The sequence below is a fragment of the Streptomyces sp. NRRL F-5727 genome, assembly GCF_000719555.1.
Lineage (GTDB): Bacteria > Actinomycetota > Actinomycetes > Streptomycetales > Streptomycetaceae > Streptomyces.
The window spans coordinates 1-111,126 of record NZ_JOGX01000024.1 but is presented as its reverse complement, the minus strand read 5'-3'; the positions used below and the strand labels follow the sequence as shown (position 1 = coordinate 111,126).

Genomic DNA, 111,126 nt, shown 5'->3' with positions numbered 1-111,126 from the left:
CCCCACCCCCCTGACCCCCCGCCCGCAGACGAAAGGCGCATCACCGTGACGCAGGACGAACTCCTCGCCCGGGCCCAGGCGTGGCTCGCCGAGGATCCCGATTCCGAGACCCGCGAGGAGCTCGGCGCGCTCCTCGACCGGGGGGACACCGACGAGCTGGCCGTCCGGTTCGCCGGGACGCTGCAGTTCGGCACCGCGGGGCTCCGCGGCGAGCTGGGCGCCGGGCCCATGCGGATGAACCGGTCCGTGGTGATCCGGGCCGCCGCCGGCCTCGCCGCGTACCTGAAGGCGAAGGGGCAGACCGGCGGTCTGGTCGTGATCGGCTACGACGCCCGCTACAAGTCGGCCGACTTCGCCCGCGACACCGCCGCCGTGATGACCGGCGCCGGGCTGCGCGCCGCGCTGCTGCCGCGCCCGCTGCCGACGCCGGTCCTGGCGTACGCCATAAGGCACCTGGGCGCCGTCGCCGGCGTCGAGGTGACCGCGAGCCACAACCCGCCGCGCGACAACGGCTACAAGGTGTACCTGGGCGACGGCTCGCAGATCGTGCCGCCGGCGGACGCCGAGATCGCTGCCGAGATCGACGCGATCCGGGCGCTGGCCGACGTGCCGCGGCCGGAGGACGGCTGGGAGACGCTCGGCGAGGAGGTCGTCGAGGCGTACCTCGCCCGCACCGACGCCGTCCTCACGCCCGGCTCGCCGCGCACCGCGCGGACCGTCTACACGGCCATGCACGGCGTCGGGAAGGACGTGCTCACCGCCGCCTTCGCGCGGCACGGCTTCCCCGCTCCCGCGCTGGTCGCCGCGCAGGCCGAGCCCGACCCGGCGTTCCCGACCGTCGCGTTCCCGAACCCGGAGGAGCCGGGGGCCATGGACCTCGCCTTCGAGGCGGCCCGGGCCGTGGACCCCGACATCGTCATCGCCAACGACCCGGACGCGGACCGCTGCGCCGTGGCCGTGCCGGACGCGTCCGTCGAGGGCGGCTGGCGGATGCTCCGCGGCGACGAGGTCGGCGCGCTGCTCGCCGCGCACCTGGTGCACAAGGGCGCCCGGGGCGTCTTCGCCGAGTCGATCGTGTCGTCCTCGCTGCTGGGGCGGATCGCCGAGGCGGCCGGGGTCGGCTACGAGGAGACCCTGACCGGCTTCAAGTGGATCGCCCGCGTCGACGGGCTGCGGTACGGCTACGAGGAGGCGCTCGGCTACTGCGTGGACCCGGACGGCGTCCGCGACAAGGACGGCATCACGGCGGCGCTGCTCGTCGCCGAGCTGGCCTCGGAGCTGAAGGAGCGGGACCGGACGCTGACCGACCTGCTCGACGACCTGGCGGTCGCGCACGGGCTGCACGCGACGGACCAGCTGTCGGTGCGGGTGGAGGACCTGGGGATCATCGCGAACGCCATGGCGGCGCTGCGCGAGACCCCGCCGGTGAGGCTCGCCGGCCTGGCCGTCGTCTCGGCGGAGGACCTGACCAAGGGCACGGAGTCGCTGCCGCCGACGGACGGCCTGCGCTACCACCTGGACGGCGACTTCAAGGCCCGGGTGATCGTCCGCCCGTCGGGCACGGAGCCCAAGCTGAAGTGCTACCTGGAGGTCGTGGTCCCGGTCGCCGACGCGAGCGGTCTGGCCGCGGCCCGGGCGACCGGCGCCGAGGTGCTGGGCGCGCTGAAGAAGGACCTGGCGGCGGCCGCGGGGCTGTGAGCCGGACCGCGGCCGGCTGAGAGACGAAGGGCCGGTACGGGGGTTCCCGTACCGGCCCTTCGTCGTACGCCCGGACGTCCCCGCCCGGAGCGGCGGTCGGCGTGCCGGCTCAGCCGGTCGCGCCCAGCACCACCAGGAGGACCAGGCCGACGACGGCGGGGACGATGATCTCGTACGCCCAGCGCACCTGCGGCGCGCCCTGCGCCCCGGGCCGGCCCTGGTAGGTCTCGGCCATCTCGCGCAGGTCGGCCACGTTCTGGTCGCTCGGCGCGACGCGCGAGGCGTCGTCCCGGACGTCGGCGGTGACGGAGGTGCGTCCGCTGGGGTCGTCCTGGGAGGCGCGGGCGGCCCGGCGCGCGGCCTTCTTCCGCTGCCGCAGCGAGACGGGCACGGCCCACAGCTGGTACTTCACGCCGTCCGTGGTGAAGACCTCGCTGGAGTAGCCGGCCCGGACGTCGGCGACCGACGCCCACGGCAGCAGGACGGCCCGGAAGGGGTTGCGGATCCGGAGCCGGTCCTCGTTGGCGTACACGGCGGGCCGGATGGTGAAGGCGGTGATCAGCGGCACGGCGAGCAGCAGCCCGGCGAGGGCCAGCCAGGGCGCCCGGCCCTCGCCGCGCACCAGCGCGTCGGCCACGAAGACGAGCGTCAGGGCGAGCAGGAAGACGCCTCCCGCGATGCCGAAGGACGACCGGTAGACGCGGTCGGCGTGGGTCGGCTCGGGGTTCGGCTCGGGAGTCGGCTCGGAGGGCGTGGGGCTCGTCATGCCGCCGATTCTGCCCCAGGAGGCTCCAGGAAGCTCAAACACCCCGCCCGCGGCCCGTCCGCGCCCCCGAACCCGTCCGCCGCTCAGGCGGGGCGGGCGGTGACCAGGTCCGCGTACAGGATGATGTTGTCCGGGCGGTGGCCGTCGACGAGTTCGCCGCCGCAGGTGACGATCCGCAGCTCGGGGCGGGGGGTGTCGCCGTAGACCTTGCGGGTGGGGAAGGCGTCCTTGTCGACCTGCTCCAGCTCGCGGACGCGGAAGACGGCGGCGGTGCCGTCGGCGCGGGTCACGGTGATCTCGTCGCCGACCCGGACCTTGGAGACGTCCTTCAGCACGGCCGGTCCGCGCGCGGTGTCGAAGTGGCCGATGAGGACGGCGGGTCCGGTCTCGCCGGGCGTGACGCCCTTGCCGTACCAGCCGATCCGGTCGGCCTGCCCGACGGAGGGCACCTCGACGGTGCCGTCCGCGTTCAGCCCGAGTTCCAGGACGCCGTGGGCGTCCACGCCGGCGGCGGGCAGCTGGACCCGGACGGGCAGGGAGCGGGCGAGCGCCGCGCTCGGGGCGGTGGGCGCCGGTGCGGCGGACTCGGCGATCCGGGCGGGCGGCGTGGCCTCGGGCCCGGCCGAGCAGCCGGCGAGGGCGAGGAGGACGGCCGCGCACAGCACGGCGGTGGCGGGACGGCGGCGACGGTGGTGGTGGAGACGGGGGTGGCTCATGGGCGACTCCGTACGGGTCGGCCGGCCGTCACGGGGTGGGTGACGGCCGGCCTGGTGGGGTGGATCGCTCCGGGCTCGGGTCAAGGGGCGAGGAGCGGGACGCGCGGGGTGTACGGGTCAGCCCCGGGCCCCGGCCGTGCGGCGGCGCAGCGCGGTGAAGCCGAGTCCGGCGGCGGCCAGCGAGGCGGCACCGGCGCCGACCGCGACCAGCGTGGCGGAGCTCTCCTCGGCGGCGGGCTCGGCGCCGGCCGCGACCCCGCCCTTAGGGATGACGGAGGTCTGGCCGCCCTGCGGGGAGGCGTCCTGGCCCTGCGCGCCGGGGACGGCGTTCAGCTCGCAGCCCTTGGGGAGCTTCGGGAAGGCGTGGGTGCCGCCCTTCGCGCCGCCGCCCTGGGTCCTGGTGTAGAGGGACGGGGTGGCGGTGTGGGCGTCGACGAGGCGGGCGACGATGCCGGCGCTCTTCGGGAGCGCGGGGTGGGCGCGGTCGAGGACGGCGATGACCTTGTCGTCTCCGGCGGTGATGAGCTTCGCCTTCGGGCCCTTCGGGCTCATGATCAGCTTGGCCCCGGTGCCGGCGCCGATGTCGACCCAGCGGGTGACGGTGCACGCGCCGAGGGCGTCCGGGTCGGTGTCGGCCGGGCGCTCCTCGCCCTGGCCGCCGCCGCCCATGCCGTACGGCTGCGGGGCGGCCTGCCGGGCGGAGCCGGGGATGTAGGCGGCGAAGCCTCCGTCGCGCTCCAGGACGACGACGGCCTTGCCGTACGTCCAGACCGCGCGGTCGCCGTTGAGGTAGGTGAAGCCGCGGCCCTTGTCGTTCTCGATGAGCTGGAGGCCGTAGCGGCCGTCCTTGCGGGTGAGCTCCAGGACGGTGCCGTCGGCGAGCCGGTAGATGCCGGGGGTGGCGCCGGGGCGGTAGTTGCCCACCCAGTTGTGGGTGGTGCCGTCCGGGTTGAGGACGAGGAACTCGCCGTTGTCGTTGCCGGCGGCGGGGCGGGTGTTGGCGGTCAGCTCGCCGACCGGCCGGCCGTCGCGGAAGAGCTCGGCGCGGTGGTGCTGGGCGTTGACCTTGTAGATCTTGGCGACGGTGCCGCCGACGAGGGTCTGGGTGCGGACCAGCGTGCCCGTCGCGGTGTCGACCGCGACGGCGGTCACCGTGCCCTCGAAGTCGAGGGTCACCGCGTGGCCGGCGAAGACCTTGGTCTCCTTGGGCGGGTAGCCGGCGCCGGCCTTCAGCTCGCCGAGCGTCCGGCCGTCCTTGTGGACGGTGGCCGTGTAGTACGGGTGCTGGTCGCCGCGGGCGTACACCTCGGCGGAGAGGCCGCCCGCGAGCTGGACGGTGCGGAGCAGGTGGCCGTCCGGGCCGATGGCGGTGGCGGTGACCTGGCCCTCGAAGTCGAGGGTCACGACGTGCCCGACGATGATCCGGGTGTCCTTCGCCGGGTAGCCGGCGCCGGCCTTCAGCTCGCCGAGGGTGGCGCCCTCACGCTCGATGGTGGCGGTGTAGTACGGGTGCTGGTCGCCGCGCCGGTACACCTTCGCCGTCAGCCCGTCGACGAGCTGGACGGTGCGGACCGGGGTGTCGGCGTCGGCGGCGGCGTCGGCGGCGGGAGCGGTGGTGTCGGCAGCGGGGGCGGTCCCGGCGGCGGCGCCCTGGCCGGGCGTGGCGGTCGCCGTCCGGCCGGCCGGGGTGGCGGTCTTGCCGGCCGGGGCCGCGGCGGCGGGCTTCGGCGCCGGGGCCGGGCCGGCGGCGAAGGCGGTGCCGGACGCGAGGACCGGGGTGGCGGCGACACCGGCGACGAGCGCGGCGGCGAGGGCGGTGCGGAGGGCGGTGCGCATGACGACTCCCGAGGACGTTCGGTGGCGGATGAAGACGAGTCGCACGCCGCTGATGTCTCCTCGGGGAGGGCCGGTGAGTTCTCGCTGGCTGCTGATAAGAATCTAAAGATCTTGTATGGGGGACCCGTCCCCTCCGTGTCACGGACGTGTGACAGCCGTCATCACCGTCGACACCCCTTTCACGCACCCCCGTTCACACCCTCCCCGCACCCCCGCGCGCCCCCTCCCCGCCCGGGCACCACGCCGTCCCGCGCCCGTGACCTCGGCCTCCCCGGACGTCGTCCCCTGTACAGGTCGCTACGCGCGTAGATATGCTCGACTGGTGACCATGCCCACCACTGCATCCGCAGCAGCAGCTTTCGCCGACGTGACCGCGTCCGAGAGCACGCTGCGCCGCTTCCTCCACGGGCTGCCCGGCGTCGACGCCGTGGGCCTGGAGGCGCGCGCCGCGTCCCTCGGCACCCGTTCGATCAAGACCACGTCCAAGGCGTACGCCATCGACCTGGCCATCTCCATGATCGACCTGACGACGCTCGAAGGCGCGGACACCCCGGGCAAGGTCCGGGCCCTCGCCGCCAAGGCCGTCCACCCCGACCCGACCGACCGTACGACCCCGACGACCGCCGCCGTCTGCGTCTACCCCGACATGGTGGCCACCGCCAAGGCCGCCCTCGCGGGCTCGGACGTCAAGGTCGCCTCGGTCGCCACCGCCTTCCCGGCCGGCCGCGCCGCCCTCCCCGTGAAGCTGGCCGACACCGCCGACGCGATCGCCGCGGGCGCGGACGAGATCGACATGGTCATCGACCGTGGCGCCTTCCTGGCCGGCCGGTACCTGGAGGTCTTCGAGCAGATCGCCGCGATCAAGGCCGCGTGCGGCGACAAGGCCCGCCTCAAGGTGATCTTCGAGACCGGCGAGCTGTCCACCTACGACAACATCCGCCGTGCCTCCTGGCTCGGCATGATGGCCGGCGCCGACTTCATCAAGACCTCGACCGGCAAGGTCGCGGTCAACGCCACCCCGGCGAACACCCTGCTCATGCTGGAGGCGGTGCGCGACTTCCGCGCCCAGACCGGTGTGCAGATCGGCGTGAAGCCGGCCGGCGGCATCCGCAACACCAAGGAAGCCATCAAGTTCCTGGTGCTGGTCAACGAGACCGCCGGCGCGGACTGGCTGGACAACCACTGGTTCCGCTTCGGCGCCTCCAGCCTGCTCAACGACCTGCTGATGCAGCGCCAGAAGATGGCGACCGGCCACTACTCCGGCCCCGATTACGTGACGGTGGACTGATCGACATGACCTCCCCCTTCGAGTACGCCCCCGCGCCCGAGTCGCGCGCGGTCGTCGACATCGCCCCGAGCTACGGCCTGTTCATCGACGGCGAGTTCACCGACGCGGCCGACGGCAAGGTCTTCAAGACCGTCTCCCCCTCCACCGAGGAGGTCCTCTCCGAGATCGCCCAGGCGGGCGAGGCGGACGTGGACCGCGCGGTGAAGGCCGCCCGCAGGGCCTTCGAGAAGTGGTCCGCGCTGCCCGGTTCCGAGCGCGCCAAGTACCTCTTCCGGATCGCCCGGATCATCCAGGAGCGCAGCCGCGAGCTGGCCGTCCTGGAGACCCTGGACAACGGCAAGCCGATCAAGGAGACCCGCGACGCGGACCTCCCGCTGGTCGCCGCGCACTTCTTCTACTACGCGGGCTGGGCCGACAAGCTCGACCACGCCGGCTTCGGCCCCGCGCCGAGGCCGCTGGGCGTGGCCGGCCAGGTCATCCCGTGGAACTTCCCGCTGCTCATGCTGGCGTGGAAGATCGCCCCGGCGCTGGCGACCGGCAACACGGTCGTCCTGAAGCCGGCCGAGACGACCCCGCTCTCCGCCCTGTTCTTCGCGGACATCTGCCGCCAGGCGGGCCTGCCGAAGGGCGTCGTCAACATCCTCCCGGGTTACGGGGACACCGGCGCCGCCCTGGTCGCGCACCCGGACGTGAACAAGGTCGCCTTCACCGGCTCGACCGCCGTCGGCAAGCAGATCGCCCGCACGGTCGCCGGCACGGACAAGAAGCTCACCCTGGAGCTGGGCGGCAAGGGCGCCAACATCGTCTTCGACGACGCCCCCATCGACCAGGCCGTCGAGGGCATCGTCAACGGCATCTTCTTCAACCAGGGCCAGGTCTGCTGCGCGGGCTCCCGCCTGCTGGTCCAGGAGTCGATCCAGGACGAGCTCCTGGACAGCCTCAAGCGCCGTCTGTCGACGCTCCGCCTCGGCGACCCGCTCGACAAGAACACCGACATCGGCGCCATCAACTCCGAGGAGCAGCTGACCCGCATCACCTCGCTGGTGGAGCAGGGCGAGGCGGAGGGCGCCGAGCGCTGGACCGCCGCCTGCGACATCCCGGAGGCCGGCTACTGGTTCGCCCCGACGCTCTTCACGAACGTCACCCAGGCGCACACCATCGCCCGCGACGAGGTCTTCGGCCCGGTCCTGTCGGTCCTCACCTTCCGTACCCCGGACGAGGCCGTCGCCAAGGCCAACAACAGCCAGTACGGCCTCTCCGCCGGCATCTGGACGGAGAAGGGCTCCCGCATCCTCGCGGTCGCGAACAAGCTCCGCGCCGGTGTCGTCTGGGCCAACACGTTCAACAAGTTCGACCCGACCTCGCCGTTCGGCGGCTACAAGGAGTCGGGCTTCGGCCGCGAGGGCGGCCGCCACGGTCTGGAGGCCTACCTCGATGTCTGAGCAGACCCGACTCTCCGTCTTCAAGACCTACAAGCTGTACGTCGGGGGCAAGTTCCCCCGCTCCGAGAGCGGCCGGGTGTACGAGGTGAGCGACTCCAAGGGCAACTGGCTGGCGAACGCGCCGCTCTCCTCCCGCAAGGACGCCCGTGACGCCGTCGTCGCCGCCCGCAAGGCGCAGGGCGGCTGGGCGGGCGCGACCGCGTACCTGCGCGGCCAGATCCTCTACCGCGTCGCCGAGATGCTGGAGGGCCGCCGGGACCAGTTCGTCCGCGAGGTCGCGGACGCCGAGGGCCTGTCGAAGTCGAAGGCCGCGGCGCAGGTGGACGCGGCGATCGACCGCTGGGTCTGGTACGCCGGCTGGACCGACAAGATCGCCCAGGTCGTCGGCGGCGCCAACCCGGTCGCGGGCCCCTTCTTCAACCTCTCCACCCCGGAGCCGACCGGTGTCGTCACCGTGATCGCCCCGCAGGAGTCGTCGTTCCTGGGCCTGGTCTCGGTGATCGCCCCGGTCATCGCGACCGGCAACACCGCCGTCGTCATCGCGAGCGAGAAGGCCCCGCTCCCCGCCCTCTCCCTGGGCGAGGTCCTGGCCACCTCCGACCTCCCCGGCGGCGTGGTCAACATCCTCTCCGGCAGGGCGTCCGAGATGGGCCCGCACCTCGCGTCGCACCTGGACGTCAACGCGATCGACCTGACGGGCGCGGACGCCGAGCTGGCCCGCGACCTGGAGATCGCGGCGGCGGAGAACCTGAAGCGCGTGCTGCGTCCCCGTACCGAGGACTTCGCCGAGTCCCCCGGCACGGACCGCATGACCGCGTTCCTGGAGACCAAGACGGTCTGGCACCCGACGGGTTCGCTGGGCGCGAGCGGCTCCTCGTACTAGGCACCGCCGCACCGACGGCCCCCGGGCAGCAGCACTGCCCGGGGGCCGTCGGCGTTCACGGCGTGCGCCGGCCGCGCTCGACGAGGCCGGCGACGCCGTCGAGGACGCACTCCAGGCCCGTCTCGAAGGCCCATTCGGCGTCGTCCTTGCGCGCCGCCGTCCGCGTGTAGGCGAGGTACGCCGGGTAGCGCCCGGTGCCGAGCAGATAGCTCATCTGGGGCGCCAGGCCCCGGCGGGTCTCGTCGCCGTTCTCCCAGCCCTGCTCGCGCATGTACTGCCGCAGGGAGACCTCGGACTGGGTGACGCCGTGGACGTACGAGGAGACGGTCCGGAAGGCGGCCATCGCCGTGTCGGCGTCCAGGCCGAGCCCGTCGAGGGCGGCGAGCTGGCGTTCGGCGGCGGCCATCCGGGCCGGGGTGATGGCGAAGAGCGGCGCCGGCAGCTGGGCGAGCCAGGGGTGCCGGATGATCGAGGCGCGGGTGCGCCGCGCGTGGGCGCGGAAGGTCTCCCGCCAGTCGAGCGCCTCCTCCTCCCCCGGGTCCAGCTCGGCCGAGACCTGGTCGACCATGAGCGACACCAGTTCGTCCTTGCCGTCGACGTGCCGGTAGGCGGCCATCGGGGCGACGCCCAGCTCGGCGGCGATCTTCCGCATGGTGACGGCGCCGAAGCCGTCCCGGTCGGCGATGCCGACGGCCACCTCCGCGATCCGCCGCGGGGTGAGGGAGGTGCGGGGCGCGGCCGCGGGCCGCTCCAGCCGCTCCCAGAGCGAGACGCCGTCGGTCTCTTCCTTCTTCGCCATCACACGCTCCTCATCTCGCGTACAGCGTACGCCCGGTAGACGCCGTACACATCGGTGTGTACGTTGTACACCGCCGGGTGTACAACGTACACACCACTCGTCCCAGGGGGATCCATGACCACCGAACCGCTCCGCGTCGCCGTCATCCAGGGCTCGACCCGCGACGGCCGCCTCGGCCCCGTCGTCGCCCGCTGGATCCGGGAGCACGCCGACGCCCGCCCCGACATGACCACCGACCTGGTCGACCTCGCCGAGACCCCGCTGCCCACCGTCTTCCCGCAGCTCGGCCAGGACCCCGCCCGCGCCGAGGACCGGGAGCTGCTCGCCGCCGTCTCGCCCCGCCTCGCCGACGCCGACGCCTTCGTCGTCGTGACACCCGAGTACAACCACAGCTTCCCGGCCTCCCTCAAGAACGCCATCGACTGGCACAACCGGGAGTGGCACGCCAAGCCCGTCGGCTTCGTCGCCTACGGCGGCTTCTCCGCCGGCCTGCGGGCGGTCGAGCAGCTGCGCGGCGTCTTCGCCGAACTGCACGCCGTCACCATCCGCGAGGCCGTCGGACTCCAGGGCGTCTGGGGCCGGTTCGACCCCGAGGGCCGGGCCGTCGACCCCGCCGCCGACACCGCCGCCAAGGCGATGCTCGGCCAACTCGCCTGGTGGGCCGAGGCCCTGCGCGCGGCCCGCGCCACGTCCCCCTACGGAGCCTGACCATGACGACGCCCCGGCCCGGCGGACGCATCCCCTACCTGGGGATCTCCGGCCTCATGCTCGGCATCGTCCTCGGCGCGCTCGACGGCACGATCGTCGGCACCGCCCTGCCCACCATCGCCGGCGAACTCGGCGGCCTCGACCGGCTCTCCTGGGTCGTCACCGCCTACCTCCTCACCACCGCCGTCACCACCCCCCTGTGGGGCAAGGCCGGCGACCTCCTCGGCCGGAAGGGCGCCTACCTCACGGCCGTCGGCGTCTTCCTCGCCGGCTCCGTCCTCTCCGGCCTCGCCCAGACGATGGACCAGCTCATCGCCTTCCGCGCCCTCCAGGGCGCCGGCGCCGGCGGTCTGATGGTCGGCGCCTTCGCTCTGATCGGCACCCTGGTCGCCCCCGAGGACAGCCCCAAGGTGCAGGCGGTCACCGGCGTCATGCTCCCGGTCGCCTTCGCCGGCGGCCCGCTCCTCGGCGGCCTCCTCACCGACCACCTCGACTGGCGCTGGGCCTTCTACGTCAACGTCCCCGTCGGCGTCGCCGCCCTGCTCATCGTCTCGCTCGCCCTCACCGTCCGCACCCCGCGCGTGAAGGCCCGCGTCGACTGGGCCGGCGCCCTGCTGCTCACCACCGGCGTCCTCGCCCTCACCCTGCTCGCGAGCCGGGCCGGCGGCCCGGGCAGCGGCGCCGCGCTGGCCGCCGTCGCCGCCGTCTCGCTCGCCTGGTTCGTCCGCGTCGAGCTCCGCGCCGAGGAGCCCGTCATCCCGCCCCGCCTCTTCCGCGGCCGGAACTTCACCCTCGCCCAGGTCCTCAGCCTGCTCGTCGGCGCCGGCATGCTCGCCGCCCTCAACTACCTGCCGCAGTACCTCCAGTTCGCCCGCGGCCAGTCCTCCACCGCGAGCGGCCTGCTGCTCCTGCCGCTGATGCTCGGCATGGTCGCCGCCCAGCTCGCCTCCGGCCGGCTGATCACCCGCACCGGCCGCTACCGCGCCCACCCGGTGGCCGGCGGCGCGCTGATGACGGCCGGCGCGCTCCTGCTGCTCCTCCTGGAGCCGGACACCCCGACCGCCGTCGCCTCCGCGCTGACCCTCGTCATGGGCACCGGCATGGGCCTGCTCCTGCAGTCCACGACGCTGATCACGCTGTACGGGGCCGAGCCCCGCGACCTGGGCGCCGCCAGCGGGACGGTCACGCTGGTCCGCACCCTCGGCGGCTCGCTGGGCGTGGCCGTGCTCGGCGCCGTCTTCACGGCGCGGCTGGGCGGCGCCGACCCCGGCCTGACCCCCGAGCGGGCCGCCGCGCTGCCCGGGCCGGCCCGGGACGCCGTCCGGGCGGCGGTCACCGACGGCGTCCACGGCGTCCTGCTCGGCGCCGCCGCGCTCGCCGCCCTGGCCTTCGCGGCGGCCTGGCTCGTCCGGGAGATCCCGCTGGGGCGGCGGGAGGGAGCGGGAGCGGCTACGGAAGCAGCTGCTGCGTCAGCGGACCCGCGACCGGCAGATCCGCCACGGCCCCGCCCCGCGTGAGGTGGCCGGTGACCAGGTCGGTGCCGACCGGCTTGAAGTCGGCGACCTGGGTGCCGACGCCGTTGGCCAGCGGGTCCACCCCGGTCTTCGCCAGCGGGTCGAGCTGCAGCCGCGTCAGCGGCCCCACCCCGTGCGCGACGCCGGTCAGCGCGCCCGCGCCGGCGGCGCCGGCGTCCGTGCGGGTCAGCGAGTCCACCGGCAGCGGCACGGGCGCGGCGGCCTGGGCGGCGGCCGCCGCCCCGAACACGGCGGCACCGGCCGCGGTGACACCGAGACCTGCCTTGAACAGCAGACCGCGACGGGGGTCCTTCGGCTCTGCGTGACGCGCCATGGGGATCCTTCCAAGGGGTGAGCGGGCGGCCACCGACAGTAGTGGAGGTGTGATGCTCGATACCAACGGCCCTCCTCGGTGGTCCCCTGGACGGGGTAATGCCTCACACTGGTGTTCCGTGAGTTCCCAACCGATCCCGACCCGGGTCGTCCTGCTCGCGGGCCCCTCCGGCTCCGGCAAGTCGTCCCTCGCCGCCACCGCCGGCCTCCCCGTGCTGCGCCTCGACGACTTCTACAAGGAGGGCGACGACCCGTCGCTCCCGCTCGTCGAAGGCGGCACCGACATCGACTGGGACTCCCCACGCTCCTGGGACGCGGACGCCGCCGTCGCCGCGATCGTGGAGCTGTGCCGTACGGGCCGCACCGACGTCCCCGTCTACTCCATCGCCACCAGCTCGCGCACCGGCGACGACCGCCTCGACATCGGGCGGACGCCGCTCTTCATCGCCGAGGGCATCTTCGCCGCCGAGATCGTGGAGCGCTGCCGCGAGCTCGACGTGCTGGCCGACGCGCTCTGCCTGCGCGGCCGCCCGTCCACCACCTTCCGCCGCCGGCTCCTGCGCGACCTGCGGGAGGGCCGCAAGTCGGTCCCGATGCTGCTCCGCCGCGGCTGGCGGCTGATGCGCGCCGAACGCGCCATCGTCGCCCGCCAGACCGCCCTCGGCGCCCACCCCTGCGCGAAGCCGGAGGCCCTGGGCCGGCTGGCCGCCGCCGCGGCCGGCCGCCACCGCACCCCCGCGAGCCGCTGACCCGGGCGAGGACCCGGAAAACCCGAAGCGGGCCGTACGAGACCCCCCGGACTCGTACGACCCGCTTCGTTCTTTCCCCCGTGGCCCCAGATCCCCCCTGAGGCCGTCCCCCGTGGTGCTCCCCCGTGTTCCCCCGTGATCCTCAGGCGACGAGCTCGCCGAAGGACTCCTCCTCGTCACGGCCGAAGCTCAGCACCTCGTCCTCGCGCAGTCGCCGCAGCGAGCGCCAGATGCTCGACTTCACCGTGCCGACACTGATGTCCAGGATCTCCGCGATCTCCGGATCGGTCCGGCCCTCGTAGTAGCGCAGCACCAGCATGGTCCGCTGCAGCTCGGGCAGCCGGGCCAGCGCCTGCCACAGCACCGCGCGCAGCTCGGTGCCGCGCATCGCGTCCGTCTCGCCGACCGTCTCCGGCAGCTCCTCGGTCGGGTACTCGCTGACCTTCCGCCGGCGCCAGGCGCTGATGTGCAGATTGGTCATCGTGCGGCGCAGGTAACCGCCGACGGCGGCCTTGTCGCTGATCCGGTCCCAGGCGCGGTACGTGGAGAACAGCGCGCTCTGGAGCAGGTCCTCGGCCTCGAAACGGTCACCGGTCAGGTGGTAGGCGGTGGCGTACAGGGAGGCCCGGCGCTCCTGGACGTAGGCCGTGAACTCGGCCTCCGAGCAGGAACGCTCCCCCGTGGCCTCCCCGTACACCGCTCCCCCGTCAGCGACGGCGACCATGTACGGCGCCTTGCGCTGACGCCCGACGGTGCGAACGCACCCCCGTCCGTTCACACCCCCGGACTTCTCGGTGCTCCGCACGACGTCGTGGAGCCGTGTGACGACTGCGCTGGAGGTGGTGCTGTGCAGTGCGTTCATCTCGCGCCCCCCTGTCGGTCGGAGTGTGTGTTTCGGTCCGTGTGCCAAGAAGCTTGCCCGGCCGACTTCATGGCGTTGTCCGCCGACTGTCACAGACGTGTCACAGGGGCCGGGGACGGAAGCGCGCCTCCGGGCGGTCGATCTCCGACGGCACATGAGCCAGAATGGCCTCCGTGCCTTTTCTGTTGCTGATCGAGGACGACGACGCCATCCGCACGGCCCTCGAACTCTCCCTGTCCCGGCAGGGCCACCGGGTGGCCACCGCCGCGTCGGGCGAGGACGGCCTGCAGTTGCTCAAGGAGCAGCGGCCCGACCTGGTCGTGCTCGACGTCATGCTGCCCGGCATCGACGGTTTCGAGGTGTGCCGGCGGATCCGCCGCACCGACCAGCTGCCGATCATCCTGCTGACGGCCCGCAGCGACGACATCGACGTGGTCGTGGGCCTGGAGTCGGGCGCCGACGACTACGTGGTGAAGCCGGTGCAGGGGCGGGTGCTCGACGCCCGGATCCGGGCCGTGCTGCGGCGCGGGGAGCGGGAGTCGACGGATTCGGCGACCTTCGGTTCGCTGGTCATCGACCGGGCGGCGATGACCGTGACGAAGAACGGCCTCGACCTCCAGCTGACCCCGACCGAGCTGCGGCTGCTGCTCGAACTGAGCCGGCGGCCAGGACAGGCGCTGTCCCGGCAGCAGTTGCTGCGGCTGGTGTGGGAGCACGACTACCTGGGCGACTCGCGTCTGGTGGACGCCTGTGTGCAGCGGCTGCGGGCGAAGGTGGAGGACGTGCCGTCCTCGCCGACCCTGATCCGCACGGTGCGGGGCGTCGGTTACCGGCTGGACGTCCCTGCGTGACGAAGGGGAACAAGGGGCTTCTGGCCCGGCTGCGGCTGTCCAGTCTGCGCCTGCGGCTGGTCGTGGTGTTCGCGCTGGTGGCGCTGACCGCGGCCGTGTCGGCGTCGGGGATCGCGTACTGGCTGAACCGCGAGGCGGTGCTCAAGCGGACCCAGGACAGCGCGCTGAACGACTTCCGGTCGGAGATGCAGAACCGGGTGGCGACGCTGCCGCTCCGGCCGACCCAGGAGGACCTGCGGCGGGTCTCCGAGGAGATGACGGCGAACGGCGCCGGCTACCAGGTGCTGCTGCTCGGCGAGCGGGCCGCGGGGAAGCCGATCGTGGGCGCCTCGGACCCGGACGTGTTCACGCTGACCGACGTGCCGACGTCGCTGCGGGAGGCGGTGGACACCCGGCGCCCGGTGACGGACGCGAACCCGTACCCGTACCACCTGTTCTGGCAGCGGACCGAGCGGGGCGGGACGCCGTACCTGGTCGGCGGGACGCGGATCGACGGCGGCGGGCCCGCCGGCTACATGTTCAAGTCGCTGGCGGCGGAGAAGGCGGACCTCAACTCGCTGGCGTGGTCGCTGGGGATCGCGACCGGGCTCGCCGTGATCGGTTCGGTGCTGCTCGCGCAGGTGGCGGCGACGACCGTGCTGCGGCCGGTGCGGCGGCTCGGCGAGGCGGCCCGGCAGCTCGGCGAGGGCAAGCTGGACACCCGGCTGCGGGTCTCCGGCGCCGACGAACTCTCCGATCTGTCACGGACGTTCAACAGCGCGGCGGAGAACCTGCAGAAGAAGGTGGCGGACATGAGCGCCCGGGAGGAGTCCTCCCGGCGGTTCGTCGCCGACATGTCGCACGAGCTGCGGACGCCGCTGACCGCGCTCACCGCGGTGACCGAGGTCCTGGAGGACGAGCAGGACGCCCTGGACCCGATGATCGCGCCGGCGGTGGCGCTGGTGGTGAGCGAGACCCGGCGGCTCAACAACCTGGTGGAGAACCTGATGGAGGTGACCCGCTTCGACGCGGGCACCGCCCGGCTGGTCCTGGACGACGTGGACATCGCCGACCAGATCACCGCGTGCATCGACGCGCGGGCCTGGCTGGACGCGGTGGAGCTGGACGCGGAGCGCGGTGTGGTGTGCCGGCTCGACCCGCGGCGGCTGGACGTGATCCTGGCCAACCTGATCGGGAACGCGCTGAAGCACGGCGGTTCGCCGGTGCGGGTCTCGGTCCGCACCGAGGACGGGCCGGACGGGGAGGAGCTGGTCGTCGCGGTGCGGGACCACGGCCCCGGCATCCCCGAGGAGGTGCTGCCGCACGTCTTCGACCGCTTCTACAAGGCGAGCGCCCAGCGGCCCCGGTCGGACGGCTCGGGCCTCGGCCTGTCGATCGCCATGGAGAACGCGCTGATCCACGGCGGGACGATCGCCGCCGCCAACTCGACCGGCGAGGACGGTGCCGTGGACGGCGCGGTGTTCGTGCTGCGGCTGCCCCGGGACGCGTCGGCGGTCGCCCGTGAGCTGGGCACCGGTTCCCGGCAGGGCAAGGGGGAGGACGAGTGAGGCTGCGTACGGCGGCGATGGTGGCCCTCGCCCTGCTGGTCACCGGCTGCGGGATCCGGACGACGTCGGTGCCGGTGGACGCGGGCGCGGCCCCGTCGCGGGTGCCGTGCAACGTGTCGGAGGCGTCGGCGCCCGCCCAGGGCGTGCCGGTGCGGGCGTTCCTGGTGTGCGGCTCGCAGCTGGAGCCGGTGGACCGCAGGTCGCCGCAGCCGGAGGACAAGGCGAGCGGCGATCCGGTGCGGACCGCGTCGGCGCTGCTCGCGCAGCTCCTCGCGGAGCCGTCGGAGGCGGAGCGGCAGGCCGGTTTCACCACGGCGGTACGGGCTCCGCTGAAGGTGGCGGGCGCCCGGTCCGGCGATCCGGAGGGCACGCTGCGGCTGAGCCGGCAGCCGGAGGACCTGGCGCCGGCGGCCCTGTCGCAGCTGGTGTGCACCTTCGCGGAGAGCTCGGCGGGCGCGGGCGGGCACACCGTGCTGCTCGCGGGCCCGGGGGCGTACCCGCCGAAGCGCTACCGCTGTACGACGGAGCTGCGGGAGCGCCCCGAGTCGGCGCCGCCGACGGCCGCGGCGCCGTCCGCGCCGGCGACGCCGGCGGGCTGAACCGGAACCGTTTCCGGCGCGGACCGCGTCTTGGGGGGCGTGCAGCGTCAAGGTTCGGGCGGGAACGCCGCCGTGGTCGTCCGCGTGACCGGGTTCGTGCTCCTGGTCGCGCATCTGCTGCTCGTCGCCTGGGGCGGACTGCTCCCACGGGACGTGGCCTGGGTGACCGCCCCGAACACGGTGCCGCTGGCCGGGCTGCGGGCCGATCTGGCGCTGGGGCCCGGCGAGGCGGCCCGGCTGATCGCCGAGGGTCTGCTGCTGCTCGCCCCGCTCGGGGTGCTGCTGCCGATGTGCGACGGGCGGCTCGACGTGTCCCGGTGGGGCTCGCTGACCCGGACGACGGCGGCGGGGGCGCTGGTGTCGCTGGCCCTGGAGCTGTTGCAGACGGCGGTGCCGGGGCAGGTCGTGGACGTGGACTCGGTGCTGCTGAACACCCTGGGGGTGGCGCTGGCGCACCTGCTGGTGGTGCCGGCGGCGCGGGCGCGGCTGCGGCGCCGCCGGTCCTCCTCCGCGGGCGGTAGCCGGAGCCGGGGCCGGGTCGTGATCGGGAACGACACCGATCAGGGTCGTACCCCGAGGATTCCCAGGGTTCCGATCGCCCGGTAGACCGACGTCGAAGGGGTGGCGGCGGCGGCACCATGGAGTCATCGGGAGCCCGACGGAAGTGGCCTCCCGAACCGACGAAGGAGCCCACCATGGCCGCACTGGTCCGCCCGCGTGAAGGCCGGATGATCGGCGGGGTGTGCGCGGCGCTCGCCCGGCGCTTCGGCACCTCCGCCCTGACGATGCGGGTGCTGTTCCTGGCCTCGTGCCTGCTGCCCGGCCCGCAGTTCCTGCTCTACCTGGCGCTCTGGCTGCTGCTGCCGAGCGAGTCGAGGACGAAGGCGAGCGCGGCCTGGTGACCGGCGGCGCGTGAGCACGCCGAAGGGGCGCGGACCCGGGGGATCCGGGTGCGCGCCCCTTCGGCGGGTGTGCGGGTCAGCCGATCGGCAGGCCGCCGGCGCCCAGCGGCAGGCCGCCGAGGAGACCGGTGGCGGCGCCGAGCGGGGTGGCGCCGAGGGCGCCGGTGGCGGCGTCGGTCGGCAGGTTCTGGGTGGCCTGACCGGCCGCCTCGGGAAGGGTCTTGACGCCCTGGTCGAGGCCCTGGCCGAGGGCGCCCTGGCCCGCGGCGAGGGACTCGCCGGCGCCGTCGGGGAGCGTGGTGAGACCGTCGCCGAGCGGGGCGAGCTGGGTCACGGAGCCGAGCGCGTCGACGCCGTCGAGCGCCGGGAGCGGGGCCGCGGAGGCCGTGCCGGCGGCGGCAGCGGCGAAAGCGGCGCCGAGAGCGGCGACACCGAGCTTCTTGGCGGCAGACTGCTTCATCTGAAAATCATCCTTGGCTTGGGGAGCTGAGCTTCGGGGCGTCAGGAAAGAAATCCGGAACAGGGGAATCCGGACATGCAGGAGCTCCGCAAACTAACCGCCCCACCCCGGCTCCGCAAACACCGGGTGACCGCCGGGTGTCGCACTTCCCCGGCGGTCCCGATGCCCCCGCCGCCCCTCCGCTCAGCCTTCGCGGCCGGAAGAAGCGCTGGTCGTGGCGGTCTGCCGGAAAAGCCACTCGGACTTCAGTTCGGCATATCCGGGCTTGATCACGTCATTGATCATCGCGAGTCGTTCATCGAAAGGAATGAACGCTGATTTCATCGCATTGACCGTGAACCACTGGATGTCGTCGAGCGTGTAGTCGAAGGCGTCGACCAGGAGCTCGAATTCCCGGCTCATGCTGGTGCCGCTCATCAACCGGTTGTCGGTGTTCACCGTCGCCCGGAAGTGGAGCTTGCGGAGCAGCCCGATGGGGTGCTCGGCGTACGAGGCGGCGGCGCCGGTCTGGAGGTTGGAGGTGGGGCACATCTCCAGCGGGATCCGCTTGTCGCGGACGTAGGCGGCGAGCCGGCCGAGCCGCACCTCGCCGTCGTCGCCGACCTCGATGTCGTCGATGATCCGGACGCCGTGGCCCAGCCGGTCGGCGCCGCACCACTGGAGGGCCTGCCAGATGGAGGGGAGGCCGAACGCCTCGCCGGCGTGGATGGTGAAGTGGTTGTTCTCCCGCTTGAGGTACTCGAAGGCGTCGAGGTGCCGGGTGGGCGGGAAGCCGGCCTCCGCGCCCGCGATGTCGAAGCCGACGACGCCGTCGTCCCGGTAGCGGTTGGCGAGCTCCGCGATCTCCAGGGCGCGGGCCGCGTGCCGCATGGCGGTGAGCAGGGCGCCGACCCGGATCCGGTGCCCGGCGGCGCGGGCCCGCCGCTCGCCCTCCCGGAAGCCCTCGTTGACCGCCTCGACCACCTGCTCCAGGGTGAGCCCGGCCTCCAGGTGCTGCTCGGGGGCGTACCGCACCTCGGCGTAGACGACGCCGTCCTCGGCGAGGTCCACGGCGCACTCGGCGGCGACCCGGAAGAGCGCCTCGCGGGTCTGCATGACGGCGCAGGTGTGCGCGAAGGTCTCCAGGTACCGCTCCAGCGAGCCGGAGTCGGCGGCCTCGCGGAACCAGACGCCGAGCTTGTCGGGTTCGGTCTCGGGCAGCTTCGAGTAGCCCTGCTCGCGGGCGAGTTCGATGATCGTGCCGGGGCGCAGTCCGCCGTCGAGGTGGTCGTGGAGCAGCACCTTCGGGGCACGGCGGATCTGGTCCGCGGTGGGGACGTGGGATGTCTGGCTCGTCATTGCCGCACTCTAGCCCCTACGCGCGTAGAACGCGCCTTGTCGGCGCCGGAGATGACGCGGCTTTCTCGGGTGCGCCGCGGGAGCCGGGCTGCCTAGGCTGACGGCATGAGCCCCACCTCCGGCCCCGCCGCGGACTCCACCGTGGAGCCCTCCGCACACCTCGCCGCAGACTCCGCCGTGGACGCTGCCGCCGCCCCTGCCGCGCACCCCGCCGCCGGTCCCGCCGCCGATCCCGCCGAACTCCGGCGCATCCACGGCTTCGTGTCCGCGTTCACCCGTCGGCAGGCCGCCCGGACCGTCGACTTTCCCGGCGGATTCGCCGCGCTCGACGACGCCTACGCGCTGTCACACGGCAACAACCACGTCCTCGTCGACGGCCCGACCGACGCCGAAGCCCTGCCCGGCCGGGTCGACGCACTCCTCGGCCACCTTCCGCACCGGACCGTGTACGTGCTCGCCGGGGCGGCCGCGCCGGCCTGCGCGGATCCGCTGACCCGGGCCGGATACGAGCACGCGACCGTCCTCCTCATGCGGCACACCGGCCCGGTGCCGGAGCTCGGCGGGGCGCGCGAGGTGGACCTGCCGGCCCTGCGCGGGCCGGTCACGGAGAGCTGGCGCCGGTTCCTGCCGACGGCGGGGGACGAGGTGATCCGGGACCTGGTCGAGCGGCGGGCGGCCCGCCTCCGCGGCGCCGCCGACGTCCGCTTCCTCGCCTCGCACGACGAGTGGGGCGAGGTGGCGTCCTGGGGCGACCTGTACCTGGACCCGGCCTCCGGGGTGGCCCAGGTCGAGGACCTGGTGACGGCCGCCTCCCACCTGCGGCAGGGCCATGCCGGGGTGGTCCTGGACACGGCACTGCGCATCGCCGCCGGCGCGGGCTGCGCCACCGTCTTCCTCACCGCGCTCGCGGACGACTGGCCGCGCCACTGGTACGAGCGGCGCGGCTTCGTCCCCGTCGGCTCGGTGCACTGCTTCGAACGGGCATAGGCCGGACGGAGGTTCGCCCCGGCGGCGATACGTAACAGAGACCGCGCGTACGACTGCCGTACACCTCCGCTTCTGAGACTGTTCTGTCATGGCGCAGTACGCACTCGTGGGGACTGCCGACGGCCGGAGACCCCGGCTCGGTCGGCCTGTCGGGGTTTCGCGGTCCGTGGGGGCGGTGGGCGGCGTGGTGCTGCTCCTGCCGGACGGGGAGCCGGTGTCGGGGCGCCGGGCCTCGGCCAGGGCGCACGCCGCGGCCCTGCCGATGGGGCGCGAACTCGCCCGGGCGGGACGGCCGGAGGGGCTCGTCGCCCAGGTCGTGCGCTACCGGGGGCGCGGCTGGAACGGCACCGACGCGGAGCTCGCGGCCGACGCCTCCTGGGCGGTCGCCGAGGCGGTACGGCTCTACGGCGACGTCCCGGTCTGTCTGATCGGCCACGGCATGGGCGCCCGGGCGGCGCTGCGGGCCGCCGGGCACCCGGCGGTCGGCGCGGTCCTGGCGCTCGCGCCCTGGCTGCCCGAGGACGACGTGGCCGCCGAGCCCGAGCCCGTACGGCAGCTGGTGGGACGGCGGGTGCTCATCGTGCACGGCACCGACGACGCCCGTACCGACCCCGAGCTGTCCTTCCGGTACGCGGCCCGCGCCAAGAAGGCGAACCGGGAGACCTGCCGCTTCGAGGTGCACACGGACGGGCACCGACTGCGCCAGTACGCCGACGAGGTGCGGGCGCTCGCCGCCGACTTCGTGCTCGGCGCGCTCTTCGCCCGCCCGGTGACCCGGCCGCTGACCGACGCGATGGCGGCCCCGCCCCCGATCGGCCTGCGGATGCCGCTGGCCGCCGGGTTCGGGACCGGCGCGCGCCGGCGCTGACTACTCCTCCTGCGGGGGCCGCGACTCCTTCGGGAGGAGGTGGCCGCGGCGGCTGAGCAGGAACTTCTTGAAGGCGGCCACCGGGGGCGTGTCCGGGTGGCCGTCCAGCCAGGCCACGCCGATCTCGCGGACCGCGCGCGGGGCCGTCACGGTCAGTTCCACCACCCCGGGGCGGGCCACCGCCGGCGGCGGCAGCAGCGCCACCCCGAGCCCGGCCGCGACCAGGCCGCGCAGGGTCTCGGCCTCCTCGCCCTCGAAGGCGACCCGGGGCGTGAAGCCGGCCTCCGCGCAGAGGTCGTCGGTGATGCGGCGGAGCCCGTACCCCGGTTCGAGGGTCACGAAGGTCTCCTCGGCGGCCTCCGCGAGCCGGATCCGGCGGCGGCCGGCCAGCCGGTGGTCGTCGGGGACGACGAGCCGCAGCCGCTGCTCGTCGACCCGGCGGCCGACCAGGTCGGGGGCGTCCGGCACCGGAGAGGTCAGGCAGAGGTCCAGCTCGCCGGCGCGGAGCCGTTCGATCATCGCCTCGCCGTAGTTCTGGACGAGGGTGAAGCGGACCTTCGGGTGGTCCACCCGGAAGGCCCGGATCAGCGCCGGCACGGTCTCCGAGCCCATGGTGTGCAGGAAGCCGAAGGCGACCCGGCCCGCCGTGGGGTCGGCGTCGGCCCGTACGGTGTCGGCGGCCCGCTCGACCTCGGCGAGGGCGCGCTCGGCGGCGGTCAGGAAGCGGCGGCCCGCCGGGGTGAGCGCCACGGTCCGGCCGCGGCGGGCGAACAGGGCGACGCCGAGGTCCGCTTCGAGCCGGACGATCGCCCGGGAGAGCGTCGACTGCGGCACGCCCATCTCGGCCGCCGCCCGGGTCACGTGCTCGTGCCGGGCGACCGCGGCGAAGTAGGCGAGCCGCGGCGCGAGCAGCGGCCCCATGTCTTCTTCGTTACTGTTCGGTGACAGCCGGGGCTGTGACCTGTACTCATGCGCCATGGGAACGATTACAGCAGTTCCGTGCATTGGACGCATGAAGCGCGTCGGCCTACGTTCGAGGCATGCCTTCCGCCAGTACCAAGGCGGACGCCACACCCGCGTCCGCCGACACCCGCCTCGCCCCCGGCGCCCCCGGCCACCGCCGGATGAGCCTCGCGCTCTTCGCCGCCGGACTGGCCGCCTTCGCCCTCCTCTACTCCACCCAGGCCCTCCTCCCGGCGATCTCCGCCGAGTTCGGCGCGACCGCCTCGGCCGCCTCCTGGACCGTCTCCGCCGCGACCGGCGCGCTCGCCCTGTGCGTGCTGCCGCTCAGCGCGCTGTCGGAGCGCTTCGGCCGGCGCACGATGATGACGGCCTCCCTGACGGTCGCGGTGGGCGTGGCGCTCCTGGTGCCGTTCGCGCCGAGTCTCGAGGTGCTGATCGCGCTGCGGGCGCTGCAGGGCGCGGCCCTGGCCGGACTGCCGGCCTCGGCGATGGCGTACCTGGCCGAGGAGGTGCGGCCCCGGGCGCTGATCGGCGCCATCGGCCTCTTCGTCGCGGGCAACTCGATCGGCGGGATGAGCGGCCGGATCGTCACCGGCTGGATCGCCCAGCTGTGGGGCTGGCGGGCCGGGCTCGCCGCGGTGGGCCTGACCTCGCTGCTGTGCGTGCTCGCCTTCCGGGCACTGCTGCCGAAGGCCCGTCACTTCACCCCGGGGACCCTGAACCCGAAGGCGCTCGCGGCGACGGTGAGGGGGCACCTGGCGGATCCGCTGCTGATGCGTCTGTACGGGATCGGCGCGCTGTTCATGACGGTCTTCGGCGCCGTGTACACGGTGATCGGCTACCGGCTGGCGGAGGCCCCGTTCGCGCTGCCGCAGGGCGTGATCGGCTCGATCTTCCTGGTCTACCTGGTCGGTACGGTCTCCTCGGCGGCGGCGGGGAAGCTGGTCGGCCGGCTGGGTCGGCGCGGGGCGCTGTACCTGGCGGTCTCCACGACCACCGCGGGCCTGCTGCTCTCGCTCTCCGACTCCCTGGCCGCGGTCCTCGCGGGTCTGGTCCTCATCACCGCCGGCTTCTTCGCGGGCCACGCGGTGGCGTCGTCCGCGGTGAGCCGGACGGCGAAGACCGGGCGGGCGCAGGCGTCCGCGCTGTACCAGTCCGCGTACTACCTGGGCTCCAGCGCGGGCGGCACGCTCGGCGCGATCGCCTTCCACGCGGGCGGCTGGGCCGGCACGGTCGGGATCGGTCTGGTGGCGGTGGTCGGCGTCGTCTCGATCACCCTGTACGGCTCGCACAGCGCGCGCGTCGAGGCGCGGCGGATCCGTCCGGTGACGGTCTGAGCGCGCCTGTGTGACCGTACTGTCACGGCTTCGGCCGCCGTGCAACTGAAGTGCTCCCCCGGCCGTCCCAAACAGCAGGACTCAAGGGGGAGTTGACGATCATGAACGGATTCACGCACCGGGCGGGGAAGAGAGCCGGCATAGCGGCCGGGCTCACCTCGCTCCTCGTTCCGGCCGCGCTCGTGCTGGGCGCCTCGCCGGCCCAGGCCGCGTCGTGCAACGTGACGACGGGCCCGTACCAGAAGCAGGTCGAGAAGTTCCTCGGCCGCACCGTCGACGGGCGCCAGTCGCTCGGCGACTGCCAGGCCATCCAGGCGTTCCAGCGCAAGCACGGCATCACGCCGACCATGGGCTACGCGGGCCCGGTCACCTGGCGCACGATGAACACGATGATCCAGCAGAAGGCGGCCGGGACCAACCCGAACAAGGCCGGCAAGTGTCCGACCAACAAGGGCCGGATCGCCTGCGTGGACCTCACCCGCCAGCTCAGCTGGATCCAGGACGGCTCGCGGCTCAAGTACGGCCCGGTGCCGGTGCGCACCGGCAAGGACGGCACCGAGACCCGTACCGGCCTGAAGAAGATCTACTGGCGGAACATCAACCACTGGTCGACGCTCTACCACGTGTCGATGCCGTACGCGCAGTTCTTCGACGGCGGGCAGGCGTTCCACTCCACGACCAAGTCGATGTGGAACCCGCCGGGTTCGGGCGGCTGCGTCAACATGCGCTCGGCCGACGCGAAGGCGTACTGGAACCTGCTGCGCAACGGCGACGACGTCTACGTCTACGGGCGCAAGCCGGGAACCTGACCCCGGCTGTCGGTGCCCTGCGGTAGCTTCGCTCTCACCGGCACCGAACGGGTGCCGGTGAGGGGTGAGTGGGGACGCGATGGGCGAGACCGCCGTGGTGACGACCGATGAACTCGACAAGTACCGGCGCGAACTGACCGGCTACTGCTACCGGATGCTCGGCTCCTCCTTCGAGGCCGAGGACGCGGTGCAGGACACGATGGTGCGGGCCTGGAAGGCGCTCGACTCCTTCGAGGGCCGCTCCTCGCTGCGGTCCTGGCTCTACCGGATCGCCACCAACGTCTGCCTCGACGCGCTGAACGCGGGGAACAGGCGGGCGCGGCCCATGGACCTGTCCGGGCCGACGCCGGTCGCGCAGGCGCAGCTCGTCAAGCAGCCGGAGATCACCTGGCTGGAGCCGGTCCCGGACGGGCGGGTCATGCCGACCGCCGGGGACCCGGCGGAGGCCGCGCTGCACCGGGAGACCGTGCGGCTCGCCTTCGTCGCCGCGCTCCAGCACCTGGCGCCGAAGCAGCGGGCCGTGCTCATCCTGCGCGAGGTGCTGGCGTGGAAGGCCGCCGAGGTCGCCGAGCTGCTCGACACCTCGGTCGCCTCGGTGAACAGCGCGCTCCAGCGGGCCCGGGCGACCATCGCCGAGCAGGCCCCGGCCGAGTCCGACGCGGCGAACCCGCTCGACGAGGAGCAGCAGGCGCTCCTGGAGCGGTACGTGGCCGCGTTCGAGGGCTACGACATGCAGGCGCTGACGGCGCTCCTCCACGAGGACGCGACCATGTCCATGCCGCCGTTCGACCTCTGGCTCCAGGGCCACGACGACATCGTGGGCTGGATGCTGGGCGTCGGCGACGTCTGCCGCGGCTCGAAGCTGGTGCCGACGGTCGCCAACGGCTCGCCGGCCTTCGCGCACTACCACCCGGACCCGGAGGGCGGTTACAGCCCGTGGGCGCTGATCGTCCTGGAGCTGCGGGACGGCAAGGTGGCGGGCATGGACTTCTTCCTGGACACCCCGCGCTGGTTCCCGCTCTTCGAGCTGCCGGAGCGGCTGGAGGCGTAGCTAGAGGAGCCGGTCGAGGCCGGTGAGGCGGAGCAGGGCGGTGAGGTCGGGTCCTGCTCCGTGGAAGGTCAGCCGGTGGCCGTGGCGGCGGGCGGTGAGCGCGAGCCGGGCCAGGGCGTCGACGGCCGCGAGGCCGTCGGCCCCGGCGTCGACCCGGCACCGTACGTCCCCGGGCGGGGCGGCGGCCAGGTCGGCGCAGAGCCGGGCGACCTCCTCGCGGGTGGGCGCGGCGGGCAGGGTCATGACGAGGGGCTGACTGGTGTCCACGCCATGGTGACCGCCGGGACGGGCGGAACTCATCGCGCTAGGCTCGCGATCATGACTTCTCACCCCGTCGAACTGGTGATCTTCGACTGTGACGGCGTTCTGGTGGACAGCGAGCGGCTCTACTGCCGGGTGGACCGGGAGGTCTTCGCGGAGCTGGGCGCCGAGTTCACCGAGGCGGAGCTGATCGAGCATTTCGTGGGCTCCCCGCACGAGATCTGGACCGCCCTCGTGGAGGAGCGCCGGGGCCGCCCCCTGGAGCCGGGGTGGCAGGAGCCGTACCGCGTCCGGTACGAGACGGTGCTCGACGCCGAGCTGACGGCGGTCGAGGGGGTGACGGAAGTCCTGGACGCGCTGGCGGTGCCGTACTGCCTCGCCTCCAACGGCAGCCACGCCGAGATCCGCCGCAACCTGACGCGCACCGGGCTGCTCGACCGCTTCGACGGCCGGGTCTTCAGCGCCCGTGACGTCGCCCGTGGCAAGCCGGCGCCGGACCTCTTCCTGCACGCGGCGGCCACGATGGGCGTCCCGCCGGAGCGGTGCGCGGTGGTGGAGGACAGCCCGTACGGCGTCCGCGCGGCGCGGGCGGCGGGGATGCGGGCGTACGGCTACACGGGGGGTCTGACCCCGGCGCACCGCCTGGAGGGGGCGGGCACGGTGGTCTTCGGCGACATGCGGGAGCTGGTGGGGCTGCTGGGGGTCAGCTGACGGGGAACTCGGCGGTGTCGAGGGTGATGTCGAAGGGGGCGGGGAGGTGGATCTCCTCGCCGAACGGGGCGGCGCTGAGGACCCGGTAGACGGGGTCCTTCGGCTCGCCGTAGAGGGTGACGGTGGGGCCGCCGGGGGCCCAGCGATCGACCAGGAGATAGAGCGGTACGCCTGCCGTCGCGTAGCCGGCGGCCTTCGCGATCCGGTCGTGGTTCGCGTTCGACTGCGAGGTGATCTCCACGACGAGTTCTGCTTCCGCGGCCGGGACGGAGTGGCCGGGTTCGCCCAGTGCCGCCTCGGGTGCGATCAGGAGGTCGGGGATGTACATGCCCGACCTTGCCGGAATCGCCACGGCTTGCGTCTGGTAGACCCCCCAGGCTTCCGGGATGACCTGGTACAGGCGGCGCTGGATTTTCCCCGCAATGCTGTTGTGCTGGTTGGCAGGTGACGGTGCCACGGTGATGATCCCCTCGATGATCTCCACCTTGCAGCCCTCGGGCCAGTCCATCGACTCCCAGCGACGGACCAGATCCTCCCAGCCGTTGCCCGCGTCGGCGTGGGGCTCGGCAGCGAGTGCGCTCATGGTGTGCTCCTCATTCGGTCGTCACCGATCCCAGCATGCCGAACGGGACCGGCGGAGGTCCACCGGTCCCGTTCGCCCGAAGGTGTCATGGGCACATGCCGGGCGTCGTTACGCGATGCGGTCCAGGACGATCGGGGTCGGCGTGAAGTCCGTGCCCTCGGGGGCGATGTCCCAGGCGGCGTCCAGGGACTTCAGGGCGTAGTCGAACTTCTCCGGCGTGTCCGTGTGGAGCGTGAGGAGCGGCTGGCCGGCGGTGACCGTGTCGCCGGGCTTGGCGTGGAGCTCGACGCCCGCGCCCGCCTGCACCGGGTCCTCCTTGCGCGCGCGGCCGGCGCCGAGGCGCCAGGCGGCGATGCCGATGTCGTACGCGTCGAGGCGGGTCAGGACGCCCGAGGACGGGGCCGTGACGACGTGCTGCTCGCGGGCGACCGGGAGGGCCGCGTCCGGGTCGCCGCCCTGGGCCGCGATCATCCGGCGCCAGTGGTCCATCGCGGAGCCGTCCTTGAGGGCCTTCGCCGGGTCGGCGTCCTTGATGCCGGCCGCGGCCAGCATCTCGGCGGCGAGGGCGATCGTCAGGTCGACGACGTCCTGCGGGCCGCCGCCGGCCAGGACCTCGACCGACTCGCGGACCTCCAGCGCGTTGCCGGCCGTCAGGCCGAGCGGGGTCGACATGTCGGTGAGGAGCGCGACCGTCTTCACGCCGCTGTCGGTGCCGAGCGCGACCATGGTGGAGGCCAGCTCGCGGGCGTCCTCGATGGTCTTCATGAAGGCGCCGGTGCCGACCTTGACGTCGAGGACGAGGGAGCCGGTGCCCTCGGCGATCTTCTTCGACATGATCGAGGAGGCGATGAGCGGGATCGCCTCGACCGTGCCGGTGACGTCGCGGAGCGCGTACAGCTTCTTGTCGGCGGGGGCGAGGCCGTCGCCGGCGGCGCAGATGACCGCGCCGGTGGTGTCGAGGACGTGCAGCATCTCCTCGTTGGAGAGCAGCGCGCGCCAGCCGGGGATGGACTCCAGCTTGTCGAGGGTGCCGCCGGTGTGGCCGAGGCCGCGGCCGGAGAGCTGCGGGACGGCCGCGCCGCAGGCGGCGACGAGCGGGGCGAGCGGGAGGGTGATCTTGTCGCCGACTCCGCCGGTGGAGTGCTTGTCGGCGGTCGGGCGGGAGAGCGAGTCGAAGTTCATGCGCTCGCCGGAGGCGATCATGGCCGCCGTCCAGCGGGCGATCTCGTCGCGGTTCATGCCGTTGAGCAGGATGGCCATCGCCAGGGCGGACATCTGCTCGTCGGCGACCGCGCCGCGGGTGTAGGCGTCGATGACCCAGTCGATCTGCTCGGGGCTCAGCTCGCCCTTGTCCCGCTTGGTGCGGATGACGGAGATGACGTCCATGTCGTGGTGCCTCTTTCTACGCGCATAGAGGGGGGAACGGAAGGAGCGGCCCTTCCATCGTGCCGGAAGGGCCGCTCCGGTGTGCTACTTGGCGAGGTGGTCGGGGCCGAACGCCTGCGGCAGCATCTCCGCCAGGGTGAGCAGCCCGGCGGGCGTCTCCAGGACGAGCTCGGGGCCGCCGAACTCGTACAGGAGCTGCCGGCACCGGCCGCACGGGACGAGCGGCTCGCCCCGGCCGTCCACGCAGACGAAGTGGGTGAGCCGGCCGCCGCCGGTGGCCTGGAGCTGGGAGACCAGCCCGCACTCGGCGCAGAGGCCGAGCCCGAAGGAGGCGTTCTCCACGTTGCAGCCGGAGACCGTCCGCCCGTCGTCGACGAGGGCGGCGGCCCCGACCGGGAAGCCCGAGTACGGGGCGTAGGCGCGGGACATCGCTTCCCGGGCCGTGACCCGCAGGGCCTCCCAGTCGGCCTCGGACAGGGCGGTGGTCACTTGCCCTGGCCCTTCCGGTACGGCAGACCGTCCGCCTTCGGCATCCTCAGCCGCTGTGCGGACAGGGCCAGCACGAGCAGGGTGGTGATGTACGGGGCGGCGTCGACGAACTGGCTCGGGACCTGGTCGGTGAGCGCGTACCAGACGAAGAAGCCGACCGCGAAGACGGCGGAGACGACGGCGGGCACGTACTTCTTCTTGTACAGCTGCCAGGCGGCGGCCAGCACCAGGAGGATCGCGACGAGCAGCAGCAGCGCGTGGACGTTCTCGGCGCCACCGCGGATCTTGAGGCTGTCGGTGAAGCCGAAGAGGCCGGCGCCGAGCGCCATGCCGCCGGGCATCCAGTTGCCGAAGATCATCGCGGCGAGACCGATGTAACCGCGGCCGCCGGTCTGGCCCTCCTGGTAGATGCCGGTGGAGACGATCGCCAGGAACGCGCCGCCGAGACCGGCGAGGGCGCCGGAGATCACGACCGCGATGTACTTGTACTTGTAGACGTTGACGCCGAGGGACTCGGCGGCGACCGGGTTCTCACCGCAGGAGCGGAGCCGCAGGCCGAAGGCCGTGCGCCAGAGCACCCACCAGGTGGCCGGGATCAGCAGGATCGCGACGATGGTCAGCAGCGACAGCTCGGTGACCAGGCCGCCGAGGATGCCGGCGAGGTCGGAGATCAGGAACCAGTGCTTCTGCTGGAGGTCGGCCAGCCACTCCGAGAGACCCGGGATGGTGATGTCGGTGATCGGTTCGATGCGCGGGGACTGCTTGGAGGAGCCGCCCTCGGCCTCCGCGAACGTGAAGTTCGAGAGGTACATCGTGAAGCCGGCCGCGAGGATGTTGATCGCCACACCGGAGACGATGTGGTTCACGTTGAACGTGACGGTGATGATCGCGTGCAGCAGACCGCCGAGCGCGCCGCCGAGCAGACCGAGCAGGACGCCCACCCAGGGGCCCCACTGGTAGCCGGCCCAGGCACCGAACCAGGTGCCCAGGATCATCATGCCTTCGAGACCGATGTTGACCACGCCCGCGCGCTCGGCCCACAGGCCGCCGAGACCGGCCATGCCGATCGGGACGGCGAGCCGCAGCGCGCCGGACACCTGGCCGACGGAGGTCAGGTCGTCGGCGCCGGAGATGACGCGGACGAGGGAGAAGAGGACGAGGCCGGCCGCGACGATCAGCAGGATCCAGGGCCAGGTGAGCTTGCGGCGCCCGGTCTTCTTGGGAGCGGCGCTCGGCTTGGCGACGGTACCGGTGCTCATGCCGAGACCTCCTTGTCGGTCTTGATGGCGCCGCCGGCGGCCAGCTCCTCGCCGACCTTCTGCTGCTGGCGGCGGGTGCCGTAACGGCGGACGAGCTCGTAGGAGACGACCACGGCGATCACGATGATGCCCTGCATGATCTGCGTGATCTCCTTCGGGTAGCCCTCGACGTCGAGCGACGAGGACGCCTTGTCGAGGAACGCGAAGAGCAGCGCGGCGAAGAGGATGCCGACCGGGTTGTTCCGGCCGAGCAGCGCGATCGTGATGGCGGTGAAGCCGACGCCGACGGGGAACGACAGGCTGTACGTGTGGGTGTCGCCGAGCAGCGTGGGCATGCCGGACAGGCCGGCCAGACCACCCGAGATGAGCATCGAGGTGAGGATCATCTTCTTGGCGTCGACGCCGCTGGCCTGGGCCGCGGACTCGCTCTCGCCGGTGGCGCGCAGGTCGAAGCCGAAGCGGGTGCGGTTGAGGACGAACCAGTAGACGACGCCGAGCGCGAGGGCGACGAAGGTGAAGCCGTAGATCTCGCCGTTGCCCTGGCCCATGTCGATGCCGGGGAACCAGCCGGACTCGGCGATCTCGCCGGTCGTCAGGTCGTTGGAGCCCTCGGGCTGGACGCCGAGGTTCTTCGGCAGGATCAGCCAGGCGATCAGGGAGGTCGCGATGGCGTTCAGCATGATCGTCGAGACGACCTCGGAGACCCCGCGGGTGGTCTTCAGGATGCCGGCGATGCCGGCCCAGAAGGCACCGGTGAGGACCGCGACGACCACGATCAGCAGGATGTGCAGCGGACCCGGCAGCTCGACCGAGGCGCCGACCACGGCCGAGACCATCGCGGCGAGGCGGTACTGGCCGTCGACGCCGATGTTGAAGAGGTTCATCCGGAAGCCGATGGCGACGGCCAGGGCAGCCAGGTAGTAGATCCCCGTCTGGTTGACGATCAGGACCTGGATGTCCGAGTAGCCGGCGTTGTCGATCATCAGGGTGATCGGCTCGATCGGGTCGAGGCCCGTCGCGAGCAGCACCAGCATGGTGAGCACGAACGAGGAGACCAGCGCGAGCACCGGGCCGGCGGCCCCGATGATCAGCTTGTCCTTGTCGAATTTCATCATCGGGCGTCACCGTCTTCGGACTGCTCGGTGCCTTCGAGGTGGCCGGAGGCCGCGCCGGTCATGGCGGAGCCCAGCTGCTCGGGCGTGATGGTGGCGGGGTCGGCGTCGGCGACCAGCCGGCCTCGGTACATGACCTTGAGCGTGTCGGACAGGCCGATCAGCTCGTCGAGGTCGGCGGAGATCAGCAGCACCGCCAGGCCCTCGCGGCGGGCGTCGCGGATCGCGTCCCAGATCTGCGCCTGCGCGCCGACGTCCACACCGCGGGTGGGGTGGGCGGCGATCAGGAACTTGGGGTTGTGGCTCATCTCGCGGCCGACGATCAGCTTCTGCTGGTTGCCGCCGGAGAGGGAGGCCGCGGTCACGTCGATGCCCGGGGTGCGGACGTCGTACTCGCGGACGATCCGCTCGGTGTCCTTGCGGGCGGCCTTCGGGTCGAGGATGCCGCGCTTGGAGTTGGGGGCCTCGGTGACGTGGCCGAGGATGCGGTTCTCCCAGAGGGGGGCCTCCAGGAGCAGGCCGTGGCGGTGCCGGTCCTCGGGGATGTAGCCGATGCCGCCCTCGCGGCGCTTGCGCACCGAGACCTTGGAGATGTCCTCGCCGTCGAGGGAGATGACACCCGCGTCGGGGACGGCCATGCCCATGAGGGCCTCGATGAGCTCGGTCTGGCCGTTGCCCTCGACGCCGGCGATGCCCAGGATCTCGCCCTTGTGGATGGTGAGCGAGATGTCGTCGAGCAGCTTGCGGCCGGCGCCGATCTCCTGGAGGGTGACCGCGCCGGACGGGTCCGGCGGGGCGGCGGTGGTCAGCGGGGCGGCGGCAGCGGCGCCGGACTCGGTCAGCGTCAGGCCCTCGACCTTGAGCATGGCGACGTCGGTGACGGTCGACTCGCGGGTCTCCGGGGAGGGCAGCTCGCTGCCGACCATCAGCTCGGCGAGCTGCTTGGTGGTGGCGGTCTTCGGGTCGGCGGTGCCGACCGTGGTGCCGCGCCGGATGACGGTGATGTCGTCGGCGACCTTCAGGACCTCGCCCAGCTTGTGCGAGATGAAGATGACGGTCAGGCCCTCGGCCTTGAGCTCGCGCAGGTTGTCGAAGAGCGCGTCGACCTCCTGCGGGACCAGGACGGCGGTCGGCTCGTCGAGGATGAGGATCTTGGCGCCGCGGTAGAGGACCTTGAGGATCTCGACGCGCTGGCGGTCGGCGACGCCGAGGTCCTCGACGAGGGCGTCGGGACGGACGCCGAGGCCGTACGCGTCGGAGATCTCCTGGATCTTCCTGCGGGCCTTGGCGCCGATGCCGTACAGCTTCTCGCCGCCGAGGACGACGTTCTCCAGGACGGTGAGGTTGTCGGCGAGCATGAAGTGCTGGTGCACCATGCCGATGCCGCGGGCGATCGCGTCGCCGGGGCTGGAGAAGGAGACCTGCTCACCGTCGATGGCGATGGTGCCCTCGTCCGGCTTCTGCATGCCGTAGAGGATCTTCATGAGGGTCGACTTGCCGGCACCGTTCTCACCGATGAGGGCATGGACGGTGCCCTTCCGGACGGTGATCGCGATGTCCTTGTTGGCGACGACGCCGGGGAAGCGCTTGGTGATGCCGTGGAGTTCCACGGCGGGGGGGCTGGACGCGTTGATGACGCACTCTCCTTGGCCGAAAGGAGTGGGAGCGGAGGGCAGGGCGGGGCGAAGTTATCGTGCCGGTGCGACATCTACACGCGTAGCGCTGCCGAAAAGTGAAAACCCGTACGGGAATGGGGCCGGGGCCCGGTCCGGTGGGAGTCCCACCGGGGCCGGGCCCGCGGGCAACAGGTCGTGAGCTGCGCGCCTTACGGAGCGGTCTTGACCGTGATCTTGCCGTCGACGATGTCCTTCTTCGCCTTCTCGACGGCGGCGATGAGGTCGGTCATCGACTTGTACTTCGGGTTGGAGTCGGCCAGGCCGACGCCGTCCGTGGCGAGACCGTAGCGGACCTCACCGGTCTGCGGCTTGCCGTCCTTGACCGACTTGATCAGGTTGAAGACCGAGTCGGAGACGTCCTTGGTGACCGAGGTCAGGATCGAGTCCTTGTACTCGGCGAGACCCGCCTGGTTGTACTGGTCGGAGTCGACGCCGATGGACCACTTGCCGGCCTTGGAGGCGGCCTCGATCGCACCGGAGCCGGCGAGACCGGCGGCGGCGTAGATGACGTCGGCGCCCTTGTCGAGCTGGCCCTCCGCGGCGGCCTTGCCCAGGTCGGGCTTGGCGAAGCCGTCGAAGTTCGGCGGCTGGGTCAGGTACTGGGTGAGCACCTTCGCCTTGGGGTTGGTGTCCTTGACGCCCTGGACGTAACCGGCCTCGAACTTCTTGATCAGCGGGACCTCGACACCGCCGATGAAGCCGACCGTGCCGGACTTGGACGCCTTGGCGGCGGCGACGCCGGCCAGGTAGGAGCCCTGCTCCTCGTTGAAGACGAGGTTGGCGATGTTCTTGCCGGTCACCGAGGTGTCGTCGATGATGCCGAAGGTCGTGTTCGGGAACTGCTTGGCGACCTTCTCGATGGCCGGGGCGTAGGCGAAGCCGACGCCGATGACCGGGTTGTTGCCGGCGCGGGCCAGCGAGGTGAGGCGCTGCACCTTGTCGGCGTCGCCCTCACCGGACGACGGCTCGGCCTCGGCACCCTTGATGCCGAGCTCGTCCTCGGCCTTCTTCAGGCCCGCGTAGGCGGCGTCGTTGAAGGACTGGTCGCCGCGGCCGCCGATGTCGTACGCGATGGCGGCCTTGGTGGCCTTCGAGTCGGAGTCGGAGCCGCCGTCGGAGGACGACTTGCCACAGGCGGTCGCGGAGAGCGCGAGCGCCGCGGAGGCGATGCCCACGGTGGTGATCCTGGTGATCCGGCGCAAGAGGAGGGTCCCTTCAAGACTGACCGAAAGCGCCTCTTCCGGCGCTGGCTTTGCGGCGATCGTAACGCGCGTAGATGTCAGTTAAAGACCCGTTCATGAGTCGTTACCGTATCGACGCGAACCCACGGGTCACAGTACCCGTACACGCTTCGCGATCAAGGCGCAACCCCGTGTCATCAGCCGAGATGGGGGCACCGCCCCACGCGGGGCGGGAGGCGGTGCCCCGGGGATCAGCTCGCTCCGGCGTCGATCAGCGCGGCGGCGGTGAAGAGCTCCACGGCGGTCCGGATGCACCGCTCGTCGACGTCGAAGTCGCCCGCGTGGAGGTCGCGGACGCGCAGATCGCCGGGGGTGCGGACGCCGAGCCGGGCCATCGCGCCGGGCACGTGCTCCAGGTACCAGGAGAAGTCCTCGCCGCCGAGGCTCTGCTCGGTGTCCTCGACCGCGTCGACGCCGCACCGGGCGGTCATGGCCTCGCGGAGCAGTTCGGCGACCGTGTGGTCGTTGACGACCGGCGGCACGCCCCGGACGTAGTTCACCGTGGACTTGGCCCGGTGCAGTGTGGCGACCTCGTCGACGGCGGCGTGCACCAGGTCGGGGGCGTCGCGCCAGGCGGGCAGGTCGAGGCAGCGCACGGTGCCGGAGAGCTCGGCGTGCTGCGGGATGACGTTGGGCGCGTGCCCGGCCTCGATCCGGCCCCAGGTGACCGAGAGGCCGGAGCGGGCGTCGACCCGGCGGGCGAGCACGGCCGGCACGTCGGTGGCGATCCGGGCGGCGGCGGTGACCAGGTCGGTGGTGAGGTGCGGGCGGGCGGTGTGGCCGCCGGGGCCGTCGAGGGTGATCTCCAGCCGGTCGCAGGCGGACGTGATGGGGCCGGTGCGCAGCCCGATCTTCCCCGCGTCGACCTTCGGGTCGCAGTGGACGGCGATGATGCGGCCGACGCCGTCGAGGACGCCAGCCGCGACCGCGTCGGCCGCGCCTCCCGGCAACACCTCCTCGGCGGGCTGGAAGAGCAGCCGCACCGGGCGGGGCAGCCGGCCCTCGCGCTCCATCTCGGCGAGGACCAGGCCGGCGCCGAGGACGGTGGTGGTGTGCACGTCGTGGCCGCAGGCGTGGGCGCGGTTGGGGACGGTGGAGCGGTACGCGACGGTCTTGGCGTCCGGGATGGGCAGGGCGTCGAGGTCGGCGCGGACGGCGAGCATGGGGCGCCCGCCGTCGTACCTGCCGATGTCACAGATGAGGCCCGTGCCGCCCGGGAGGACGCGCGGCGCCAGGCCGGCCGCCTCCAGGCGGGCCTTGAGCGCGGCGGTGGTACGGAACTCCTGGTTGCCGAGCTCCGGGTGCATGTGCAAGTCCCTGCGGAAGGCGATCAGTTCGTCGCGCAGGGCGGAGGACAGCGTTCCGGGCAGGGTGGCGGATCCGGGCTCACGGGACTTCAACTGGTTCACCCTTTGAAGCGTAGGCCCAACCGGTGATCAACTGCCCGTTGATCACGAAAACTTCAGCCCGTTAGGGGAAAGAATCTCGGTTTACCGTGCATGGGACACACTCCGTATGGGTATGGTCACCCGAATTCGAGCCGGTCGACCGCCGACGCGCCGCGCGGGGTGAGCCGGTCCACCCCGGACGCCGTGCCGGCGACACCCGCGAGGAAGCCCTGGGCCCGCGGCGAGGCGGTCGCCTTCAGCCACTCCGGCGCGATCTCGCAGACGACCACCTTGACCCCCGTGCCCGCCAGGGCGAGCGGCAGGGTGTGGACGACCGTGGACGGGAAGCTGACGATGGTGGCGCCGATCGGCCCGCGCCGGGCGATCAGCTCCAGCGGCAGGTCCGGGCGGACCACCTGGAGGCCCGTCTCGACCGCGACCCGGTGCAGCTTCTCCGGGGTCTCACGGCGGTGGGCGAAGTAGCGGGTGGTGCCGTGGGTGCGGGCCAGCTGCCCGACCACCCGGAGGTAGTGCTCCGCGTCGACCACCCCGGTCTCGACGAGCGAGGTGCCCACGAGGTCGGCGCCGCCGGTGAGCGGGGGCGGCCCGAAGCGCTCCCGGGTCCACGCGTACGCGTTCTCGGTGACCTCGGTGCCGGGCGGCGCCTGCACGGGCAGCGAGGTGAAGATCTCCACGGTCCGGCCGGGCCCGGGGGCCAGCCGGCGGCGGGCCAGCGAGGTGACCGGGGCGAGGGCCAGCTCGCGCGGCCCGAGGTCGCCCTTGCGGTGCCAGCGGACCAGCCGCTCCCCGCCCGCGAGCTGCGCGGCGTACTCCATGGTCGCGGTGCCGTCGTCGACGACCGTGACGTGCCGGGGGCCGAACAGGGTCAGCAGCAGCTGGACGTAACGGGAGAACGGGTCGCCGACGATCACGCGGTCGGCGGCGCGCAGCGGCCCGCCGAGCTCCCGCAGGGTCCGCACCAGCGCCCCGCGCCCGGCCCGCGCCTCCTGCCAGTGCACGGCGAAGCCCTCGTCGCGGGCCAGCTGGGCCATCCGGCGCAGCTGGCCCCGCGACATGGGGTCGGTCGGCGAGAGGACGACGATCCTGAGGTCGTCGGTGGCCGCGCCGGTGCCGGGGTCCGGCACCGGGACGGGAGCGGGCGCGGCGGGCGCGGCCGGGGCCCCGCCCCGGCCGCGGGCGTGCGCCCACTCCAGGACGTTCAGGAGCTGGACGGGGCTCTCGACGAACGCCAGTCGGCCGGTCATGCGGAGACGGGCTCCAGGACGCGGCGGAGCTTCTTCATCGGGCCGAGCTCCGACTCGTACACCTTCTTCACGCCGTCGCCGAGCGCGGTCTCGATGGTGCGGATGTCGCGGACGAGGCGCTCCAGGCCCTGCGGCTCGACGGAGGCGGCCTGGTCCGAGCCCCACATGGCGCGGTCGAGGGTGATGTGGCGCTCGACGAAGGTGGCGCCGAGGGCGACGGCGGCGAGGGTGGTCTGCAGGCCGGTCTCGTGGCCGGAGTAGCCGATCGGGACGTTCGGGTACTCCTCCTGGAGCGTCTGGATGACGCGCAGGTTCAGCTCCTCGGCCTTGGCCGGGTAGGTGGAGGTGGCGTGGCAGAGCAGGATGTTGTCGCTGCCCAGGACCTCGACCGCGTGGCGGATCTGCTTCGGCGTCGACATGCCGGTGGAGAGGATGACGGTGCGGCCGGTGGCGCGCAGCTCGCGCAGCAGCTCGTCGTCGGTGAGGGAGGCCGAGGCCACCTTGTGGGCGGGGACGTCGAACTTCTCCAGGAAGGCGACGGCCTCGGTGTCCCACGGGGAGGCGAACCAGTCGATGCCGCGCTTCTTGCAGTGCTCGTCGATCTGGCGGTACTCGTCCTCGCCGAACTCGACGCGGTGGCGGTAGTCGATGTACGTCATCCGGCCCCAGGGGGTGTCGCGCTCGATGTCCCACTGGTCGCGGGGGGTGCAGATCTCCGGGGTGCGCTTCTGGAACTTGACGGCGTCACAGCCGGCCTCGGCGGCCACGTCGATCAGCTTGAAGGCGTTCTCGAGGTCGCCGTTGTGGTTGATGCCGATCTCGCCGCAGATGTAGACGGGCTGACCGGGACCGGCGGTCTTCGGGCCGAGGGTGCGCAGACGGGTGCTCATGGTGGTGCTTCCTTCAGTTCGGGAGAGGGGTGGGGGTGTTCAGCTCGGGTCCGAGGAGCCAGGCGGCGATCTCGCGGATCGCTCCGAAGCCGCCCGGGGTGGCGGTGACCGCGCGGGCGGCCGCCCGGACGGAGTCGTGGGCGCTGCTCACCGCGACGGGCCAGCCGACGAGGTGGAAGCAGGGCAGGTCGTTGACGTCGTTGCCGGCGTAGAGGACGCGCGCCGGGTCGATCCCCTCGGCCTCGCACCACTCCTTGAGGGCGAGGTCCTTGCGGTCGATGCCGTGCAGGACGGGGATCTTCAGCTTCCGGGCGCGGGCGGCGACGACGGGGTTCTGCTCGGTGGAGAGGATGAGGACGGGCAGTCCGGCGCGGCGCAGGGCCGCGATGCCGAGGCCGTCGCCGCGGTGGGCGGAGACGAACTCCCTTCCCTCCGCGTCGAGATGGACCCGGTCGTCGGTCTGGGTGCCGTCGAAGTCGAGGACGACCGCGTCGACGTCGGCGAAGGACGGGGTGGCCGGCTCGTCGAGGAGCGGGGCGAGGGCCTTGGCGCGGGCCAGGTCGTGCGGGTCGTCGATCTCCAGGACGCGCGCCGGATCGGTGACGACGAGCGCGGTGCGGCCGAAGAAGCGGTGCCCGTGGCTACGGAAGCCGGCCGCGTCCATCGCGTAGACGGCGCCGGTCTCCAGGTACTCGGGCTCGCGGTCCTGGCGGCGCGGGCGGTGGGCCTTGTCGTGGTTGACGCCGGTGGCGCCGTCCGCCGTCTCGCGCCACAGGAAGCCGTGCGAGGGGGCGGCGGTGAAGGCCGTGTCGGCCTCCCCGTCGACGATCCGGGCGACGGCCGCGGCGACCTCGGCGGAGGTCAGGAAGGGGCTGGTGCACTGGACGAGGAGGACCACGTCGGCGGTGCGGCCCGCGGTCGCCTCGAAGGCGTCCAGGGCGTGCAGCACGGCGGACTCGCTGGTGGCGGTGTCGCCGGCGATCGCCGCGGGGCGCTGGACCGCCTCGGCGCCGAAGGAGCGGGCGGCGGCGGCGATGGCGTGGTCGTCGGTGGAGACGACGACGTCGGTGACGCCGACTGCGCCCAGGCAGGCCCGGACGGCCCGCCCGACCAGCGGGATCCCGGCGACCGGGGCGAGGTTCTTGGCGGGGACGCCCTTGGAGCCGCCCCGTGCGGGGATGACGGCGAGCACGGTGGGGCTCGGCTTCTTCACGGTCATCACAGTTCTCCCAGGCGTCGGACGACGGGGGCCACGCGCTGCACGCCGTGGCGGTAGGCGCCGCGCGCCGCCTCGCGGACGATCCGGCGCAGCCCGCTGTCGCGGACCGGGGGCGCGGTGACGTCCAGGCGGTGGCGGGCGAGGATCCCGGGCAGGTAGCCGGGGGCCGTCTCCGCGGTGTAGTAGGGGCTGATCGGGGGCAGTTCGGGCAGCGCGAGCAGCTGCGCGACCCGCTCCCGGGCGGCGTCGAAGGCCGCGTCGTACGACCCTCCGGCCGCGACGCCCTGCCGGGACAGCCACTCCTCGTCGGGCTCGGGCACCTCGCCCCGGTCGAGCCGGTCGAAGGAGGTGAGGAGGCCGGAGCCGATGAAGTGGTGGTTGCCGTTGACCTCGCGGACCCCGCAGTCGGTGAGGATCGCGGTGGGGATCCGGCGGTGCAGGGCCTCCAGGGCGGCCGTGGAGGAGACGGTGACCAGCAGGTCGGTGCGGTCCAGGACCTCGCCCATGTGCCCGTACACCAGACGGAAGTTGGCGGGCGGGTCGAGGTCGCGCACCAGCCGCTGGTACGGGTGCTCCTCCAGGTGCGTGGTGTGCTCGCCGGGCTTGGAGCGGAGCTTGAGGAGGACCTCGCGCTCCGGGTGCAGCCGGGCGTGCCGGACCAGGCGCTCCAGGACGTACGCCCGCTCGTTCCGGGTGACCGGGACGGACGGCTGGGCGGCGAACACCAGGGTGTCGCGGCCCGCCTCGGGGCGGTGCGGGGCGCCGCCGAGGAACGGCAGGGCGGCCTCGACGACCGACTCGGCGCCCGCGCCGACCCCTTCGTACACGGCGCGGAAACGCTCCGCGTCGTGCCGGGAGTTGGCGAGGACCACGTCGGCGCCGTGGCGCAGCAGCAGTCCGTCGGCCAGCTTCTCGTAGACCACGCCGACATAGCCGGTCACGATCACCGGCCGGCGGTCGAGACCGAGGTCGGCGAGGCCTTGGAGGACGGCCCGGACGGTGCCGCCGACCAGCGCGAGGACGATGACGTCGTACCGCTCGCCGCGCGCCTCCGCGTCCCGCACCTCGCGCAGGAACTCCGCGCCGGTCACCTCGCGCGGGGCGGCCGTGGAGGCCCCCGTCTCGGCGAGCTGGCGGGCGGTGGGAGTGGCCCGGCCGCGGAGGACGAAACCGGTCGGCTCGCTTCCGGAGCCGGTCGGCTCCGTCTCGGAACCGGTCGGCTCCTTTTCGGAACCGGAGACGTCCGCCGGGGTGATGCGGCGCGCGGTGAGCGCACCCCATTTCCACCGGGTGTCGGAATCCGCGAGTACGGCTACCCGTACCGCTTCACTGGAACTTGCTGGCACGTCGAGGACGCTAGAAGTCCATTCCGGTCAACGGCCCAACTGAGCCGCAACAAACGGTGAACAGCACCTCTCCGTGATCTGAAGCGGCCCGGGATTCAGCAGTTGGACGGCCCGAAAACCCCTCGGGTAAAGGCGGTTAATCAGCCCGCCGCTTCGTGTTCACCGAAAATCCCCCGGACGGTCGGCGGGGCGGCCGGGCGGCCGCCTAGCGTCGGCCGCGTGGTCAAGCTCTCCGTCGTCGTGCCGTTCTTCAACGTGCAGACATACGCCCCCGACACCCTCGCCAGTCTGCGCGCCAACGCCCGCGACGACTTCGAGTTCCTCCTCGTCGACGACTGCTCGTCCGACGACACCCCGGAGATCCTCGAACGGGCCGTACGCGAACTGCCCGGCGCCCGCCTGATCCGGCACGAGCGGAACGAGGGCCTCGCGACGGCCCGCAACACCGGCCTCGACGCCGCCCGCGGCGAGTACCTCGCCTTCCTCGACGGCGACGACTGGCTCTCCCCCGGCTACTACGGACGGCTGGTCGCCGCCGCCGAGGACCTCGGCTGCGACTTCCTGCGCACCGACCACACCTCGGTCACCGGCCGCGCCCGCTCCGTCCGCCGGGTGCCCGTGCCGCGCCGCACCGAGGTCCTCGACCCGCGCGAGGCGATCCTCCCCGCCCACCGCACCACCTCCGTCGACTACCCCTTCGCCTGGGCCGGGATCTACCACCGCCGGCTCCTCGACCGCGGCCTGCTGCACTTCCCGCACGGCCTGCGCACCGCCGAGGACCGGCCGTGGATCTGGCGGCTGCACCGCGAGGCGGAATCCTTCGCCGCCATCGGCGAACTCGGCGTCTTCTACCGGCGCGGAGTGGCGACCTCCCTCACCCAGATCGGCGACGTCCGGCAATTGGATTTCATCCGCGCATTCGACCTGGTGATCGAGGAGACCGCGAAGGACCGGGAAGCGGACCGCTTTCTCCCGAAAGCCGTCCGCACCTATTGCGCGGTGATCGCCCATCACGTCGGTTCCCTCGAGAAGTTCGAGCCCGACGTGGCCCGACAGCTGAAGGCGATGAGCGCGGGCGCGCTGCGCCGGATGCCGCAGGACGTCCTCGACCAGGCGCTGACCGCGATGGGCGGCGACCGGGCCGCCGTCCTGCGCAAGCTGCGCCGCCGGCGCCCCGCGCCCCCGCCGCCGGCCCCGCCGGGCGGACGGGGTCCGGCGGCCGGCCCGACCCCCTCGGAGGTGGCCGCGTGAGCGAGCGCCGTACGACCCAGATCTTCGCCGCGTCCACCCTCTACGGCGCGGTCACCCTGGCCGCCGCCATAGACAGCGGCTGCTTCGGCACCGCCGCCCGGCGGATCCTCCTCGTCACCCACAACGCGCCCGTCCCGGAGACGACCCCGGCCCTCGACGAGGCCGAGGGCTTCGACCGGATCCGCGACCGCTTCGACGAGGTGGTCTCCTGGAACGAGACCATCTCGCCGCTCCACCCCGGCGGCTGGACCCCGCGCGGCCAGGACGTGCCCATGCTCCAGCGCCACCTCCACAAGCTGTGGGGACTCGGCGACGACCGGGTCGAACTGGTCCTGGAGTCCATCCAGGTCACCCCCGCCCTCGCCATCGCCACCCTCCTCCCGGAGGCGGCCATCACCGTCTACGCGGACGGCCTGATGAGCTACGGACCGACCCGCAACAAGATCGACCCGCTGATCGGCGGCCGCGCCGCCCGCCTCCTCCACCTCGACCTGGTGCCGGGCCTGCGGCCGCTGCTGCTCGGCGAGTTCGGCGCGGTGCCGGAGACCGTCCCCGTCGAGGCGTTCACCAAGACGGTCGCCGAACTGGCCGGCACCGACGCCCCGGCCGGCGGCGGCGAGGGCCCCGCGCTGCTCCTCGGCCAGTACCTGGCCGCGCTCAACCTGATGACGACCGCCGAGGAGGAGGAGCTGCACCTCGGCATGGTCCGCGGCGCGGTCGCCCGCGGCCACCGCCGGCTCGTCTTCAAGCCGCACCCCACCGCCCCCGACTCCTGGACGGCCGCGCTGGCCGAGGAGGCGGCCCGGCTCGGCGCCGAACTGACCGTGGAGACCCGCCCGGTCCTCGCCGAGGTGCTCTACCGAGAGCTGCGGCCCGCGCTGGTCGTCGGCTGCTTCTCTACGGCGCTGATGACCGCCCGCACCTTCTACGGCCTGCCGGTCGCCCGGGTCGGCACCCGGGAGCTGCTCCAGCGGCTCACCCCGTTCCAGAACAGCAACCGGATCCCCCTGACCGTCGTCGACGCGGTCCTCCCGCCCCTGGTCCCCGGCCCCGAGGACGAGGAGCCGGTGACGGACGCCGCCCGCCTCGACGACCTGGTCGCCGCGGTCGGCTTCGCGATGCAGCCGAACATAAGGGCCGACCTGCGGGAGGCGGCGGTACGCCACCTCTCCGGGCCGTACGCCGAGCGCACCCGGCACCACTTCACCCGCCGCCGGCTCACCGTCCTCGACCTGCCGGGCGGTCTGCCGGTCCCCCGCCACCCGAGGGTCCGCCGGCTGGCCCGCCGGGCGCTGCGGCTGCGGAAGGCGCTGCTGAAGTAGCCCCGCGCCCCACGAGACGGGCCCGGGACCTGTGCGGAGGTCCCGGGCCCTCGCGGTCACGGACGCCTGATCGGCTCCTGGATCTCGGTCACCCACCCGGCCGGGTCCTCCGGGCACTCCAGGTACAGCTCACGGGCGAAGCCGGCCGACGCGTACCCGTTGGTGTCGATCCAGGCGGCGAGGGTCTGCGAGGTGGCGAGGACGTCGTCCATCGAACCCCGGTGGACGACGGTCGCCGCCTCCTCGATCCCGGGCAGCACGTGCACCCGCACGCCCTCCGCCACGGCGCCCTCGGGCACGGTCATCCCGGCGTGCACGACGACCGACCCGTCCCCCTTCCCGGCGTCCTCGTAGTACGCGATCCCCGGCCCGAACCCGGTGACCCCGGCGGCCTCCAGCCGGCCGCACAGCTCCTCGTACAGCGGCCCGATGACGGGCGTGATGGCCTCCGGCTCGAAGCCGCGGGCGACCGCGCTCAGCTCCGCGATCCGCACGGCCGGGATCTTCTTGACGACGACGTCCTGCGTGGACATGCGTCCCTCGCTCTCGATGACTCGGAGCCGCGCACCGACCTGGGCGAGCCGGGCCCGCGCCGCTTCCAGGGCCGTCTCCAGCTCGGCCTGGCGCAACCGCAGCATCCCGCGCAGCTCCTCCGCGCCGATCTCGTCCCCGAGGATGGCCCCCACCTGTTCCAGGGTGAAGCCGAGGTCCTTGAGCGCGATGACACGGTTGAGCCGCGCGAGCTGGTCCGCCGAGTAGAAGCGGTACCCGCTGTGCGGGTCGACATGGGCCGGGCGCAGCAGTCCGATGGCGTCGTAATGACGCAGCATCCGGACCGACACCCGCCCGTGCCGGGCGAAGTCTCCGATGGCAAACATGACGCCCCCTACGGAATGCCCTGACACGATGTGAGGGTCAACTGCGCGCTGAAAGGGTAGGCCGTGGTGTGGTGGCGAAGTCTCCGATGTTGAAAGCTCCCAGCCCCGTCAAGGACTGGGATTCCTGGCTCAGGCAGCCTCCTGGAGCCACGCTCCAGGAGGTCTCACACCCTCGACACCAGCCGGGTCCAGACCTGCCCGGACGAGCATCACGCGGGCCGAGTTCTTGTCCCTCGGGCACGTCACTCCGCACGCTGAGCACGTGTACGTGCGTTCCGACAGCGGCAGGGCGTGCTTGGCTCTCGCTCCGCACCGCGCGCAGTCCATGGTGGTGTGGGCCGGGTTCACGAGACGGACGTCGCGCCCGTGCTTGCGGCCCATTTCGATCAGGGCGTTCTTGATCGCTCCGATCGTCGCGTCGGCGGCTTTACGTGCCATCGTCGTCTTGGCGAGGAACCGGGGGCGGAAATCCTCCACCGCGATGACGTCGTGGTCGCGTACGACCTTCTTGGCCCACTTCCGGCCGGTGTCCACGCGCTGCCTGGCGACCTTCTGGTGCGCCTTCGCCCGCAGCCTCTTCGCTTCCCGGTATCCCTTCGAAGCGGTCTTACCCCGTTTCGGCTTCCGCCGGGCCATCATCCGGTCGTATCGAGACAGCCGCTCCCTCGCCGTCAGGCCGAACTCCGGATGCGGAAGGTCGTGGGCGTCGCTCGTGGTGGTGGCGATCTCCTTCACGCCCCAGTCGACGCCGAGCACTGCTCCGGTCTCGGGCAGCGGCTGAACGTGGACGGGAACCACGAACGAGGCGTACCAATGTCCGACGGCATCCCGGTAGACGCGTACGGAGGTCGGGTCGGCGGGGAGCGCCCGCGACCACACCAACGACAACACGACGCCGCCCGCGAGGTGCAGACGTCCGTCCTTCAGCCGAAAACCGTTCCGGGTGTAGTTGAGGGTCGGACCAGCCTCGCGCTTCTTCTTGTACGTCGGCAGTCCTGCCCGCCGCCGAACGGGCACCCGATCCTTGATGTCCTTCAGCGCCTTCGTACGGGCTCTGCCGAAATCACGGATGATCTGCTGCTGCGGCACCGACGAACCCTGGGAGAGCCAGGGCGTGACGGCCCGCGCCTCGGTGAGCATCTTGTCCAGCCTGGCCGGTCCGCACTTCTCTCCGGCGGCATACGCCTTCTTCGACCGCACGACGCACTCGTTCCAGATCCACCGGCATCGGCCCCATTCCCCGAGCAGCAGGGCGCGCGCCGTGGCCGACGCACGGAGTCGGTAGGTGTACCGGGCGTGCGCGGGGGCGCCGGGAGACGGGGAGCGGCTGGTCACAATGCGACCGTAGTACGACCTCCGGACCTGCGGACGAGAAGCCGGACGCTTCGCACGGACGAGTGAACGAATGCTCGAACGTCAGGCGGCGCTGCTCAGGGAGAGCTTCACGGCGAAGCCGAGGAAGAGGGCGCCGGCGGCGGAGGTGGCGCCGGCGGAGAGGCGCTTGCGGCGGCGGAAGGCGGCGGCGAGGCGGGTGCCGCCGAAGATCAGGGTCGTCAGGTAGAGGAAGCTGCCGAGCTGGAGCAGGGTGCCGAGGACCAGGAAGGAGAGCGCCGGGTAGGCGTAGGAGGGGTCCACGAACTGCACGAAGAAGGAGATCAGGAAGAGGATCGCCTTCGGGTTGAAGAGGCTGATGACCAGCGCCCGGCGGTACGGGTGCTCGGACGGGCCCGTCTCCGGCGCGTCGGCGGTCTCGGCGGCGGTCTCGTGCCGGGTGCGCCACATCGCGAGGGCGGCGCGCAGCATCCCGTACGCCATCCAGGCCAGGTATCCCGCGCCCGCGTACTTCACGATCATGAAGAGGAGCGGGGTGGTCTGGAGCAGGGAGGCGGCGCCGAGGGCGGCCAGGGTCATCAGGATCGTGTCGCCGGTGAAGACGCCGGCGGCGGCCTTGTATCCGGTCCGGGTGCCCTTGCGGGCGGCGACGGACAGCACGTACAGCGAGTTCGGCCCCGGCAGGAGGATGATGAGGACGAGCCCGGCGAGGTAGGTCGGCAGATCGGTGACACCCAGCATGAAGCGGAGTGTCGCACACCGGTACTGGTAAGACACTTATGGGGTTGGTCACCCCGTAATGCCCCAGCGACTCACGTGCTCGGCGGGTGCACGACCATCGGGGCAACACTCAGCCGCCAGACCGCACTGACCTCGCTGCGGCTGCACCCCGAACGGCGGGCGCCGCCACGGCCTTCGTCGCAGACCGGCGCACACAGGGCTGCCCCGGTGAACGCCGCCCCCCACCATCTGGGGCCGGCTTCGTCGTCTCCGAGGTCAGTCGTCGAGCGGCTCGGCGAGGTGTGCGGCGGCGATGACATCGATGCGGCGGGCGAGGTCGAAGTCGGCGGCCGTGAGCTTGTGGCCGGCGTCGTGGGTGGTGATGCCGAACCGGACGCGCCCCCACCTGAGGTCGATGTCTGCGTGGTGGCCGATGAGCCGCTCGACGTCGGCGACATGCACGATCATGGCGACGCCGCCGTGATAGCGGATGGCGTAGCTGCGGGTGATCTCGTCCCCGTCGCGGTGCCAGCCGGGTACGCCGGCGAGCGCCTCCTCGATCTCAGCCTCCGACAGCGGCCGCTTCCCGTCCGACATCAGGTCCCCTCCGTCACCGGCGCCAGGGCCTCGGCGAGGTCCTGGCCTACGGGCGCATCGTGCCACGGCCGCATCGCCCGCTCCAGCGTCTCCAGCTCCCTCCGCATCCGGGCCGAGCCGGTCTCCACCGCGATGGCCGCCACCTCCCGCACGATCTCCACAGCCTGTTCCGGCTGGCGTGCGGTGGCAGCGGCGGTGGCGTACCGCGCCATGTAGACGCCACGGTCTCGGCGTGCGGTCGCAGGGACGAGGGCGAGCACCTCCTCCCACAGAGCACCCGCCTCGACGCCCAGCCCGAGCCGCCCGTAGCAGGTGGCGCGTTGCACCTCCAGGTAGCCGGGCGTCCGCCTGCACGCGTTGCCCCATGGGAGGTCGTCGTCGACCCGGGGCAGGAGCCTGGCTGCCTGGTCGATGAGCCGGTCGACCTCGGCCCGGTCTCGTAGCAGGCTGGCGCCGTGGGCCTGTTGCTGCATGGCCATGACGTGGATCTTCGGAACGACGGCCGCTGGTTCGTCGAGAGCGGCCTCGCACAGGTCGACGACTCCGGCCCCGTCGCCGAGGTCTGTTCTCACGACGGCGGAGTTGACCATGGCGTAGCCGATGAGGTGCGGGTCGCGGGCCCGGAGCGCAATCTCCTGGGTGATGCCCCGCCAGAACACGGCCGCGCTCATATCGCCGGCGTCCTGATAGAGCCAGCCGACGAGCGCGGCGTAGGCGGCGCCGACGCGGAGCAGGCCGCGACGGGTCTCTCCGGTCGCGCTGCGGGTGAGCTTGTCGATGAGCTGGTACTGGGGGCCGAGGGTGCCGATCAGGTCGTGCGGGCCGAGCATCATGTCGGCGCGGTAGTGGCCTTCGAGCTGGGACTGGAAGTAGTCGACGAGCGCAGGGTCGACCTGCTGCCGGGAAAGCGGTCCGGGAACAAGTGCGGCGGCAGTGACGTCGAGAAAGCGGGCGGCTTGCATGCTGGTCTCTTCGTGGTGCTCGGGCCGGATCCAGCCCGGCGGGGTGGTGAATCCGAGGCTCTCGGGCCACTTCCCGAAGGCGTCACGGAGGACGAGCGCGGTCTCCTCGGAAGGCCAACCCGGGCGTGGCCCTTCCCACCGGCGCCAGGTCCTCGGCGACACGGTGAAGTGCGGGTCGTCGAGCAGTTGCCGGCCGTGTGCCGTGAGGGCGGCGGCCGCGGCGTCAGCAGATCTCCACCCGGACTTCAGGCGCGCGGCTCGGAGAGCGTCGTTGCGGCTCATGCCGCCAGTGTGAGGTGTCATTCCGGTCCCTCAGGGCCCTGGCCGCGACGTGGCCATGCGTGGCCACTCGATGGCCTGTCTGTGCGGTGCCGTGTCCGCCCATCATCGAGCCACAGCCACCGGGGCGGACGGCGCATTGCGGGAATGCCCCCAAGGGAGGGAGCACTCATGCCTGAACAAGCCCGTCCGCGCGAAGCCACCATGAATGTTCACCTCGGCGCGCTCCTCGTCCAGGAAGGGGCCTCGGTAGACCGGCGCGTTGAGCAACAGGCGAAGGCGACCATCCGTACTGTTCTCGCCCTGCGGGACCACCCCGGCGAGTGGGAGGTGGCCCGCTTGACGAACACCCTGCTCACGTACTGCGCCGTCCTGGCCAACGGCCTCGCCGCCATCCCCGAGGCCGCCCGGTGCACGCGGGGCCGAGCGGCCCTGATCGTCTGGGACGGCCTACGTGAGTCCGGTCCGGCCGACGGGCCTCTGGGTACGTGGTCGTACCCACGGCACCTCGCCGTCTGCGCCCGGGACATGCTGCTCTCGATCCGCGACTACCGGGAGACCGGTGCGTCGGCCTCGTTCATCGGCCGCACCGGCCTGCCGCCCGTACCCACGGACGCTCCGTGACGGAGCGCGGCCGGCAGGCCCTGTACGTCCTCACCGTCTCCGGGCTCCTCGCCGCCCTGGTCTACGGCATCACCCGCTGACGTCCAGGACCACCGCCCCTCAGTCCATAGGATGGGCGGGCCGCCCGCGAGAGGAATGATCACAAATGCGCCCCCAGCGATTCACCGACTACGTCCTCGACCTCGTGAAGAACCACCCGACGGTCAGCCGCGTGCAGACGCTCGCCGAGGCCGGCGACACCAAGCGCCCCTTCGGGCTGGCGATCACGACGAGCACCGGCGAGACCCGGTGGCACTTCACCGGTCAGCTCCCCGACGGAGCCAAGCACGAAGGCTTCGCCGACGAGCCGGTGACCGGGGCGCCGGTGGCCCCGCTGGGTGACCCCGCGTCGGCCGGCTCTCCCGAGGAGTGGCTCGCGGCCCTGCTCGCGCAGTCCGAATGCCCGGAGATCTCGCAGATCGAGCGGTGGTCCACCCAAGAGGGTGCGGGCCCTCAGCACGGGGCCACCATCACCTTCTATGACGGCTCGCGTATCTTCGCGCGCCAGTTCTAGACCCTCCCCGGCATCGCCCGGGGAGCGTACGTCGCACCACCGTCAGCACCGCCTATCCCAAGGAGGACTGTCCGTGACCAAGCGATTCGACCCCGGCATGTGCGAGGGGAACTGCCCTGTCTGCGGGGCCGGCGTGGGCGCCGAGCCCGGCCAGCCGACCGCCATGCACCAGCGTGCGGGAACGGGCACCGAAACGTGCCCGGGGAGCGGCGCGCCCGCCGTCTGACCGTGGAAGGCCCCCGGCCGACGCTTCGGCCGGGGGCCACTTCGGCCCCTGCGTCCCTGGCCGGGAGGCGGGGGCCGTGGTGTCTCCTCGGATCAGAAGACGTCGCTGGGCACGTAGGTGCCCCAGACCTCGCGGAGGGCGTCGCAGACCTCGCCGACGGTGGCGCGGGCCTTGAGGGCGTCCTTCATGGGGTAGAGGACGTTGTCCGTGCCCTCGGCGGCCTTCTTCAGGGCGGCGAGGGCCGCGTCGACGGCCGGCTGGTCGCGCTCGGCGCGGAGCTTGGCGAGGCGGTCGGCCTGCTGGGCCTCGATGGCCGGGTCGACGCGGAGCGGCTCGTAGGGCTCCTCGACGTCGATCGTGTAGCGGTTGACGCCGACGACGACCCGCTCGCCGGAGTCGGTCTCCTGGGCGATGCGGTAGGCGGAGCGCTCGATCTCGTTCTTCTGGAAGCCGCGCTCGATCGCGTTGACCGCGCCGCCCATCTCCTCCACCTTGGCCATCAGCTCCAGGGCGGCGGCCTCGACGTCGTCGGTCATCTTCTCGACGACGTACGAGCCGGCGAAGGGGTCGACGGTGGCGGTGACGTCGGTCTCGTACGCGAGGACCTGCTGGGTGCGCAGGGCGAGGCGGGCGGACTTGTCCGTCGGCAGGGCGATGGCCTCGTCGAAGGAGTTGGTGTGCAGCGACTGCGTGCCGCCGAGGACGGCGGCGAGGCCCTGGACGGCGACCCGGACCAGGTTGACCTCGGGCTGCTGCGCGGTGAGCTGCACGCCGGCGGTCTGGGTGTGGAAGCGGAGCATCAGCGACTTGGGGTTCTTGGCGCCGAACTCCTCCTTCATGACCCGCGCCCAGATCCGGCGGGCGGCGCGGAACTTCGCGACCTCCTCCAGGATCGTCGTCCGGGCCACGAAGAAGAAGGAGAGGCGGGGCGCGAAGTCGTCGACGTCCATGCCTGCCGCGACGGCGGTGCGGACGTACTCGATGCCGTCGGCGAGGGTGAACGCGATCTCCTGCGCGGGCGAGGCGCCGGCCTCGGCCATGTGGTAGCCGGAGATCGAGATCGTGTTCCACTTCGGGATCTCGGCCTTGCAGTACTTGAAGATGTCCGCGATCAGGCGGAGGGAGGGCTTGGGCGGGAAGATGTACGTGCCGCGGGCGATGTACTCCTTCAGCACGTCGTTCTGGATCGTGCCGGTCAGCTTGTCCGCGGGGACGCCCTGCTCCTCGCCGACCAGCTGGTACATCAGCAGGAGGAGGGAGGCGGGGGCGTTGATCGTCATCGACGTGGAGACCTTGTCGAGCGGGATGCCGTCGAAGAGGACCCGCATGTCGTCGACCGAGTCGATCGCCACGCCGACCTTGCCGACCTCGCCGTGCGCGATCGCCGCGTCCGAGTCGTGGCCCATCTGGGTGGGCAGGTCGAAGGCGACGGAGAGGCCCATCGTGCCGTTGTCGATGAGCTGCTTGTAGCGGGCGTTCGACTCGACGGCGGTGCCGAAGCCGGCGTACTGCCGCATGGTCCACGGGCGGCCGGTGTACATGGACGGGTACACGCCGCGGGTGAAGGGGTACGCGCCCGGCTCCCCCAGCTTCTCGGCCGGATCCCAGCCCTCCAAGGCGTCCGGCCCGTACACCGGCTCGATGGGCAGTCCCGACTCCGACTCGCGCGCCATTGCTTGTGCCTCCCGATTGACCTGCTGCCGCTCTTACCCGGCGGTACCGACCCTCGCGACGGACTGTAGCCGTGGGCGTGCGGCCCGGTGGAGAGCAGCACGCTGGGACCTTCCTCACAGCATGAGCGCTTGCTCGCACAGGTGCGCAACCACGGGCCCGCGGGAAGCATCCCTAAGGACACAGATCTTCCATCGGGGGGCAACCATGAAGCGTTCTTCCGCCATACGCAGAGCCGTTCTCGCGACGGCCGCCGTCGCGCTCGCCGTCACCGGCTGTACGGCCCAGGCGGCCGGGTCCGGAGGCGGCGGGGGGTCCACCGCGCCCACGACCGCGCCGACTTCCGCACCCGCGCCCGCTCCCACGTCCGGTGACGGGAAGCCGTCCTCGCCCGCCCCGACGTCCGCGCCTCCCACCTCGGCGCCCGCTCCGGCGCCTTCGGCGAAGGTGCTGATGAAGGACGGCGACGAGAGCGACCAGGTGCGGGAGCTCCAGGCGCGGCTGCGCCAGCTGGACTACTTCGACCGGGCGCCGACCGGTTTCTACGGCTCGATCACGGCGAAGGCGGTCTCGGGCTTCCAGCGGAAGCGGGGGCTGCCCGCGACGGGGTCGGTGGACGAGACGACGTGGCAGCGGCTGCTGGGCATGACGAAGAAGCCGACGGCGGACGAGCTGAAGCCGTCGACCAGCAACAAGCTGGACACGCCGGACGCGCGCTGCATGACGGGCCGGGTGCTCTGCATCAGCAAGGAGAGCCGGACGCTGGCCTGGATGATCGACGGCCGGGTGGTCTCGTCGATGGACGTGCGCTTCGGTTCGGAGAACACGCCGACCCGTGAGGGCACCTTCGCGGTGGGCTGGAAGGCCAAGGACTGGACGTCGACGATCTACCACACGCCGATGCCGTACGCGATGTTCTTCAGCGGCGGCCAGGCCGTGCACTACTCGGCGGACTTCGCGGCGCGCGGCTACGACGGGGCCTCGCACGGCTGCGTGAACGTCCGGGACCGGGCGAAGATCGCGGCCCTCTTCGACCAGGTGAAGGTCGGCGACAAGGTCGTCGTCCACTGGTAGCGGACGGGGAGGGAAGAAGGGGCGCGGGTGGGACCGGGGGAACGTGTCCCACCCGCGCCGGGTGCGCGGAGCCGTAGGTACGGGGGGAACCCCGGCTCTCTGCGCGGCCGATGACCAGTCGGCTCATTCAGTACTGCGCCGACGGGCCCGAAAGTGTCACACCCCGGGCTCGGGGGCTTCCGTCGGGCAGAGCGCGAGGGCCTCGACGGGCGCCCCGGCCATCGTCTCGACCCGGGGCCCGGACCGCGTCCCGGCCTGCGTCCCCGTCTTCGCCCTGGGCTTGGCCTTGGGGCGGTCCTTCGGGTCGGGCCGGTCCTGGCCGCGCCTGCGGCTGGGGTCGCTGGGGGTGGGGACGGTGCCGTGCGAGAGGTCGGGCGCGTTCCCGTCCTCGTCCTTGGCGTCGCCGTCGTCCTTGGCGTCGCCGTCCTTCTCCTTGTCGCCGCCGGAACCGCCGGAACCGGTGGAGCCCGTCGAGCCGGTGGAACCGGTGGAGCCGGACGCGTCCGTGTCGCCGCCGAAGAGCCGGTCGCAGTAGACCCGCAGGGTCTCGCCGGTGCGCAGGGCGGTGGCGAGCCGGCGGCGGCCGGCCTCGTCGAGGCGGCCGGAGCGGTAGTCGCGGCAGGCCGCGAGCCTGACCTCGCCGGTGTCGCCGCCGCGGGCCGTGGCGGTGGGGTCGGCGGGGTCGCGGTCGGTGCGGTCCTCCCCGGTGGGGGTGGTGCCCGGGCCGGGGCTCGCGGTGCCGTCGTGCGGGCCGGCGGTGGGGCTGGTGCCGGGCGCGGGCGTGCCGGACGGGTGGCCGGGGTCCCCGCTCCGGGACGGGTCGCCGTGCCGTTCGATGCCGGCGGTCGGTTCGCGCGGCTCGGGCGGGGTGGCGGTCTCCGCGGCGGTGACCGTACGGGAGGGTTCCTTGTCGACCAGCGGGAGGACCCCGGTCCCGGCGGCGACGGCGACGCCGCCGACGGTGACGGCGGCGAGCGCGGCGGCCAGCCCGTACCGCAGGGAGCGGCCCCATCGCCGGCCCGGGCCGGGGGCGGGGGCGAGCCGGACCCCTCCGAGGTCGGCCGGGGCGGCGGACGCGGCCGCGGCCGAGGCGCGGGCGGCGGAGGCGGTGCGGAAGGCCGCGAGGGCGGCCTCCTCGCCGGCGAGCGGGGTGCCGGGGGCGGGTGCGGTGGCGGCGCGGGCCGCGTCGAGGGCGTCGGCGAGGGCCGCCGCCCGGGTGCGGGCCGACGGGTCGACGGGGTCGACGGGCTCGCCGCGGAGCAGCCGCTCCGCGGCCTCCGGGTCGAGCCACTGGTACCGCTCGTCGGCCATCACATGTCCTTCTGCGTACGCGGACGCCAATGCGTCACACCGCCGGGGGCTATGAACCCCGGGTTCCGGCCGCGCTGGGGTGGCACGCCGTCGAGCGCCTGGCCGCCGTCGGCGCCCTCCTCCCCCGCTCCGGGGCCGGCCGTGCCGTCGACGCCGAGGAGTTCGGCGAGCTTCTTCAGGCCGCGGTGGGCGGCGGTGCGGACGGCGCCGGGGCGCTTGCCGAGGGCTTCCGCGGCGCTCTTGGCGTCGAGGCCGACGACGACGCGGAGGACGACGGCCTCGGCCTGGTCCTGCGGGAGCCGGGCGATGAGGGCGAGGGTGTCACCGGTGGCCAGGGCCTCCAGGGCCTCGCCCGCGGTGTCGGAGTCGGCGGGCCTGTCGGTCAGTTCGGTCTCGTCGCCGCCGGAGGCGGGCCGGCGGCCGCGCATCCGGATGTGGTCGAGGGCGCGGTTGCGGGCGATCCGGGCCGCCCAGCCGCGGAAGCGGTCCGCGTCGCCGCTGAAGCGGTCGAGGTCGCGGGCGATCTGGAGCCAGGACTCCGAGGTGACGTCCTCGGCGTCGGCGTCCCCGACCAGTGTGCGCATGTAGCCCAGCAGACGGGGATGCACGGCGCGGTACACAGTCCGGAAGGCGTCCTCGTCCCCGTTCTGCGCAGCGAGCACCGCGGCCGTCAGCTCCGCGTCGTCCCCCAGCACTCCCCAAACCCTGTCCGTCGGTCGCCTTCTGCGCGCGCGTCAGTACGTCGGCCGGGTCGTCGGGGCTGGTCATCGCCGCCGAGTCCGCCTCGCGCTCCAGCAAACTACGTCGAGTGCGGGGGTCGCGTCCACGTGGTACGCGCACCTTGTGCAACTTGCAACCTTCGCTCCCCGAGCGGGTGGTGTGACAGAAACCGCACCACCGGCGCTGTATGGAGTACGGAGCCGTGCTGCGGCTCCGTGGATGACGACCGGGGCCTCTCCTGTGGGGGGTGGCGGCCCCGGTCGTCTCCCTTTTTTTGACCCTGGGCCGCCCGGTTTCTCCCATCTTCACGCGATACGACACATCACTCGAAAGAGTGAGCACCAGCGACTGTCAACCACCCGTTGACAGTCAGGGACTGTCAACCTAAGGTTGCCTCATGACGCAGCCCGTGGTTCCGAACGTCAGCATCCGTCTCGACGAACTCATCGAAGCGATCAAGAAGGTCCACCCGGACACGCTGGACCAGCTCTCCGGCGCGGTCATCGCGGCGGACTACCTCGGCGAGGTCGCCGACCACCTCATCGGCCACTTCGTCGACCAGGCCCGCCGCTCCGGCGCCTCCTGGACCGACATCGGCCGCAGCATGGGCGTGACCCGCCAGGCCGCCCAGAAGCGGTTCGTCCCCAAGGACCCCGACTCCGAGAAGATGGACCCGAACGCCGGGTTCGCCCGCTTCACCCCGCGCGCCCGCGCGGTCGTCGTCGCCGCGCAGAACGAGGCGATCGCCGCGCGGAACGACGAGACCGTCCCCGGCCACCTCGCGCTCGGCCTGCTCGCCGAGCCCGAGGGGCTCGCCGTCCTGTGGATCACCTCGCAGGGCGTCACCGCCGAGCAGCTGCGGGAGGCCGTCACGCCGACGCTGCCGCCCGCCGTCGAGGACGTGCCGGCGCTCGTGCCGTACGACGCGGCGGCGAAGAAGGTGCTCGAACTGACCTTCCGCGAGGCGCTGCGGCTCGGCCACAACTACGTCGGCACCGAGCACATCCTGCTCGCCCTGCTGGAGCACGAGGACGGCGCGGGCGTGCTGAGCGGCCTCGGCCTGGAGAAGGCGACGGCCGAACGGCAGCTCTCCGAGCTCGTCGCCTCCGCGTCGGTCGAGGTCCAGGCCCTCTCCGAGGGCTGACCCTCAGGCGGTCCTGGCCCGGCGCGCGACCACCGCGCGCAGGACCCGGCCGCCCTCGACGGAGAGCTCACGGGCCCGGCGCAGTCCGGTCGGGCCGTGGGCGACCGCGTCCAGGACGGCCTGCTGGCGCCGGAGTTCGCCGGCGTGCAGCGGGCCGTCCTCGGTCACGTCGAACAGGCGGTGCACGGCGAGGGCCACCGAGGAGCACCGCCCGGCCCACTCCCGCAGGGGCCGCTCGGCCCACTCGGCGGGTACGCCGTCGAGCATGGCGCGGACCATGGTGACGGTCCCGCCGGCCTCGGCGGCCTCGCCCCCGGCGCCGTCCAGCTCGACCCGCGCCTTGGCGACGGCCTCGGCCCAGATGGCGCCGTCCCCGCGCGCCACCGCCGCCCACACCGGCCGGAGCGCCTCCGCGCGGTCGGGCGCCAGCAGCGGCAGGCACCGGTCCAGACAGGCGAGTCCGGCGGCGGCCAGGCCGCGCTCGTCGGCCCCCTCGATCCGTTCCGGCAGACTCCGACTCGTACTCGACGTCATGGACGCCTCCTCGCCACCCGATGCGGACGCTCTACGTCCACTTCTGCGCCGAAGGGCGCTTTCTCGTCACCTGGCGGCCGAAAGCATGCCAGTGGCCTTGGCGTGCTGCATAGAGGTCAGACGTCGGACGAAGAGGACGGCGAGAACGCCGGCGGCGACGATGAAGGCGTATCCGGCCAGGGACCAGGCAGCGGCGGTGGTCAGCGCGTCCAGCGTCTCGGCCTGGTCGTAGAGCGAGCCGGACAGCCGGTCGAGCACCACTCCGACCACGAAACACGTCCACCAGGAGTTGAGCACCGTGAGCTCCCGCGCGCCGTCGGGGGCGGACGGGTCCCGGCGGCTGGCCCGCCAGACCTCGACGGCGATCTGCCGCGGGATCCACAGGTTGGCGAGCGGGATGAACCAGGCGCCGACGGCCCAGCCCGCCGACCGGGTCTGGCTGTCGGGGGCGAAGACCCCGGCGTTCTGCCGGACCCGGTGGAACCAGATGACGAAGACGACGGCGGTCGCGATGCCGGTGAGGGCGAAGGCGACGGTCAGCAGGGCCAGGCCGCCGGCCTCGATGCCGGCGAACGCCTCGGCGGCGGCCAGCGGGTCGGCGAGGAGCCATGCCTCGGTGCCCGCGTTCAGCAGGCAGAGGAGGACGTCGACGCCCAGCAGGACGGTCACGGCCGTGGCCAGGCCGTTGGGATTGCGCAGCATGAAGGTTCCCCCCAGGAACTCGGATGACCGGAAGCGCCCCTCCCCCAAGGGGCCGGGCCGGAACCTATGCCACCCGGAACCGTTCCGTCCAGGGAGAAACCGCAGCTCAGCCGCGTACCTTCAGCGCCAGCGCGCGGAAGTCGGACCAGCTCCGGGTGGGTTTGCGGGAGTCCCACACCTTCTGGGAGAGGGCCGCGAGCGGGAGGCGGATGCCGGCGGCGACCTGGTCCTGGGTCTGGGCGTTCGCGAAGTCGCACCAGACGGCGAGCCGGGCGCCCTGGATCTGCGCGTCGTAGCGGGCCGGGACCGGGGTGGTGCCGCGGACGACCAGCGGGGTCCACTGCTCGTAGATGCGGCGGCCGGTCGGGTAGGTGAAGGCGTTGGGCTCGCCGAGCACGTAGTAGAGGTACTCGTCGTTGAGGTTGACCAGCCGGCGGCCCGCCTGGAGGTACGGGAGCGGGGGCCGGGCGCCGTACTCCTTGCCGGTCCAGTACTCGACCTCGATGTCCTTCGCCGCGCTCACCACGCCGCCGGCGAAGAAGCCGTCGTTCCACGCCTTGAGGGTCTTGCCGGTCGGGCGGACCGTCGCGGCGCGGTCGTTGAGCCAGTCGGTGGCCAGGTCCTGGACGCGGCCGGAGGGCCCGTACGCCTTCCGTGCCGCCGCCGCGAGCTGCGGGTAGCTGGCCTCGGGGTCCTTCGCCATGAGCGCCACGTACTCGTCGGCGCCGAGGTGCCAGTAGGCGCCGGGGAAGAGGGCGGTGTACTCGCGCAGCAGGTCGTCGACGATCCGGGCCGCGTCCGGGTCGGAGATGTCGACGGCGCCGCGCGGGGTGCGGCCGCTCGCGCTGACCAGCTGGAGGTCGGGGTGGGCGGCGATGACCGCGCCGAGGTGTCCGGGCGAGTCGATCTCGGGGACGACGGTGATGTGCCGGCTCGCGGCGAGGGCGAGGATCCGGCGCACCTCCGCCTTGGTGAGGTGCTGCCGGGAGACGACCTCGGGGTGCGAGTCGGACTCGATCCGGAAGCCCTGGTCGTCGGAGAAGTGCAGACCGAGCTGGTTGAGCTTGAGGTCGCCCATCTCCCGGATGCGGTCCTCCAGCCACTCCGCGGTGAAGTGCTTGCGGGCGATGTCGACGTTGAGCCCGCGCTGCGGCTTGGCCGGCCGGTCGGTGACGGTGCCCTCGGGCATCGTCCCGGCGGACCTGACGGACTGCTTGAGGGTGCGGGTGCCGTAGAAGACGCCGGCCTCGTCGGGGCCGGTGACGCGGACCCGGCCGTCCTTCACGGTGAGCGTGTACGACTCGGGGGCACCCGGCCCGCCGAGCGCCAGCTCGACGTCGCCGGGGCCCGCGGCGGCCTCGCCCCGGTAGCGCAGGCCCAGCTCCCGGGCGAGCAGCCGGCCCTCGTCGGCGAGGCCCGCGCTGTCCGCGCCGAGGACCACCCCGGCGGTCGCGGCGGGCTTCCAGCCCGGGCCGCGGGCCGGCTCGTGGGAGCGGACGGCGGGAACCGTGCGGGGGGCGGTGGAGAGCGGATACGTCCGGGTGGGCGTGGGCGTGGGCGTGGGGGTCGGGGTCGGCTCGGCGGCCGTGGTGCCCGGGGACGTACCGCCGGGCGGGGCCGGGGAGGGGGAGCCCGCACCGGACGGGGAGCCGTTCGAACAGGCCGCCACGGCGGTCAGGGCCACCGCGGCCGCCAGGAGTGCCGGGCCGCGCAGGGGGCCCCGTGGGAAGTGCCGCATCACACGGCATCCTCCCGCACCCCCGGCGGACCGGCCAGTCGTCCCGCCGCGGTTCCTCACCGGCCGAACGGAATGTCCACGTCCATCACACGTTCCCAAACTCTCCCTTCCGGGTGAAATTCGCGCACCCGTCGGACACTTCCCCCGTCCCGTCGATAACGTTGCGTCACGCCCACCCCTTTCGTCCCGCCGTCCCGGAGCCCACGCTGACCAGCGACACCCACGCCCCCTGCCGCACCCCGGCTCCGGCGGACGCGCCTGCCATACCCGCCCAGAAGTCCTCCGGCGGCCCGCGCGGCCCCCTGCTGCTCAACGCGGCGGCCCCCGCCGACGCGGTCAGGCTGCTGCTCTCCTGCTGCCACAGCCGGCGCTGGGCCGAGCGGATCGCCGCCCACCGGCCCTACCCCACGGTGGACGCCGTGCTGGCCGCCGCCGAGGAGGCCGGGTACGACCTGACCGGCGCCGATCTCGACGAGGCGCTGGCCGCCGAGTCCTCCGCGCTGCCGCACCCGGACGCGCCGCCGGCCGCCCGGACCGCGCTGCGCGCCGCCCACGCCGCGTACGAGAGCCGGTTCGGCCACGCGTTCGTCATCAGCCTGGACGGAGTGCGGCCGGGCGAGCGTCTGGACGCCGTCCTGGCCGGCATCCGGTCACGTCTCGGCAACGAACCGGAGGAGGAGCGGGCCGTCGCGGCCGACGAACTGCGCCGGCTCGCCCGCTCCCGGCTCGCCTTCACGCTCGCCCAGGGGCTCACCCACCACCGCCAGGACCTGTGATTCTCCGCGGATTGGGCTGATTCCGCCGCGGACGATAGTCCGTCCGTGCCTGTTTGATCACACTGACGGACCCCGCGCGAGCGAACCGACAAGTCGTCGCTACGATGACCGGGGCCGGTGGACCGTACCCGGCCGGGCCAGACCGACAGAGAAGCCGGCCGGGCCCCGATCCCCGCTCCCGGAGGGTTTTTCCGTGCCGGCTGGAACGCTGTACCGCGGCCGGGAAGGAATGTGGTCCTGGGTGGCTCATCGAGTCACCGGCGTCCTCATCTTCTTCTTCCTGTTCGTACACGTGCTGGACACCGCTCTCGTCCGCGTCTCCCCCGAGGCGTACGACGAGGTCGTCGCGACCTACAAGACGCCGATCGTCGCTCTTCTGGAGTACGGCCTGGTCGCCGCCATCCTCTTCCACGCGCTGAACGGCCTCCGGGTCATCGCCGTGGACTTCTGGTCCAAGGGCCCGCGCTACCAGAAGCAGATGCTCTGGACCGTCGTGGGCATCTGGGTCGTGCTGATGGCGGGTTCGCTGTACCCCATCCTCGGCCACGCCGCACGTGAACTGTTCGGGAGCTGACGCCGATCATGTCTGCTGACACCACTTCCGCGATCGGTCCCGTCGAGGGCGCCTCCTACGACGTGGACAACCCCGCCCCGTACATCGAGGCCCCCCGCAAGCGCACGGGCAAGACCCCGCGCGCCACCCGCGGCAACTTCGAGATGGCCGCGTGGCTCTTCATGCGCCTCTCGGGCGTCGTCCTCGTGGTCCTCGTCCTCGGCCACCTGCTGATCCAGCTCTTCCTGGACGGCGGCGTCTCCAAGATCGGCTTCGCCTTCGTGGCCGGCCGCTGGGCGTCTCCGTTCTGGCAGGTCTGGGACCTGCTGATGCTGTGGCTCGCCATGCTGCACGGCGCCAACGGCCTCCGTACCGTCATCAACGACTACGCGGAGCGCCCCAACACGCGCCTGTGGCTCAAGGGCCTGCTGTACACCGCCACGGTGTTCACCATCCTTCTGGGCACGCTGGTGATCTTCACCTTCGACCCGAACATCCGCTAGGCACGGGGCTGAGGTAACCACGCCATGAAGATCCACAAGTACGACACCGTCATCGTCGGCGCCGGCGGCGCCGGCATGCGCGCCGCCATCGAGGCGACGAAGCGCAGCCGCACCGCCGTGCTGACGAAGCTCTACCCGACCCGCTCCCACACGGGCGCCGCGCAGGGCGGCATGGCCGCCGCGCTGGCCAACGTGGAGGAGGACAACTGGGAGTGGCACACCTTCGACACGGTCAAGGGCGGTGACTACCTGGTCGACCAGGACGCCGCCGAGATCCTGGCGAAGGAGGCCATCGACGCCGTCCTCGACCTGGAGAAGATGGGCCTGCCGTTCAACCGGACCCCGGACGGCACCATCGACCAGCGCCGCTTCGGCGGTCACTCCCGCAACCACGGCGAGGCCCCGGTCCGCCGGTCCTGCTACGCCGCGGACCGCACCGGCCACATGATCCTCCAGACGCTGTACCAGAACTGCGTCAAGGAGGGCGTGGAGTTCTTCAACGAGTTCTACGTCCTGGACCAGCTGATCACCGAGGTCGACGGGGTCAAGCACTCCGCCGGCGTCGTCGCCTACGAGCTGGCCACCGGCGAGATCCACATCTTCCAGGCGAAGGCGGTCATCTACGCCTCCGGCGGCACCGGCAAGTTCTTCAAGGTGACCTCCAACGCCCACACCCTGACCGGTGACGGCCAGGCCGCCTGCTACCGCCGCGGCCTGCCCCTGGAGGACATGGAGTTCTTCCAGTTCCACCCGACGGGCATCTGGCGCATGGGCATCCTGCTGACGGAGGGCGCCCGCGGTGAGGGCGGCATCCTCCGCAACAAGGACGGCGAGCGCTTCATGGAGAAGTACGCGCCGGTCATGAAGGACCTCGCGTCCCGTGACGTCGTCTCCCGCTCCATCTACACGGAGATCCGCGAGGGCCGCGGCTGCGGTCCCGAGGGCGACCACGTCTACCTGGACCTGACGCACCTCCCGCCGGAGCAGCTCGACGCCAAGCTCCCGGACATCACCGAGTTCGCCCGTACGTACCTCGGCATCGAGCCGTACACGGACCCGATCCCGATCCAGCCCACCGCGCACTACGCCATGGGCGGCATCCCGACCAACGTCGAGGGTGAGGTCCTGTCGGACAACACCACCGTCGTCCCGGGCCTGTACGCGGCCGGCGAGGTCGCCTGCGTGTCGGTGCACGGCGCCAACCGCCTGGGCACCAACTCGCTGCTCGACATCAACGTCTTCGGGCGCCGCGCGGGCATCGCCGCCGCCGAGTACTCCCACAAGCACGACTACGTCGAGCTGCCGGAGAACCCGGAGGCGCTGGTCGTCTCGCAGATCGAGAACCTGCGCAACTCCACGGGCAGCGAGCGGGTCGCCGACCTGCGCCGCGAGCTCCAGGAGACGATGGACGCCAATGTGATGGTGTTCCGCACGGAGCAGACCATCAAGACGGCCGTCGAGAAGATCGCCGAGCTGCGCGAGCGCTACAAGAACGTGTCCATCCAGGACAAGGGCAAGCGCTTCAACACCGACCTCCTGGAGGCCATCGAGCTGGGCAACCTGCTCGAACTGGCCGAGGTCATGGCCGTCTCGGCCCTGGCGCGCAAGGAGTCCCGCGGCGGTCACTACCGCGAGGACTACCCGAACCGCGACGACGTCAACTTCATGCGCCACACGATGGCGTACCGCGAGGTCGGCGAGGACGGCTCCGAGACCGTGCGTCTCGACTACAAGCCGGTCGTGACGACCCGCTACCAGCCGATGGAGCGTAAGTACTGATGGCCACCCCCGTTCTGGACAAGGTCGAGGCGGAGTCCGCCGCCTCCCCCTACATCACGGTCACCTTCCGGATCCGCCGCTTCAACCCCGAGGTCTCGGACGCGGTGGTCTGGGAGGACTTCCAGGTCGAGATCGACCCGAAGGAGCGTGTGCTCGACGGTCTCCACAAGATCAAGTGGGACCTGGACGGCACGCTCACCTTCCGTCGCTCCTGCGCGCACGGCATCTGCGGTTCCGACGCCATGCGGATCAACGGCAAGAACCGTCTCGCCTGCAAGACGCTGATCAAGGACCTCAACCCCGAGAAGCCGATCACGGTCGAGCCCATCAAGGGCCTCACCGTGATGAAGGACCTCGTGGTCGACATGGAGCCCTTCTTCCAGGCGTACCGCGACGTCATGCCGTTCCTCGTCACCAAGGGGAACGAGCCGACCCGCGAGCGCCTGCAGTCCGCCGAGGACCGCGAGCGCTTCGACGACACCACCAAGTGCATCCTGTGCGCCGCGTGCACGTCGTCCTGCCCGGTCTTCTGGAACGACGGCCAGTACTTCGGTCCGGCCGCGATCGTCAACGCGCACCGCTTCATCTTCGACTCGCGTGACGAGGCGGGCGAGCAGCGCCTGGAGATCCTGAACGACAAGGACGGCGTGTGGCGCTGCCGCACGACGTTCAACTGCACGGACGCCTGCCCGCGTGGCATCGAGATCACCAAGGCGATCCAGGAAGTGAAGCGCGCGCTGATCACGCGTCGCTTCTGACCTCTTCCGAGTGTCGCGGAAGGCCCCGTCTCCCCCTGGGAGGCGGGGCCTTCCCGCGTGTACGGGGGGCGGGGTCAGCCGCCGACGAGCGGGACCAGCTTCAAGAAGACGACCTCGGTGGCCGGGCCCACCGTCACCGTCTCGTCCGGGTCCTCGATCTGGCGGTCGCCGACCAGGACCAGGAAGCCGTTGCGGGAGAAGGCGTCCAGGGCGCGGGCGAGCGCGGCCTCGTACTCCTCCGGGGCGGTCTCCAGGGCGACCCGGCGGGCTATCAGCTCGCGCAGCGGCAGGCGCTCCTCGGGGACGGCGAGGGGCGCGCGGGCGGTGCGGGCGCCCAGGGTCGTCTCGTCGACGAAGGTGACTGTTCCCATGGGCGCCGAGCGTAGGGCCCGCCACTGACAGCGGGTCAGTGCCAGTGCGGGGCGGCCGGGTCCTCCTCGGCGGCGAGCATGACGCGGCGGAGCAGGTCGTTGAGGGTGGTGCGTTCGGCGGGGGTGAGGACGCCGAGGAGGCGTTCCTCCTCGTGGCCGAGGACGTCCATGGCGCCGAGCCAGGTGGTGCGGCCGGCGTCGGTGAGCTCGACGACGACCCGGCGGCGGTCGGTGGTGGAGGGGGTGCGGCGGACGAGGCCGCGCTTCTCCAGGGCGTCGAGGCGGCCGGTGACCGAGGCGGGGGCCAGGTCGAGGTCCTGGGCCAGTTCGGAGGGGGCGGCGGAGCCGCCGCGGCCGGCCAGTTTGTGCAGCGTGTCGAACTCGTGGCGTTCGAGGTCGAAGTCGACGAGGGACTGCTCGCGGACCCGGCGGAGGTGGACGGAGAGCTTCTTCATCCGGGTGACGGCGCCCTCGACGACGGGGTCGAGGTCGGGCAGAACGGGCTGCCAGCGGGCCACGTGGCCGTCGGTCCAGTCCTGTTCCTGGGGCGCTGCGGGGTCCGGCTGGTTCATGGGGTGATCGTACGTGCGGGGGTCCGGCCCGGTCGCGCCGAAATATTTCGTTGCCGAATTATTCGCTGCCGAAATACCCTGCGGGGCATGACCGTTCCCGTCCTCGCCCCACCGCCCCTCCGCCATCCCCTGCGCACCCGGCCCTTCCGGCTCCTCTTCACCGGCCGGGTCCTCTCGCTCACCGGTGACGCCGTCATCCCCGCCGCGCTCGCCCTCGCCGTCCTCGAAGCCACCGGCTCCACCGGCGCGCTCGCCCTGGTCCTCGCCTGCGCGATGGTGCCGAAGCTGCTGCTGCTGCCGGTCGGCGGCGTCCTCGCCGACCGCTTCGACGCCCGCGCCATCGCGCTCGCCATGGACCTCGTCCGGTGCGCCACCCAGCTCCTCGTCGGCCTCCAGCTCCTCGGCGGCAGCCCCACGCTGTGGCTGATCGCCACCGCCTCGGCCGCCGGCGGCGCGGCCGGGGCCTTCGCCATGCCGACCGCCTCCCCGCTGGTGCGCGGAACCGTGGCCGAGGCCGGACTGCTCCGGGCCAACGCCGCCATGGGCATCGCGCACAGCGCCACCCGCGTGGGCGGGCCCGCGCTCGCCGGCGCGCTCGTCCTCACCGTCGGCCCCGGCTGGGCCTTCGTCCTGGACGCGGCCTCCTTCGCGGTGAGCGCCGCGCTCCTCGCCGTCCTGCGGATCGACCGGGTGCCGGTCCCCCGCCGGTCCTTCCTCACCGACCTGCGCCAGGGCTGGCGGGAGGTCAGGTCCCGCGACTGGTACTGGACCAGCCTGGTCGCCCACAGCGCCTGGAACGGCGCCGCCGCCGTCCTGATGACCCTCGGCCCCGCCCTCGCCCTCGACCGGCTCGGCGGCGCGGGCGCCTGGGTGCTGCTGCTCCAGGTGGGCGCGGTGGGCCTGCTCGCCGGCTCGCTCCTCGCCGACCGGCTGCGGCCCGCCCGGCCCGTCCTGACCGCCAACCTCGCCCTGGCGAGCTACGCGCTGCCGCTGCTGCTGCTCGCCGCCGGGGCGCCCGCCTGGGCCGTCATCGCCGCGTACGGACTCGCGCAGGCCGGCCTCGGCTTCCTCACCCCCGTCTGGGACACGGTCGTCCAGCGCGCGGTGCCCGAACAGGTGCTGGCCCGGGTCGTCTCGTACGACTCGCTGCTCTCCTTCGCCGCGATGCCGGTCGGCTACGCCCTGGCCCCGCTCGCCGCCGACGCCTGGGGCCCGGGCGTGCCCCTGGTCGTGGCGGCCGTCCTGGTCGGCGGCTGCTGCCTGGCGACGGCGCTGGTGCCGGGGGTGCGGAGGCTGCGCTGAGGGCGCTGTCGGTGGGTGGCCCTACCGTGGTCGGCATGGTGGGGATCACGGGCCCGGTCGACGGGCTGGACGAGGCGGTGGCCCGCGAGCGGGCCGGGGCGACGGGGACGCTGGAGCGGTTTCTGGACTCCCTGGACCCGGCGGGACGGCGCGCGGCGGCGTTCGCGCTCCAGCGCCCGGGGACGCACCGGGGTTCCGCGGAGCGCGGGCTCGCCCATCTGGCGGGGCAGCGGCTGGGCTGGTCGGCCGCCGAGTCCGACCTGATGCTCGCCCGTCTCCTCGGCCGGGACTCGGTGTTCGGCCCGTACGAGCTGCGCGAGGCGTTCCCGGTCGTGGTGCCGATCGCCGTCTCGGCGGCCGAGCAGGCCGGGGAGTACGACCGGACGCGGCTGCGGACGCTCCGCCGCCTCGCCGAGTCCTACCGGTGGGACAGGAGGGCCGAGGAGTACGGGGAGATCCGGCGCCGGATCGACGTCCTGCTGGCTCGTGAGGCCCCGGTCGTCGACCGCCGGCTCCCCCGGCACCTGCTCGACGAGCTCGACGACTACGGCCCCGCGATGCGGGCCGCCCACGGCGAGCTGCTGTCGGGTGCGGGGGTGGCCGCGTTCCTCGGGCACTGCGCGCTGCTCGACAAGCCGCGCGCCACCCGGGTGTGGCGGCGGCGGGCGGCGGAGCTGCTGGCCGGCGCCGAGCGCGGGGCGGAGGTGGTGCGGCTGCTCCTGGAGGGGATCGCCGCGCAGCCCCAGCACCGGGTGCACGACGTGGACCCGTTCGGTATGGGGCTCGTCTCGCTCGCCGGGGACGCCAACACCTCCCTCGTCCGGGGCCTGTTGTGGGCCTCGCTGGGCCTCGGGGAGGAGTGGGTGGTGCCGCTGCTGGGGGCCGTGGCGCTGAACGCGGGGACGGGGCTCGGCGGGTCCGGGGGGATCTGCCGCAGCCAGCCGCTCGCCACGACGGCCGTCGCGGTGCTCGGGGAGTGCACGGCCGAGCGCGCCGAGGAGGCCGTCGCCGAGCTGGGGCGGCTGCCGCGGCGGGTGGTCAACCGGACGGTGGCCAAGGGGATCGCGCGCGCCACGGAGACGGTCGCCGCGCGGGCCGGGATGACCGCGTCGATGCTGCGGGAGCGGGCCGTGCCGGACCTCGGGCTCGACGGGCGAGGGGTGCGCGAGACGGCCCTGGGGGCGTACACGGCGGAGCTGGCGGTACGGGAGCCGGGCACGGCGCTGCTCTCCTTCAGGGGCCCGGAGGGGAGGCTCCTGAAGACCGCGCCGAAGGAGGTGCGGGAGGCGCGCGCCGAGGAGTTGAAGGAGGTGCGGGCCGGGCTGCGGAAGGCGTCGGCGCTGCTCTCGGAGGAGCGGGCCCGGCTGGAGGAGCACCTGGCGGCGGGCACGTCCTGGCCGGCGGAGGACTGGCGCCGGTACTACGCGGACCATCCGGTGACGGGGGTCGTGGCCCGGGCGCTGGTCTGGGAGGCCGGCGACGGCGCCGGGGGGTGGACCGCCGGGCTGCCGGAGCGGGCGGGCGGCGGCTGGGTGCTCGCGGCGGCGGACGGCACCGCGCGGCCGGTCGGGGCGGGCGACCGGCTGCGGCTGTGGCATCCGCTGCGGGCCGGGGACGAGGAGGTCGCCGGGTGGCGGGCGGCGCTGCTCGACCGGGAGCGGCGGCAGCCGTTCAAACAGGTGTTCCGGGAGGTGTACCCGCTGACGCCGGCCGAGCGGGAGACGGTCTCGTACTCGAACCGCTTCGCGGGGCACGTGCTGCGGTACGGGCAGGCCCGGGCGCTGATGACGGGCCGGGGCTGGGCGGGGCGGCACCTGGGGTACTTCTCCGACGGCGACTCCTCGGAGATGGTGAAGGAGCTGCCCGCGCCGGGCGGGCTGCCGGCGGCGGAGGGGGTCCGGTGGCGGGCCCGGTTCCTCGTGGAGCTGGTCGACGGCGGGGCGGTCTCGGACGGGGCCGCCGCGCTCTGCTCGACCGATCAGGTGCGGTTCGAGCGGCGGGCGGGCGCGGCGGGTCCGCGCGGCGCGTGGGAGCGGGCGGAGCTGGCGGAGGTGCCGGCGCTGGTGCTGTCGGAGGCGCTGCGGGACGTGGACCTGTTCGTGGGCGTGGCGTCGGTCGGGGCGGACCCGGAGTGGCGGGACCGGGGCGAGGACCGGGGCTACGGCGCCTACTGGCGGAGCTGGGGGTTCGGGGAGCTGACGGCGGGGGCGCGGGTGCGGCGGGAGACGCTGGCCCGGCTGCTGCCGCGGACCCGGCTCGCGGACCGGGTGGAGCTGACGGACCGGTTCCTGCGGGTGCGGGGGCAGCTGGGCGCGTACCGGATCCATCTGGGCTCGGGGAACGTGCTGATGGAGCCCTCGGACGCGTATCTGTGCGTGGTGGTGGACCGGTCGCGGGAGGCCGGGCGGGCGGCGGGGAAGGTGTTCCTGCCGTTCGAGGAGGACGGGGGGATGCTGTCGGTGATCCTGTCGAAGGCGTTCCTGCTGGCCGCCGACGACCGGATCACCGACCCGACGATCACCGCCCAGCTGCGGCGGGGGCGCTGAGGCCGGACAGGAAGTCCGTCAGCAGGGCCAGGGTCTCCTCGGGGCGCTCCAGGGACGGCAGGTGGCCGGCCCAGTCGAGTTCGACGCGGCGGGCGTCCGGGAGGAGGGCGGCGGTCTTCTCGGCGATGACGCGGAAGTCGGGGACGTCGTGGGCGCCGGTGACGACGAGGGCGGGCACGGTGATGCCCTCGAGGTCGCCCTGGGTGACGCCGGACGGCTGGGCGCCGTGCTCGTCGGGGGCGGCGAGCTGGAGCTCGAAGGCGCGCCGCTGCATGGCGTGGACGAGGGCGCGGGCCTCGGGTCCCGCGTCGGGGCCGCACCACAGGTCGACGTTGAGGGCGGTGGCGGCGTCGACGTCGCCGGCTGCGAGGAGGGCGTCCTCCTGCCCGAAGAAGGCCCGGAGTTCGGGTCCGGCGTCGTGCTCGACGGGGGCGGCGGCGCAGAGCAGGGCGAGGGCGGCGACCCGCTCGGGGTGACGGACGGCGACCTCCAGGGCGACCTCGCCGCCGAAGGAGGAGCCGACGAGGACGGACCGCTCGACGCCGAGGTGGTCGAGGAGGTCCCGTACGTCGTCGGCGTGGACGTGCGGGGCGTCGAGGGGGGTCTCGCCGAAGCCGCGGAGGTCGCAGCGGACGACGTGGTGCCCGGCCGCGGCGAGGGCGTGGAACTGGCCCTCCCACATCCGGCGGTCGCAGACCCCGGAGTGCAGCAGGACGACGGTCTGGGTGCCGGTGCCGGCCGTGTCATGAGAGAGCGTCACTCCCGTGACTCTAGACGCACCTGACAGGGCGGGCCACACCTTTCACCCCCGGACTTGAACACGTTCAAGAGGGGGTCTACAGTCATGCCTGCCAGCATTTGAACGCGTTCAAGGGAGCGTGGGGCATGGACCTCACTGTCGTCGCGTACATCGTCTACCTGCTGATCAGCGTGGCCCTGACCATCTGGGTCGCCCGCACCCTCAGCCGCAACGGAAGGGTCTTCCTCTCCGACGTGCTGCACGGGAACGAGAAGCTCGCGGACGCCGTCAACCACCTCCTGGTGGTCGGCTTCTACCTCGTCAACTTCGGCTTCGTCGCCCTCTACCTGAGCCAGGAGGCGGCCGTCCTCGACGCCCGGGCGCTCTTCGAGGCCCTCTCCGTCAAGCTCGGCGTCGTCCTGCTCGTCCTCGGCGTGATGCACCTCGGCAACGTCTACGTGCTCAACAAGATCCGCCGCCGCGGCGTCATGGAGCGCGAGCAGGTCCCGCCCGTCGCCCCGCAGGGCTGGACCGCCGCCCCCAAGGACGGCCCGTGGGCCCCGCCCGCCCCGCAGGTCTGACCACCGTGTCCACCCCGGCGGACCCCCGGACGCCCACGGTCCCCAGGACCCCCGTGGGACGGCTGACCGTGCTGTACGACGCCGACTGCCCGCTCTGCGTCCACCTCAGGCACTGGCTGCTGCGCCAGCGGCAGCTCGTCCCGCTCGACCTCGTCCCGGCCGGCTCGCAGCGGGCCCGGCAGCTCTTCCCCGACCTCGACCACACCGCGACCCTGCGGGAGATCACCGTGGTCGGGGACCGGGGCCAGGTCTACCGGGCCTCGGCCGCCTGGATCGTCTGCCTCTGGGCGCTGGCCGAACACCGGCCCAGGGCCCACTGGCTCGCCACCCCCGCCGGGCAGCCCTTCGCCCGCGCCGCCGTCCTCGCCGCCGCGAAGTGGCGGGAGGCGCTCAGGGGTCCGGAGGGCTCCGGCTGCCAGGACGGGCACTGCGACGTGCCCGGTGCACCCGGCTAGGCTCGGCCCCGTGAAGGACGCGAAGGAAGAGAAGAAGGCCCCGGTCAAGGCCACGGTCGCTCCGAAGGCCCCGGTCGCTCCGAAGGCCACGAACGCTCCGAAGGCCAAGGACGCTCCGGACGCCCCGGCCGCTCCGAAGGCCCCGAAGAGCGAGCAGACCCGGACGCTCATCCTGGAGACCGCCCTGCGGCTCTTCCGGGAGCGGGGGTACGACAAGACCACCATGCGGGCGATCGCCCAGGAGGCCGGGGTCTCGGTCGGGAACGCCTACTACTACTTCGCGTCCAAGGAGCACCTGGTGCAGGGCTTCTACGACCGGATCGCCGAGGAGCACCAGGCGGCGGTCCGGCCGGTCCTGGAGGGCGGCGAGAAGGAACTGGTCGCCCGCATCAGGGGCGTACTCCTCGCCTGGCTCGACATCGCGGAGCCGTACCACGAGTTCGCGGCCCAGTTCTTCAAGAACGCGGCCGACCCGGACAGCCCGCTCTCGCCGTTCTCGCCCGAGTCGGAGGGACCGCGCGAGGCGGCCATCGAGGTGCACCGCCGGGTGCTCTCCGGCGCCTCGGTGAAGGTCGACCCCGAGCTCTCCGAGGCCCTGCCGCAGCTGCTGTGGCTCCAGCAGATGGGCCTGGTGCTGTTCTGGGTGTACGACCGCTCCGAGGGCGCCGCCAACAGCCGGCGGCTCGTGGAGCGGCTGGCGCCGGTGACCGCGCGGGCGATCTCGCTCTCCCGCTTCCGGATCCTGCGTCCGCTGGTCAAGGAGACCCACGAACTGCTCGCCGACTTCATGCCGACGGCGGCCGGGATGGCGGCGTCGGGGCGGCCCCGCAGGACCGCCCCGAAGAAGGACTGACCGCCCCGGCGGTCAGAGCCAGGACAGCTCCCACAGGCGCCAGATGCCGGTGCCGTCGGAGAGGTTCTGCGAGCCGCCGACGGACTCGGTGGCGAGGACGTAGTCGTTCTTCTGCCAGACCGGGATCAGCGGCACGTCCTGGGCGACCTGCTCCTGGATCGACTTGAAGTCGCCGGTGGTCCGGGAGCGGTCGTCGAACTGCTGGGTGTCCTTGATCAGCTTGTCGACGGTCTTGCTGGAGTAGCCGTTGTCCAGGGTGTTCCCGGTGCCGACGAGCGGGGCCGTGAAGCTGTCCGAGTCGGGGAAGTCGGGGAGCCAGCCGACCGTGTAGGCGTCGTAGGCGCCGCTGGTGTAGCCCTTCTGGAAGTTCTGCCAGTCGGCCTCCACCACCTTCACCTCGAACAGGCCGGTCTCCTCCAGCTGCTTCTTGATCAGCGCGGTCTCGGCCTTGTACGTGGCGTCCTGGCGGTAGCCGAAGGTGAACGCGACCGGCGTCTCCACCCCGGCGTCCTTCAGCAGCTTCTTCGCCTTCTTCGCGTCGGGCGACGGGTAGCGGTCGTAGAAGGCCGTGCTGTGCCCGACGAAGCCCTGCGGGATCAGCGAGTACAGCGGCTCGACCGTGCCCTTGTAGGCGCCGGTGGTGATGGCCGGGCGGTCGAGGATCGCCGCGACCGCCTGCCGTACCGCCTTCTCGCCCATCGGCGAGTCGGACCGGGTGTTGAAGACGATGTTGCGGATCTCGGCGCTCTCCGCCTCGGTGAGCCGGGTGCCGCCGTTGGTGTCCAGGTTCTCCACGAAGGACGGCGGGAGCTGGCGGTGCGTCACCTGCACCTCGCCGGACTTCCAGGCGTTCGCCAGCTCCTCGGACTGCTTGAAGTACTTCACGCGGACCGGGCGGCCCGTCCCGGCGAGCGCGCCCCGGTACCTCGGGTTGGGCTCCAGGAGGGCGCTCTCGCCCGGCTTGTACTCCTTGAGGACGTACGGGCCGGTGCCGTCGACACCGTTGTCCTGGCGGAGGGTGTCGGCCTGGTAGCGGTCGCGGTCGACGATCGACCCGGCGCCGGTGGCCAGCTTCAGCGGGAACGTGGCGTCCCGGGCGCCGAGGTTGAAGGTGACGGTCCGGCCGTCGGCCCGCACGTCCTTCAGGGTCGGGAAGAGCGACGCCGGGCCGACCTCCGCCTTGATCTTCAGCATCCGGTCGAAGGAGTACGCGACGTCCTCGGCCGTCACCTTGCGCCCACTGGGGAAGGTGAGGTCGTCACGGAGGACGCACTGGTACGTGGTGAGCTTGTCGCCCACGAACTTGCAGCTCTCGGCGGCGTCCGGGGTCGGGGTGGTGAAGCCCGGCTTGAAGGTCAGCAGCGACTGGTAGACGTTGCTGTACATCGCCCAGGAGCCGGCGTCGTAGGCGCCGGCCGGGTCGAGCGAGGTGACCTCGTCGGTGGTGCCGACGGGGATCGGGTCCGTACGGCCCTCGTCGGAGGGCAGGAGTTGCCAGCCCCCCACCCCCGCGGCCACCAGTACTCCACAAGTGATGAGGATCCGGAGACGGACCGTCGACCGCATTGCCGTGCTTCCTTTTTTCGTGCAAAGACCCCAAAGAGCGACGGCCCCCGAATCGTCGCGTTTGCGCCACCCAATCACACGGTTTTCACATGGGGAAGAGGAAATCTTCACACCGCATGCATATGTCCGGGAAATGCGAATTTAAGTCGATGAGCAGCACGTATCCACCCCGGAGCAGGGAGTGACACTCTCCGCTTCTCTCCCGATTACGCCTGTTTCGAGGCGAGTTGGACGACGGTGATGTCGGACGGCGCGCCGACGCGGACCGGCGGCCCCCACGCGCCGGCGCCCCGGGAGACGTACAGCTGGGTGTCCCCGTACCGTTCGAGACCGGCCACGGTCGGGTTGGCGAGTTCGGCGAGGAAGTTCCCCGGCCACAGCTGGCCGCCGTGGGTGTGACCGGAGAGCTGGAGGTCCACCCCGTGGGCGACGGCGTCGTCGATCACGATCGGCTGGTGGGCGAGGAGGACGGCCGCCCGGGACCGGTCGCGGTCGCCGAGCGCCCGTCCGAAGTCCGGCCCGCGGCCCTCGCTCTCCCCGGCCACGTCGTCCACGCCGGCCAGGTCGAACCCGGCGGCGATCTCCAGGCGCTCGTTCCGCAGCGGGCGCAGGCCGAGCTCACGGACGTGGTCGACCCAGGCGTCGGCGCCGGAGAAGTACTCGTGGTTGCCGGTGACGAAGAACGAGCCGTGCCGGGCGCGCAGCTGCGCCAGCGGCTCGGCGGCGGGGCCGAGGTCCGCGACGGAGCCGTCGACGAGGTCGCCGACGACGGCGATCAGATCGGGCTGGGTGGCGTTGATCGTGTCGACGATCCGCTGGGAGTGGGCGCGCCCGAGGATCGGCCCGAGGTGGATGTCGGAGACGACCGCGATCCGGTACCCGTGCGCGGCGCGGGGCAGCTTGGCCAGCGGTACGGTCACCCGCTTCACCCGGGGCCCGCGCAGTACCCCGTACGCCCCGTTCGCCACGGTCCCCGCGGCGACGGCGACCGCGGCCCCGCCGACCACCCGGGACACGAAGAGCCGCCGCGACACATCGGACGCGGACACGCCGGACGCGGACACGCCGGCCCCGGTCTCGCCCTCCGGCTCGGCCCCGGTTTCGCTCTCCTCGCCCTCCTGCCCCCTCTCCGGTACGGGAACGGGCGCGGGCGCCGGTACGGCCACCGGCGCGGCGGCCGGCGCGGCGGCGGCCCGCCGGGCGAGGACCCGGGTCAGCACCGGCCGCACGGCCTCGCCGACGACCAGCGCCAGCACCACGTACAGCAGCAGCGCCAGCCACAGGAACCCGGGCCAGGCCACCACCTGCTGGACCACGAAGGGCACCCCGGCCCGCCCGGACGCCAGCGCGCCGACGGACAGCAGCGGCAGCACGACCACCAGCACCGTGCCGAGCCGCCGGGCCCGGCCGCCGGGCGCGGTGACGTCCCGCACCAGCCGACGCCACACGTACCAGTGGACCGCGCCGAGCAGCGCGAGGACCACGACCAGGAAGGTCAGGAAGGCGATCACGCCCGGTACCTCTCTTGTGTCAGTCGGAGGAACGGCGGGAGGCGCGCACCCCGCGCAACCCGATCACGCCGATCGCCGTCCCCAGAACAAAGGAGGTCACGGCGAGCAGCAGATGGACCCAGAAGTAGGCCGTCGGGTCCCCGGCGTCGTCGAAGGCGAGACCGCTGCCGTCGTTCCAGAGATTCTTGACGAAAGTGATCCAGATGAACCAGCTCCAGACTCCGAACGCGAGCAGGAACCAGGAGACGCGGCGGCTGAGCTTCATGGGCTCAGTATCGCCGTCCGTGACCTGGGGCCCGCGTCCGGGTGGACGGGGGTGGGGGAAGGGGACCGCGGGGTTCGGATCGGGGAGGCGTGCCTGTACGTTCTCGATCGTGTCTGCTTCTCAGAGGACCGCTGGTGCGGTCGCCGCCGCGCTGTTGCTTCCGCTCGCGATCGCCGCCGGGCCCGCTCACGCGGACGAACCCGTCCGGCCCGGGGCGAGCTCGGGGGCTCCGGCGAAGAAGAAGGACGAGCAGCCGAAGCCGCCGGCGAACATGTCGTCGGTCGGCGGGGTGCTGCTGGGGCTGCCGGGGACCCAGGTGAAGCTGGGGACCGGGGCGCCGGTGCTGCCGAAGGAGCTGTCGGCGCGGTCGTGGATCGTGGCGGACGCGGAGAGCGGCGCGGTGCTGGCCTCGCACAACGCGCACTGGCGGCTCGCGCCGGCGTCCACGCTGAAGATGCTCTTCGCGGACACGCTGCTGCCCAGGTTCAAGGACAAGAAGCAGACCCGGCTGGTCACCGCGCAGGACCTGGCCGGGCTCGGCGAGGGCTCCAGCCTCGTCGGGATAAAGGAGAAGCAGACCTACACGGTCCGGGACCTGTGGCTGGGGGTCTTCCTGCGCTCCGGGAACGACGCCGTGCACGTCCTGACGCAGATGAACCAGGGTCTGACGAAGACCGTGGCCGAGATGAACGCGCACGCGGTCGAGCTCCAGGCGCTGGACACCCACGTCAAGTCGCCGGACGGCTACGACGCCCCGGGGCAGGTCTCGTCGGCGTACGACCTGACGCTGATCGCCCGCAGCGGGATGCAGAAGGCGGAGTTCCGGGAGTACGCGGCGACCCCGCGCGCGGCCTTCCCCGGCGAGGCGAAGCCGGGCAAGAAGCGGGAGACCTTCGAGATCCAGAACACCAACCGGCTGCTGACCGGCGACTTCGGCATCGCCCCCTACCCGGGCATCGCCGGCGTGAAGAACGGCAACACCACGCACGCGGGCGCCACCTTCACCGGGGTCGCCGAGCGGAACGGGCGGGTGTTGCTCGTGACGGTCATGAACCCCTCGTCGAATGAGCAGCACGCGGTCTACAAGGAGGCCGCGCGGCTGCTCGACTGGGGGTTCGCGGCGTCCGGGAAGGTGACGCCGGTGGGTGAGCTGGTGCCGCCGAAGAACGCGCGGCCGTCGGCCCGTCCGGTGGGCGGTACGGAGTCGGGCGCGCCCGCCCCGGGCAAGGAGCTTCCGGAGACGGGCGGGCCGGCCGTCGCGGCCGCCTCCGAGGAGCACTCGGGCGGGGTCGGGATCGCGCTCGCCATCGCGGGCGGGGTGCTGGTGCTGGTCGCGGCCGCGGTGTTCCTGGTCAATCGTCGCTGGCCCGCGGCGGACGGTGGGGGGCGCCTTCGCCGTCCCCGTTCGCGTCCTCGTGCGGGGGGCGCCGATCCGTCTCCGGAGTCGGAGCCGGGGTCGGGGCCGGGGTCGGAGTCGGAGTCGGGGTCGGGGTCGGGCGTGGCTCCGTAGCGGAGGTGCCGAGTGACCCCACCGCCGTCCACGCGGAGCAGAACAGCAGGAGCTTCGCGGTGAAGTTGATCCAGAGGAGCAGCGCCACCGGTACGCCGAAGGCGCCGTACATCGACTTCGCCGCGACCTCCCGCATATAGCCGCCGAGCAGCAGCTTCAGGAGTTCGAAGCCGGCCGCGGCGATCAGCGCGGCGACGACGAGCCGGCGGCGCGGCGGGTCGACGCCCGGCAGCAGCTTGAGGACGTACAGCAGGATCAGGAAGTCGGCGGCCATCGCCACGAGCACGGCGGCGGCCTGGAGCAGGACGCCGCCGGCGCCGCCGCCGGAGATGCCGAGCCGGTCGGCGCTCCAGCCGACGGCGGTGGAGCCGAGCCAGGAGGCGGCGAGGGAGCAGAGGGCGACGCCGCCGAGGCCGACGAGGATGACGGCGTCCTTGCCCTTGCGGAGCACCGGGTTGCCCTCGTCGACGTCGTCGAGGCCCCAGACTGCGCGCAGGCAGTCCCGCATCGAGCCGATCCAGCCGATGCCGGTGAGGAGCAGCAGGGCGCCGGCGACGAGTCCGACGGTGCCGGCGTTGGCGACGAGTCCGCCGATGTCGAGCTGGTCGGAGATGCCGGGGACCTGGTCGGAGAGCTTCTCCTCGATGCGGGCGAGCTGGTCGTCGGTGAGCAGCGCGGCGCCGATCGCGGCGGCGACGGTGATCAGCGGGAAGAGGGCGAGGAAGGAGAGGAAGGTGAGGGCGGCGGCGAGCCTGCTCCAGTGCACCTCGTCGAGCCGCTCGTAGGAGCGCCACGCGTGCGTCTTCATGAGCCGGGCGACCCAGGGGCCGATGACGGGAAGCTTGGTCAGCCAGTCCATGGGTCGAGGATCCCCCGGAGGCGGGCGGCGGGCGGGGACCGACACCGCGCGTCGGAGCACGGCAATACCGGCATAAGCGACAGACGCGGCGATACCGTCGCCCTCATGGCTGTCGAACCCCTCGTCCTGGACGACGACTTCGTGCCCCTCACGGGCGCCGGGCGCACCGCACCCTCGCTCGCGCTGCTGGCCCGTCCCCGCTCGGCCGCCGAGGCCGCCGGGGCCGTCCTGCGGCGGGGGCCGCGCGGCGCGGTCGCCCGGGGCCGGGGCCGGTCCGGCGGCGACGCGGCGCAGAACGCGGGCGGGACCGTCCTGGACCTGGCCGCGCTCGACCGGATCCGCGGCCTGGACCAGGCGGCGGGCCTGGTGGTCTGCGAGGCCGGTACGGAACTGGGCGCGCTGGCCCGGGCGTTGCTGCCGCTCGGCCTCCAGCCGCGGGCCGGTGCGGGGCCGTGGACGGTCGGCGGGGCGATCGCGTCGGGGTACGGGACCGGGGTCGCCGCGCTCGAACTCCTCGGCGCCGACGGGGAGTCCAGGACAGTTCGGCACGGCGAGCCGCTCTTCGACGCGACCGTCGGCGGTCTCGGCCTCACCGGGGTGGTCCTGTCGGCGACGCTGGCGGTGCGGCCGGTCGAGACGGCGTACCTGCGGGAGCGGACCGTCCGTTTCCGGGACGTGGACGCGCTGCTGGCCCACTGGACGGGCGGCGGCGCGCCCCGGGAGCCGTACGCGCGCGCCCGGGTCGAGCTGGCCGGGCGGGGGCGGGCCTTCCTCTCGACCGCCGCGCCGGTCCCGTACGCCGGTCTTCCCCGGGGTCACCGGGCCCGTCGCGCCCCCCTGGCCCTGCCGTCCTTCCCGGGGGTGGGGGCGGGTGGGCTGCGGCCGCTGCCGGGGCCGGCACGCGCGCGCGTGCTCCCGGCGTACGGCTCCGGCTTCGGTCCCGGGGCGGCCTTCGTGCGGTACCGGTGTGCCGTGCCGGAGGGGCGGGAGGAGGCGCTGCGCGGGATCCTCGCGCTGCTGGCCGGCCGGCGCTCCCCCGCCCGGGGAGCCCGGCACGCGCGCGTGGAGCGGGTGTACGCGGACGGGGCGGGGCCGCTGGCGTTCCGGGTGCGCGGCTGGTGTCTGGGGCTCGACGTGCCGGCCGGGGCCCCGGGGCTCGGGCGGTTCCTCGACGTCCTCGACGAGCGGGTGGCGGCGGCCGGCGGGCGGGTCTGTCTCGCCGAGGACGCCCGGCTGCGGCCCGCGCTGCTCCCCGTCATGTATCCGCGGCTCGCTGCCTTCCGTGGGCTGCGGGCCGCGCTCGACCCGGGGTCCGTGTTCCGCTCGGACCTCTCCCGCCGTCTCGGCCTCTGACAACCGTTCAGGAGTGATGCGTCGTGAAGGACGCCTTCGGTGCCCCTCAGTCCCTGCTGCTGCTCGGCGGCACGTCCGCCATCGGGCTGGCCACCGCGCGCCGGCTGATCGCCCGCCGCACGCGTACGGTCTGGCTGGCCGGCCGCCCGTCCCCCGAGCTGACGGCGGCCGCCGGGTCGCTGCGCGCGCTGGGGGCGGAGGTGCACGTGGTGCCGTTCGACGCGCTGGACACGGACGTCCACGCGGAGCGGCTCGGGCGGGTCTTCGCCGAGGGCGACGTCGATCTGGTGCTGCTGGCCTTCGGGGTCCTCGGCGACCAGGCGCGCGACGAGTCGGATCCGGCGGCGGCGGTGCGGGTCGCGCAGACCAACTACACGGGCGCCGTCTCGGCGGCGCTGGTGTGCGCGGGCGCGCTGCAGGCGCAGGGGCACGGTTCGCTGGTGGTGCTGTCGTCGGTGGCGGGCGAGCGGGGGCGGCGGGCCGACTTCATCTACGGCTCGTCGAAGGCGGGGCTCGACGTCTTCGCGCAGGGTCTGGGGGACGCGCTGCACGGGACGGGGGTGCACGTGATGGTGGTGCGGCCCGGTTTCGTGCGCTCGGAGCGGACGGCGGGGCGGCCGGAGGCGCCGCTGGCGACGACCCCGGAGGCGGTGGCGGGCGCGATCGAGCTGGGGCTGCGGCGCCGCTCGGAGACGGTGTGGGTGCCGGGGCCGCTGCGGCTGGTGGCGTCGGCGCTGCGGCACGTGCCGCGGCCGCTGCACCGGCGGCTGCCGGTGTGACCGTACGGCCTCAGGAGGTCGTACGGACCGGGCTGCCGCCCTGGGAGGGGACGGCCGAGACGGGGCGGCCGCTGCCGAACTCGTAGTCGTACAGCTTCCGCCACACGCCGTCCGCGCCCTGCTCGTAGAGGGCGAAGGAGGTGCAGGTCCAGGCGGCCTCGAAGCCGGCCAGTTCCTCGTACGCCCGGTCCATGGCCTCCTCGGCGATGCCGTGGGCGACGGTGACGTGCGGGTGGTACGGGAACTGGAGCTCGCGGACGAGCGGGCCGGCCTCCTCGCGGAGGCGGGCCTGGAGCCGGTCGCAGCCGGCCGTGCCCTCGGCGAGGGTGACGAAGACCACCGGGGAGAGCGGGCGGAAGGTGCCGGTGCCGCTCAGCCGGATCGCGAAGGGGCGCCAGTCGGCGGCGACGTCGGCGAGGTGCGCCTCGATCTCCGGCAGCCGGTCCTGGTCGACCTCGGTGGGCGGGACGAGGGTGACGTGGGTGGGGATGGCGTGCGCGGCGGGATCCCCGAAGCCCGCGCGCCGCTCCTGGAGCAGGCTGCCGTGAGGCTCCGGGACCGCGATCGAAACGCCGAGCGTTACGGTCCCCACGTCGTTCTCCTCCGTCGTCCGGTTCGTTCGGTGTGTGGTGGTGCAGCCGCCAGTGTGCGGCCTGCACCACCCTTTCGGCCAGAGCCCTCGGACCCTGTCGCCGGGTCAGTGCTTCGCGGGCAGGAAGCCGATCTTGTCGTACGTCTGCGCCAGCGTCTCGGCGGCGACCGCGCGGGCCTTCTCCGCGCCCTTGGCCAGGACCGAGTCCAGCGTCTCCGGGTCGTCCAGGTATTCCTGGGTGCGGGTCCGGAAGGGAGTGACGAAGTCCACCATGACCTCGGCGAGGTCGGTCTTGAGGGCGCCGTACATCTTGCCCTCGTAGGTCTTCTCCAGGTCCGCGACGGTCGTGTCCGTGAGGGTGGCCATGATCGCGAGGAGGTTGGAGACGCCGGGCTTGTTCTCCGGGTCGAAGCGGATCACCGTGTCGGTGTCGGTGACGGCGCTCTTGACCTTCTTGGCGGTGACCTTCGGGTCGTCCAGGAGGTTGATCAGGCCCTTCGGCGTGGACGCCGACTTGCTCATCTTGATCGTCGGGTCCTGGAGGTCGTAGATCTTCCCGGTCTCCTTGACGATGTACGGCGCCGGGACGGTGAAGGTGTCGCCGAAGCGGCCGTTGAAGCGCTCCGCGAGGTCGCGGGTGAGCTCGATGTGCTGGCGCTGGTCCTCGCCGACCGGCACGTGGGTGGCCTGGTAGAGGAGGATGTCCGCGACCTGGAGGATCGGGTAGGTGAAGAGGCCGACCGTGGCGCGGTCGGCGCCGTGCTTGGCGGACTTGTCCTTGAACTGGGTCATGCGGGACGCCTCGCCGAAGCCGGTGAGGCAGTTCATGACCCAGCCGAGCTGCGCGTGCTCGGGGACGTGGCTCTGGACGAAGAGGGTGCAGCGCTCCGGGTCGAGGCCGGCGGCGAGGAGCTGGGCGGCCGCGAAGCGGGTGTTGGCGCGGAGCTCGGCCGGGTCCTGGGGGACCGTGATGGCGTGCAGGTCGACGACCATGTAGAAGGCGTCGTGGGTCTCCTGCAGCGCGACGTACTGCCGGATCGCACCGAGGTAGTTGCCGAGGTGGAAGGAGCCCGCGGTGGGCTGGATTCCGGAGAGCGCGCGAGGTCGGTCAGAGGCCATGCACATCATTCTCTCAGGTGTGGGAACCGATCCCGGACTTCCGGTGTACCAAGAGTGTGAGGACACGGGAGGGGGGCTCGGCCGTCGTCGACGAGAGCGCCGTGATCGCCCGGGTGCGCGCCGGAGAGCCGGAGGCGTACGCGGAGCTGGTCCGCGCGCACACGGCGGTGGCGCTGCGGGCGGCGGTGGCGTGCGGGGCGGGCGCGGAGGCCGAGGACGTGGTGCAGGCGGCGTTCTTCAAGGCGTACCGCTCGCTGGGGAGTTTCCGGGAGGGGGCCTCTTTCCGGCCGTGGCTGCTGAGCATCGTGGCCAATGAGACGAGGAACACACTGCGTTCGGCGGGCCGGCAGCGGGCGGTGGCGGGGCGGGAGGCGGAGCTGCTCGCGGGCGAGCCGCTGATACCGGAGTCGGCGGACCCGGCGGTGGCGGCGGTGGACGGCGAGCGGCGCCGGCGGCTGCTCGCGGCGCTGGACGGGCTGCCGGAGGAGCACCGGCGGGTGGTGGTGCACCGCTATCTGCTGGAGCTGGACGAGGCGGAGACGGCGGAGGCGCTGGGCTGGCCGCGGGGGACGGTGAAGTCGCGGCTGAGCCGGGCGCTGAAGAGGCTGGGGTCGGCGATGGGTACGGCGGAGGGAGGTGAGGGGCGTGTGTGAGGACGAGGGTGCCGGGGGGCTGCCGGAGGAGCTGCGGGAGCTCGGGCGGTCGCTGCGGGTGCCGGACGTGGACGGGGAGTCGATGGCCGAGCGGGTGCTGGCCCAGCTCCTCGCCGAGCGGGTGCCGGTGCCGGTGGCCGTGGTGGAGCCGGAGCGGGAGCGGTGGGGGTGGCTGCGGCGGCGGTGGCGGGCGCTGCTCGCGGCGCTGTCCGGGGTGCTGGTGGTGGCGGTGCTGACGCCGCCGGTGCGGGCGGCGGTGGTGGAGTGGCTGGGCGTGGGCGGGGTCGCGGTGGAGTACGTGCCGGGGGCGCCGCAGGTGGCTCCGGCGGAGGTCCCGGGGTGTCCGGATCCGGTGCCGGTGGCGGAGGCGGCCCGGCGGGCGGGGTTCGCGCCGCTGCTGCCGGAGGGCGCGGCCGGGGCGGTCACGGCGGTGACGGGGCGGGCGCCGAGGGCGGTGCTCGGGGTCTGCTGGCGGACGGCGGAGGGGGCGGTGGTCCGGCTGGACGAGTTCCCGGGCGAGCTGGACCCGGTCTTCGTGAAGGAGACACGGGTGCAGCCGGAGCCGGTGGTCCTCGCGGACGGGACGGCGGCGTACTGGTTCGCCGAGCCGCACCGGCTGACCTTCCCGCTCACCTCGGCCGACGGGCGGTGGCGGCATGAGGTGCGGGCGGCGGGGCCGACGCTGCTGTGGGTGCGGCCGTCGTCGGGTCTGACGCTCCGGCTGGAGGGGATACCGGACCCCAGTACGAGGACTTCCACCCGGCACGCCGAGAGCACGCACCTGACGCCGCGGGGCCGCCCTTCGGGCGACGACGGGAGTTTGACGACAGGACCTAGGCGGGCAGGCCGGGGGCCGGGTGGGCGGCCATGAGGTCGGCGACCTCGCCGCGGATCTTGGCGAGGGTGGGCTCGTCCTCGGTGGCGGCGGCGGTGACGGCGCGGTCGATCCAGTCGGCGACCTGGTCCATGTGGGCCGGGGTGAGGCCGCGGGAGGTGAGGGAGGGGGTGCCGATGCGGAGGCCGGAGGGGTCGAAGGGCTTCCGGGGGTCGTAGGGGACGGTGTTGTAGTTGGTGACGATGCCGGCCCGGTCGAGGGCCTTGGCGGCGATCTTGCCGGGGACCTGCTTGGGGGTGAGGTCCATCAGGATCAGGTGGTTGTCGGTGCCGCCGGAGACCAGGTCGAAGCCGCGGGCGAGGAGCGCGTCGGCGAGGGCCTGGGCGTTGGCGACGACGGCGTGGGCGTAGTCGCGGAAGGAGGGCTGGGCGGCTTCGCGCAGCGCGACGGCGATGGCGGCGGTGGTCTGGTTGTGCGGGCCGCCCTGCAGGCCGGGGAAGACGGCCTTGTCGAGGGCCTTGGCGTGCTCCTCGGTGGACATCAGCATGGCGCCGCGCGGGCCGCGGAGGGTCTTGTGGGTGGTCGTGGAGATCACGTCGACGTGGCCCACCGGGGAGGGGTGGGCGCCGCCGGCGATCAGGCCGGCGATGTGGGCGATGTCGGCGACGAGGACGGCGCCGGCCTCGCGGGCGATCTCGCCGAAGGCGGCGAAGTCGATGGTGCGGGGAAGGGCGGTGCCGCCACAGAAGAGGATCTTGGGGCGTTCGGCGAGGGCGAGGTCGCGGACCTGGTCGTAGTCGATGAGCCCCGTGTCCTGGCGGACGCCGTACTGGACGCCGCGGAACCAGGAGCCGGTGGCGGAGACGCCCCAGCCGTGGGTGAGGTGGCCGCCCATGGGCAGGGCCATGCCCATGACGGTGTCGCCGGGCTTCGCGAAGGCGAGGTAGACGGCGAGGTTGGCCGGGGAGCCGGAGTAGGGCTGGACGTTGGCGTGGTCGACGCCGAAGAGGGCCTTGGCGCGCTCGACGGCGAGGGTCTCGACCTGGTCGATGACCTGCTGGCCCTCGTAGTAGCGGCGGCCGGGGTAGCCCTCGCTGTACTTGTTCTGGAGGACGGTGCCGGAGGCTTCGAGGACGGCGGCGGAGACGTAGTTCTCGCTCGGGATGAGGCGGAGGGTGTCGGCCTGGAGCCGTTCCTCGGCGCCGACGAGAGCGGCGAGCTCGGGATCGGCCGCGGTGAGCGCGGGGTGGCCGGCGGTCTGCTGGGGCGTGGTCACGTGTTCCTCCGGGAGTACGTCGGAACGTCCCGGGCGAGGTGTGCGCCACGGGACGCGGTGCGGTCCCGTGATGCCCAGGCGAGCGGCACCTCGTGTGGTGGAGCGCGCACGGCTCCCCCGGGGTCGGTTCCCCGTACGCCAGTCGCCGTGCGTGTTCACAGACTAGCGGGCGCGCCGTCGTCGGAGGTTTCTTCGTCCGGGATGCGAGCGACGATAAGAAGGGGGGCACACCCAGCCCCGGCCGCAGGACGATCGGAGATCCCGTGTCGAGAACGCAAGACGAGATCGCTGCCTCGGACGCGCACAGCGCCCACAACTACCATCCCCTGCCCGTCGTCGTCGCCTCCGCGGAGGGGGCCTGGATGACGGACGTCGAGGGGCGTCGTTTCCTGGACATGCTCGCCGGCTATTCGGCGCTGAACTTCGGGCACGGCAACCGCCGGCTGATCGAGGCGGCGAAGGCCCAGCTGGAGCGGGTGACGCTCACCTCGCGGGCCTTCCACCACGACCGGTTCGCCGAGTTCTGCACGCGGCTGGCGGAGTTGTGCGGCAAGGAGCGGGTGCTGCCGATGAACACCGGGGCGGAGGCGGTCGAGACGGCCGTGAAGACGGCCCGGAAGTGGGGGTACGAGGTGAAGGGCGTGCCGGACGGGCACGCGAAGATCGTGGTGGCGGGGAACAACTTCCACGGGCGGACGACGACGATCGTGTCGTTCTCGACCGACCACGACGCCCGGGACCACTTCGGTCCGTACACGCCGGGCTTCGAGATCGTGCCGTACGGCGATCTGACGGCCCTTGAGGCGGCCGTCACCGAGAACACGGTGGCCGTGCTGCTGGAGCCGATCCAGGGCGAGGCGGGCGTGCTGGTCCCGCCGGCCGGCTATCTGCGCGGGGTGCGGGAGCTGACGGCCCGGCGGAACGTGCTCTTCATGGCCGACGAGATCCAGTCCGGTCTCGGCCGGACCGGCCGGACCTTCGCCTGCGAGCACGAGGACGTCGTCCCGGACGTGTACATCCTGGGCAAGGCGCTGGGCGGCGGTGTGGTGCCGGTGTCGGCGGTGGTCGCGGACGACGCCGTGCTGGGGGTCTTCCGGCCCGGCGAGCACGGTTCGACCTTCGGCGGCAATCCGCTGGCCTGCGCGGTGGCGCTGGAGGTGATCGCGATGCTGCGGACCGGTGAGTACCAGCAGCGGGCGGCGGAGCTGGGCGAGCACCTGCACGCGGAGCTGGGGCTGCTCGTGGGCGGCGGCGCGGTGGAGGCGGTGCGGGGGCGCGGGCTGTGGGCGGGCGTCGACGTCGTGCCGTCGCGCGGTACGGGGCGGCAGATCTCGGAGCGGCTGATGGAGCGGGGGGTGCTGGTGAAGGACACGCACGGTTCGACGATCCGGGTCGCGCCGCCGCTGGTCATCTCCAAGGAGGACCTCGACTGGGGCCTGGACCAACTCCGAGCGGTCCTGTCGACCTGACGCGCGTCGCGGGCAGGCGTTCGGCCCTGCGGAACGCCTGCCCACACGGGGGTGCGGCGGACGGACGCCGTACCTCGGAGTGCTGGTCGGAGGGTAACTCCCGTCGTTGACAGGGGAGTTGGCCCAGGCCCTGGCCCTCGCCGAGGCGGCCGGGCTGACGCCCGCGCCGCTGCGGGACTACGTGCCGGAGGGGTAGCGCTACAGGATGACGTGCGGGAGGAAGCGGGCGTACTCGTCGGTGACGGGGCCCGCCGACTCCCGGATGCCGAGCCCGGCGGCCTCGTCCTCGACGACCCACGCGCCGAGCAGGGTGCGGTTGCCGTCGAAGTCGGGGAGCGGGGCGAGGCCCTGGTAGCAGCAGGGCTCGTCGCGGACGGCCGGCTCGCTGCCGGGCTCGTGCAGGGTGACGCCGGCGCCCTCCCGGCCGAGCAGCGGCTTGGCCGCCCAGCCGGTGGTCGTGGCCAGTTCACGCGGCCCGTCCAGATAGGCGGGCAGCAGGTTGGGGTGGCCGGGGTAGAGCTCCCAGAGGATCGCCAGCAGCGCCTTGTTGGAGAGCAGCATCTTCCAGGCGGGCTCGATCCAGCAGGTGGTGCCGGAGCCGCCGCCGTTGTCCAGGGTGGACAGCACGTGCCTGCCGAAGCGGTCGGTGACCAGCCACTCCCACGGGTAGAGCTTGAAGCAGCTGCGGATGAACCGCAGTTTCTCGTCGACGAAGCGGCGGGAGAGCCGGTCCCAGCCGATCCGCTCCACGGAGAGCGCCTCGGTGGCGAGCCCGGCCTGCTCGGCGGTCTCGCGCAGGTACGCGACCGTCATCAGGTCCTCGCCGAGCTCGTCGCTCTCGGAGTGGGCGAAGTGGACGGGACCGGGCGGCAGCAGCGGCGCCTGCCGCTTCCAGGCGTCCACCAGCCGCTCGTGGAGCGAGTTCCACTGGTCGGCGCCGGGGAAGCGCTCCTCCATCCAGAACCACTGCGGGCTGGCCGCCTCCACCAGGGAGGTCGGGGTGTCCGCGTTGTACTCCAGCATCTTCGCCGGACCGGTGCCGTCGTAGACGAGGTCGAAGCGGGCGTAGAGGGACGGCAGTTCGGCACGCCGGCGCCAGGACTCGGCGACCCGCTCCGCGACCCGCGGGTCGGTGATGCCCAGGTCGGCGAAACGGTTCCGCTCGACGATGTGCGCGGCGGCCGCGAGACACATGGCGTGCAGTTCCTCGACGACCTCCTCCAGCGCCTCGATCTCGGGCAGCGTGAAGGAGTAGTACGCGCTCTCGTCCCAGTACGGACGCAGCGAACCGTCCGGGTAGCGGGTCAGGGGATAGATGAGCCCCTGCTCCTCGACCGTCTCCTGCCAGCCCGGACGGGGCTCGATGGTGTGCCGTTCCATGGTGCCGGTCCGCCCGTCTCAGCCGCCGCTCGACCCGGAGGACGAGCAGCCGAAGCCGCCGGTGTCGACGGCCTTCCTGTCGAAGCTGCCGCCGGTCACGCGCGCGTCGCGGACGTGGCCGCCGTAGTAGTAGGCGCCGCGGGCGTACGAGCCGTCGTCATCGTCGTCGTCCCCGCCGCCGGTGTCGCAGCGGTACCCGGGCAGTTCCTCCAGCGTCACCGGGTCCGCGCACCTGCGGTCGGGTTCGGCGCCGCAGGCGGTGATCGTCGCCGCGAGCACGCCCATCCCGCCGAGCACCACCGTGCTCGACCTGAGCCTCCGCATGTCCCTCGCCCTCCCCTTCGCGTGGCCGCGCACCTTTGTGTGCGCGTGGCGTGTCCGCGCGGCCGTTCGTATGACCGCAGGGCTCGCGACCGCACAGTGTAGGCCGCCGCTTTCCGGCCTCGGCACCTAGAGTCGCTTTGTGCTCTTCGGTATGGTTTGCGCGCTCGGATCGGCGCTGTGCTTCGGCGCCGCCACCGTCTTCCAGGCCGCCGCCGCCCGCGCGGCCGAGCCCGGGACGGGCAGCGGGGTGGACGTCGGGCTGCTGTGGCGGGCCCTGCGGCAGTGGCGGTACGTGGTCGGGCTGGGCCTCGACGGCCTCGGCTTCCTCCTGGAGGTCGTGGCCCTGCGCTCCCTCCCCCTGTACGCGGTCGGCGCGGCGCTCGCCGCGAGCCTCGCCGTCACGGCGGCGCTGGCCTCCCGGATGCTCCGGGTGCGGCTGCGCCCGGTCGAGTGGGGCGCGGTGGCGGCGGTCTGCGCGGGGCTCGCCATGCTGGCGCTCGCGGCGGGCCGGGAGGGGCACCGGCCGGGCCCGCCGGAGCTGCCGTGGGCGCTGCTCGGGATCGCGGCGGGGGTGCTGCTGCTCGGCGCGGCGGGCGGACGGCTGCCGGACCGGCCGCGGGCGCTGGTCCTCGGCCTCGGGTCCGGGATCGGCTTCGGGGTGGTGGAGGTGGCGGTGCGGCTCCTCGACGGGATCGACCTCGCGGACCCGGCGCTGTGGGCGCTGCTGCTCGGCGGCGGGGCGGCGTTCCTGCTGCTGACCTCGGCCTTCCAGCGGGGCGCCGTGACGACGGCGACGGCGGGCATGGTCCTGGGCGAGACGCTGGGCCCGGCGGCGGCGGGCGTCGTCTGGCTCGGCGACCGCACCCGCGAGGGCCTCGGCTGGCTGGCCGTCACGGGCTTCGCGGTGGCGGTCGCGGCGAGCCTCGCGCTGGCCCGGTTCGGCGAGCCGCCGGCGGTGCCGGACGCGCCGCCGCGGGACCCGAGGGACCCGCGCGACTCGCTGCGCACCGAGTCCCCGTGATGGCCGCAGCCCAACGGCCTCAGCCCCGCCTCAGCCCAACAGCCTCAGCCCCCGGCCTCAGCCCCGCCTCAGCTCTCGGCCTCAGTCCCGGCCTCAGCCCCCGGCCTCAGCCGTCGGCTTCCGGGTACGCGGCGAACCTGCGGGTCGCGTGGCCGAGCTTGTCCGGGTTGGAGACGAACCAGACCTCGCCGATCCGGCCGTCCGCGTGGAGCGCGACCGTGGCGACGCCGGTGATCCGCTCGCCGACGTGCAGGACGATCCCCGGTGCGCCGTTGACCTCGGCGACCGTGAGCCGGGTGCCCTCCTCGGTGCGGCGGGCGACGCCGGCGAGGAAGCGGACCACGTGGTCGCGGCCCCGGACGGGCCGGAGCGCCGCCCGGACCTTGCCGCCGCCGTCGCTCCACCAGACGACGTCCTGCGCGAGGACCTTCTCCAGGCCCGCGAGGTCGCCGTCGCGGGCGGCGGCGACGAAGGACTCGACGAGTGCCCGCCGGCGCTCCGGCTCGGGCGGGCCGAAGCGGGCGGCGCCGCCGTCGCCGGGCTCGGCCACCCGCCGGGCGGCCCGCCCGTACAGCTGGCGGCAGTTGGCCTCGCCGATGTCGAGAAGGCCGGCGATCTCCCGGTGCGGGTAGCCGAACGCCTCGCGGAGCACGTACACGGCGCGCTCGGCGGGGGTCAGCCGCTCCAGCAGGAGCAGCAGGGCCGTGGAGACGTCGTCGTGGCGCTCGACGGCCTCCAGCGGCCCGGCGCCGGCCTCGGCCAGGACCGGTTCCGGCAGCCAGCTGCCGGTGTACGACTCGCGGGTGGCCCGGGCCGAGGTGAGCCGGTTGAGGCAGAGATGGGTGACGACCTTGGCGAGCCAGGCCCCGGGGTGGCTGACGGCGCCCCGGTCGGTCCCGCTCCACCGCAGGTAGGCGTCCTGCACCACGTCCTCGGCCTCGTCGGCCGACCCGAGCATCCGGTAGGCGAGCCCGAAGAGCCGCCCCCGGTGACCGACGAACTCCCGCGCGTCGGCCTCCGCACCGGGGCGGGGCCGCCCGTCGGGGGCGGGGTGCGGCGGGGCGGATGCGTGGGGGTGGTCCTGGGTCACGGGTCCAGCCTTTCAGAGGGGGCGGGGGCGGCCTCCTCGCCCACGCCCTCCAGGACGCGGCAGAGGGTCTGGAGGGCGCCCTGCCAGGCGCTGTCGGGCGGGGTGCCGTAGCCGACGACCAGGCCCTCCAGGGAGTGGGGGGCGTCCGGGTGACGGAACCGGTCGAGGCCCTGGACCGCCAGCCCCTGCCAGGCGGCGGAGCGGAGGGCCGCCTGTTCGGTGCCGGGCGGCAGCGTCAGCACGGCGTGCAGGCCGGCCGCGATGCCGCCGACGCGGACCCCGGGCGCGTGTGCGGCGAGCGCGGCGACGAGCTGGTCGCGGCGGTGCCGGTAGTGCAGCCGCATGGCCCGTACGTGCCGGTCGTGCGCGCCCGAGGCGAGGAACTCCGCGAACGCCAGCTGGTCGGTGGTGCCGCACATCCAGTCCACCACCCCGCCCTTCGCGGTGGCGACCTCGTCCACCAGGCCCTCGGGGAGGACCATCCAGGCGAGCCGCAGGCCGGGGGCGAGGGACTTGCTGGCGGTGCCGAGGTAGACGACCCGCTCGGGGTCGAGACCCTGGAGCGCGCCGACGGGCTGCCGGTCGTAGCGGAACTCGCCGTCGTAGTCGTCCTCCAGGACGAGGCCGCCGGTCGCCCGCGCCCAGTCGACGACCGCCGCCCGCCGGTCGGGCGGCAGGGCCCCGCCGAGCGGGAACTGGTGGGCGGCGGTCAGCAGCACCGCGCCGGTGTCCGCGCCCAAGCCGTCGACGCGGGTGCCGTGTTCGTCGAAGGGCAGCGCCGGGGTGGCGAGGCCCGCACTGCGCAGCAGCCCGGGGTACATGCCGATGCCGTACGACTCCACCGCCACCGCCCGCGCCCCGCGCGCCCGCAGGACCTGCCCCAGCAGCATCAGGCCGTGCGCGAACCCCGCGCAGACCACGATCCGTTCGGGCCGGGCGTGCACGCCGCGGGCGCGGGCCAGGTACTCGGCGAGGGCGGTGCGCAGTTCGGCGCGGCCGCGCGGATCGCCGTACCCGAACGCCTCGTTGGGGGCGGCGGTCAGCGCCCTGCGGTACGCCTTGAGCCATTCCGCGCGCGGGAAGGAGGCCAGGTCCGGGGTGCCGCTCCGGAGGTCGTACGCGGGAGCGGGCGCCCGCCGCCGGGAGGCGCGGGCGAGCTGCCCCGAGGGCGGCTGCCACGGCGTGCCGCCGGGGGCGAGCCCCTCCGGCGCCGCCCGGGGGGCGGGGGCCTCCGCCGGTTCGGGGGCGGGCCGGGGCTCGGCGCGGCGGGCCACCCGGGTGCCGGAGCCCTGGCGGGCGGTGAGCCAGCCCTCGGCGACCAGCTCGGCGTAGGCGTCGGCGACGGTGTTCCGGGCGACGCCGAGGTCCGCCGCGAGCTGGCGCGAGGACGGCAGCCGGCTGCCGGGCGCCAGGCGCCCGCTGCGCACGGCCTCGCGGAGGGCGTCCATGAGGCCGGCCCGCAGCCGGCTGCCGGGCAGGTCCAGGTGGAGGTCGGCGCCGAAAGTGGCCCAGTCGTTCCGCATGGGAATGGACCATAGCGGCATGCCATCGGCTTCGTACGGTGGCGCCATGACCACCACCACAGCGCACTCCCCCGCCCCGTCCCTCGCCCACGAGCACACGCCGCGCATGCCGTTCTTCGAGCGGGCGCCCGAGTTCTACCGGGCGATGATCCGGCTGGAGCAGGAGGCCGCCAAGGGCGTGGACCCGGTGCTGTACCACCTGATCAAGATCCGGGCCTCGCAGATCAACCACTGCGCCTTCTGCCTCGACATGCACACCAAGGACGCGCTCGCCGAGGGCGAGACCGTCGAGCGGGTCGTCCAGCTCGCCGCCTGGCAGGAGTCCCGGCACTTCTACACGGAGCGGGAGCTGGCCGCGATCGCCCTCACCGAGGCGGTCACCGTGCTCACCGACGGCTTCGTGCCGGACGAGGTGTACGCGGCGGCGGCCGAGCACTTCGACGAGGCCGAGCTGGCCCGGGTGATCGGCGCGATCGTCGTCATCAACTCCTGGAACCGGATCGCCGTCACCACCCGCATGGTCCCGGGCCACTACACCCCGCGCTCGCACTGACCGAACGCGCGGAGCCCCCGGCCGTACCGAGGTACGACCGGGGGCTCCGCGCGTTCAGCGGCGGACGCGGACTCCGATGAGGCCGAGCTCGCGGACCGCGTCGCGCACCGGTTCCCGACGCTCCCCTCGCACCGCTCGGCCCCAGGGGGCCTCCCGGGCTTCGGAGAGCTGCGCCGGACTCCGTCCGGCGGGTGGGTGGCTCAGATGAGGCCGAGCTCGCGGACCGCGTCGCGCTCCTCCGACAGCTCCTGGACGGAGGCGTCGATGCGGGCGCGGGAGAACTCGTTGATGTCGAGGTTCTGGACGATCTCGTACTTGCCGTCCTTGCAGGTGACCGGGAAGGAGGAGATCAGGCCCTCCGGGACGCCGTAGGAGCCGTCGGACGGGACGCCCATGGAGGTCCAGTCGCCCTCGGCGGTGCCGTTGACCCACGTGTAGACGTGGTCGATGGCGGCGTTGGCGGCCGAGGCGGCGGAGGAGGCGCCACGGGCGTCGATGATCGCGGCGCCGCGCTTGGCGACGGTCGGGATGAAGGTGTCGGCCAGCCACGCCTGGTCGTCGACGACGTCCGCGGCGTTCTTGCCGGCGATCTCCGCGTGGAAGATGTCCGGGTACTGGGTGGCGGAGTGGTTGCCCCAGATGGTCAGGCGCTTGATGTCGGTGACCGAGGAGCCGGTCTTCTGGGCCAGCTGCGTCAGCGCGCGGTTGTGGTCCAGGCGGGTCATCGCGGTGAAGCGCTCGGCCGGGACGCCCTTGGCGTTGGCCTGGGCGATGAGGGCGTTGGTGTTGGCCGGGTTGCCGACGACCAGGACCTTGACGTCGTCCGCGGCGTGCGCGGCGATGGCCTCGCCCTGCGGCTTGAAGATGCCGCCGTTGGCGGCGAGCAGGTCGCCGCGCTCCATGCCCGGGCCGCGCGGGCGGGCGCCGACGAGCAGGCCGATGTTGGCGCCCTCGAAGCCCTTGTTCGGGTCGTCGAAGATGTCGATGCCCTTGAGCAGCGGGAACGCGCAGTCGTCGAGCTCCATGGCGGTGCCCTCGGCGGCCTTGACGCCCTGCGGGATCTCGAGGAGGCGCAGCTTGACCGGCACGTCCGCGCCGAGCAGGTGGCCGGAGGCGATGCGGAAGAGCAGCGCGTAGCCGATCTGGCCGGCCGCGCCGGTCACGGTGACATTCACGGGAGTGCGGGTCATGGCGATCTCCGTAAGACAAGACAGCTGGCGGTGGGGTTTCCCTGCCCCTGAGGCTGGATAACGCTCCATGATCGATCGATGTCTCGATGTGAAGAGATATCCGGCGGTCAGGCTATCGGACCCGGGCCCCTGCGCACCCCCACCCCCTTGTGGTGCGGCTCACCTCGTGGCGCCGTTTCACTCTCCCGTGCAGCCGTCCTCGCCGCCGTCGAGCATCGCGCACGCGCGGGCGGCGCCGCCGGAGGCGACCGGGATCATCGTGGTGTACGCGTCGGTGTCGCCGCCCGCCGGGACGTTCGCGGCCTGGACGGCGGTCCCGTACTGGACGCTGACCTCGTCCCCCGCCGCCGCCCCGCTGATCCGGGCCCAGGCGGCGGCGCAGACCTCGCTGTACCGGACCTCGACGAAGGCGGTGCCGATCCGGGTGCTCGCGACGGTGGTGGCGAGCGGTCCGCCGCAGCCCATCCGTTCCGGGTCCTGTCCGCCGCAGTCGGCGCCGGTGCAGCGGACCCCCTCGGGGAGGCTGGGGCCGGGCGCGGGCGCGGCGGTGGTGGCCGACGGGGCCGGGGCGGCGGTGGGCGGCGCGGCGGAGCCGCCCGGGCCGCCGAGGTCGGCGAGGAGGACGGCGGCGACGACGACGAGCGCGGCCCCGGCGATCCCGGCGGCGTAGAGCAGCGGGGTGGCCCGCCAGGGCTTGCGGGAGGCGGGAGCCGGTACGGGGGCGGGCGCGGGAGCCGGTACGGGGGCCGGTGGGGGCGTGGGAGCCGGCGGTACGACCTTCCGGATGCGCAGGGTCCGGTCGGCGGGCGGCGCGTCCTGCGGGCCCGCGCTCCGCTCCGGTACGCCCTCCGGGGAGGGCCTGTCCTCCGCCGCGTCCGCCACCGCCCGCTCGCGCAGGAGCTGTTTCCAGGCGCGGTCGGCGTGCTCCCACTCGGCGGTGAGGGGGCCGAGGTCGGCGCCGGTGATGTCGGAGAGCGCGACGACGGCGCTCCGCGGCACCGGCCGGCGGGCGTGGAGGAAGGCGTCCCAGTCGGCCCGGTCGTGTCCGGTGCGTTCGGCGACGGCGACGACGCCGAGGCCGCTGCGGTCGATGACCAGCCGCAGCCGTTCCACGAACGTCCGCACGTCCGGGTCCAGTTCACCGGACAGCGCCTTCCACGCCGGCATGCGCACCCCCTCGTCGATGTTCCTCGAAGGATGGCAGCTCCCGGGGGCGAGCGGGACCCCGAACGGAGGGTCCGGATGTACCGGAATGGTCACCTCCGTGCCACAGGGGGCGGCCCGAACTTGCCCTTCGTTGGCGCGTACATGACCCTTGATCACGACGGCGCCCGCCCTCCCACGGGGGAGAGGGCGGGCGTCGTCGTCGGTTCCGGGCGCGCGGGCTCAGGTCACCGTCAGATGGAGGATGTCCTCCAGGAACGGGATCTTCAGCCAGGGCTTCGGCTGCACCATGAGCGCGAGCAGCACGATCAGCGAGCCCATCACGCCGTACGTGATCATGTCGGTGAAGCGCGAGCGGACCGCGAGCATGCCCACCGAGGGCAGCACCCGCCGCAGCACCGCGCCGAGCAGCAGCGCGGCGCCGACCAGGATGGTCCCGACCCGGAAGGACTGCGGGAAGGGATCGGTCCCCACCACGAGCAGCCCCACCGCCGCCGTCCCGAGCACGAAGAGCAGCGGCCACTGGCGGGCGGGCGCCGGAGCGCCGCCGCCGGCCGCCCGGCCGCCGCCCTCGGGCCGGGCCGTGTCGGTGGTGACGGTCGGCGGCCGGCGCGAACCCCGCACCCGGCGGACCTTCGACACCCGGCCGCGCGGCAGCTCCCGCGGACCGTCAGGGCTCCCGGGGGTGGCCGGGCTCCCCGAGGTCATCTCAGCGCGCCGCGGCCGCGCGCTCCGCGGCCTCGACGACGTTCACGAGCAGCTGCGCGCGGGTCATCGGGCCCACGCCGCCGGGGTTCGGGGAGATCCAGCCGGCCACCTCGGCGACGTCCGGGTGGACGTCGCCCATGATCTTGCCCTCGGCGTTGCGCGAGACGCCGACGTCGAGGACGGCCGCGCCCGGCTTCACGTCCTCGGGCTTGATCAGGTGCGGCACACCGGCGGCGGCCACGATGATGTCGGCGTTCCGCAGGTGCGCCGAGAGGTCACGGGTGCCGGTGTGGCACTGGGTGACCGTGGCGTTCTCGGAACGGCGGGTCAGGATGAGCGGCATCGGGCGCCCGATGGTGACGCCGCGGCCGACGACGACGACCTCGGCGCCGTTGATCCGCACGCCGTGGGCGCGGAGCAGCGTGACGATGCCGTTCGGCGTGCAGGGCAGCGGGGCGGGCTCGTTGAGGACGAGCCGGCCGAGGTTGGTCGGGTGCAGGCCGTCGGCGTCCTTCGCCGGGTCCATCAGCTCCAGGATCCGGTTCTCGTCGATGCCCTTCGGCAGCGGCAGCTGGACGATGTAACCGGTGCAGGCCGGGTCCTCGTTGAGCTCCCGGACGACCGCCTCGATCTCCTCCTGCGTGGCGGTCGCGGGGAGTTCGCGCTGGATGGAGGCGATGCCGACCTGCGCGCAGTCGCGGTGCTTGCCCGCGACGTACTTCTGGCTGGCCGGGTCGTCGCCGACCAGGACGGTGCCGAGACCGGGCGTGACGCCCTGCTCCTTGAGGGCCGCCACACGGACGGTCAGGTCGGACTTGATCGCGGCCGCGGTGGCCTTGCCATCGAGAATCTGGGCGCTCATGGAGGACATCCTCCCGGATGACCCCCGCCTTCTCCCAATTCGGCCCCGCCCCGGCTCACGGGCGGCCGCTCCGGCCCGCCGCGAAGAGTTGCACGTGCACAACTCCGGTGTGTACCGACTGGACAACACCTCGGAGCTACGACGACGATGACCAGCACAGTGCCGCGGAAAGTGCCGGGGGGAATCCGCTCACACACCGTGAAAGTCCCTCCTCGCGGGCCGCGTCCGTCCCCGCACGAGATCTTCACGGAGGAACCCCCATGAGCTTCGGCGACCCGAACAACCCCTACGGCCCGCCGCAGGGCCAGCAGCCGGGTTACGGCTACCCGCAGGCGCCGCAGGGCGTGCCGCCGCAGGGCGCCTACGGCTACCCGGCCGCCCCGCCCGCCTCTCCGTACGGCCCGTACCCGGGCGCCCCGTACGGCGCTCCCGGCATGATGGCCATGCCCGGCACCATCAAGGCGGCCCGGGTGATGCTCTGGATCGTCGGCATCCTGCAGATCCTCGTCGGCCTCGGCATCGCCGTCGGGGGCAGCTTCCTCGTGAACGAGGTGGACGGCTCCGGCTCCTCCGCCGCCACGGCGGCGACCGGGCTGTTCATCGGGATGGGCGTGTTCGTCGCCGCGCTCGGCATCTGGGGCGTCGTCATCGCCGCCCGGTGCGCGAACGGCCGCGGCGGCATCCGCGTGTCCGGCATCGTCTACGGCTCGCTGCTCACGCTGAGCGGTCTGTCGAACCTGGGCATGGCCGAGTCCATGGGCACGAACCGGAGCGGGTCCCTGGTCGGCCTCGTGATCGGCATCCTGATCATCGTCTTCTTCTCGAAGGCGGACGCCGGCGCCTGGTTCAAGCGCCCGCGCTACTGAGCCGCACGGCACGCCGAAGGGCCCGGTTCCTCCCCGGAACCGGGCCCTTCGGCGTACCCGCCTACTTCCGCTTCAGCACCGCGAAGCCGTCCGAGCGGTGGACGATCTCGTACGCCGCCTCCGGGTGCAACTGCGAAGCCGTCACGGCCGGGTCCGAGGTCTGGCCCGACCAGCCGCGCAGGTCGAGCGCGAGGTAGTCGGGGGTGGCGCCCTTCGCGGTGCCCACCCAGTAGACCGTGTGGCCGGCGGTGAGGTGGGCGAGGAGCGGCACGTCGGCCTCGACGCTCGCCCCCTCCGGGACCGCGGCGACGGCCGCCCGCGCCTGCTCGGCGCGGGTGTCGGCGGCGTACGTCTCCGACTTCAGCAGCTCGCGCAGCGGCAGGTTCGCGGCGAGGGTGAGCGCGACGGCCGTGGCCGCGGCGACGGCGACCTTCCCGTACGCGGAGAGCCAGGGGCGCGGCGAGCTGCGGACCGCGCGGACGGCGTCGACCAGCGCCAGGAAGACGATCGGCATCAGGACGGCGCTGTAGTGCCAGTGCATGCCCCAGTGGTTGGCGTCCTGGGAGACGAAGCGCCAGCCGAGGGTGGGCAGGACCAGCAGCGCGAGCGGGGAGCGCAGCGCGAGGAAGCCGGTGATCGCGAAGAGGAAGAGGACCATCTCCCAGCGGTCGCCGGAGGTCAGCGCGGAGGAGACGATCTGGCCGAGCGAGGTCTCGGTGCCGGTGCCCGTCTTCTCGATCTTGGCCCAGTAGTCGTACTGGCCGAGCTTGCTGGCGGCCGGGATGAGGACCAGGACGGTGAGCGCGAAGAAGGCGACGCCGAAGCCGGCCAGGGCGGCGCCCAGCCTCTTCTGGCCCTTGAGGGCGAGGACGACGCCGACCATGGCGACGGTGAGCCCCATGTCCTCCTTGACGAGGACGAGCGGCGCCGACCAGGCGACGGCGGCGGTCCAGCGGCCGAGGAGCAGGGCGCGGCAGGTGAGGGCGAGCAGCGGGACGGCGAAGGCGATCTCGTGGAAGTCGGACTTCACCGCCTCCTGGAGGCCCCAGGAGAGCCCGTACGCGACCGTGAGGGCGATCCCGGTGGCCCGGCTGCCGAGGATCCGCTGGGCGGTGCGGCCGACGATCACGGCGGAGCCGGCGAAGAGCGCGGCCTGCGCGAAGAGCAGCGCGACCGGTGACGGCCAGATCCAGTAGAGCGGGGCGAGGAGCGCCGTCACCGGGCTGAAGTGGTCGCCGAGTATCGGGAAGCCGGGCCCCTTGATGTCGGAGACGGGCAGCCTGAACTCGGCGTAGGAGCGGACGGCCTGCCCGAAGATGCCGAGGTCCCAGGAGGGGGTGCGGAAGTGGTCGTACTGCACCCAGGAGTAGAGGAAGTACAGGCCGGTGAGGACGGCCGCGATCAGCACGTACGGGAGGTACGGGACGGGCGCGGCGGCGGGGTCCTCTGCGGGCCGTTCGCCGGCGGGGTCCGCCGACGGTCGTCTCAGTACGTCCAACACCACGTCTCCACTACTGCCGGCCGGGCCAGGGCCCGTCCATTAGACCAGAGACGGCTGTGGGGCCCTCCTGTTCCGGGAGGGCCCCACAGCCGTGTGGCGTCAGTGCGCGAAGTGGCGGGTGCCGGTGAGGTACATCGTCACGCCGGCCTTCTTCGCGGCCTCGACGACGAGCTCGTCGCGCATCGAGCCGCCGGGCTGGACGACCGCCTTCACGCCGGCCGCGGTGAGGATCTCCAGGCCGTCGGGGAAGGGGAAGAAGGCGTCGGAGGCCGCGTAGGAGCCGCGGGCGCGCTCCTCGCCGGCCCGCTCGACGGCGAGCTTGGCGGAGTCGACGCGGTTGACCTGGCCCATGCCGACGCCGACGGAGGCGCCGTCCTTGGCGAGCAGGATCGCGTTGGACTTGACCGCGCGGCACGCCTTCCAGGCGAAGGCGAGCTCGGCGAGCTCCTCGGCGGAGAGGGCCTCGCCGGTGGCGAGGGTCCAGTTCGCCGGGTCGTCGCCCTCGGCCTGGAGGCGGTCGGTGACCTGGAGCAGGACACCGCCGTCGACGGCCTTGACCTCGACCTCGTTGACGGGGCCGCGGTCGGCCCGGAGGACGCGGATGTTCTTCTTCTTGGCGAGGATCTCGACCGCGCCGTCCTCGTAGCCGGGGGCGACGACGACCTCGGTGAAGATCTCGGCGACCTGCTCGGCCATCGCGACGGAGACCGGGCGGTTGACGGCGATGACGCCGCCGAAGGCGGAGACCGGGTCGCAGGCGTGGGCCTTGCGGTGGGCCTCGGCGACGTCGGCGCCGATCGCGATGCCGCACGGGTTGGCGTGCTTGATGATCGCGACGCAGGGCTCGCTGTGGTCGTAGGCGGCGCGCAGGGCGGCGTCGGTGTCCGTGTAGTTGTTGAAGGACATCTCCTTGCCGTGCAGCTGCTCGGCCTCGGCGAGGCCGCCGGTGCCGTCGACGTAGAGCGCGGCGCCCTGGTGCGGGTTCTCGCCGTAGCGCAGCACGTTCTTGCGCGCGTAGGTGGCGCCCAGGAAGTCGGGGAAGCCACTGTCGTCGGCGGCGGCGTAGTCGTCGGCGAACCAGGAGGCCACGGCCACGTCGTACGCGGCGGTGTGCTGGAACGCCTCGGCGGCGAGCCGCTTGCGGGCGGTCAGGTCGAAGCCGCCGGCCTGGACGGCGGCGAGGACGTCGGCGTACCGCTCCGGGCTGGTGACGATGGCGACCGACGGGTGGTTCTTGGCGGCGGCGCGGACCATCGACGGGCCGCCGATGTCGATCTGCTCGACGCACTCGTCCGGGGTGGCGCCGGAGGCGACCGTCTCGCGGAACGGGTACAGGTTCACGACGACCAGGTCGAAGGGCTCCACGCCCAGCTCGGCGAGCTGCTCGCGGTGCGACTCCAGGCGCAGGTCGGCGAGGATGCCGGCGTGCACGCGCGGGTGCAGGGTCTTGACGCGGCCGTCCAGGCACTCGGGGAAGCCGGTCAGCTCCTCGACCTTGGTGACCGGGACGCCCGCGGCGGCGATCTTCCCGGCGGTGGAGCCGGTGGAGACGAGCTCGACACCGGCCTCGTGCAGACCGCGGGCCAGCTCCTCCAGGCCCGTCTTGTCGTAGACGCTGACCAGCGCGCGGCGGATGGGCTTAACGGTGTCCGTGTTCACCGACATGAACCTTTCGTCCCTCAATGCGGTAGCCGTGCCGGGCGAGGCGCCCCACGACGTCGACGAGCAGCGAGCGCTCGACTTCCTTGATGCGCTCGTGCAGAGCGGCTTCATCGTCCGACTCCCGCACCTCGACCGCGCCCTGGGCGATGATCGGGCCGGTGTCGACGCCGTCGTCGACGAAGTGGACGGTGCACCCGGTGACCTTCACGCCGTGGGCGAGCGCGTCACGCACCCCGTGGGCACCGGGAAAACTGGGGAGGAGAGCCGGGTGGGTGTTGACGACCCGGCCGCCGAAGCGGGCCAGGAACTCCTTGCCGAGGATCTTCATGAACCCGGCCGAGACGACCAGGTCCGGCTCGTACGCGGCGGTGGCCTCGGCCAGGGCGCGGTCCCACTCCTCGCGGCTCGCGTGGTCCTTCACCCGGCACACGAAGGTGGGGATCCCGGCGCGCTCGGCCCGCTCCAGACCGGCGATGGCGTCGCGGTCGGCGCCGACGGCGACGATCTCCGCGCCGTAGCCCTCGGGGTCGGCGGCGATGCCGTCGAGCAGGGCCTGGAGGTTGGTACCCGACCCGGAGACCAGAACGACAAGGCGGGCGGCAGCCACTGGGTCACTCTTTCCGTGGTTATTGTGCGGTCCTACGAACGAATCGTGCCCGTCGATACGGGGAACCCTACGAATGGCTCGACCGTCAGCAACGATACCGGCACACGGGACGGCCCCCACGGGACGGGGGCGGAGCAGGGGGGTAGCGTCAGGGTCCGACGCCGGTGTGCCACCCGGTGCGACGACGGTCACGACGACAGAGGGAAGACGTCCAGCAGATGCCGGATCGCCAGTCCACGAACGACAACAACCCGTTCGCCCCGCCGCCCGAGGGCAAGCCCGACGAGCCGTGGCAGCCGCGCCGGCCGGAGGGCTCGGACGGCCGGGACGGCCAGGACGGCGAGGGCGCCGAACCGTCGTCGTCGCCCGTGACGGGCTCGTCCGACGGGCGCTGGAGCCCGCGCCAGCCGGGCCGTTCGTCGGACGGTTTCGGGCGCGGTCCTGAGCGCCAGGGCGGCGGCCAGGGCGGCTCCGGCGGCCAGGGGCCGGAGCGGCCGGGCTTGCGCTGGGACCCGACGGACCCCGCCCAGCGGCGGGCGCGGTACGCGGTCCTCGGCGGCATGTGGGCCTTCTTCTTCGCGATCTTCGACATCCCGGAGCTGGCCCTGCTGCTCGGCGCCCTGTCGCTGTACTGGGCGATCAGCTCGCTGCGCGCCAAGCCGAAGCCGGCGGCCGAGGTGTCGCCGGAATCACAGGCGGCGTCCCAGCCCTCGGGACGGCCGTCCACGGCGCCGGGCGCCCCGAGCCCGGCCCGGTCGATGCGGACGGCGGCGATCAGCGGCCTGGTGGCCTCGGCCGTGGCCCTGGCGATCGTGTGCTTCGGCTTCACGATGCAGCTGGTCTACAAGGACTTCTACGAGTGCCGGGACGACGCCCTGACCCACGCGGGCGCGGTGGCCTGCAACGACCTGCTGCCCAAGCCGCTGCGGGACGGCTTCGGCGTGCGCGACTAGCCGGGCGCCCCCGGCTCGCCCCCGTCCGCCCCCTCCGCCCCGGTCGTCCCCGACGACCGGGGCGGAGTCGTGCCCGGGGCCGGCGGAAGAGGCGGCAGCCGGGTGGCATCCGGGGTCTCCCAGGAGGCGGGGAGGTAGTCGTACGGCTCGTAGCCGTCGTCGTCACCCACGTCGGCCCCGCCATCGGCACCGGTGAGGGAGAAGCCGGGGCCGGACGGGTCCGGGGAGGCGGGGGCGGCCGGGGCTCCTGCCGCAGCGAGGACCCGCTCCGGCGTCTTCGGCCGCCTCGGCGGCTTCGGGATCCGGGGCTTCCTGACCCGGGGCTCCCGGCGGCCCCAGGCCCGTACCGCCAGCGCCGTCGGCAGGCCGACGCCCACCCCCCACAGCACCGCCGCCGCGCCCGCCTGCCACCACACCGGGCCGAAGGCGAGCAGCCGGCCCGAACCGAGCGGGCCGCCGGCCGCGCCCGCGAGGACGGCGACCGCCGCCCCGGAGGCCCAGGCCGCGCCCAGCGCCGCGAGCGCCGTCTCACGGGCCCGGCCGACGCCGGTCGCCCGGCCCACCGAGCGGCCCAGCGCCGCCGCCGCGACCAGTGGCACGGCCGCCGCGGCCCACTGGGGCCAGCCGCCGCGCCCCTCCGGCGGCAGCGCCGCGAGGAGCGGGAAGGGCGGCACGGCGGGGTCGCCGACGAGGCCCAGCGGGGTCGCGAGCGCGCCCGTGCCGAGGGCCAGGCCGGGGCCGAGCCCGTACGCCGCCGCCCAGACCGCCGCGTTCGGCACCAGGGCGAGGACGAGCAGCGCCAGCGTCACCCGTCCGGACCACTCCCCCGCCAGCCCCTCGTAGGAGGCCCGGGCCGCGCCCGCGTGCCAGACCAGCGAGGTCCCGGCCAGCACCGCCCCGCCGGCCAGCAGCGTCACCAGTCCCGTGCCCGCGCCGCGCAGCGCGGCCGCTGCCTCCTCCCGGCCGGGCAGCGGCCGGCCCAGCGCGGACCAGACGCCGGCGCCCGCCGCGCCGAGCACCACACCGGGCAGCCACAGGCCGGCGGTGACCAGGTCGGCGGGGAGCGGGCCGCTCTCGCTGTAGACCACGATCACGGCCGCGACCAGCAGATACCCCCCGGAGACCGCGCCCAGCGCGCCCGCGGGCGAGGGCCGCGGGCGGCTCTCGTCGGCCGGATCGAGGGTGGACCGGGCGGTCCGGAAGACCAGCCACACCGGCAGCGCGGCCGTCAGCAGCGGCACGATCCCGAGCGTCGCGGGCACCCCGCTGAGGGTGTCCGTGCGGACCAGGTCCACGCCGTGGGCGAGCAGCCACAGCCCGGCGGCGAGGTGGAGGGCGCCGCCGGCGCCGCTGTCGGGGAACGGCGAGCCGATCCAGGCGACGATCACCAGGACCGCGAGCGCGCCGACGCCGAGCCCGGCGGCGACCCCGCCCCGGACACAGGCGGTGGCGAAGGCGGCGGAACGGCCGCCCTGGACCAGGGAGTGCTCGGTCAGCTGGGTCACGGGGCCATGCTGCCAACGACACGCGCTTTCGCGGCGTAACAGGCAAACCTCCGTTGTGTCGCTCAAGATACGTTTATGTTCTTTTCCGCCCAAAGGTGCACTGCGGGAGGTCGAAGCCGATGAGCCAGACGAGCCGGGGCGGCGACACCGCGCCCCCCTCCACCGCCACCGCGCTGCCGACACCGAAGGAGCGGCGCCGGCTGCGCGAGGCACTCGCCCTGAGCGAGGAGCAGGTCGCCGAGGCCATGGGCGTCACGAAGGCCACGGTCAAGGCATGGGAGACGGGCCGCTCCTCCCCCCGCGGCCGCAAGCGCGAGGCGTACGTCAAGCTGCTCACCGGCGCCCCGGCCGACCGGGGTCCGACCCCCGCCCCCACCGGAAACGTGCGGCCCAGGGCCGCCGCCAAACGCGCCGCCAAGCCGCCCACGGCCCCCTCCCCCACGCCCGCGATCGCCGCCGCCCCCGCCCGGCGCGCCCCGGTCCAGCCCGAGGAGCGCCTCAAACCGGAGCCGAAGCCGGAACCGGAGCCCGAGCCCGAGCCGCGGCCCGAGCAGGAGCGGGAGGAGGCCGCCGCTCCCGCTCCGGAGCCGTCCGGGCTCACCCCCGAGCAGGCGTTCGACGCGCTGTACGGGCACGTGGCCCCGGGCCTCGTCCACCAGGCGTACCTGCTGACCGGGCGCCGTCGCCTCTCCCGGGAGGCCGTCGAGCACGCCTTCCGCCACGCCTGGGAGCACTGGCCCGAGGTGGCCGTGGACCCCGACCCGGTCGGCTGGGTGCGGGCGGCGGCGTACGAGTACGCCCTCTCGCCCTGGCACCGGCTGCGCCGCACCCACAAGCACCCCGACGCCCCGCCCACCGAGGCCGGACGGCGGGCGCTGCTCGGCGCACTGCTGGACCTGCCGGCGCCGTACCGCCGGACCGTGCTGCTCTACGACGGGCTCGGGCTCGACCTGCCCGAGACGGCCGCGGAGACGGAGGCGAGCACCCCGGCCGCCGCCAACCGGCTGCTGTACGCGCACGCGGCGATCGGCCGGGCGGTGCCCGAGCTGGCCGATCCCGAAACGCTCCAGCGGCGGTTGGGCGCGCTGGTCGCGGAGGCGCCGACGGCGACGCTCCCCGGGGCGCGCGCGGTCCGCGGCGGCAGCGAGCGGCGGGCCCGGCGGATGACCCGGACGGTGGCCGGGGTGACGGCGGCCCTCATCGGCGTCACGGCCCTGACGGCGGCGACGGCGCCGACCCGCTACATCCCGGACATCGCGCCCGGGCAGGTCGTGAACGGCGTCCCGGTGCGCGGCGGGCCGCAGAAGCTCGGCGAGGAGGACCTGGAGCTGCGCGACCGGCTGCGGTCCGAGCCGAACCCGGGCCCGGAGCGGCTGGTCCCGACCGCGGGGTGAGCCTCCGGCGTACGCGAGTGGGCCCCGCCCCCGCCCGGTCTCCCGGGAGGGGCGGGGCCCACTCGCCTACGGTCTCGCCGTGGGACTTCAGCCCGCGAGGATGGCGCGCGCCAGCTTGGCGGTCTCGGTGGGGGTCTTGCCGACCTTCACACCGGCGGCCTCCAGGGCCTCCTTCTTCGCCTGGGCGGTGCCGGAGGAGCCGGAGACGATGGCGCCGGCGTGGCCCATGGTCTTGCCCTCGGGCGCGGTGAAGCCCGCGACGTAGCCGACGACCGGCTTGGTGACGTTGGCCTTGATGAAGTCGGCCGCGCGCTCCTCGGCGTCGCCGCCGATCTCGCCGATCATGACGATCAGGTCGGTGTCGGGGTCCGCCTCGAACGCCGCGAGGGCGTCGATGTGCGTGGTGCCGATGACCGGGTCGCCACCGATGCCGACGGCGGAGGAGAAGCCGAGGTCACGGAGCTCGTACATCATCTGGTACGTCAGCGTGCCGGACTTCGAGACCAGGCCGATGCGGCCCGGCTTCGTGATGTCGCCCGGGATGATGCCGGCGTTGGACTGGCCCGGGGTGATGAGACCGGGGCAGTTCGGGCCGATGAGGCGGGTCTTGTTGCCCTTCTCCACGGCGTACGCGTAGAACGCGGCGGAGTCGTGGACGGCGATGCCCTCGGTGATGACGACGGCGAGGGGGATCTCGGCGTCGATCGCCTCGACGACGGCGGCCTTGGCGAAGGCCGGCGGCACGAAGAGGACCGAGACGTTGGCGCCGGTCTTCTCCATGGCCTCGGCGACGGAGCCGAAGACCGGGACCTCGGTGCCGTCGAAGTCGACGACGGTGCCGGCCTTGCGCGGGTTCACGCCGCCGACGATGTTGGTGCCGTCACCCAGCATGAGCTTGGTGTGCTTCATGCCCGTGGCACCGGTCATGCCCTGGACGATGACCTTGCTGTCCTTGTTGAGGAAGATAGCCATGGCTGTTCTGTCCCTCTTCCCTTACTTCGCAGCCGCGAGCTCGGCGGCCTTGTCGGCCGCGCCGTCCATGGTGTCCACGCGCTGAACCAGCGGGTGGTTGGCGTCCGACAGGATCTTGCGACCCAGCTCCGCGTTGTTGCCGTCGAGGCGCACGACCAGCGGCTTGCTGACCTCCTCGCCCTTCGAGGCGAGCAGCTCCAGGGCCTGGACGATGCCGTTGGCGACCTCGTCGCAGGCGGTGATGCCGCCGAAGACGTTGACGAACACGGACTTGACGTCCTTGTCGCCGAGGATGATCTCCAGGCCGTTCGCCATGACCTCGGCGGAGGCGCCGCCGCCGATGTCGAGGAAGTTGGCCGGCTTCACGCCGCCGTGGTTCTCACCGGCGTACGCGACGACGTCCAGGGTCGACATGACCAGGCCGGCGCCGTTGCCGATGATGCCGACGGAGCCGTCGAGCTTGACGTAGTTGAGGCCCTTGGCCTTGGCGGCGGCCTCCAGCGGGTCGGCCGCGGCCTTGTCCTCCAGGGCCTCGTGCTCCGGCTGGCGGAAGTCGGCGTTGGCGTCCAGGGAGACCTTGCCGTCGAGGGCGATGACGTCGCCGGAGGCGACCTTCGCGAGCGGGTTGACCTCGACGAGGAGGGCGTCCTCGGCGACGAAGGTCTTCCACAGGGTGACCAGGACGTCGGCGACCTTGTCGGCGACCTCGGCCGGGAACTGGGCCGCGGCGACGATCTCGCGGGCCTTCTCGATGTCGACGCCCTTGTTGGCGTCGACCGGCACCTTGGCGACCTTCTCGGGGGTCTCCTCGGCGACCTGCTCGATGTCCATGCCGCCGGCGACGGAGGCGATGGCGAGGAAGGTGCGGTTGGTGCGGTCGAGGAGGTACGAGACGTAGTACTCCTCGACGATCTCCGGAGCGGTCTCCGCGATCATCACCTTGTGGACCGTGTGGCCCTTGATGTCCATGCCCAGGATGTCCGTCGCGCGGGCGACGGCCTCGTCCGGGGTGGCGGCGAGCTTGACGCCGCCGGCCTTGCCGCGGCCGCCGACCTTCACCTGGGCCTTGACGACCGACTTGCCGCCAAGACGCTCGGTGGCCTCGCGCGCCGCCTCAGGCGTGTCGATGACTTCACCGGCCAGCACCGGTACACCGTGCTTGGCGAAGAGGTCCCTCGCCTGGTACTCGAACAGGTCCACGCGCGTCCCTTTTCTAGATGATCGCGGTTCGTTGTCTGCGTGGGCGTGCCGCGGAGGGCAACGTGACTGCGCTGTCACTAGGGAGGCGTACACGGTGTCCGTGGACGCGGCATGTCCGTCTCGCAGGTTATCCCCGTGGGACGTGGGTCCCTAAATCGCAGATCACAACCGAGCGGTGATACGGGTCACAGAACGTAGGGGCGAGTGGGCTGTCCGTGGACGTCCGGCTGGCCCCCTCCGGGCCTGACGGGGCAGGCGGGGGAAGGGGGTTGCGCCCCTCACGCCACGCCGTCGCCGCAGGTGAGGGGCGGCCCGCACCGGATGTGATATGGGCCTCAGTCGGCCCGCGGCCACCCGTCCGGGTGGCCGGGTGACGACGGAATCCGTACGGCCGGCGTCCGGGCGGCCGGACGGCGTCAGGCGGTGTCGGGTATCGGCAGCGGCCGCTTCTCCAGGGCGGCGGCCATCACCTCGGGGAAGAGGTCCGGGGTGCAGGCGAAGGCCGGGGCGCCGAGGGCGGCGAGCGCGGCGGCGTGGTCGCGGTCGTAGGCGGGGGCGCCCTCGTCGGAGAGGGCGAGCAGGGCGACGAACTGCACGCCGGACGCCTTCATCGCGGCGACCCGCTTCAGCATCTCGTCGCGGATGCCGCCCTCGTACAGGTCGCTGATGAGGACGACGACGGTGTCGGCGGGTCGGGTGATCCGGGACTGGCAGTAGGCGAGGGCCCGGTTGATGTCGGTGCCGCCGCCGAGCCGGGTGCCGAACAGGACGTCGACGGGGTCGTCGAGCGCGTCCGTGAGGTCGACGACCGCGGTGTCGAAGACGACGAGCCGGGTGGCGACGGCCTGCAGCGAGGCGAGGACGGCGCCGAAGACGGAGGCGTAGACGACGGAGGCGGCCATGGAGCCGGACTGGTCGATGCAGAGCACCACCTCCTTGCGGACCGCCCGGGAGGCGCGGCCGTGGCCGATCAGCCGCTCGGGGACGATCGTGCGGTGCTCGGGGAGGTAGTGCCTGAGGTTGGCCCGCAGGGTGCGGTCCCAGTCGATGTCCCGGTGGCGGGGGCGGCTGATCCGGGCGGTCCGGTCGAGCGCGCCGGTGACGGTCGCGCGGGTACGGGTCGCGAGCCGGGCCTCCAGGTCGGCGACGACCTTGCGGACGACGGCCCGCGCGGTCTCGCGGGTGGTCTCGGGCAGCGCCTTGTTCAGCGACAGCAGGGTGCCGACGAGGTGGACGTCGGGCTCGACGGCCTCCAGCATCTCCGGCTCCAGGAGGAGCGCGGCGAGCCCGAGCCGGTCGATGGCGTCGCGCTGCATGACCTGCACGACGGAGCTGGGGAAGTAGCTGCGGATGTCGCCGAGCCAGCGGGCGACGGAGGGCGCGGAGCCGCCGAGCCCGCCCCGGCGCTCACCGCCGCCGTCCCGGCCGTCGCGGCTGTCCCTGCTGTCGTAGAGGGCGGCGAGGGCGGCGTCCATGGCGGCGTCGGTGCCGGACAGGGCGCGGCCGGTGCCCTCGGCCGCGGCGCCGCCGAGGACGAGCCGCCAGCGGCGGAGCCGCTCGTCGGCGGAGGCCGCGGCGGGTGCTTCGGCGGATGCTGCGGCGGGTGCTTCGCCGGGTGCTGCGGCGTGGCTCATGCGGGTGCCTCCGTGTCGAGGACGAGGTGGAGGAGGGGCAGGACCCCGTCGGCGCGCTCCTCGTCGAGCGCGGCGGCGAAGCCGGGGACGAGGGCGGCCGGGCCGGGGGCGGCGGCCTGGGGTCCGCGGGCGACGAGCTCGCCGAGGGTGCGGCGCACGCCGGGCTCGTACGCCCCGAAGGTGCGCCGCAGCAGCGGCAGGACGTCGGTGAACGCCTCGGCGGGCACGCCGGCCAGCCAGCCGTCGAGGAGGGCGAGGAGCCGCTCGTCGTGGACGAGGAGCAGTCCGCCGCCGGACCCGCCGACGAAGCCGTCGATCCAGGCGGCGGCGTCGGCGGGCGGGGTGCCGGGCGAGAGGGCGAGCCCCATGAGCCGGGCGGTCTCGTCGTCCTGGAGCCGTCCCTCGTCGAGCAGGGTCCGTGCCGCCCGGCCCCGGACGACCCCGGGCACCCGCTCGGCCTCGGCGAGCCGCCGCAGCGCCGAGGCCCAGCGGAGGGCGAGCGTCCCGGGTTCGGCGGCGCCGGCCGGTTCCGGGAGGAGGCCGATCGCGGTGTGGACGGCGTCCAGGCGGTCCCGCATCTGCGCGGCGGCCTCGGCGTCGAGGTGGACGCAGGCGGGCGGGAGGCCCACGCAGATCCGCTCGGCGAGTCCGGCGGCGACTCCGGCGAGGGCGGCGGTGTCGGTGCCGCGCACGTCCCCGTACCGCAGGGAGCGGGCGAGGGCGGGGAGCGCGTCGGCGAGGTGGGCCACGTCGGTGTCGAGCGCGGCCCGGTCGGCGAGGGCGCCCAGGACGGCGGGGAGCGCGTCGGTGAGCCCGGCGAGCAGACACCGCTCGGCGAGGGCGGTGATCTCGCCGAGGGTGTCCGCGGCGAGCGCGCGGGACTCGGCCCGGGCGGTGGCGGCGGCCTCCACGGTGGTGCCCCAGACGCCGGCCTCGGCGACCCGGACGTGCAGCTCGGGCTGCCAGCGCAGCCGCCAGGACTCCCGGAAGGTGCCGGTGGTGCCGGTGCGCCCGGCGGTGGGCTCGCCCCAGTCGACGCCGAGGAGCCGGAGCCGGTGCAGGAGGCGGCTGCGGGCGGCGTCGGTCGCGCCCCGCAGGTCGAGGTCGAGCGTGCGCTCCTCGGCCTCGGGCTTGAGGCGGAGGGAGCGCTGGAGCCGGTCGAGGTCGCGCTGGAGCGGGACGGCGGGGGCGGCGGCCGGGACCTCGCCGAGGGCGTCGCCGACGACGAGCCGGTCCCGGACGAGGGCGAGCGGCACGTCGGAGCCCTCGCAGAGGACGGCCCGGACGGCGTCGGTGGTCTCGTCGAGCCCGGGGCGGGGCCGGCCGCGGAGGGCGGCGAGGGTCTGGGCGAGCCGGACGGCCTCGATGACATGGGCGGAGGAGACGGGGTGGTCGGCCTCGCGGAGCAGTCCGGCGACCTTGGTCATCCAGCGCTCGACGGGCCGGTCGGGGGCGGCGAAGAGGTGGTCGTACCAGCCGGGCGACTCGATGCCCGCGCCGTATCCGGAGCGGCGGGCGAGCCGGCGGTGGGTCCACGGCACCCAGGTCAGCTCGGCCTTCACCTTGGGCAGGCCCTTGAGGAGGGCGCGGTCGGCGGTGACGGTGGTCCGCTTGGCGAGCGCGGGCACGTGCCAGGCGCCGCAGACGACGGCGACGGCGTCCCCGAACTCCTTGCGGGCGGCGCGCAGCCGCAGCCGCATGTGGGCCTCGCGGACGAGGTCGCGCGGGTGTCCGCCGTGGCCGTAGCGCTCGCGGAGGGCGGTCATCGCGTCGGCGAGGGCGGCGAACGGGGCGAGGGGGTCGGTGTCGCCGCGGAGTTCGACGACGTCCTCCCACCACTGCTCGGGGTCCTCGTGCCCGGCGGCGCGGGCGAGTTCGGCGAGCGGGTCGATCCGGCCGGCGCCGTCGGCCTCCTCGTCGTCGCCCCAGGTGGGGTCGGACGTGGCGAGGGTGTGGGCGGCGGGCAGGTCGGCGAAGCGGACCGGGACGCCCCGGCCGAGGGCCCAGCGGACGGCGGTCCACTCGGGCGAGAAGGCGGCGAAGGGCCAGAAGGCGGCCCGGCCGGGGTCGTCGGCGGCGTGCGCGAGGAGGGCGACCGGCGGCCGCATCTCCGGGTCGGCGGCGAGGGCGACGAGCCCGTCGGCCTCGGCGGGTCCCTCGATCAGCACCGCGTCGGGCCGGGCCGCGTCCAGGGCGGCGACCACTCCGCGCGCGGAGCCGGGTCCGTGGTGCCGCACCCCGAGCAGCAGGGGCCAGGCCACCCGCTCCCGGGCGTCCGCCGCGGCGGGTGCCGTGGCGAGGGCCGTCATGCGCTCACCTCGCGGCAGGCGCGGTAGAAGTCCTTCCAGCCGTCGCGCTCTCTGACCACCGTCTCCAGGTACTCCTGCCAGACGACGCGGTCGGCGGCCGGGTCGCGGACGACGGCGCCGAGGAGTCCGGCGGCGACGTCCGAGGGGCGCAGCACGCCGTCGCCGAAGTGGGCGGCGAGCGCGAGGCCGCCGGTGACGACGGAGATGGCCTCGGCGGTGGAGAGCGTCCCGGACGGGGACTTGAGCCGGGTGCGGCCGTCGGCGGTGACGCCGTCGCGGAGTTCGCGGAAGACGGTGACGACCCGGCGGATCTCCTCGACGCCCTCGGGCAGGGCGGGCAGTTCCAGGGAGCGGCCGAGCTGTTCGACCCGGCGGGCGACGATGTCGACCTCGTCCTCGGGGCTGGCCGGCAGCGGCAGCACCACGGTGTTGAAGCGGCGGCGGAGCGCGCTGGAGAGGTCGTTGACGCCGCGGTCGCGGTCGTTGGCGGTGGCGATCAGGTTGAAGCCGGGGACGGCCTGGACCTCCTCGCCGAGTTCGGGGACGGGCAGGGTCTTCTCGGACAGGATCGTGATGAGCGTGTCCTGCACGTCGGCGGGGATGCGGGTCAGTTCCTCGACGCGGGCGGTCGTCCCCTGGTCCATGGCGCGCATCACGGGGCTGGGGACGAGGGCGGCGCGGCTGGGGCCCTCGGCGAGCAGCCGCGCGTAGTTCCACCCGTACCGGATGGCCTCCTCGGGGGTGCCGGCGGTGCCCTGGACGAGGAGGGTGGAGTCGCCGCTGACGGCGGCCGCCAGGTGCTCGGAGACCCAGGTCTTGGCGGTGCCGGGGACGCCGAGGAGCAGCAGGGCCCGGTCGGTGGCGAGCGTGGTGACGGCGACCTCGACGATGCGGCGGGGGCCGACGTACTTGGGTGTGATCACGGTGCCGTCGGGCAGCGTGCCGCCGAGGAGGTAGGTGGCGACGGCCCGGGGCGAGAGGCGCCAGCGGGCGGGCCTGGGGTGGTCGTCGGCGGCGGCGAGCGCCGCGAGTTCGTGGGCGAAGGCGTCCTCGGCGTGGGGCCGGAGGGCCTCGGCGGCGGGGCGCCGCCGGCCCGGGCCGGTGTCCGTCACGGCACCGGCGCCGGGCTGCGGGATGGTTTCGGGCACGGTCATGGATCCCCCTCCAGATCGTTCGACCTGCTGTGCGATCCACGGTGCACCACGCCACTGACAATCGACTGCCGTCGCAGGTCAGGGGTGGTTTCGGGGCCCGAAGGGCGGGGCGGGGAGGGTCAGTTGAAGACCGGGGAGACGGCGACGCAGCCGCCGGCCATGGCCTGCTCGCCCTTGGCCTCCTTGATGACCTTGCCCTGGTAGACGACCTTGCAGACGAGGTCGGCGGGCTTGGTGGTGACCGGCATGACGGCGGGCGGCATGATGCCGTGCAGCTTCACCGTCTTGCTCCACGGCGTGGTGGGCTTCTTCTCGGTCTCGACCTGGGGCTGCATCGCGGTGCCGTCGCCGGCGTGGTACTCGATGGACGTGACGTCGGTGCCGGTGACCTCGTAGGTCACCTCGTAGCTTTCGGTGACGGCCTTGTCGACCTCTTCGGCGGCCTTGTCGGCCGCCTCGGAACAGGCTCCGAGTCCGAACGCGAGGCCGAGGGCGGCGAGGGCCGAGACGGCGGTGCGGACGGTGCGGTTCATGGTGGTACTCCCCCTGCACGGGTCAGTGCGGTCGTAAGGTCGCGCGCTGGTTCGCGCGAGCTCGCACAGCACCGTAAAGGACCGGTAAAGCCACCGTGTCGCCGGGGCGGCTCTCCGGAGCGAATCCGCAGGTCAACTGCGTTGTCAGTGGCGGACAATACCGTCAGGTACATGAATGCCATGGGGGTGCGCTGGACGGCCGAGCAGGTGCTGGCACTGGCTCCTGACGACGCCTCGCGCAGAGCGGGGAGCGGGCTCGGCGCGGCCGGGCCGTGGAGCGGCGCGGGCTGCGGCGAGGGGGTGGTCTGGGGGCAGTGCGAGGGCAGTGGCCGCACGCCGTACCGGACGGTCGTGGAGACCGCCGGGCCGGCGTACTCGTGCACCTGCCCGAGCCGCAAGGCCCCGTGCAAGCACGTGCTGGGACTGCTGCTGCTGTGGGCGGCGGACGGCGCGGCCGTGCCGGACGGGGCCGAGCCGCCGGACTGGGCCGCGCGCTGGCTCGCGGGGCGGCGCGCCGGGGCCGCGGGAGCCGCCCGGAAGGCGGCCGGGGGGCCGCCGGCCGATCCGGAGGCCGCCCGCCGGCGGGCGGAGCGGCGGGCGGCCCGGGTGACGGCGGGCGCGGAGGAGCTGGAGCGGCGCCTCACGGACCTGGTGCGCGGCGGGCTCGCCGCGGCCGGTCAGCAGGGGTACGGCCTGTGGGAGGAGACCGCGGCCCGCATGGTCGACGCGCAGGCGCCGGGGCTCGCGGGCCGGGTCCGCGAGCTGGGCGCGATACCGGGCTCGGGCCCGGGCTGGCCGGTGCGGCTCCTGGAGGAGTGCGCGCTCACCCATCTCCTGGACCGGGCGTGGCTGGCCGCCGACCGGCTGCCCGCTCCGCTGGCGGCGACGGTACGGACCCGGGTCGGGCTGCCCGCCGCGCCGGGCGGCACGGCGGTGCGGGACCGGTGGCTGGTCCTCGCCCAGTACGACACCGGGGACGGCCGGCTGACGACCCGTCGCCTCTGGCTGTACGGGGCGGAGAGCGGCCGTACGGCGCTGCTGCTCTCCTTCGGCGCGGCGGGCCGCGCGCCCGCGCTGGCGCTGCCGGTCGGCGCGGTGGTGGACGGCGAGCTGACCCCGCACGCGGGCTCGGGGCAGCTCAGGGCGGAGCCCGGCGAGCCGCTGCTCCCGGTCGCCGGGCCCGCGGTGCCGCCGCCGGGCGGCCCGGTGGGGGCGGCGCTGGACGCGTACGGGCGGGCGCTGCGGGAGGACCCGTGGCTGGACTCCTGGCCGGTGACGCTGGCCGGGGTGGTGCCCGCGCGGGCCGAGTACGGCTGGCAGCTCGCCGACGCCGACGGCCGCGAGGCACTGCCCCTGACCGGCGGCGACCGCACCCGCCCCGGCCTCTGGCGCCTCCTCGCCCTGTCCGGCGGCGCCCCCGTGACGGTCTTCGGCGAATGCGGCCACAGAGGCTTCACACCCCTGGCCGCCTGGTCGCCGGACGCACCGTCGGAAACGGTGCCGCTGCTGTGACCCCCGCCCGCCCGAACCCGCGCAGACGAGCACCCGGCCCTGACCGAGGAGGAGAGACGTGACGACGACAGGGACCCCACCCGAGGCCGCCTGGGACGACCTGATGACCTCCGCCCTGCTGGGAACCGATCGCCGCCCGCCCCCCGGCACCCGCGGCCCCACCG

The 111,126-nt window shown here is 73.3% G+C and carries 106 protein-coding genes, 1 pseudogene and 1 riboswitch; of the genes and pseudogenes, 46 read left to right on the top strand and 61 right to left on the bottom strand.

What is annotated here, in order from left to right; all coding sequences use genetic code 11:
• The first annotated feature begins 45 nt into the window (after positions 1–45).
• Entirely contained in the window at positions 46–1,698 is a 1,653-nt protein-coding gene (locus tag IF73_RS0118400) for a phospho-sugar mutase (RefSeq protein WP_031009228.1), read from the top strand.
• A 109-nt stretch (positions 1,699–1,807) separates the two neighbouring features.
• On the opposite strand, the gene IF73_RS0118395 is transcribed toward IF73_RS0118400, so the two are convergent.
• The 3 genes from IF73_RS0118395 to IF73_RS41030 all read right to left on the bottom strand — a co-directional run bounded on the left by IF73_RS0118395 (position 1,808) and on the right by IF73_RS41030 (position 5,016).
• Positions 1,808–2,464: a PH domain-containing protein gene (locus IF73_RS0118395; protein ID WP_031009226.1), complete on the bottom strand. Its 657-nt coding sequence runs from the start codon at positions 2,462–2,464 to the stop codon at positions 1,808–1,810.
• Between the two features lie 83 nt (positions 2,465–2,547).
• Positions 2,548–3,180 carry a class F sortase gene (locus IF73_RS0118390; protein WP_031009224.1) on the bottom strand — a complete coding sequence of 211 codons (633 nt, stop codon included), beginning with the start codon at positions 3,178–3,180 and terminating at the stop codon, positions 2,548–2,550.
• Between the two features lie 117 nt (positions 3,181–3,297).
• Positions 3,298–5,016, bottom strand: a complete 1,719-nt coding sequence (locus IF73_RS41030) for a hypothetical protein (protein ID WP_051716952.1) — start codon at positions 5,014–5,016, stop codon at positions 3,298–3,300.
• A gap of 328 nt (positions 5,017–5,344) precedes the next feature.
• On the opposite strand from IF73_RS41030, the gene deoC reads away from it, so the two are divergent.
• The 3 genes from deoC to IF73_RS0118370 are packed head-to-tail and all read left to right on the top strand — an operon-like array spanning position 5,345 to position 8,629.
• Positions 5,345–6,304 (top strand): deoxyribose-phosphate aldolase, encoded by a 960-nt coding sequence (gene deoC / locus IF73_RS0118380; protein WP_031009219.1) that lies wholly within the window; start codon positions 5,345–5,347, stop codon positions 6,302–6,304.
• A gap of 5 nt (positions 6,305–6,309) precedes the next feature.
• Complete coding sequence (locus IF73_RS0118375; RefSeq protein WP_031009217.1) at positions 6,310–7,746, top strand: aldehyde dehydrogenase family protein; 1,437 nt, start codon at positions 6,310–6,312, stop codon at positions 7,744–7,746.
• Positions 7,739–8,629, top strand: coding sequence for an aldehyde dehydrogenase family protein (locus tag IF73_RS0118370; RefSeq protein WP_031009215.1), 891 nt, complete (start codon positions 7,739–7,741; stop codon positions 8,627–8,629). The genes IF73_RS0118375 and IF73_RS0118370 overlap by 8 nt, the downstream gene beginning before the upstream one ends.
• A 55-nt stretch (positions 8,630–8,684) precedes the next feature.
• On the opposite strand, the gene IF73_RS0118365 is transcribed toward IF73_RS0118370, so the two are convergent.
• Positions 8,685–9,428 (bottom strand): TetR/AcrR family transcriptional regulator, encoded by a 744-nt coding sequence (locus tag IF73_RS0118365; protein WP_031009212.1) that lies wholly within the window; start codon positions 9,426–9,428, stop codon positions 8,685–8,687.
• A 114-nt stretch (positions 9,429–9,542) separates the two neighbouring features.
• Here IF73_RS0118365 and IF73_RS0118360 point away from each other — a divergent pair, with 114 nt between their 5' ends.
• Both IF73_RS0118360 and IF73_RS0118355 read left to right on the top strand, forming a co-directional pair.
• On the top strand, positions 9,543–10,136 hold the full coding sequence (locus IF73_RS0118360; RefSeq protein ID WP_031009211.1) for an NADPH-dependent FMN reductase: 594 nt from the start codon (positions 9,543–9,545) through the stop codon (positions 10,134–10,136).
• 2 nt (positions 10,137–10,138) lie between these two features.
• Positions 10,139–11,653, top strand: a complete 1,515-nt coding sequence (locus IF73_RS0118355; RefSeq protein WP_031009209.1) for an MDR family MFS transporter — start codon at positions 10,139–10,141, stop codon at positions 11,651–11,653.
• Here the strand turns inward: IF73_RS0118355 and IF73_RS0118350 are convergent.
• Entirely contained in the window at positions 11,586–11,984 is a 399-nt protein-coding gene (locus IF73_RS0118350) for a hypothetical protein (RefSeq protein WP_031009207.1), read from the bottom strand. The two genes, IF73_RS0118355 and IF73_RS0118350, sit on opposite strands and share 68 nt — an antisense overlap.
• A gap of 52 nt (positions 11,985–12,036) precedes the next feature.
• On the opposite strand from IF73_RS0118350, the gene IF73_RS0118345 reads away from it, so the two are divergent.
• Positions 12,037–12,732, top strand: coding sequence for an ATP-binding protein (locus IF73_RS0118345; protein WP_078868120.1), 696 nt, complete (start codon positions 12,037–12,039; stop codon positions 12,730–12,732).
• Positions 12,733–12,874: 142 nt separating this feature from the next.
• Here IF73_RS0118345 and IF73_RS0118340 read toward each other — a convergent pair whose 3' ends face one another.
• Positions 12,875–13,594 carry a SigE family RNA polymerase sigma factor gene (locus tag IF73_RS0118340; protein WP_031009203.1) on the bottom strand — a complete coding sequence of 240 codons (720 nt, stop codon included), beginning with the start codon at positions 13,592–13,594 and terminating at the stop codon, positions 12,875–12,877.
• 173 nt (positions 13,595–13,767) lie between these two features.
• Here IF73_RS0118340 and afsQ1 point away from each other — a divergent pair, with 173 nt between their 5' ends.
• From afsQ1 to IF73_RS0118315, 5 genes are all read left to right on the top strand, one after another.
• Positions 13,768–14,445 (top strand): two-component system response regulator AfsQ1, encoded by a 678-nt coding sequence (gene afsQ1, locus IF73_RS0118335; RefSeq protein WP_031009200.1) that lies wholly within the window; start codon positions 13,768–13,770, stop codon positions 14,443–14,445.
• The gene (locus tag IF73_RS0118330; RefSeq protein WP_031009197.1) at positions 14,442–15,992 is read left to right on the top strand and encodes a sensor histidine kinase; all 1,551 of its coding nucleotides are present in this window, start codon (positions 14,442–14,444) and stop codon (positions 15,990–15,992) included. The genes afsQ1 and IF73_RS0118330 overlap by 4 nt, the downstream gene beginning before the upstream one ends.
• Positions 15,989–16,591, top strand: coding sequence for a lipoprotein (locus tag IF73_RS0118325; protein WP_037879595.1), 603 nt, complete (start codon positions 15,989–15,991; stop codon positions 16,589–16,591). Before IF73_RS0118330 ends, IF73_RS0118325 begins: the two co-directional genes overlap by 4 nt.
• Positions 16,592–16,630: 39 nt before the next feature.
• Complete coding sequence (locus IF73_RS0118320) at positions 16,631–17,197, top strand: VanZ family protein (protein ID WP_051716948.1); 567 nt, start codon at positions 16,631–16,633, stop codon at positions 17,195–17,197.
• Positions 17,198–17,286: 89 nt separating this feature from the next.
• A complete protein-coding gene (locus IF73_RS0118315) occupies positions 17,287–17,493 on the top strand; it encodes a PspC domain-containing protein (RefSeq protein WP_031009194.1) in 207 nt (68 codons plus the stop codon).
• Positions 17,494–17,569: 76 nt separating this feature from the next.
• Here the strand turns inward: IF73_RS0118315 and IF73_RS0118310 are convergent, their stop codons facing one another.
• A complete protein-coding gene (locus IF73_RS0118310) occupies positions 17,570–17,953 on the bottom strand; it encodes a hypothetical protein (RefSeq protein WP_031009192.1) in 384 nt (127 codons plus the stop codon).
• A gap of 183 nt (positions 17,954–18,136) precedes the next feature.
• Positions 18,137–19,291: an adenosine deaminase gene (locus tag IF73_RS0118305; RefSeq protein ID WP_031009189.1), complete on the bottom strand. Its 1,155-nt coding sequence runs from the start codon at positions 19,289–19,291 to the stop codon at positions 18,137–18,139.
• A gap of 105 nt (positions 19,292–19,396) precedes the next feature.
• On the opposite strand from IF73_RS0118305, the gene IF73_RS0118300 reads away from it, so the two are divergent.
• Positions 19,397–20,278: a GNAT family N-acetyltransferase gene (locus IF73_RS0118300; protein ID WP_107049281.1), complete on the top strand. Its 882-nt coding sequence runs from the start codon at positions 19,397–19,399 to the stop codon at positions 20,276–20,278.
• 88 nt (positions 20,279–20,366) lie between these two features.
• On the top strand, positions 20,367–21,146 hold the full coding sequence (locus IF73_RS0118295; RefSeq protein WP_078868119.1) for an alpha/beta hydrolase: 780 nt from the start codon (positions 20,367–20,369) through the stop codon (positions 21,144–21,146).
• Here IF73_RS0118295 and IF73_RS0118290 read toward each other — a convergent pair whose 3' ends face one another.
• The gene (locus IF73_RS0118290) at positions 21,147–22,124 is read right to left on the bottom strand and encodes a LysR family transcriptional regulator (RefSeq protein WP_031009182.1); all 978 of its coding nucleotides are present in this window, start codon (positions 22,122–22,124) and stop codon (positions 21,147–21,149) included. It abuts the gene before it with no gap.
• A gap of 62 nt (positions 22,125–22,186) precedes the next feature.
• On the opposite strand from IF73_RS0118290, the gene IF73_RS0118285 reads away from it, so the two are divergent.
• The 3 genes from IF73_RS0118285 to IF73_RS0118275 all read left to right on the top strand — a co-directional run bounded on the left by IF73_RS0118285 (position 22,187) and on the right by IF73_RS0118275 (position 25,306).
• Entirely contained in the window at positions 22,187–23,446 is a 1,260-nt protein-coding gene (locus tag IF73_RS0118285) for an MFS transporter (protein ID WP_031009180.1), read from the top strand.
• A 101-nt stretch (positions 23,447–23,547) separates the two neighbouring features.
• On the top strand, positions 23,548–24,255 hold the full coding sequence (locus tag IF73_RS0118280; RefSeq protein ID WP_031009178.1) for a L,D-transpeptidase family protein: 708 nt from the start codon (positions 23,548–23,550) through the stop codon (positions 24,253–24,255).
• A gap of 79 nt (positions 24,256–24,334) precedes the next feature.
• Positions 24,335–25,306: a sigma-70 family RNA polymerase sigma factor gene (locus IF73_RS0118275; RefSeq protein WP_031009176.1), complete on the top strand. Its 972-nt coding sequence runs from the start codon at positions 24,335–24,337 to the stop codon at positions 25,304–25,306.
• Here the strand turns inward: IF73_RS0118275 and IF73_RS0118270 are convergent, their stop codons facing one another.
• Complete coding sequence (locus IF73_RS0118270) at positions 25,307–25,573, bottom strand: STAS domain-containing protein (protein ID WP_234338264.1); 267 nt, start codon at positions 25,571–25,573, stop codon at positions 25,307–25,309. It lies immediately after the preceding gene.
• Between the two features lie 51 nt (positions 25,574–25,624).
• Between IF73_RS0118270 and IF73_RS0118265 the strand changes: the two genes are divergently transcribed.
• Complete coding sequence (locus IF73_RS0118265; RefSeq protein ID WP_031009172.1) at positions 25,625–26,278, top strand: HAD family hydrolase; 654 nt, start codon at positions 25,625–25,627, stop codon at positions 26,276–26,278.
• Here IF73_RS0118265 and IF73_RS0118260 read toward each other — a convergent pair.
• The 12 genes from IF73_RS0118260 to IF73_RS0118205 all read right to left on the bottom strand — a co-directional run bounded on the left by IF73_RS0118260 (position 26,271) and on the right by IF73_RS0118205 (position 40,132).
• Positions 26,271–26,861 (bottom strand): Uma2 family endonuclease, encoded by a 591-nt coding sequence (locus IF73_RS0118260; protein ID WP_031009170.1) that lies wholly within the window; start codon positions 26,859–26,861, stop codon positions 26,271–26,273. The two genes, IF73_RS0118265 and IF73_RS0118260, sit on opposite strands and share 8 nt — an antisense overlap.
• 108 nt (positions 26,862–26,969) lie before the next feature.
• Positions 26,970–28,247: a thymidine phosphorylase gene (locus IF73_RS0118255; RefSeq protein WP_031009167.1), complete on the bottom strand. Its 1,278-nt coding sequence runs from the start codon at positions 28,245–28,247 to the stop codon at positions 26,970–26,972.
• An 84-nt stretch (positions 28,248–28,331) separates the two neighbouring features.
• On the bottom strand, positions 28,332–28,736 hold the full coding sequence (locus IF73_RS0118250) for a cytidine deaminase (RefSeq protein ID WP_031009164.1): 405 nt from the start codon (positions 28,734–28,736) through the stop codon (positions 28,332–28,334).
• Entirely contained in the window at positions 28,733–29,995 is a 1,263-nt protein-coding gene (locus tag IF73_RS0118245) for an ABC transporter permease (protein WP_031009162.1), read from the bottom strand. The genes IF73_RS0118250 and IF73_RS0118245 overlap by 4 nt, the downstream gene beginning before the upstream one ends.
• Positions 29,992–31,110: an ABC transporter permease gene (locus IF73_RS0118240; protein ID WP_031009160.1), complete on the bottom strand. Its 1,119-nt coding sequence runs from the start codon at positions 31,108–31,110 to the stop codon at positions 29,992–29,994. Before IF73_RS0118240 ends, IF73_RS0118245 begins: the two co-directional genes overlap by 4 nt.
• Positions 31,107–32,717, bottom strand: coding sequence for an ABC transporter ATP-binding protein (locus tag IF73_RS0118235; protein ID WP_031009158.1), 1,611 nt, complete (start codon positions 32,715–32,717; stop codon positions 31,107–31,109). The genes IF73_RS0118240 and IF73_RS0118235 overlap by 4 nt, the downstream gene beginning before the upstream one ends.
• 215 nt (positions 32,718–32,932) lie before the next feature.
• A complete protein-coding gene (locus IF73_RS0118230) occupies positions 32,933–33,985 on the bottom strand; it encodes a BMP family lipoprotein (RefSeq protein WP_031009154.1) in 1,053 nt (350 codons plus the stop codon).
• A gap of 230 nt (positions 33,986–34,215) precedes the next feature.
• Complete coding sequence (locus IF73_RS0118225) at positions 34,216–35,433, bottom strand: amidohydrolase (protein ID WP_031009152.1); 1,218 nt, start codon at positions 35,431–35,433, stop codon at positions 34,216–34,218.
• 116 nt (positions 35,434–35,549) lie between these two features.
• Entirely contained in the window at positions 35,550–36,677 is a 1,128-nt protein-coding gene (locus IF73_RS0118220; protein WP_031009149.1) for a hypothetical protein, read from the bottom strand.
• The gene (locus tag IF73_RS0118215; protein WP_030496851.1) at positions 36,674–37,567 is read right to left on the bottom strand and encodes an N-acetylneuraminate synthase family protein; all 894 of its coding nucleotides are present in this window, start codon (positions 37,565–37,567) and stop codon (positions 36,674–36,676) included. Before IF73_RS0118215 ends, IF73_RS0118220 begins: the two co-directional genes overlap by 4 nt.
• A 13-nt stretch (positions 37,568–37,580) precedes the next feature.
• A complete protein-coding gene (locus IF73_RS0118210; RefSeq protein WP_031009141.1) occupies positions 37,581–38,786 on the bottom strand; it encodes an acylneuraminate cytidylyltransferase in 1,206 nt (401 codons plus the stop codon).
• Positions 38,786–40,132, bottom strand: a complete 1,347-nt coding sequence (locus IF73_RS0118205; protein ID WP_031009138.1) for a DUF6716 putative glycosyltransferase — start codon at positions 40,130–40,132, stop codon at positions 38,786–38,788. Before IF73_RS0118205 ends, IF73_RS0118210 begins: the two co-directional genes overlap by 1 nt.
• Before the next feature lie 219 nt (positions 40,133–40,351).
• Between IF73_RS0118205 and IF73_RS0118200 the strand changes: the two genes are divergently transcribed.
• On the top strand, positions 40,352–41,383 hold the full coding sequence (locus IF73_RS0118200; RefSeq protein ID WP_031009136.1) for a glycosyltransferase family 2 protein: 1,032 nt from the start codon (positions 40,352–40,354) through the stop codon (positions 41,381–41,383).
• A complete protein-coding gene (locus IF73_RS0118195) occupies positions 41,380–42,705 on the top strand; it encodes a polysialyltransferase family glycosyltransferase (protein WP_031009133.1) in 1,326 nt (441 codons plus the stop codon). The genes IF73_RS0118200 and IF73_RS0118195 overlap by 4 nt, the downstream gene beginning before the upstream one ends.
• 56 nt (positions 42,706–42,761) lie before the next feature.
• Here the strand turns inward: IF73_RS0118195 and IF73_RS0118190 are convergent, their stop codons facing one another.
• The 5 genes from IF73_RS0118190 to IF73_RS0118170 all read right to left on the bottom strand — a co-directional run bounded on the left by IF73_RS0118190 (position 42,762) and on the right by IF73_RS0118170 (position 47,476).
• A complete protein-coding gene (locus IF73_RS0118190) occupies positions 42,762–43,583 on the bottom strand; it encodes a MerR family transcriptional regulator (RefSeq protein WP_031009130.1) in 822 nt (273 codons plus the stop codon).
• 129 nt (positions 43,584–43,712) lie between these two features.
• Positions 43,713–44,918, bottom strand: coding sequence for an RNA-guided endonuclease InsQ/TnpB family protein (locus tag IF73_RS0118185; protein ID WP_031009128.1), 1,206 nt, complete (start codon positions 44,916–44,918; stop codon positions 43,713–43,715).
• Positions 44,919–44,999: 81 nt separating this feature from the next.
• Positions 45,000–45,656 (bottom strand): leucine efflux protein LeuE, encoded by a 657-nt coding sequence (leuE, locus tag IF73_RS0118180; protein WP_031009125.1) that lies wholly within the window; start codon positions 45,654–45,656, stop codon positions 45,000–45,002.
• A 255-nt stretch (positions 45,657–45,911) separates the two neighbouring features.
• Complete coding sequence (locus IF73_RS0118175; protein ID WP_031009123.1) at positions 45,912–46,232, bottom strand: 4a-hydroxytetrahydrobiopterin dehydratase; 321 nt, start codon at positions 46,230–46,232, stop codon at positions 45,912–45,914.
• Positions 46,232–47,476, bottom strand: a complete 1,245-nt coding sequence (locus IF73_RS0118170; protein WP_037879586.1) for a hypothetical protein — start codon at positions 47,474–47,476, stop codon at positions 46,232–46,234. The genes IF73_RS0118175 and IF73_RS0118170 overlap by 1 nt, the downstream gene beginning before the upstream one ends.
• A gap of 168 nt (positions 47,477–47,644) precedes the next feature.
• On the opposite strand from IF73_RS0118170, the gene IF73_RS0118165 reads away from it, so the two are divergent.
• Complete coding sequence (locus IF73_RS0118165; protein ID WP_158822039.1) at positions 47,645–48,097, top strand: hypothetical protein; 453 nt, start codon at positions 47,645–47,647, stop codon at positions 48,095–48,097.
• A gap of 145 nt (positions 48,098–48,242) precedes the next feature.
• On the top strand, positions 48,243–48,650 hold the full coding sequence (locus IF73_RS0118155; protein WP_031009117.1) for a hypothetical protein: 408 nt from the start codon (positions 48,243–48,245) through the stop codon (positions 48,648–48,650).
• A 318-nt stretch (positions 48,651–48,968) separates the two neighbouring features.
• On the opposite strand, the gene IF73_RS0118145 is transcribed toward IF73_RS0118155, so the two are convergent.
• Entirely contained in the window at positions 48,969–50,549 is a 1,581-nt protein-coding gene (locus IF73_RS0118145; protein WP_031009116.1) for an acyl-CoA mutase large subunit family protein, read from the bottom strand.
• Between the two features lie 451 nt (positions 50,550–51,000).
• Here IF73_RS0118145 and IF73_RS0118135 point away from each other — a divergent pair, with 451 nt between their 5' ends.
• The gene (locus tag IF73_RS0118135; protein WP_031009113.1) at positions 51,001–51,621 is read left to right on the top strand and encodes a L,D-transpeptidase family protein; all 621 of its coding nucleotides are present in this window, start codon (positions 51,001–51,003) and stop codon (positions 51,619–51,621) included.
• Positions 51,622–51,777: 156 nt separating this feature from the next.
• Here the strand turns inward: IF73_RS0118135 and IF73_RS38680 are convergent, their stop codons facing one another.
• Complete coding sequence (locus IF73_RS38680) at positions 51,778–52,932, bottom strand: hypothetical protein (protein WP_051716946.1); 1,155 nt, start codon at positions 52,930–52,932, stop codon at positions 51,778–51,780.
• Positions 52,932–53,627 carry an RNA polymerase sigma factor gene (locus IF73_RS0118125; protein WP_031009111.1) on the bottom strand — a complete coding sequence of 232 codons (696 nt, stop codon included), beginning with the start codon at positions 53,625–53,627 and terminating at the stop codon, positions 52,932–52,934. The genes IF73_RS38680 and IF73_RS0118125 overlap by 1 nt, the downstream gene beginning before the upstream one ends.
• A 422-nt stretch (positions 53,628–54,049) precedes the next feature.
• On the opposite strand from IF73_RS0118125, the gene IF73_RS0118120 reads away from it, so the two are divergent.
• Positions 54,050–54,796: a Clp protease N-terminal domain-containing protein gene (locus IF73_RS0118120; RefSeq protein WP_031009109.1), complete on the top strand. Its 747-nt coding sequence runs from the start codon at positions 54,050–54,052 to the stop codon at positions 54,794–54,796.
• A 3-nt stretch (positions 54,797–54,799) separates the two neighbouring features.
• Here IF73_RS0118120 and IF73_RS0118115 read toward each other — a convergent pair whose 3' ends face one another.
• The 3 genes from IF73_RS0118115 to IF73_RS0118105 form a co-directional block, all read right to left on the bottom strand.
• Positions 54,800–55,330 (bottom strand): hypothetical protein, encoded by a 531-nt coding sequence (locus tag IF73_RS0118115; protein ID WP_031009108.1) that lies wholly within the window; start codon positions 55,328–55,330, stop codon positions 54,800–54,802.
• A 66-nt stretch (positions 55,331–55,396) separates the two neighbouring features.
• The gene (locus tag IF73_RS0118110; RefSeq protein ID WP_031009107.1) at positions 55,397–56,032 is read right to left on the bottom strand and encodes a DUF4328 domain-containing protein; all 636 of its coding nucleotides are present in this window, start codon (positions 56,030–56,032) and stop codon (positions 55,397–55,399) included.
• Positions 56,033–56,138: 106 nt separating this feature from the next.
• Positions 56,139–57,770 (bottom strand): beta-N-acetylhexosaminidase, encoded by a 1,632-nt coding sequence (locus tag IF73_RS0118105; protein WP_051716944.1) that lies wholly within the window; start codon positions 57,768–57,770, stop codon positions 56,139–56,141.
• Positions 57,771–57,931: 161 nt separating this feature from the next.
• Here IF73_RS0118105 and IF73_RS37740 point away from each other — a divergent pair, with 161 nt between their 5' ends.
• The 5 genes from IF73_RS37740 (at position 57,932) to IF73_RS0118080 (ending at position 62,139) form a co-directional block, all read left to right on the top strand.
• Positions 57,932–58,546, top strand: coding sequence for a 2-oxo-4-hydroxy-4-carboxy-5-ureidoimidazoline decarboxylase (locus tag IF73_RS37740; RefSeq protein WP_420706562.1), 615 nt, complete (start codon positions 57,932–57,934; stop codon positions 58,544–58,546).
• 193 nt (positions 58,547–58,739) lie between these two features.
• Entirely contained in the window at positions 58,740–59,120 is a 381-nt protein-coding gene (gene sdhC, locus IF73_RS0118095; RefSeq protein WP_073809812.1) for a succinate dehydrogenase, cytochrome b556 subunit, read from the top strand.
• A gap of 8 nt (positions 59,121–59,128) precedes the next feature.
• Positions 59,129–59,602 (top strand): succinate dehydrogenase hydrophobic membrane anchor subunit, encoded by a 474-nt coding sequence (locus IF73_RS0118090; protein ID WP_031009103.1) that lies wholly within the window; start codon positions 59,129–59,131, stop codon positions 59,600–59,602.
• A 24-nt stretch (positions 59,603–59,626) separates the two neighbouring features.
• Positions 59,627–61,381 (top strand): succinate dehydrogenase flavoprotein subunit, encoded by a 1,755-nt coding sequence (gene sdhA / locus IF73_RS0118085; RefSeq protein WP_031009101.1) that lies wholly within the window; start codon positions 59,627–59,629, stop codon positions 61,379–61,381.
• A complete protein-coding gene (locus tag IF73_RS0118080) occupies positions 61,381–62,139 on the top strand; it encodes a succinate dehydrogenase iron-sulfur subunit (protein WP_031009100.1) in 759 nt (252 codons plus the stop codon). Before sdhA ends, IF73_RS0118080 begins: the two co-directional genes overlap by 1 nt.
• Positions 62,140–62,213: 74 nt before the next feature.
• Here IF73_RS0118080 and IF73_RS0118075 read toward each other — a convergent pair whose 3' ends face one another.
• Together IF73_RS0118075 and IF73_RS0118070 are read right to left on the bottom strand one after the other, a co-directional pair.
• The gene (locus tag IF73_RS0118075; protein WP_031009097.1) at positions 62,214–62,510 is read right to left on the bottom strand and encodes a hypothetical protein; all 297 of its coding nucleotides are present in this window, start codon (positions 62,508–62,510) and stop codon (positions 62,214–62,216) included.
• A gap of 35 nt (positions 62,511–62,545) precedes the next feature.
• Entirely contained in the window at positions 62,546–63,082 is a 537-nt protein-coding gene (locus tag IF73_RS0118070; RefSeq protein ID WP_031009096.1) for a MarR family winged helix-turn-helix transcriptional regulator, read from the bottom strand.
• An 87-nt stretch (positions 63,083–63,169) separates the two neighbouring features.
• Here IF73_RS0118070 and IF73_RS0118065 point away from each other — a divergent pair, with 87 nt between their 5' ends.
• Both IF73_RS0118065 and IF73_RS37735 read left to right on the top strand, forming a co-directional pair.
• Positions 63,170–64,384, top strand: a complete 1,215-nt coding sequence (locus IF73_RS0118065; protein WP_031009095.1) for an MFS transporter — start codon at positions 63,170–63,172, stop codon at positions 64,382–64,384.
• Between the two features lie 35 nt (positions 64,385–64,419).
• A complete protein-coding gene (locus tag IF73_RS37735; protein ID WP_158822037.1) occupies positions 64,420–66,930 on the top strand; it encodes a DUF4132 domain-containing protein in 2,511 nt (836 codons plus the stop codon).
• On the opposite strand, the gene IF73_RS0118055 is transcribed toward IF73_RS37735, so the two are convergent.
• On the bottom strand, positions 66,902–67,690 hold the full coding sequence (locus tag IF73_RS0118055) for an alpha/beta fold hydrolase (RefSeq protein WP_031009092.1): 789 nt from the start codon (positions 67,688–67,690) through the stop codon (positions 66,902–66,904). The two genes, IF73_RS37735 and IF73_RS0118055, sit on opposite strands and share 29 nt — an antisense overlap.
• A gap of 125 nt (positions 67,691–67,815) precedes the next feature.
• Between IF73_RS0118055 and IF73_RS0118050 the strand changes: the two genes are divergently transcribed.
• The 3 genes from IF73_RS0118050 to IF73_RS0118040 all read left to right on the top strand — a co-directional run bounded on the left by IF73_RS0118050 (position 67,816) and on the right by IF73_RS0118040 (position 69,558).
• Positions 67,816–68,250, top strand: coding sequence for a hypothetical protein (locus tag IF73_RS0118050; protein ID WP_031009090.1), 435 nt, complete (start codon positions 67,816–67,818; stop codon positions 68,248–68,250).
• Between the two features lie 53 nt (positions 68,251–68,303).
• Entirely contained in the window at positions 68,304–68,705 is a 402-nt protein-coding gene (locus IF73_RS0118045; protein ID WP_031009087.1) for a thiol-disulfide oxidoreductase DCC family protein, read from the top strand.
• A 169-nt stretch (positions 68,706–68,874) separates the two neighbouring features.
• The gene (locus tag IF73_RS0118040) at positions 68,875–69,558 is read left to right on the top strand and encodes a TetR/AcrR family transcriptional regulator (RefSeq protein ID WP_051716966.1); all 684 of its coding nucleotides are present in this window, start codon (positions 68,875–68,877) and stop codon (positions 69,556–69,558) included.
• Between the two features lie 12 nt (positions 69,559–69,570).
• Here the strand turns inward: IF73_RS0118040 and IF73_RS0118035 are convergent, their stop codons facing one another.
• The 3 genes from IF73_RS0118035 to IF73_RS0118025 form a co-directional block, all read right to left on the bottom strand.
• Complete coding sequence (locus IF73_RS0118035; protein WP_031009083.1) at positions 69,571–71,124, bottom strand: ABC transporter substrate-binding protein; 1,554 nt, start codon at positions 71,122–71,124, stop codon at positions 69,571–69,573.
• Between the two features lie 206 nt (positions 71,125–71,330).
• Positions 71,331–72,635: a metallophosphoesterase gene (locus IF73_RS0118030; RefSeq protein ID WP_031009081.1), complete on the bottom strand. Its 1,305-nt coding sequence runs from the start codon at positions 72,633–72,635 to the stop codon at positions 71,331–71,333.
• Positions 72,636–72,654: 19 nt separating this feature from the next.
• Positions 72,655–72,900: an SCO4848 family membrane protein gene (locus tag IF73_RS0118025; RefSeq protein WP_031009078.1), complete on the bottom strand. Its 246-nt coding sequence runs from the start codon at positions 72,898–72,900 to the stop codon at positions 72,655–72,657.
• Between IF73_RS0118025 and IF73_RS42730 the strand changes: the two are divergent.
• Positions 72,839–73,897 (top strand): annotated as a pseudogene (locus IF73_RS42730) (D-alanyl-D-alanine carboxypeptidase family protein); the annotation flags it as partial. The gene IF73_RS0118025 and the pseudogene IF73_RS42730 overlap by 62 nt on opposite strands.
• 355 nt (positions 73,898–74,252) lie before the next feature.
• On the opposite strand, the gene IF73_RS39570 reads toward IF73_RS42730, so the two are convergent.
• Positions 74,253–75,269: a YihY/virulence factor BrkB family protein gene (locus IF73_RS39570; protein ID WP_078868118.1), complete on the bottom strand. Its 1,017-nt coding sequence runs from the start codon at positions 75,267–75,269 to the stop codon at positions 74,253–74,255.
• 105 nt (positions 75,270–75,374) lie between these two features.
• Here IF73_RS39570 and IF73_RS0118010 point away from each other — a divergent pair, with 105 nt between their 5' ends.
• Entirely contained in the window at positions 75,375–76,622 is a 1,248-nt protein-coding gene (locus tag IF73_RS0118010; protein WP_031009070.1) for an FAD-binding oxidoreductase, read from the top strand.
• Between the two features lie 23 nt (positions 76,623–76,645).
• Positions 76,646–77,401, top strand: a complete 756-nt coding sequence (locus IF73_RS0118005; RefSeq protein WP_031009068.1) for a decaprenylphospho-beta-D-erythro-pentofuranosid-2-ulose 2-reductase — start codon at positions 76,646–76,648, stop codon at positions 77,399–77,401.
• A 10-nt stretch (positions 77,402–77,411) separates the two neighbouring features.
• Here the strand turns inward: IF73_RS0118005 and IF73_RS0118000 are convergent, their stop codons facing one another.
• Both IF73_RS0118000 and trpS read right to left on the bottom strand, forming a co-directional pair.
• Positions 77,412–77,993, bottom strand: coding sequence for a 2'-5' RNA ligase family protein (locus tag IF73_RS0118000; protein WP_031009064.1), 582 nt, complete (start codon positions 77,991–77,993; stop codon positions 77,412–77,414).
• 105 nt (positions 77,994–78,098) lie between these two features.
• Entirely contained in the window at positions 78,099–79,112 is a 1,014-nt protein-coding gene (gene trpS, locus IF73_RS0117995; RefSeq protein ID WP_031009063.1) for a tryptophan--tRNA ligase, read from the bottom strand.
• A gap of 56 nt (positions 79,113–79,168) precedes the next feature.
• Between trpS and IF73_RS0117990 the strand changes: the two genes are divergently transcribed.
• Positions 79,169–79,765: an RNA polymerase sigma factor gene (locus tag IF73_RS0117990; protein ID WP_031009061.1), complete on the top strand. Its 597-nt coding sequence runs from the start codon at positions 79,169–79,171 to the stop codon at positions 79,763–79,765.
• Positions 79,758–80,636: a hypothetical protein gene (locus IF73_RS0117985; protein ID WP_234338263.1), complete on the top strand. Its 879-nt coding sequence runs from the start codon at positions 79,758–79,760 to the stop codon at positions 80,634–80,636. Before IF73_RS0117990 ends, IF73_RS0117985 begins: the two co-directional genes overlap by 8 nt.
• On the opposite strand, the gene glyA is transcribed toward IF73_RS0117985, so the two are convergent.
• Complete coding sequence (gene glyA / locus IF73_RS0117980) at positions 80,599–81,876, bottom strand: serine hydroxymethyltransferase (protein WP_031009058.1); 1,278 nt, start codon at positions 81,874–81,876, stop codon at positions 80,599–80,601. The genes IF73_RS0117985 and glyA overlap by 38 nt on opposite strands.
• Positions 81,877–81,941: 65 nt before the next feature.
• Positions 81,942–82,032, bottom strand: a riboswitch (ZMP/ZTP riboswitch).
• 107 nt (positions 82,033–82,139) lie between these two features.
• Here glyA and rocD point away from each other — a divergent pair.
• Positions 82,140–83,345 carry an ornithine--oxo-acid transaminase gene (gene rocD, locus IF73_RS0117975; protein WP_031009057.1) on the top strand — a complete coding sequence of 402 codons (1,206 nt, stop codon included), beginning with the start codon at positions 82,140–82,142 and terminating at the stop codon, positions 83,343–83,345.
• A 198-nt stretch (positions 83,346–83,543) separates the two neighbouring features.
• Here rocD and IF73_RS0117965 read toward each other — a convergent pair whose 3' ends face one another.
• Together IF73_RS0117965 and IF73_RS0117960 are read right to left on the bottom strand one after the other, a co-directional pair.
• Positions 83,544–84,725: a glutathionylspermidine synthase family protein gene (locus IF73_RS0117965; protein WP_031009056.1), complete on the bottom strand. Its 1,182-nt coding sequence runs from the start codon at positions 84,723–84,725 to the stop codon at positions 83,544–83,546.
• Positions 84,726–84,743: 18 nt separating this feature from the next.
• Positions 84,744–85,049: a hypothetical protein gene (locus tag IF73_RS0117960; RefSeq protein WP_031009054.1), complete on the bottom strand. Its 306-nt coding sequence runs from the start codon at positions 85,047–85,049 to the stop codon at positions 84,744–84,746.
• Positions 85,050–85,200: 151 nt separating this feature from the next.
• Here IF73_RS0117960 and IF73_RS0117955 point away from each other — a divergent pair, with 151 nt between their 5' ends.
• A complete protein-coding gene (locus tag IF73_RS0117955) occupies positions 85,201–86,070 on the top strand; it encodes a hypothetical protein (protein WP_051716965.1) in 870 nt (289 codons plus the stop codon).
• A 106-nt stretch (positions 86,071–86,176) separates the two neighbouring features.
• Here IF73_RS0117955 and IF73_RS0117950 read toward each other — a convergent pair whose 3' ends face one another.
• Both IF73_RS0117950 and IF73_RS0117945 read right to left on the bottom strand, forming a co-directional pair.
• The gene (locus IF73_RS0117950; RefSeq protein ID WP_063833440.1) at positions 86,177–87,160 is read right to left on the bottom strand and encodes an RNA polymerase sigma-70 factor; all 984 of its coding nucleotides are present in this window, start codon (positions 87,158–87,160) and stop codon (positions 86,177–86,179) included.
• Positions 87,157–88,683 (bottom strand): PLP-dependent aminotransferase family protein, encoded by a 1,527-nt coding sequence (locus tag IF73_RS0117945; protein WP_051716938.1) that lies wholly within the window; start codon positions 88,681–88,683, stop codon positions 87,157–87,159. Before IF73_RS0117945 ends, IF73_RS0117950 begins: the two co-directional genes overlap by 4 nt.
• A gap of 46 nt (positions 88,684–88,729) precedes the next feature.
• Here IF73_RS0117945 and IF73_RS0117940 point away from each other — a divergent pair, with 46 nt between their 5' ends.
• Positions 88,730–89,236 carry a carboxymuconolactone decarboxylase family protein gene (locus IF73_RS0117940; protein ID WP_031009046.1) on the top strand — a complete coding sequence of 169 codons (507 nt, stop codon included), beginning with the start codon at positions 88,730–88,732 and terminating at the stop codon, positions 89,234–89,236.
• A 200-nt stretch (positions 89,237–89,436) separates the two neighbouring features.
• Here the strand turns inward: IF73_RS0117940 and IF73_RS0117935 are convergent, their stop codons facing one another.
• The 4 genes from IF73_RS0117935 to IF73_RS0117920 all read right to left on the bottom strand — a co-directional run bounded on the left by IF73_RS0117935 (position 89,437) and on the right by IF73_RS0117920 (position 93,160).
• Positions 89,437–90,426 (bottom strand): malate dehydrogenase, encoded by a 990-nt coding sequence (locus IF73_RS0117935; protein WP_031009044.1) that lies wholly within the window; start codon positions 90,424–90,426, stop codon positions 89,437–89,439.
• 177 nt (positions 90,427–90,603) lie between these two features.
• Entirely contained in the window at positions 90,604–91,593 is a 990-nt protein-coding gene (locus tag IF73_RS0117930) for a DUF2690 domain-containing protein (protein ID WP_031009042.1), read from the bottom strand.
• 219 nt (positions 91,594–91,812) lie between these two features.
• Positions 91,813–92,298, bottom strand: coding sequence for a DUF3017 domain-containing protein (locus tag IF73_RS0117925; RefSeq protein ID WP_078868117.1), 486 nt, complete (start codon positions 92,296–92,298; stop codon positions 91,813–91,815).
• 1 nt (position 92,299) lies between these two features.
• Positions 92,300–93,160 (bottom strand): bifunctional methylenetetrahydrofolate dehydrogenase/methenyltetrahydrofolate cyclohydrolase, encoded by an 861-nt coding sequence (locus tag IF73_RS0117920; protein ID WP_031009038.1) that lies wholly within the window; start codon positions 93,158–93,160, stop codon positions 92,300–92,302.
• Between the two features lie 260 nt (positions 93,161–93,420).
• On the opposite strand from IF73_RS0117920, the gene IF73_RS0117915 reads away from it, so the two are divergent.
• Positions 93,421–94,026: a DUF3824 domain-containing protein gene (locus tag IF73_RS0117915; protein ID WP_031009035.1), complete on the top strand. Its 606-nt coding sequence runs from the start codon at positions 93,421–93,423 to the stop codon at positions 94,024–94,026.
• 61 nt (positions 94,027–94,087) lie between these two features.
• Here IF73_RS0117915 and IF73_RS0117910 read toward each other — a convergent pair whose 3' ends face one another.
• The 3 genes from IF73_RS0117910 to purN all read right to left on the bottom strand — a co-directional run bounded on the left by IF73_RS0117910 (position 94,088) and on the right by purN (position 97,796).
• The gene (locus tag IF73_RS0117910; protein WP_107049280.1) at positions 94,088–95,524 is read right to left on the bottom strand and encodes a DUF2079 domain-containing protein; all 1,437 of its coding nucleotides are present in this window, start codon (positions 95,522–95,524) and stop codon (positions 94,088–94,090) included.
• A 102-nt stretch (positions 95,525–95,626) separates the two neighbouring features.
• Positions 95,627–97,192: a bifunctional phosphoribosylaminoimidazolecarboxamide formyltransferase/IMP cyclohydrolase gene (purH, locus tag IF73_RS0117905; protein WP_031009031.1), complete on the bottom strand. Its 1,566-nt coding sequence runs from the start codon at positions 97,190–97,192 to the stop codon at positions 95,627–95,629.
• Entirely contained in the window at positions 97,167–97,796 is a 630-nt protein-coding gene (purN, locus tag IF73_RS0117900; RefSeq protein WP_031009029.1) for a phosphoribosylglycinamide formyltransferase, read from the bottom strand. Before purN ends, purH begins: the two co-directional genes overlap by 26 nt.
• A 218-nt stretch (positions 97,797–98,014) precedes the next feature.
• On the opposite strand from purN, the gene IF73_RS0117895 reads away from it, so the two are divergent.
• Positions 98,015–98,749 (top strand): hypothetical protein, encoded by a 735-nt coding sequence (locus tag IF73_RS0117895; protein WP_031009027.1) that lies wholly within the window; start codon positions 98,015–98,017, stop codon positions 98,747–98,749.
• Here IF73_RS0117895 and IF73_RS37730 read toward each other — a convergent pair.
• Positions 98,746–100,254: a DUF6350 family protein gene (locus tag IF73_RS37730; protein WP_063833439.1), complete on the bottom strand. Its 1,509-nt coding sequence runs from the start codon at positions 100,252–100,254 to the stop codon at positions 98,746–98,748. The genes IF73_RS0117895 and IF73_RS37730 overlap by 4 nt on opposite strands.
• Before the next feature lie 119 nt (positions 100,255–100,373).
• On the opposite strand from IF73_RS37730, the gene IF73_RS0117885 reads away from it, so the two are divergent.
• The gene (locus tag IF73_RS0117885) at positions 100,374–101,648 is read left to right on the top strand and encodes a helix-turn-helix domain-containing protein (RefSeq protein WP_031009022.1); all 1,275 of its coding nucleotides are present in this window, start codon (positions 100,374–100,376) and stop codon (positions 101,646–101,648) included.
• 87 nt (positions 101,649–101,735) lie between these two features.
• On the opposite strand, the gene sucD is transcribed toward IF73_RS0117885, so the two are convergent.
• From sucD to IF73_RS0117855, 6 genes are all read right to left on the bottom strand, one after another.
• Positions 101,736–102,620 carry a succinate--CoA ligase subunit alpha gene (gene sucD / locus IF73_RS0117880; protein ID WP_031009020.1) on the bottom strand — a complete coding sequence of 295 codons (885 nt, stop codon included), beginning with the start codon at positions 102,618–102,620 and terminating at the stop codon, positions 101,736–101,738.
• Between the two features lie 21 nt (positions 102,621–102,641).
• Positions 102,642–103,820, bottom strand: a complete 1,179-nt coding sequence (gene sucC, locus IF73_RS0117875; RefSeq protein ID WP_031009018.1) for an ADP-forming succinate--CoA ligase subunit beta — start codon at positions 103,818–103,820, stop codon at positions 102,642–102,644.
• A 416-nt stretch (positions 103,821–104,236) separates the two neighbouring features.
• The gene (locus IF73_RS0117870) at positions 104,237–105,454 is read right to left on the bottom strand and encodes a VWA domain-containing protein (RefSeq protein ID WP_031009015.1); all 1,218 of its coding nucleotides are present in this window, start codon (positions 105,452–105,454) and stop codon (positions 104,237–104,239) included.
• The gene (locus IF73_RS0117865) at positions 105,451–107,763 is read right to left on the bottom strand and encodes a DUF5682 family protein (RefSeq protein ID WP_051716936.1); all 2,313 of its coding nucleotides are present in this window, start codon (positions 107,761–107,763) and stop codon (positions 105,451–105,453) included. The genes IF73_RS0117870 and IF73_RS0117865 overlap by 4 nt, the downstream gene beginning before the upstream one ends.
• Positions 107,760–108,917, bottom strand: coding sequence for an ATP-binding protein (locus IF73_RS0117860; RefSeq protein ID WP_031009010.1), 1,158 nt, complete (start codon positions 108,915–108,917; stop codon positions 107,760–107,762). Before IF73_RS0117860 ends, IF73_RS0117865 begins: the two co-directional genes overlap by 4 nt.
• 119 nt (positions 108,918–109,036) lie before the next feature.
• Entirely contained in the window at positions 109,037–109,450 is a 414-nt protein-coding gene (locus tag IF73_RS0117855) for a hypothetical protein (RefSeq protein WP_031009007.1), read from the bottom strand.
• Between the two features lie 171 nt (positions 109,451–109,621).
• Between IF73_RS0117855 and IF73_RS0117850 the strand changes: the two genes are divergently transcribed.
• Positions 109,622–110,962, top strand: coding sequence for an SWIM zinc finger family protein (locus IF73_RS0117850; protein ID WP_031009005.1), 1,341 nt, complete (start codon positions 109,622–109,624; stop codon positions 110,960–110,962).
• Positions 110,963–111,126 lie beyond the last annotated feature (164 nt).

Coding starts and splice junctions, on each gene's coding strand:
- IF73_RS0118395 (WP_031009226.1), bottom strand. CDS start 2,464: ATGACGAGCCCCACGCCCTCCGAGCCGACTCCCGAGCCGAACCCCGAG.
- IF73_RS0118390 (WP_031009224.1), bottom strand. CDS start 3,180: ATGAGCCACCCCCGTCTCCACCACCACCGTCGCCGCCGTCCCGCCACC.
- IF73_RS41030 (WP_051716952.1), bottom strand. CDS start 5,016: ATGCGCACCGCCCTCCGCACCGCCCTCGCCGCCGCGCTCGTCGCCGGT.
- deoC (WP_031009219.1), top strand. CDS start 5,345: ATGCCCACCACTGCATCCGCAGCAGCAGCTTTCGCCGACGTGACCGCG.
- IF73_RS0118375 (WP_031009217.1), top strand. CDS start 6,310: ATGACCTCCCCCTTCGAGTACGCCCCCGCGCCCGAGTCGCGCGCGGTC.
- IF73_RS0118370 (WP_031009215.1), top strand. CDS start 7,739: ATGTCTGAGCAGACCCGACTCTCCGTCTTCAAGACCTACAAGCTGTAC.
- IF73_RS0118365 (WP_031009212.1), bottom strand. CDS start 9,428: ATGGCGAAGAAGGAAGAGACCGACGGCGTCTCGCTCTGGGAGCGGCTG.
- IF73_RS0118360 (WP_031009211.1), top strand. CDS start 9,543: ATGACCACCGAACCGCTCCGCGTCGCCGTCATCCAGGGCTCGACCCGC.
- IF73_RS0118355 (WP_031009209.1), top strand. CDS start 10,139: ATGACGACGCCCCGGCCCGGCGGACGCATCCCCTACCTGGGGATCTCC.
- IF73_RS0118350 (WP_031009207.1), bottom strand. CDS start 11,984: ATGGCGCGTCACGCAGAGCCGAAGGACCCCCGTCGCGGTCTGCTGTTC.
- IF73_RS0118345 (WP_078868120.1), top strand. CDS start 12,037: ATGCTCGATACCAACGGCCCTCCTCGGTGGTCCCCTGGACGGGGTAAT.
- IF73_RS0118340 (WP_031009203.1), bottom strand. CDS start 13,594: ATGAACGCACTGCACAGCACCACCTCCAGCGCAGTCGTCACACGGCTC.
- IF73_RS0118315 (WP_031009194.1), top strand. CDS start 17,287: ATGGCCGCACTGGTCCGCCCGCGTGAAGGCCGGATGATCGGCGGGGTG.
- IF73_RS0118310 (WP_031009192.1), bottom strand. CDS start 17,953: ATGAAGCAGTCTGCCGCCAAGAAGCTCGGTGTCGCCGCTCTCGGCGCC.
- IF73_RS0118305 (WP_031009189.1), bottom strand. CDS start 19,291: ATGACGAGCCAGACATCCCACGTCCCCACCGCGGACCAGATCCGCCGT.
- IF73_RS0118300 (WP_107049281.1), top strand. CDS start 19,397: ATGAGCCCCACCTCCGGCCCCGCCGCGGACTCCACCGTGGAGCCCTCC.
- IF73_RS0118295 (WP_078868119.1), top strand. CDS start 20,367: ATGGCGCAGTACGCACTCGTGGGGACTGCCGACGGCCGGAGACCCCGG.
- IF73_RS0118290 (WP_031009182.1), bottom strand. CDS start 22,124: ATGGCGCATGAGTACAGGTCACAGCCCCGGCTGTCACCGAACAGTAAC.
- IF73_RS0118285 (WP_031009180.1), top strand. CDS start 22,187: ATGCCTTCCGCCAGTACCAAGGCGGACGCCACACCCGCGTCCGCCGAC.
- IF73_RS0118280 (WP_031009178.1), top strand. CDS start 23,548: ATGAACGGATTCACGCACCGGGCGGGGAAGAGAGCCGGCATAGCGGCC.
- IF73_RS0118275 (WP_031009176.1), top strand. CDS start 24,335: ATGGGCGAGACCGCCGTGGTGACGACCGATGAACTCGACAAGTACCGG.
- IF73_RS0118265 (WP_031009172.1), top strand. CDS start 25,625: ATGACTTCTCACCCCGTCGAACTGGTGATCTTCGACTGTGACGGCGTT.
- IF73_RS0118260 (WP_031009170.1), bottom strand. CDS start 26,861: ATGAGCGCACTCGCTGCCGAGCCCCACGCCGACGCGGGCAACGGCTGG.
- IF73_RS0118255 (WP_031009167.1), bottom strand. CDS start 28,247: ATGGACGTCATCTCCGTCATCCGCACCAAGCGGGACAAGGGCGAGCTG.
- IF73_RS0118245 (WP_031009162.1), bottom strand. CDS start 29,995: ATGAGCACCGGTACCGTCGCCAAGCCGAGCGCCGCTCCCAAGAAGACC.
- IF73_RS0118240 (WP_031009160.1), bottom strand. CDS start 31,110: ATGATGAAATTCGACAAGGACAAGCTGATCATCGGGGCCGCCGGCCCG.
- IF73_RS0118220 (WP_031009149.1), bottom strand. CDS start 36,677: ATGACCGGCCGACTGGCGTTCGTCGAGAGCCCCGTCCAGCTCCTGAAC.
- IF73_RS0118215 (WP_030496851.1), bottom strand. CDS start 37,567: ATGAGCACCCGTCTGCGCACCCTCGGCCCGAAGACCGCCGGTCCCGGT.
- IF73_RS0118210 (WP_031009141.1), bottom strand. CDS start 38,786: ATGACCGTGAAGAAGCCGAGCCCCACCGTGCTCGCCGTCATCCCCGCA.
- IF73_RS0118190 (WP_031009130.1), bottom strand. CDS start 43,583: ATGTTTGCCATCGGAGACTTCGCCCGGCACGGGCGGGTGTCGGTCCGG.
- leuE (WP_031009125.1), bottom strand. CDS start 45,656: ATGCTGGGTGTCACCGATCTGCCGACCTACCTCGCCGGGCTCGTCCTC.
- IF73_RS0118175 (WP_031009123.1), bottom strand. CDS start 46,232: ATGTCGGACGGGAAGCGGCCGCTGTCGGAGGCTGAGATCGAGGAGGCG.
- IF73_RS0118170 (WP_037879586.1), bottom strand. CDS start 47,476: ATGAGCCGCAACGACGCTCTCCGAGCCGCGCGCCTGAAGTCCGGGTGG.
- IF73_RS0118165 (WP_158822039.1), top strand. CDS start 47,645: ATGCCTGAACAAGCCCGTCCGCGCGAAGCCACCATGAATGTTCACCTC.
- IF73_RS0118155 (WP_031009117.1), top strand. CDS start 48,243: ATGCGCCCCCAGCGATTCACCGACTACGTCCTCGACCTCGTGAAGAAC.
- IF73_RS0118145 (WP_031009116.1), bottom strand. CDS start 50,549: ATGGCGCGCGAGTCGGAGTCGGGACTGCCCATCGAGCCGGTGTACGGG.
- IF73_RS0118135 (WP_031009113.1), top strand. CDS start 51,001: ATGAAGGACGGCGACGAGAGCGACCAGGTGCGGGAGCTCCAGGCGCGG.
- IF73_RS38680 (WP_051716946.1), bottom strand. CDS start 52,932: ATGGCCGACGAGCGGTACCAGTGGCTCGACCCGGAGGCCGCGGAGCGG.
- IF73_RS0118120 (WP_031009109.1), top strand. CDS start 54,050: ATGACGCAGCCCGTGGTTCCGAACGTCAGCATCCGTCTCGACGAACTC.
- IF73_RS0118115 (WP_031009108.1), bottom strand. CDS start 55,330: ATGACGTCGAGTACGAGTCGGAGTCTGCCGGAACGGATCGAGGGGGCC.
- IF73_RS0118110 (WP_031009107.1), bottom strand. CDS start 56,032: ATGCTGCGCAATCCCAACGGCCTGGCCACGGCCGTGACCGTCCTGCTG.
- IF73_RS0118105 (WP_051716944.1), bottom strand. CDS start 57,770: ATGCGGCACTTCCCACGGGGCCCCCTGCGCGGCCCGGCACTCCTGGCG.
- IF73_RS0118090 (WP_031009103.1), top strand. CDS start 59,129: ATGTCTGCTGACACCACTTCCGCGATCGGTCCCGTCGAGGGCGCCTCC.
- sdhA (WP_031009101.1), top strand. CDS start 59,627: ATGAAGATCCACAAGTACGACACCGTCATCGTCGGCGCCGGCGGCGCC.
- IF73_RS0118080 (WP_031009100.1), top strand. CDS start 61,381: ATGGCCACCCCCGTTCTGGACAAGGTCGAGGCGGAGTCCGCCGCCTCC.
- IF73_RS0118075 (WP_031009097.1), bottom strand. CDS start 62,510: ATGGGAACAGTCACCTTCGTCGACGAGACGACCCTGGGCGCCCGCACC.
- IF73_RS0118070 (WP_031009096.1), bottom strand. CDS start 63,082: ATGAACCAGCCGGACCCCGCAGCGCCCCAGGAACAGGACTGGACCGAC.
- IF73_RS0118065 (WP_031009095.1), top strand. CDS start 63,170: ATGACCGTTCCCGTCCTCGCCCCACCGCCCCTCCGCCATCCCCTGCGC.
- IF73_RS37735 (WP_158822037.1), top strand. CDS start 64,420: ATGGTGGGGATCACGGGCCCGGTCGACGGGCTGGACGAGGCGGTGGCC.
- IF73_RS0118050 (WP_031009090.1), top strand. CDS start 67,816: ATGGACCTCACTGTCGTCGCGTACATCGTCTACCTGCTGATCAGCGTG.
- IF73_RS0118035 (WP_031009083.1), bottom strand. CDS start 71,124: ATGCGGTCGACGGTCCGTCTCCGGATCCTCATCACTTGTGGAGTACTG.
- IF73_RS0118025 (WP_031009078.1), bottom strand. CDS start 72,900: ATGAAGCTCAGCCGCCGCGTCTCCTGGTTCCTGCTCGCGTTCGGAGTC.
- IF73_RS39570 (WP_078868118.1), bottom strand. CDS start 75,269: ATGGACTGGCTGACCAAGCTTCCCGTCATCGGCCCCTGGGTCGCCCGG.
- IF73_RS0118010 (WP_031009070.1), top strand. CDS start 75,375: ATGGCTGTCGAACCCCTCGTCCTGGACGACGACTTCGTGCCCCTCACG.
- trpS (WP_031009063.1), bottom strand. CDS start 79,112: ATGGCCTCTGACCGACCTCGCGCGCTCTCCGGAATCCAGCCCACCGCG.
- IF73_RS0117965 (WP_031009056.1), bottom strand. CDS start 84,725: ATGGAACGGCACACCATCGAGCCCCGTCCGGGCTGGCAGGAGACGGTC.
- IF73_RS0117960 (WP_031009054.1), bottom strand. CDS start 85,049: ATGCGGAGGCTCAGGTCGAGCACGGTGGTGCTCGGCGGGATGGGCGTG.
- IF73_RS0117955 (WP_051716965.1), top strand. CDS start 85,201: ATGGTTTGCGCGCTCGGATCGGCGCTGTGCTTCGGCGCCGCCACCGTC.
- IF73_RS0117945 (WP_051716938.1), bottom strand. CDS start 88,683: ATGCGGAACGACTGGGCCACTTTCGGCGCCGACCTCCACCTGGACCTG.
- IF73_RS0117940 (WP_031009046.1), top strand. CDS start 88,730: ATGACCACCACCACAGCGCACTCCCCCGCCCCGTCCCTCGCCCACGAG.
- IF73_RS0117935 (WP_031009044.1), bottom strand. CDS start 90,426: ATGACCCGCACTCCCGTGAATGTCACCGTGACCGGCGCGGCCGGCCAG.
- IF73_RS0117930 (WP_031009042.1), bottom strand. CDS start 91,593: ATGCCGGCGTGGAAGGCGCTGTCCGGTGAACTGGACCCGGACGTGCGG.
- IF73_RS0117925 (WP_078868117.1), bottom strand. CDS start 92,298: ATGACCTCGGGGAGCCCGGCCACCCCCGGGAGCCCTGACGGTCCGCGG.
- IF73_RS0117920 (WP_031009038.1), bottom strand. CDS start 93,160: ATGAGCGCCCAGATTCTCGATGGCAAGGCCACCGCGGCCGCGATCAAG.
- IF73_RS0117915 (WP_031009035.1), top strand. CDS start 93,421: ATGAGCTTCGGCGACCCGAACAACCCCTACGGCCCGCCGCAGGGCCAG.
- purH (WP_031009031.1), bottom strand. CDS start 97,192: ATGTCGGTGAACACGGACACCGTTAAGCCCATCCGCCGCGCGCTGGTC.
- IF73_RS0117895 (WP_031009027.1), top strand. CDS start 98,015: ATGCCGGATCGCCAGTCCACGAACGACAACAACCCGTTCGCCCCGCCG.
- IF73_RS0117885 (WP_031009022.1), top strand. CDS start 100,374: ATGAGCCAGACGAGCCGGGGCGGCGACACCGCGCCCCCCTCCACCGCC.
- sucD (WP_031009020.1), bottom strand. CDS start 102,620: ATGGCTATCTTCCTCAACAAGGACAGCAAGGTCATCGTCCAGGGCATG.
- IF73_RS0117870 (WP_031009015.1), bottom strand. CDS start 105,454: ATGAGCCACGCCGCAGCACCCGGCGAAGCACCCGCCGCAGCATCCGCC.
- IF73_RS0117865 (WP_051716936.1), bottom strand. CDS start 107,763: ATGACGGCCCTCGCCACGGCACCCGCCGCGGCGGACGCCCGGGAGCGG.
- IF73_RS0117860 (WP_031009010.1), bottom strand. CDS start 108,917: ATGACCGTGCCCGAAACCATCCCGCAGCCCGGCGCCGGTGCCGTGACG.
- IF73_RS0117855 (WP_031009007.1), bottom strand. CDS start 109,450: ATGAACCGCACCGTCCGCACCGCCGTCTCGGCCCTCGCCGCCCTCGGC.
- IF73_RS0117850 (WP_031009005.1), top strand. CDS start 109,622: ATGAATGCCATGGGGGTGCGCTGGACGGCCGAGCAGGTGCTGGCACTG.